At 43.7% G+C, this 115,343-nt stretch carries 106 protein-coding genes and 5 pseudogenes (1 of these 111 running past the window's edge); 42 read left to right on the top strand and 69 right to left on the bottom strand.

Annotated features, from left to right (window positions below; genetic code table 11):
- The 9 genes and pseudogenes from NBH16_RS01690 to traK form a co-directional block, all read right to left on the bottom strand.
- Positions 1–677, bottom strand: partial view of an IS982-like element ISPrsp2 family transposase gene (locus NBH16_RS01690; RefSeq protein WP_250788001.1) — the 5' portion only. Its footprint begins 298 nt before the window's first position; only the first 677 of its 975 coding nucleotides appear in the window; it begins with the start codon at positions 675–677; the stop codon falls past the left edge of the window.
- Positions 678–736: 59 nt separating this feature from the next.
- Positions 737–1,621, bottom strand: a complete 885-nt coding sequence (locus NBH16_RS01685) for an IS1595-like element ISPrsp1 family transposase (protein ID WP_009017594.1) — start codon at positions 1,619–1,621, stop codon at positions 737–739.
- Between the two features lie 120 nt (positions 1,622–1,741).
- A complete protein-coding gene (locus NBH16_RS01680) occupies positions 1,742–3,922 on the bottom strand; it encodes a type IV secretory system conjugative DNA transfer family protein (RefSeq protein WP_122205102.1) in 2,181 nt (726 codons plus the stop codon).
- A gap of 41 nt (positions 3,923–3,963) precedes the next feature.
- Positions 3,964–4,635 (bottom strand): Lcl C-terminal domain-containing protein, encoded by a 672-nt coding sequence (locus NBH16_RS01675; RefSeq protein ID WP_196009355.1) that lies wholly within the window; start codon positions 4,633–4,635, stop codon positions 3,964–3,966.
- A 6-nt stretch (positions 4,636–4,641) separates the two neighbouring features.
- Positions 4,642–5,151, bottom strand: coding sequence for a hypothetical protein (locus NBH16_RS01670; protein WP_196009354.1), 510 nt, complete (start codon positions 5,149–5,151; stop codon positions 4,642–4,644).
- Positions 5,148–5,993 carry a conjugative transposon protein TraN gene (gene traN, locus NBH16_RS01665; RefSeq protein WP_149941844.1) on the bottom strand — a complete coding sequence of 282 codons (846 nt, stop codon included), beginning with the start codon at positions 5,991–5,993 and terminating at the stop codon, positions 5,148–5,150. The genes NBH16_RS01670 and traN overlap by 4 nt, the downstream gene beginning before the upstream one ends.
- Positions 5,994–6,017: 24 nt before the next feature.
- Positions 6,018–7,178, bottom strand: coding sequence for a conjugative transposon protein TraM (gene traM / locus NBH16_RS01660; protein WP_250788000.1), 1,161 nt, complete (start codon positions 7,176–7,178; stop codon positions 6,018–6,020).
- Complete coding sequence (locus NBH16_RS01655) at positions 7,175–7,540, bottom strand: hypothetical protein (protein ID WP_008775159.1); 366 nt, start codon at positions 7,538–7,540, stop codon at positions 7,175–7,177. The genes traM and NBH16_RS01655 overlap by 4 nt, the downstream gene beginning before the upstream one ends.
- Positions 7,541–7,551: 11 nt before the next feature.
- Positions 7,552–7,935 (bottom strand): annotated as a pseudogene (traK, locus tag NBH16_RS01650) (conjugative transposon protein TraK); the annotation flags it as partial.
- A 337-nt stretch (positions 7,936–8,272) separates the two neighbouring features.
- Between traK and NBH16_RS01645 the strand changes: the two are divergent.
- The 5 genes from NBH16_RS01645 to NBH16_RS01625 all read left to right on the top strand — a co-directional run bounded on the left by NBH16_RS01645 (position 8,273) and on the right by NBH16_RS01625 (position 12,151).
- On the top strand, positions 8,273–9,004 hold the full coding sequence (locus NBH16_RS01645) for a NigD1/NigD2 family lipoprotein (RefSeq protein WP_227713510.1): 732 nt from the start codon (positions 8,273–8,275) through the stop codon (positions 9,002–9,004).
- A 112-nt stretch (positions 9,005–9,116) separates the two neighbouring features.
- A complete protein-coding gene (locus tag NBH16_RS01640; protein ID WP_227713511.1) occupies positions 9,117–9,692 on the top strand; it encodes a hypothetical protein in 576 nt (191 codons plus the stop codon).
- Between the two features lie 95 nt (positions 9,693–9,787).
- Positions 9,788–10,357 carry an RNA polymerase sigma factor gene (locus tag NBH16_RS01635; protein WP_250787999.1) on the top strand — a complete coding sequence of 190 codons (570 nt, stop codon included), beginning with the start codon at positions 9,788–9,790 and terminating at the stop codon, positions 10,355–10,357.
- On the top strand, positions 10,354–11,634 hold the full coding sequence (locus NBH16_RS01630; RefSeq protein WP_227713513.1) for an outer membrane beta-barrel protein: 1,281 nt from the start codon (positions 10,354–10,356) through the stop codon (positions 11,632–11,634). The genes NBH16_RS01635 and NBH16_RS01630 overlap by 4 nt, the downstream gene beginning before the upstream one ends.
- Before the next feature lie 19 nt (positions 11,635–11,653).
- Positions 11,654–12,151, top strand: coding sequence for a hypothetical protein (locus NBH16_RS01625; protein WP_227713514.1), 498 nt, complete (start codon positions 11,654–11,656; stop codon positions 12,149–12,151).
- Between the two features lie 154 nt (positions 12,152–12,305).
- On the opposite strand, the gene NBH16_RS01620 is transcribed toward NBH16_RS01625, so the two are convergent.
- From NBH16_RS01620 to NBH16_RS01565, 12 genes and pseudogenes are all read right to left on the bottom strand, one after another.
- A complete protein-coding gene (locus tag NBH16_RS01620; protein WP_250787998.1) occupies positions 12,306–12,842 on the bottom strand; it encodes a hypothetical protein in 537 nt (178 codons plus the stop codon).
- 24 nt (positions 12,843–12,866) lie between these two features.
- Positions 12,867–14,126, bottom strand: coding sequence for a relaxase (locus tag NBH16_RS01615; protein ID WP_227713516.1), 1,260 nt, complete (start codon positions 14,124–14,126; stop codon positions 12,867–12,869).
- The gene (locus NBH16_RS01610) at positions 14,123–14,569 is read right to left on the bottom strand and encodes a plasmid mobilization protein (RefSeq protein WP_227713517.1); all 447 of its coding nucleotides are present in this window, start codon (positions 14,567–14,569) and stop codon (positions 14,123–14,125) included. The genes NBH16_RS01615 and NBH16_RS01610 overlap by 4 nt, the downstream gene beginning before the upstream one ends.
- Complete coding sequence (locus NBH16_RS01605) at positions 14,508–14,894, bottom strand: hypothetical protein (protein WP_250787997.1); 387 nt, start codon at positions 14,892–14,894, stop codon at positions 14,508–14,510. Before NBH16_RS01605 ends, NBH16_RS01610 begins: the two co-directional genes overlap by 62 nt.
- Positions 14,875–15,309: a hypothetical protein gene (locus NBH16_RS01600; RefSeq protein WP_227713519.1), complete on the bottom strand. Its 435-nt coding sequence runs from the start codon at positions 15,307–15,309 to the stop codon at positions 14,875–14,877. Before NBH16_RS01600 ends, NBH16_RS01605 begins: the two co-directional genes overlap by 20 nt.
- Positions 15,310–15,561: 252 nt before the next feature.
- Complete coding sequence (locus tag NBH16_RS01595; RefSeq protein WP_227713520.1) at positions 15,562–16,158, bottom strand: hypothetical protein; 597 nt, start codon at positions 16,156–16,158, stop codon at positions 15,562–15,564.
- The gene (locus NBH16_RS01590) at positions 16,091–16,324 is read right to left on the bottom strand and encodes an excisionase family DNA-binding protein (RefSeq protein ID WP_227713521.1); all 234 of its coding nucleotides are present in this window, start codon (positions 16,322–16,324) and stop codon (positions 16,091–16,093) included. The genes NBH16_RS01595 and NBH16_RS01590 overlap by 68 nt, the downstream gene beginning before the upstream one ends.
- 322 nt (positions 16,325–16,646) lie before the next feature.
- Entirely contained in the window at positions 16,647–17,579 is a 933-nt protein-coding gene (locus tag NBH16_RS01585) for a hypothetical protein (protein WP_227713522.1), read from the bottom strand.
- A 14-nt stretch (positions 17,580–17,593) separates the two neighbouring features.
- Positions 17,594–18,745 carry a site-specific integrase gene (locus tag NBH16_RS01580; RefSeq protein WP_227713523.1) on the bottom strand — a complete coding sequence of 384 codons (1,152 nt, stop codon included), beginning with the start codon at positions 18,743–18,745 and terminating at the stop codon, positions 17,594–17,596.
- A gap of 22 nt (positions 18,746–18,767) precedes the next feature.
- On the bottom strand, positions 18,768–19,886 hold the full coding sequence (locus tag NBH16_RS01575; RefSeq protein WP_250787996.1) for a site-specific integrase: 1,119 nt from the start codon (positions 19,884–19,886) through the stop codon (positions 18,768–18,770).
- Positions 19,887–20,100: 214 nt separating this feature from the next.
- Positions 20,101–20,346: pseudogene (locus NBH16_RS01570) on the bottom strand (conjugative transposon protein TraK); the annotation flags it as partial.
- 27 nt (positions 20,347–20,373) lie between these two features.
- Positions 20,374–20,682: pseudogene (locus tag NBH16_RS01565) on the bottom strand (hypothetical protein); the annotation flags it as partial.
- Between the two features lie 234 nt (positions 20,683–20,916).
- Here NBH16_RS01565 and NBH16_RS01560 point away from each other — a divergent pair.
- Entirely contained in the window at positions 20,917–22,086 is a 1,170-nt protein-coding gene (locus tag NBH16_RS01560; protein ID WP_118313761.1) for a site-specific integrase, read from the top strand.
- Positions 22,087–22,106: 20 nt separating this feature from the next.
- Positions 22,107–23,261: a site-specific integrase gene (locus tag NBH16_RS01555; RefSeq protein WP_118313762.1), complete on the top strand. Its 1,155-nt coding sequence runs from the start codon at positions 22,107–22,109 to the stop codon at positions 23,259–23,261.
- An 85-nt stretch (positions 23,262–23,346) separates the two neighbouring features.
- On the opposite strand, the gene NBH16_RS01550 is transcribed toward NBH16_RS01555, so the two are convergent.
- The 9 genes from NBH16_RS01550 to NBH16_RS23540 form a co-directional block, all read right to left on the bottom strand.
- On the bottom strand, positions 23,347–24,093 hold the full coding sequence (locus NBH16_RS01550; protein ID WP_118313763.1) for a hypothetical protein: 747 nt from the start codon (positions 24,091–24,093) through the stop codon (positions 23,347–23,349).
- 45 nt (positions 24,094–24,138) lie between these two features.
- Complete coding sequence (locus NBH16_RS01545; protein ID WP_250787995.1) at positions 24,139–29,121, bottom strand: DEAD/DEAH box helicase; 4,983 nt, start codon at positions 29,119–29,121, stop codon at positions 24,139–24,141.
- Between the two features lie 230 nt (positions 29,122–29,351).
- Positions 29,352–30,563, bottom strand: coding sequence for a tyrosine-type recombinase/integrase (locus NBH16_RS01540; protein WP_118313764.1), 1,212 nt, complete (start codon positions 30,561–30,563; stop codon positions 29,352–29,354).
- Between the two features lie 10 nt (positions 30,564–30,573).
- On the bottom strand, positions 30,574–31,353 hold the full coding sequence (locus NBH16_RS01535; protein ID WP_118313765.1) for a hypothetical protein: 780 nt from the start codon (positions 31,351–31,353) through the stop codon (positions 30,574–30,576).
- Positions 31,350–32,426 (bottom strand): relaxase/mobilization nuclease domain-containing protein, encoded by a 1,077-nt coding sequence (locus tag NBH16_RS01530; RefSeq protein WP_118313766.1) that lies wholly within the window; start codon positions 32,424–32,426, stop codon positions 31,350–31,352. Before NBH16_RS01530 ends, NBH16_RS01535 begins: the two co-directional genes overlap by 4 nt.
- The gene (locus tag NBH16_RS01525) at positions 32,423–32,773 is read right to left on the bottom strand and encodes a plasmid mobilization protein (RefSeq protein WP_118313770.1); all 351 of its coding nucleotides are present in this window, start codon (positions 32,771–32,773) and stop codon (positions 32,423–32,425) included. The genes NBH16_RS01530 and NBH16_RS01525 overlap by 4 nt, the downstream gene beginning before the upstream one ends.
- Before the next feature lie 223 nt (positions 32,774–32,996).
- A complete protein-coding gene (locus NBH16_RS01520) occupies positions 32,997–33,746 on the bottom strand; it encodes a helix-turn-helix domain-containing protein (protein ID WP_118313767.1) in 750 nt (249 codons plus the stop codon).
- A 28-nt stretch (positions 33,747–33,774) separates the two neighbouring features.
- Positions 33,775–34,110, bottom strand: a complete 336-nt coding sequence (locus NBH16_RS01515) for a helix-turn-helix domain-containing protein (protein WP_118313768.1) — start codon at positions 34,108–34,110, stop codon at positions 33,775–33,777.
- A gap of 544 nt (positions 34,111–34,654) precedes the next feature.
- Positions 34,655–34,792 (bottom strand): hypothetical protein, encoded by a 138-nt coding sequence (locus NBH16_RS23540; RefSeq protein ID WP_502921410.1) that lies wholly within the window; start codon positions 34,790–34,792, stop codon positions 34,655–34,657.
- Between the two features lie 238 nt (positions 34,793–35,030).
- On the opposite strand from NBH16_RS23540, the gene NBH16_RS01505 reads away from it, so the two are divergent.
- The 25 genes from NBH16_RS01505 (at position 35,031) to NBH16_RS01385 (ending at position 64,756) form a co-directional block, all read left to right on the top strand.
- Positions 35,031–36,173, top strand: a complete 1,143-nt coding sequence (locus NBH16_RS01505; protein ID WP_004292635.1) for a site-specific integrase — start codon at positions 35,031–35,033, stop codon at positions 36,171–36,173.
- Between the two features lie 14 nt (positions 36,174–36,187).
- Complete coding sequence (locus tag NBH16_RS01500; protein WP_004292636.1) at positions 36,188–37,333, top strand: site-specific integrase; 1,146 nt, start codon at positions 36,188–36,190, stop codon at positions 37,331–37,333.
- A 309-nt stretch (positions 37,334–37,642) separates the two neighbouring features.
- Complete coding sequence (locus NBH16_RS01495; protein ID WP_004292637.1) at positions 37,643–39,073, top strand: AAA family ATPase; 1,431 nt, start codon at positions 37,643–37,645, stop codon at positions 39,071–39,073.
- Positions 39,074–39,078: 5 nt separating this feature from the next.
- On the top strand, positions 39,079–39,699 hold the full coding sequence (locus tag NBH16_RS01490) for a hypothetical protein (protein WP_004312206.1): 621 nt from the start codon (positions 39,079–39,081) through the stop codon (positions 39,697–39,699).
- Complete coding sequence (locus NBH16_RS01485) at positions 39,696–40,109, top strand: hypothetical protein (RefSeq protein WP_004312207.1); 414 nt, start codon at positions 39,696–39,698, stop codon at positions 40,107–40,109. The genes NBH16_RS01490 and NBH16_RS01485 overlap by 4 nt, the downstream gene beginning before the upstream one ends.
- A gap of 233 nt (positions 40,110–40,342) precedes the next feature.
- Positions 40,343–40,585, top strand: coding sequence for a helix-turn-helix domain-containing protein (locus NBH16_RS01480; protein ID WP_004292639.1), 243 nt, complete (start codon positions 40,343–40,345; stop codon positions 40,583–40,585).
- A 30-nt stretch (positions 40,586–40,615) separates the two neighbouring features.
- A complete protein-coding gene (locus tag NBH16_RS01475; RefSeq protein ID WP_004292640.1) occupies positions 40,616–41,089 on the top strand; it encodes a hypothetical protein in 474 nt (157 codons plus the stop codon).
- Between the two features lie 285 nt (positions 41,090–41,374).
- Positions 41,375–41,716 carry a hypothetical protein gene (locus NBH16_RS01470; protein ID WP_227035122.1) on the top strand — a complete coding sequence of 114 codons (342 nt, stop codon included), beginning with the start codon at positions 41,375–41,377 and terminating at the stop codon, positions 41,714–41,716.
- Positions 41,717–41,857: 141 nt separating this feature from the next.
- A complete protein-coding gene (locus NBH16_RS01465; RefSeq protein WP_004292642.1) occupies positions 41,858–42,295 on the top strand; it encodes a plasmid mobilization protein in 438 nt (145 codons plus the stop codon).
- Positions 42,292–43,524, top strand: coding sequence for a hypothetical protein (locus NBH16_RS01460; protein WP_004292643.1), 1,233 nt, complete (start codon positions 42,292–42,294; stop codon positions 43,522–43,524). Before NBH16_RS01465 ends, NBH16_RS01460 begins: the two co-directional genes overlap by 4 nt.
- Before the next feature lie 6 nt (positions 43,525–43,530).
- Positions 43,531–44,067: an Ntn hydrolase family protein gene (locus NBH16_RS01455; protein WP_004292644.1), complete on the top strand. Its 537-nt coding sequence runs from the start codon at positions 43,531–43,533 to the stop codon at positions 44,065–44,067.
- Positions 44,068–44,094: 27 nt separating this feature from the next.
- Entirely contained in the window at positions 44,095–44,517 is a 423-nt protein-coding gene (locus tag NBH16_RS01450) for an integrase (RefSeq protein ID WP_004312210.1), read from the top strand.
- 464 nt (positions 44,518–44,981) lie between these two features.
- Positions 44,982–51,146: a non-ribosomal peptide synthetase gene (locus tag NBH16_RS01445; protein WP_118170966.1), complete on the top strand. Its 6,165-nt coding sequence runs from the start codon at positions 44,982–44,984 to the stop codon at positions 51,144–51,146.
- Positions 51,147–51,148: 2 nt separating this feature from the next.
- Positions 51,149–51,739, top strand: a complete 591-nt coding sequence (locus NBH16_RS01440; RefSeq protein ID WP_004292648.1) for a 4'-phosphopantetheinyl transferase family protein — start codon at positions 51,149–51,151, stop codon at positions 51,737–51,739.
- Between the two features lie 17 nt (positions 51,740–51,756).
- Entirely contained in the window at positions 51,757–54,150 is a 2,394-nt protein-coding gene (locus tag NBH16_RS01435) for a TonB-dependent receptor (protein WP_004312213.1), read from the top strand.
- 38 nt (positions 54,151–54,188) lie between these two features.
- The gene (locus tag NBH16_RS01430; RefSeq protein ID WP_004292650.1) at positions 54,189–55,376 is read left to right on the top strand and encodes a YncE family protein; all 1,188 of its coding nucleotides are present in this window, start codon (positions 54,189–54,191) and stop codon (positions 55,374–55,376) included.
- Positions 55,377–55,428: 52 nt separating this feature from the next.
- Entirely contained in the window at positions 55,429–56,088 is a 660-nt protein-coding gene (locus NBH16_RS01425) for a DUF6796 family protein (protein ID WP_008778686.1), read from the top strand.
- On the top strand, positions 56,067–57,149 hold the full coding sequence (locus tag NBH16_RS01420; RefSeq protein WP_004292655.1) for a saccharopine dehydrogenase NADP-binding domain-containing protein: 1,083 nt from the start codon (positions 56,067–56,069) through the stop codon (positions 57,147–57,149). The genes NBH16_RS01425 and NBH16_RS01420 overlap by 22 nt, the downstream gene beginning before the upstream one ends.
- A gap of 4 nt (positions 57,150–57,153) precedes the next feature.
- The gene (locus NBH16_RS01415) at positions 57,154–58,263 is read left to right on the top strand and encodes a saccharopine dehydrogenase NADP-binding domain-containing protein (protein WP_004292658.1); all 1,110 of its coding nucleotides are present in this window, start codon (positions 57,154–57,156) and stop codon (positions 58,261–58,263) included.
- A complete protein-coding gene (locus tag NBH16_RS01410; RefSeq protein WP_004292659.1) occupies positions 58,247–59,053 on the top strand; it encodes a hypothetical protein in 807 nt (268 codons plus the stop codon). Before NBH16_RS01415 ends, NBH16_RS01410 begins: the two co-directional genes overlap by 17 nt.
- The gene (locus NBH16_RS01405) at positions 59,043–59,837 is read left to right on the top strand and encodes a methyltransferase domain-containing protein (protein WP_004292661.1); all 795 of its coding nucleotides are present in this window, start codon (positions 59,043–59,045) and stop codon (positions 59,835–59,837) included. The genes NBH16_RS01410 and NBH16_RS01405 overlap by 11 nt, the downstream gene beginning before the upstream one ends.
- Complete coding sequence (locus tag NBH16_RS01400; RefSeq protein WP_004292663.1) at positions 59,834–60,511, top strand: methyltransferase; 678 nt, start codon at positions 59,834–59,836, stop codon at positions 60,509–60,511. The genes NBH16_RS01405 and NBH16_RS01400 overlap by 4 nt, the downstream gene beginning before the upstream one ends.
- Positions 60,508–61,203, top strand: a complete 696-nt coding sequence (locus NBH16_RS01395) for a methyltransferase family protein (RefSeq protein ID WP_004292666.1) — start codon at positions 60,508–60,510, stop codon at positions 61,201–61,203. Before NBH16_RS01400 ends, NBH16_RS01395 begins: the two co-directional genes overlap by 4 nt.
- 7 nt (positions 61,204–61,210) lie before the next feature.
- Positions 61,211–63,007, top strand: coding sequence for an ABC transporter ATP-binding protein (locus NBH16_RS01390; RefSeq protein ID WP_118171258.1), 1,797 nt, complete (start codon positions 61,211–61,213; stop codon positions 63,005–63,007).
- Positions 63,008–63,013: 6 nt separating this feature from the next.
- Positions 63,014–64,756, top strand: a complete 1,743-nt coding sequence (locus NBH16_RS01385; protein ID WP_004292670.1) for an ABC transporter ATP-binding protein — start codon at positions 63,014–63,016, stop codon at positions 64,754–64,756.
- 564 nt (positions 64,757–65,320) lie between these two features.
- Here the strand turns inward: NBH16_RS01385 and NBH16_RS01380 are convergent.
- The 9 genes and pseudogenes from NBH16_RS01380 to NBH16_RS01340 form a co-directional block, all read right to left on the bottom strand.
- Positions 65,321–66,004: pseudogene (locus NBH16_RS01380) on the bottom strand (hypothetical protein); the annotation flags it as partial.
- A gap of 18 nt (positions 66,005–66,022) precedes the next feature.
- Positions 66,023–66,778, bottom strand: a complete 756-nt coding sequence (locus tag NBH16_RS01375; RefSeq protein WP_250787994.1) for a DUF5045 domain-containing protein — start codon at positions 66,776–66,778, stop codon at positions 66,023–66,025.
- 20 nt (positions 66,779–66,798) lie between these two features.
- Complete coding sequence (locus NBH16_RS01370) at positions 66,799–67,530, bottom strand: hypothetical protein (protein WP_103878085.1); 732 nt, start codon at positions 67,528–67,530, stop codon at positions 66,799–66,801.
- Positions 67,527–70,052: a hypothetical protein gene (locus NBH16_RS01365; RefSeq protein WP_250787993.1), complete on the bottom strand. Its 2,526-nt coding sequence runs from the start codon at positions 70,050–70,052 to the stop codon at positions 67,527–67,529. The genes NBH16_RS01370 and NBH16_RS01365 overlap by 4 nt, the downstream gene beginning before the upstream one ends.
- Positions 70,049–72,766: a TraG/VirB4 family ATPase gene (locus NBH16_RS01360; protein ID WP_250787992.1), complete on the bottom strand. Its 2,718-nt coding sequence runs from the start codon at positions 72,764–72,766 to the stop codon at positions 70,049–70,051. Before NBH16_RS01360 ends, NBH16_RS01365 begins: the two co-directional genes overlap by 4 nt.
- Positions 72,767–72,864: 98 nt before the next feature.
- Positions 72,865–73,161, bottom strand: coding sequence for a DUF4133 domain-containing protein (locus NBH16_RS01355; protein ID WP_196009390.1), 297 nt, complete (start codon positions 73,159–73,161; stop codon positions 72,865–72,867).
- Positions 73,162–73,173: 12 nt separating this feature from the next.
- Positions 73,174–73,536: a DUF4134 domain-containing protein gene (locus tag NBH16_RS01350; protein WP_008770785.1), complete on the bottom strand. Its 363-nt coding sequence runs from the start codon at positions 73,534–73,536 to the stop codon at positions 73,174–73,176.
- Between the two features lie 51 nt (positions 73,537–73,587).
- Entirely contained in the window at positions 73,588–73,920 is a 333-nt protein-coding gene (locus NBH16_RS01345) for a DUF4134 domain-containing protein (protein ID WP_008770786.1), read from the bottom strand.
- Positions 73,917–74,369 (bottom strand): hypothetical protein, encoded by a 453-nt coding sequence (locus NBH16_RS01340; RefSeq protein ID WP_196010066.1) that lies wholly within the window; start codon positions 74,367–74,369, stop codon positions 73,917–73,919. Before NBH16_RS01340 ends, NBH16_RS01345 begins: the two co-directional genes overlap by 4 nt.
- Before the next feature lie 439 nt (positions 74,370–74,808).
- Between NBH16_RS01340 and NBH16_RS01335 the strand changes: the two genes are divergently transcribed.
- Positions 74,809–76,365 carry an RNA-binding domain-containing protein gene (locus NBH16_RS01335; RefSeq protein ID WP_196010065.1) on the top strand — a complete coding sequence of 519 codons (1,557 nt, stop codon included), beginning with the start codon at positions 74,809–74,811 and terminating at the stop codon, positions 76,363–76,365.
- Positions 76,366–76,476: 111 nt separating this feature from the next.
- Here NBH16_RS01335 and NBH16_RS01330 read toward each other — a convergent pair whose 3' ends face one another.
- The 9 genes from NBH16_RS01330 to NBH16_RS01290 form a co-directional block, all read right to left on the bottom strand.
- On the bottom strand, positions 76,477–77,364 hold the full coding sequence (locus tag NBH16_RS01330) for a DUF8464 domain-containing protein (RefSeq protein WP_250787990.1): 888 nt from the start codon (positions 77,362–77,364) through the stop codon (positions 76,477–76,479).
- A gap of 46 nt (positions 77,365–77,410) precedes the next feature.
- A complete protein-coding gene (locus tag NBH16_RS01325; RefSeq protein WP_149940434.1) occupies positions 77,411–78,478 on the bottom strand; it encodes an AAA family ATPase in 1,068 nt (355 codons plus the stop codon).
- Positions 78,478–78,924 carry a helix-turn-helix domain-containing protein gene (locus tag NBH16_RS01320; protein ID WP_008770791.1) on the bottom strand — a complete coding sequence of 149 codons (447 nt, stop codon included), beginning with the start codon at positions 78,922–78,924 and terminating at the stop codon, positions 78,478–78,480. Before NBH16_RS01320 ends, NBH16_RS01325 begins: the two co-directional genes overlap by 1 nt.
- On the bottom strand, positions 78,921–79,316 hold the full coding sequence (locus NBH16_RS01315; protein ID WP_008770792.1) for a helix-turn-helix domain-containing protein: 396 nt from the start codon (positions 79,314–79,316) through the stop codon (positions 78,921–78,923). Before NBH16_RS01315 ends, NBH16_RS01320 begins: the two co-directional genes overlap by 4 nt.
- 158 nt (positions 79,317–79,474) lie before the next feature.
- The gene (locus tag NBH16_RS01310; protein ID WP_250788021.1) at positions 79,475–80,251 is read right to left on the bottom strand and encodes a hypothetical protein; all 777 of its coding nucleotides are present in this window, start codon (positions 80,249–80,251) and stop codon (positions 79,475–79,477) included.
- A 57-nt stretch (positions 80,252–80,308) separates the two neighbouring features.
- Positions 80,309–81,817 carry a hypothetical protein gene (locus NBH16_RS01305; RefSeq protein ID WP_151928156.1) on the bottom strand — a complete coding sequence of 503 codons (1,509 nt, stop codon included), beginning with the start codon at positions 81,815–81,817 and terminating at the stop codon, positions 80,309–80,311.
- An 11-nt stretch (positions 81,818–81,828) separates the two neighbouring features.
- Positions 81,829–82,989, bottom strand: coding sequence for a site-specific integrase (locus NBH16_RS01300; RefSeq protein ID WP_151928155.1), 1,161 nt, complete (start codon positions 82,987–82,989; stop codon positions 81,829–81,831).
- A gap of 228 nt (positions 82,990–83,217) precedes the next feature.
- Positions 83,218–84,603 (bottom strand): tRNA uridine-5-carboxymethylaminomethyl(34) synthesis GTPase MnmE, encoded by a 1,386-nt coding sequence (gene mnmE / locus NBH16_RS01295; RefSeq protein WP_250787988.1) that lies wholly within the window; start codon positions 84,601–84,603, stop codon positions 83,218–83,220.
- A gap of 8 nt (positions 84,604–84,611) precedes the next feature.
- Positions 84,612–85,730: a DUF362 domain-containing protein gene (locus tag NBH16_RS01290; protein ID WP_095231450.1), complete on the bottom strand. Its 1,119-nt coding sequence runs from the start codon at positions 85,728–85,730 to the stop codon at positions 84,612–84,614.
- Between the two features lie 77 nt (positions 85,731–85,807).
- Here NBH16_RS01290 and NBH16_RS01285 point away from each other — a divergent pair, with 77 nt between their 5' ends.
- Together NBH16_RS01285 and NBH16_RS01280 are read left to right on the top strand one after the other, a co-directional pair.
- A complete protein-coding gene (locus tag NBH16_RS01285) occupies positions 85,808–86,992 on the top strand; it encodes an ATP-binding protein (protein WP_250787986.1) in 1,185 nt (394 codons plus the stop codon).
- Positions 86,993–87,013: 21 nt separating this feature from the next.
- Positions 87,014–87,760 carry a nitroreductase family protein gene (locus tag NBH16_RS01280; RefSeq protein WP_005854358.1) on the top strand — a complete coding sequence of 249 codons (747 nt, stop codon included), beginning with the start codon at positions 87,014–87,016 and terminating at the stop codon, positions 87,758–87,760.
- Here the strand turns inward: NBH16_RS01280 and rpiA are convergent.
- The 5 genes from rpiA to NBH16_RS01255 all read right to left on the bottom strand — a co-directional run bounded on the left by rpiA (position 87,750) and on the right by NBH16_RS01255 (position 92,374).
- The gene (gene rpiA / locus NBH16_RS01275; protein WP_250787985.1) at positions 87,750–88,454 is read right to left on the bottom strand and encodes a ribose 5-phosphate isomerase A; all 705 of its coding nucleotides are present in this window, start codon (positions 88,452–88,454) and stop codon (positions 87,750–87,752) included. The two genes, NBH16_RS01280 and rpiA, sit on opposite strands and share 11 nt — an antisense overlap.
- A gap of 13 nt (positions 88,455–88,467) precedes the next feature.
- On the bottom strand, positions 88,468–89,337 hold the full coding sequence (locus NBH16_RS01270) for a nucleoside phosphorylase (RefSeq protein ID WP_005864339.1): 870 nt from the start codon (positions 89,335–89,337) through the stop codon (positions 88,468–88,470).
- 88 nt (positions 89,338–89,425) lie between these two features.
- Positions 89,426–90,418, bottom strand: a complete 993-nt coding sequence (gene floA, locus NBH16_RS01265) for a flotillin-like protein FloA (protein WP_005854361.1) — start codon at positions 90,416–90,418, stop codon at positions 89,426–89,428.
- A 10-nt stretch (positions 90,419–90,428) separates the two neighbouring features.
- Positions 90,429–90,917, bottom strand: a complete 489-nt coding sequence (locus NBH16_RS01260; protein ID WP_009275728.1) for an NfeD family protein — start codon at positions 90,915–90,917, stop codon at positions 90,429–90,431.
- Between the two features lie 8 nt (positions 90,918–90,925).
- Positions 90,926–92,374 (bottom strand): tetratricopeptide repeat protein, encoded by a 1,449-nt coding sequence (locus NBH16_RS01255; protein ID WP_121962639.1) that lies wholly within the window; start codon positions 92,372–92,374, stop codon positions 90,926–90,928.
- Positions 92,375–92,485: 111 nt separating this feature from the next.
- Between NBH16_RS01255 and NBH16_RS01250 the strand changes: the two genes are divergently transcribed.
- The gene (locus tag NBH16_RS01250; protein ID WP_121962638.1) at positions 92,486–93,232 is read left to right on the top strand and encodes a tRNA 2-thiocytidine biosynthesis TtcA family protein; all 747 of its coding nucleotides are present in this window, start codon (positions 92,486–92,488) and stop codon (positions 93,230–93,232) included.
- 1 nt (position 93,233) lies between these two features.
- Positions 93,234–93,605: a DMT family protein gene (locus NBH16_RS01245; protein WP_005854365.1), complete on the top strand. Its 372-nt coding sequence runs from the start codon at positions 93,234–93,236 to the stop codon at positions 93,603–93,605.
- Between the two features lie 127 nt (positions 93,606–93,732).
- On the opposite strand, the gene miaA is transcribed toward NBH16_RS01245, so the two are convergent.
- Complete coding sequence (gene miaA / locus NBH16_RS01240) at positions 93,733–94,632, bottom strand: tRNA (adenosine(37)-N6)-dimethylallyltransferase MiaA (RefSeq protein ID WP_011966695.1); 900 nt, start codon at positions 94,630–94,632, stop codon at positions 93,733–93,735.
- Entirely contained in the window at positions 94,632–95,192 is a 561-nt protein-coding gene (locus tag NBH16_RS01235) for an IS1096 element passenger TnpR family protein (RefSeq protein ID WP_005854369.1), read from the bottom strand. Before NBH16_RS01235 ends, miaA begins: the two co-directional genes overlap by 1 nt.
- A gap of 72 nt (positions 95,193–95,264) precedes the next feature.
- On the opposite strand from NBH16_RS01235, the gene NBH16_RS23260 reads away from it, so the two are divergent.
- Positions 95,265–95,390 (top strand): hypothetical protein, encoded by a 126-nt coding sequence (locus NBH16_RS23260; RefSeq protein ID WP_255352131.1) that lies wholly within the window; start codon positions 95,265–95,267, stop codon positions 95,388–95,390.
- A 121-nt stretch (positions 95,391–95,511) separates the two neighbouring features.
- A pseudogene (locus NBH16_RS01230) lies at positions 95,512–96,368 on the top strand (PD-(D/E)XK nuclease family transposase).
- Between the two features lie 101 nt (positions 96,369–96,469).
- On the opposite strand, the gene lpxA reads toward NBH16_RS01230, so the two are convergent.
- From lpxA to NBH16_RS01190, 8 genes are all read right to left on the bottom strand, one after another.
- Complete coding sequence (gene lpxA / locus NBH16_RS01225; RefSeq protein ID WP_250787983.1) at positions 96,470–97,255, bottom strand: acyl-ACP--UDP-N-acetylglucosamine O-acyltransferase; 786 nt, start codon at positions 97,253–97,255, stop codon at positions 96,470–96,472.
- A gap of 17 nt (positions 97,256–97,272) precedes the next feature.
- Positions 97,273–98,658: a bifunctional UDP-3-O-[3-hydroxymyristoyl] N-acetylglucosamine deacetylase/3-hydroxyacyl-ACP dehydratase gene (locus tag NBH16_RS01220; RefSeq protein WP_005854379.1), complete on the bottom strand. Its 1,386-nt coding sequence runs from the start codon at positions 98,656–98,658 to the stop codon at positions 97,273–97,275.
- A 6-nt stretch (positions 98,659–98,664) separates the two neighbouring features.
- Positions 98,665–99,708 (bottom strand): UDP-3-O-(3-hydroxymyristoyl)glucosamine N-acyltransferase, encoded by a 1,044-nt coding sequence (gene lpxD / locus NBH16_RS01215; protein WP_005854380.1) that lies wholly within the window; start codon positions 99,706–99,708, stop codon positions 98,665–98,667.
- A gap of 89 nt (positions 99,709–99,797) precedes the next feature.
- Positions 99,798–100,640, bottom strand: coding sequence for an orotidine-5'-phosphate decarboxylase (gene pyrF / locus NBH16_RS01210; RefSeq protein ID WP_005854382.1), 843 nt, complete (start codon positions 100,638–100,640; stop codon positions 99,798–99,800).
- A gap of 32 nt (positions 100,641–100,672) precedes the next feature.
- A complete protein-coding gene (gene prfA / locus NBH16_RS01205) occupies positions 100,673–101,782 on the bottom strand; it encodes a peptide chain release factor 1 (protein ID WP_005854384.1) in 1,110 nt (369 codons plus the stop codon).
- Between the two features lie 9 nt (positions 101,783–101,791).
- Positions 101,792–102,958: an AIR synthase related protein gene (locus tag NBH16_RS01200; protein WP_005864354.1), complete on the bottom strand. Its 1,167-nt coding sequence runs from the start codon at positions 102,956–102,958 to the stop codon at positions 101,792–101,794.
- A gap of 46 nt (positions 102,959–103,004) precedes the next feature.
- Positions 103,005–103,913, bottom strand: a complete 909-nt coding sequence (locus tag NBH16_RS01195; RefSeq protein WP_005864355.1) for a glucosaminidase domain-containing protein — start codon at positions 103,911–103,913, stop codon at positions 103,005–103,007.
- A gap of 73 nt (positions 103,914–103,986) precedes the next feature.
- Positions 103,987–104,718 carry a class I SAM-dependent methyltransferase gene (locus NBH16_RS01190; RefSeq protein ID WP_005864356.1) on the bottom strand — a complete coding sequence of 244 codons (732 nt, stop codon included), beginning with the start codon at positions 104,716–104,718 and terminating at the stop codon, positions 103,987–103,989.
- A 125-nt stretch (positions 104,719–104,843) separates the two neighbouring features.
- Here NBH16_RS01190 and cdd point away from each other — a divergent pair, with 125 nt between their 5' ends.
- Positions 104,844–105,320: a cytidine deaminase gene (cdd, locus tag NBH16_RS01185; protein ID WP_057327242.1), complete on the top strand. Its 477-nt coding sequence runs from the start codon at positions 104,844–104,846 to the stop codon at positions 105,318–105,320.
- Positions 105,321–105,382: 62 nt separating this feature from the next.
- Here the strand turns inward: cdd and NBH16_RS01180 are convergent, their stop codons facing one another.
- The 5 genes from NBH16_RS01180 to NBH16_RS01160 all read right to left on the bottom strand — a co-directional run bounded on the left by NBH16_RS01180 (position 105,383) and on the right by NBH16_RS01160 (position 113,190).
- Positions 105,383–107,131 (bottom strand): phospho-sugar mutase, encoded by a 1,749-nt coding sequence (locus NBH16_RS01180; RefSeq protein ID WP_008780043.1) that lies wholly within the window; start codon positions 107,129–107,131, stop codon positions 105,383–105,385.
- A 134-nt stretch (positions 107,132–107,265) separates the two neighbouring features.
- Positions 107,266–108,954, bottom strand: a complete 1,689-nt coding sequence (locus tag NBH16_RS01175; protein WP_057327243.1) for a M23 family metallopeptidase — start codon at positions 108,952–108,954, stop codon at positions 107,266–107,268.
- A 66-nt stretch (positions 108,955–109,020) separates the two neighbouring features.
- Positions 109,021–110,055 carry an endonuclease/exonuclease/phosphatase family protein gene (locus NBH16_RS01170; RefSeq protein ID WP_044545015.1) on the bottom strand — a complete coding sequence of 345 codons (1,035 nt, stop codon included), beginning with the start codon at positions 110,053–110,055 and terminating at the stop codon, positions 109,021–109,023.
- Between the two features lie 39 nt (positions 110,056–110,094).
- Positions 110,095–111,582 carry a hypothetical protein gene (locus NBH16_RS01165; RefSeq protein ID WP_011966688.1) on the bottom strand — a complete coding sequence of 496 codons (1,488 nt, stop codon included), beginning with the start codon at positions 111,580–111,582 and terminating at the stop codon, positions 110,095–110,097.
- A 150-nt stretch (positions 111,583–111,732) separates the two neighbouring features.
- Positions 111,733–113,190 (bottom strand): aminoacyl-histidine dipeptidase, encoded by a 1,458-nt coding sequence (locus NBH16_RS01160; protein WP_005854410.1) that lies wholly within the window; start codon positions 113,188–113,190, stop codon positions 111,733–111,735.
- Between the two features lie 147 nt (positions 113,191–113,337).
- Between NBH16_RS01160 and NBH16_RS01155 the strand changes: the two genes are divergently transcribed.
- Together NBH16_RS01155 and NBH16_RS01150 are read left to right on the top strand one after the other, a co-directional pair.
- Positions 113,338–113,556 (top strand): hypothetical protein, encoded by a 219-nt coding sequence (locus tag NBH16_RS01155; RefSeq protein WP_005854411.1) that lies wholly within the window; start codon positions 113,338–113,340, stop codon positions 113,554–113,556.
- Positions 113,557–113,581: 25 nt separating this feature from the next.
- Positions 113,582–114,187 carry an OmpH/Skp family outer membrane protein gene (locus NBH16_RS01150; RefSeq protein WP_005854413.1) on the top strand — a complete coding sequence of 202 codons (606 nt, stop codon included), beginning with the start codon at positions 113,582–113,584 and terminating at the stop codon, positions 114,185–114,187.
- Between the two features lie 392 nt (positions 114,188–114,579).
- Here the strand turns inward: NBH16_RS01150 and NBH16_RS01145 are convergent.
- On the bottom strand, positions 114,580–115,343 hold a 764-nt coding region (locus NBH16_RS01145; RefSeq protein ID WP_250787981.1), incomplete at its 5' end, for an IS3 family transposase.

Here is a 115,343-nt window from a genome sequence, read left to right as displayed (position 1 = left end):
ATATATCCTCTGTCCCCTATGACTGTACAATTACTATAATCCACTTTCACATCCTTCAGGTAATGAATGTCATGCACACTTGCCTTAGTGAGGTCAAAGGAATGGATGATACCACTAAACCAGCAGACTGCATGGAGTTTATACCCATAATAATACATGCTTTGTGATGCGCAGTATCCTACCCCAGGTGCTTTTCTAAAATCCTTCTTTCCCATACTGCAACGTTTGGAACGGGCAATACGACATACTTCTATCGGTTTCGAATCAATACAGAAATAGTCTTCACCACCATCCATTTTAGAAACCATTCTTTCTCGGATTGCATTACATAGGGAGGAAGTTATTTTACGCCTGTCATTGTATTGTCGGCGGGAAATAAGGTTGGGTATTTCAACCCTATATTCCTGTAGCTTTGCAAACAACAGCGACTCACTGTCAATACCAACAGCCTCTGATGCCATGTTCAAAGCCACTACTTCAAGGTCTGAGAATTTAGGGACGACTCCTCGTCTTGGTACATTCCCGGATTCATTGACTAAATTGCCGGCAATTTGCTTGCATATGTTCAGTAATTTTGCGAATATTGCATATAAGTTGTGCATACGATATTTGTCTATTAAAAGTTTAGTCACCTTTAATTTACTAAATATCAACAATATGCACAACTTTTTAAACATAAATCTTTTATAATTTATAGGTATAGGCGTTTAGAGCGCACTACATTCACAGCTGATTATCAGTCAGTTTTCTTTTGACAAATCATTCGACGAAGTAGCATATCGAAGATTGTGTCCATATTATTACGGCGGTTGAACCTGAAATGATACTCGTCAAGGTATCCTTGAAGATGCTCTTTGGAGCAATGGTGGTGTATTCCACGCAACCATCCCTTTATGTTCATGATGTGAATATGAATCTGTGGATGCCCTTTGCCCTTATCCGAAGGGCGTTGCTCCAATTTTGGATAATCTTTCTTTAACGGCAGGTAGCCTGACCATTCATCGGTTATGACTTTTGCGTCCTTTGATATGTATCTGTCGAAGAACGGACGAAAAGAACTTGCCGAAGCATCATCTATCACTTGGGCATACGCACGTCCCACGCCGTCTCGGACAATCTCCAACGCGACTATCACAAGCTTCTTTTTGCCTTCCGTGCTTCGTCCAATGATTCCTTCCTCTTCTCCTCCGATATAAAACTCATCGACATGCACCTCTCCTTTAAGAGGATAATTACCGCTGCTCCGCATGGCTTTCTGTATCTTACGCTTGAATTCCCATACGGTTTTCTGACGCATACAATATTCTTCCGCCAGTTCCAAAGAGGACATCCCTTTCTTCTTTGTCGATATTTTGAAGGCTATGTGGAAAGCGTAGACAAGCGGGAATTTTATCTTGTCGAACATGCTTCCGCTGGTAACGCTCTCGTCATACTTACAGCGTGTACAACGGCGAGAATAGGGATATCTGTCATTGCAATAATTGGTATGACCGCATTTCTTGCATTTGAAGCCGTCTGCCCACTTTATCGAGGACAAGTACTCAAGGCATGAGGCATCATCGGTAAAACGACTATAAAATTTGATTGATTCCACTCCTTTGAATTTATCGCGTTGTTCCATGCCTGCAAAAGTAGGCAAAATCCATAAAGTTAGTGCGCACTAAACGCCTATACCTATAATTTAATTCCGCCAACAGGTAGTAATACTAATTTTTAGATGTTACTCCCTGTTTAAAAGGATTTATTTCACTTTATATTTCTGTATCTCTTGTATCATTTCTTTGACATCCTCTCCAACTTGTACAAAGTTCTTGTAAAGGATGCGTTCTCGTTCATCCCTTGATTTGAAGGTGTAAAACTTGGGAAGCGGTACATAGCCGGCTTCCTCCTTTTTTATCTCCTTCATGTCGAAATCCGTCTTGCAGTAGAACTTGGAGGTCTTGAACTCCTCGCTTTCCTGAATGTTCATGCTTCCACCGCTTCCTGTTTTTGTCTGCACAAAGTCACGGGCTGTCTGGCCGCATATCCATCCGGTCGGCATATCGGAAATTTTGGATGCAGGAACGAGGCTGTCCATGTTCTCATTCAGGTTAATGGAGGTTTTGTCCCGGTCAATGGTAACACCTTTTTTGAGCTGTACCACCTTGCCGAAGATGTCGGAAGACAGCCATTCCAAGGTCTCTTTGGAACGGGCTGAACCGCTGACCACATTGCCGACAGTGGTGATAATCTTCTGCATACCCACCTTGCCATAATCCGCTTCAAGCTGCGGCAATTCCTGAAACCCCAACGCTACCGATACCTTGTTGCTTCGAGCCGTACCAATAAGGCGGTCTATCTTATGGAAATACAGGGTAGGCAACTCATCCACGATGATGCTTACCGGGATATTCTTGCCTTGTCCCGTGTTCACTCGTGTAACCAGACGATTGAGAATAAGGGCGTTGAGTGCCCCGATAATGCTTTCCATTTCCGGGTCATTGGCTATCAAGAGATAAGAAGGGCTTTTCGGGTCAGAAACTTTCAAGTCGAAGTCATCACCGTCCTTGTGGAATATCCAGTAACTTTCCTTGGTGGCAAGGCGCGAGGTATAGACACGCAGCGTACCTATCATGCCCTCCAATTGCTCCATTGCCTTGTTCTTCAGAGCGGTTTGAAACGGACCGAGCAACGGTGCCACCTCGTTGTCGGTCTCTAACACCTCGAAAATGGTCTGGTAACTCTCATTGAGGAATGACAGGATATGTGGCATATCGGAATACTTTCCGAGCCAATAAGCCGGTTCCACTTCCTCGCCTGCGGAATTGAACACCCGTCCGGTGGGTATCATCCGCTTGGTCTGTTTGTCCTGTACCTTCTCTGCCGTGAGCATATTTCCGTCCTTGTCGTATGGCTCTTTGCCCCAGTTGCAGAAGAAATAGATGCAGGCAGCCAAGAAGTTGACAGCGGATGTCTGAAAGAACTGGTCACTGCCACCGCCTCCTTCTTTCTTGCCTTTTTGTAAGGACTCAAGCAGGGTTTCTGCGGTTTCAGATGCGGCAGCAAGATTGTTGATGTATTTCAATTGGATAGGATTTACCCTGCGGCTGTATTCCACATCAACGAAATTGATGATGTTGAACTTGCACCCCTTGGGCAGCTTTCCGAGCTTCTGGTTTTTCTTATAATGATAGTACAATTTGGTCGCCAAAGTCGGAAACTTATAGTCGTAAACAACTAAGGCAAAACCTTTTGCTGAGTGTTGCCGGATAAACGGTTCGATAATGGAGAAAGTCTTGCCGGAACCCGGTGTACCGACTACCCATGTGCCTCTGAACGGATTGCTGATGTTCACCCAACCTTTGCGGAACTTCCCCCGGTAATAGTAGCGCATGGGGATATTGACCGAATACTTGTTCTCCTGCAACTCCCGGCATTGTTCAAAACTCTCGTTTTCAAAATTGAAACGGTCTTTGAGCAATCCCTCTTTGAGGAACTTGGAAATGTTGTCAAGGGCGATGTGAACCAGTACTACACCGATTACTGAGGCAAGCATATAAAGCCAGATGTTCAACCGTAAAGTGTAAAGCCTTGTTTCCATCGGATATCCGAACAACCAAACAGACAATACAACCAGCCCCATACCTATTATGATAGGATAAAGAACTTGTTTCCGTGCATTGAACTCCAGTTTCTTCTTGTTCCTTGTCCCTATGCAGGTGATGCATATAAGCAGGAACGTGGCTAACTTGCTATACGCGAGATTCCCGTCATTGTAGATTACCCACCGCTTGATACGCCCGTGTATGTCGCAGAGTATGCCGCCCCAATGGTCAAGCATGGCCGGGTCAATGGCATACTCGAAGAACTCCAGCAGAATGGAGACATAGATGACCGAACGGAATATCTTGTAAAATCCTTGTAACTCTTTGCTTTCTTCCATTTCGTTTCCCGTTATTCGCTAATTCTTGTGTGTTCTGATTTTTAATCTCTCAAAGTAATGATTGCACGTACCTTGTGCGCCTGTGTCTTGGGTGTTTCCTGCATCGAGCCACTTCCCATGGAATAGAGCCATGCTTTCGCCTTTTCCTGCCCGGCCACTTCCGTACTCGTCCAGTACCAGCAGTCATCGGCAGCATCGGGCAGCTCGTCGCCACCGCACATCCTGATGATGGGGTTTATCTGGCTCTTGGCATTATAGAGCATCCGCATCTGCGCCACGGATGGGATATAGGACGACTGTCCATACCGCCACAGGGCGAAGACCGCTTCTGCCATAGGCGAGGTGGTTTCTCTGGTGTCGTAGATTGCAAAGGTGTTCTCGTTGCCGTCCAGTGCCGTGATGTCAGCAGATGTGCGTTGGTTTACCCCTATGCTATCTGCAAAAGCCTCCGGTGCCAAGTCCCACAGGTAAACCGCATAGCCGTTGCCTTCAATGGCTTCGTCGTGATTGACATGGAACACCACGGCAATAGGCTGTTTTTCGGATTGCTTGAAGTCTGATACCGACAACACTTTGCCGTCCGTACACAGGATATGACAGGGTCTCATTGCCGTGTCTGGGAAATCCCGGTGTGCGTCACAGGCCACGAATAACGTGACGATAGCCAACAGGCTGAATAGCCTGAAAGCGTTTATGTATAATTTCTTTTTCATTTTCCCTTAGTTTAGAGGTAATTTTACACCTAAGACAATGCCTGTGCGGAACAGGTCTTCTCCTTTTATCATCAAATCGGTTTTCACCTGGCAGAACAGCCTCCAGCCACCTCGAAGCACGTAATTGTGTTCATAGCCGAGGTGGATGCCGCCCAAGAACCGGTTAGTGTCACTCCCGGCCGATGCCCCGATACGGACATTGCCATAATGGTTGCGACCACGCGCTACACAGGGCTTGTAGGCGACACCGAACCCATAGCTGCGGTAATTTTTCCAGAATGATTCCGGACAGATATGCTTGCAGGAGGCGCATTCATCCCATTTGAGATAACCATTGGCAAAAAACTCCCACGTGTGGTGGTATTTGCCCTCATGTTCGTATAAGAGGGTGAGATCCAGCCCGTTTTGATACAGGCAACCAACACCCAACGAAAGACGGTCACTGTTGCTTTGCGCTTTACCGTTCATGGTAAATGTTATTACCGTGACCAATACCAATAATATCTTTTTCATCATTCCTCCTCCAATAATACACGGTTAAACGAATCGGCTGAAAGCACATCCTCGTAGTCTATATTCAAATGTATGTTCCTGCCGCTTATCTGTTTCTCGGTCATTTCAATGGTCAGTACCTTGTCGTTGGGGAAGGTCATTTTCTTCAACACGATGACGTTACGGTAGCCATGACGGAATGATTTCGCCTGTTCAAGAACCAATGCCGGAGTCAATTCGACAATCTGCGCATTGGTAGCCTTGGTGACTTTCTTGTCAGCGAGTTTTACCCGGATCTCGTCAATGTCAAAACGGATGTTTGTCTTGTTCTCAATGGAGATATCAATAAAAAAGTAATCTCCGACCGCATAGATGTTGTTCAATCTCATCGTCATGCGGTGTTCCCGGCTTCTCACGTTGCGGTATTTGGCAGGAGAGTTCCATATACGCCTCGCAAACTGTGTCATATCCGCCTGTGACATACTCACGGCAGGATTGTTATAGGCGTTACGTTCCCGGAACTCGATTTCCTTGTCCGTCACGGCTTCCTGCATCCTTGTGGTATAGAGCAGCGCATACTGGGTGCGGTAGCGTTCCGTGACAATGGTGACGACGGCCAGTATCTCACCGTCCTCGTGTCCTGTCTCCTTTGGCTTCAGACGGATCGTGTTGTTTATCGGTTGGTCACCGACCACTTTGTCCGTGGAAATATCCACGAAACGTATAGGTTCGGAAGCGGTAATGACCGTGGTCACTTGCTCGTTGACGGTCAGTTGCTCCAATTCCTCGTAAGTCTGCTGGGCGAATGTAGGCAGGCTCGACAATGCCGCCGTTAGTCCGATACAGATAGTCTTGATAATCTTCATATCTATGATTCTTTGAATGGTTATTTACTTTGTGTTTCTTTTTTCCTTGCTGTTGATGATATAGACAAACGTACCATATTTCAGGTTGACCTTGTTCTTCTTGATGTTCTTGCTGATGGCGTTGCTCGTCTTCTGGTAGGCATCCTGAATAGCCTGCATTCCCCATTGGGTAAGGCTGTTGCCATTACTGCCGGTATTCATGTTCATGTTGCTGTTGAACGCTCCGCTTGCCACATCTTTTGCGGTTTCACGGAATGAACTTGACGGCACATACAGTCCCTCCAGTCCGTCGGTATCATAGAGCGAAAGGCTGACCTTGATGATTTCATCATTCACCAGTACGCTGTTAATGATTCCCTTGACCCTCTGCGAGGAAAAACCGCTCATGATGGCATAGAGATAAGAACCGCTTTTAACCACCGTCTCATTGATTTCCACATCATCCAAAAGCCGAAGCCTGACACGGCTTCCGTCCACGGCCTTGACATCCTCGTCTATAATCGCCTTGATCAGATTAGGCTCATGCTCGTTTTGGGCAATGGTGTTGAAATAGTCGGAGGTCACTTTTACTTTCTTGACCATTTCACCCGGTTCTTCGTTTTCGTAAGGAGCGTTTACCGCCCGGCTGTCTTCATTGATTGTTCCGCTTGCGGACACTCCGGTTTCCGTGCGTTGTTCGAGACTGTCTTCTGCAAGCGGTTCAACAGGTTCCACCTGTGCCTGCGCCTTTAGTCGTGCTTCCGCGAGGGCACGCTCCAGTTCTTTGAGGGCTTCCTGCTCTCTCGCTTTGGCATCGGCAGCTTCCTCTGCCTGTAATTTCTGCTGTTCCAGTTCACCCAAGAAGGCAATTTCGTCCTGGCTGTACTGCGATTCGTATTTTTCCTTGTCATCATCGGGTTCGTCTCGTTCTATGTTATCCACAGCCGTGTAGTCGGCAATCTTGCCCCACGACTTTGCCATGTTCTCGTATTTGCTTCCTATGCCGTCGCCGCCCTTGATGGTGGCATCGGGCAGGTCGGGATTCAGGAACTCCGTGGTCTGGAGTGTCTTGTCGGCTATCTCTGCCTTTTCTGCATTGAAGAGGTCAAAGATGAAATAGGACGCGCCCAACAGCGGAATATACAATATGGCAGGAAGCATATATTTGGGCTGCCTGAAATTGATTTTCTCGAATATCCTTTTCATCGTTGTCTGGTTTGGGTGGGTTCAACAATGGGAGCAACCGGCTCCTTGTGGCGTTCTCTGAGCAGGCTGTCCTGCATTTCTGTAGCACTTCTTATCTCCTGACCATGCCGATAAGCCTTGGTCAGCCGATAAATGTTGAAGGTGAATGTGCCGATTACGAAACCGAATACCATGACAAGGAACAGTATCTTGTTCCTGTTGGCAAAGCCCTGTATCTTGGCGGCCAGTTTGTCAAGACGTGTCGCCTGGGCGAATTTGCGACCGGCATTCACATCACGCTCGTATCTCTCTTTGTATTGTGGATCGTTCTTGTCCGGCATCTTTTCGCCGAACAGCATCCTGCGGAATCCTTTGGTGTTCATATCTGTAAATTTTAATAGGTTGCTTTCGTTTTCTGTTCGATGTCTTTATTGAGGAGGGTACGCCAATTCACGATAAGCAGTCCGTGCGGATTGTTCTCGGTTCTCGGCACTCGTTTGAGTTGCCCTGCCGTCACCAGTTCGCGCATCAGGATGTTGCTTCTGCGCTCGATACGCTGACGACCGTAATAAGTGAACTCCATATTGCTTTTGTCAAACCGCACACTGTCGCAGTAAATGGAGAATACGGCACTCGTTCCCAAGATGTTGGAGTAAAAGCCTTTCTCTTTGAGCGTGTTGTACTGTGCAAGTCCGGTCTCGTCCACCAGGTACATCGCCTTTTCCATCGTGTATTTGATGTACTTGTCATCGGGAGGAAGCGTAAAAAAGAAGTGGTGGACTTTCTTTATATATTATTGTAAACAACAGTGTTACAATATATTGAAGTAGTCATAAAGTATAAAAGTAACAAATTAGACACAGCGTAGGTGATTTATACGAACTCAAAGGAACTTTGTTATGTAGCATTATATAATGCTATATGAACTATACTTGGCAATAGATATAAGGTATATAACAGAGAAAATCCGTGGATTAGCAATCTGACAAGCAAATTATTTTATTCTGAGTATCAGTGTTTTGTTTTTATCTTTAATAAATAAAATCATGTTAGAAGCAAGATTTTAAAAAATCCGAGATTTATTGTAATAGAACAACAATTAAAATTCATAAACAATGAACAGATTCAGATTAACAACTTGTGTTTTGGGACTTATAGTCCTGACTTGCGCATTGCAATCATGCGTAGATGACGATGATGACAGTATGGCACAACGGCGGCCAACTGCGTTAGTAACGGTACGCCCAACTGATGGTGGCGCATTTACGTTACAGTTAGACAACACGACAACCTTGTATCCGTCGAATATGAAATCCTCACCATTCGGCAATAAGGAAGTGAGGGCATTGGTCAATTACACGGATGATGGTAATGGTGGAAAAGTCCGTAACGTGTACATTAATTGGATGGACAGTATCAGAACGAAAATGCCTGTTCCGAATCTCGGAACGGAGAATGATGCCCGATATGGGAATGACGCTATTGAGATAGTGAAAGATTGGGTAACAGTAGCTGAGGACGGATATTTGACCTTGCGCATCCGTACACAATGGGGAAGGGTTAACAACAAGCATTATGTAAATCTGTTGACAGGAATAAATCCCGATAATCCTTACGAACTGGAATTGCGCCATGACGCAAAAGGAGATATAGGCGGCAGCATGGGTGATGCGCTAATCGCTTTCAACCTTAATGACCTGCCCCCAAAAGACAAACAGAATGTGAAACTGAAACTCAATTGGAAATCATTCAGTGGAAAAAAATCCGCAGAGTTCGACCTTTATTTACGCCCCCAGAAACAAAGAGATTATACTGAGAATATAAACCACATTCGATGGGTGGAATAAAAAAATGATATTTTTTCGATTTTCCATGCAAGATTTCAAATAAACCCGATTTAATGGGTTGAGAGCTCTCAAGAAATTAATCAAATAAATACAATTTAAAAAGAAAAGAAAAATGAAACAAATGAAATTCCTTAAATTTGCAGCTGCAATGCTGTGCTGCGTGTTTGCAATGACTATTGTATCGTGTGACAAAGACGATGATGATGCGCCAACACCGTCTGCTTTCAAATTCAATCCCGCTAAAGTTGAAGTAGCAGTAGGTGCAAGTGCAAATGTAACCGTAAGCGGTGGAACAGAGCCTTACACAGTCGCATCGAGCGACGTGAAAACCGCAACTGTAAAGGTCAGCAAAAACATCATAACTGTAACAGGCGTAAAAGAGGGTAAGGTGACACTGAACGTGTCTGACAAGAACAAAAAGGTCGGTATGCTGGCCGTTACGGTAAAGAAAGTTACCGCATTGGAGCTTGACAAGAAGGCTGTAAATGTAGCCGTAGGTAAAGAAGAGACCGTTACGGTAAAAAACGGAACAGCTCCTTACTCGGCTACGGCAAAAGACGCTTCCATCGCTACAGCAAGCGTAAAGGATGGCAAAATTACGGTCAAAGGTGTGAAAGCCGGTACAACCACGATTACTGTGACCGATAAGAACAAGTTGAACGGAACTATTTCGGTCACCGTAAAGTAAGGTACTCAGAAGGATTGTCTTTTGGGAAGATGGCGCGGATTTCTCCTTTGAAGTCCGCGCCGTCACCAATACAATAAGAAAATTAGGTTGTATCGATGATTCAAAACGAGACTGATAACGAAGAAAGGCTCATTAACCTCATAAAGGACGGTAACGAACAGGCAATGCGGCAATTATATTGCCGGTACGTTCGGTATCTCTCAGCCGTATGTTCTCGATACATCTATAATGACGAGGATATAAAAGACGTGTTGCAGGATGCTTTCTTGAAGATTTTTTCTTCAGTAAAATCATTCGAATACCGAGGGGATGGTTCGTTGAAAGGCTGGATGACAAAAATCGTGTTGAATGAAACGCTGAAATTCGTAAAGCGCAACTGCCGTCTGGACTTTGTGGAACTTAGGCCGGAGGAGATGGATATACCCGATGAAGAACCTAACACGGAGGGAATTCCACCAGCAGTCATCCATTCCATGATACGGGATTTGCCGGATGGTTACCGAACAATCTTCAACCTGTACGTCATTGAGGAAAAAAGCCATAAGGAAATCGCGGAATTGCTTGGCATCAAGATAAATTCTTCCGCCTCCCAACTGCACCGTGCCAAGGCTATGCTGGCCGAGAAAATTAAAAAATATAACACGCTTTATAATATATCCAGATGAAAGAAGATTGGTTAAAAGACATACATGACAAGATGACAGACTATGAGGCGGACGAGCCTCGTGGCCTGTGGGATGACATCTGTAGGGCAAGGCAACTGGAAGAACAGTCTGAAACAGCCAGTCGCAGTAAAAAGGTCGTATGGCTGTGGACAAGACGGGTAGCTGCGGTTGCTGCAATGGTGGCGTTCGTTGTTTCAATAGGCTACTTTACAAAAGGTGGTAAAGAAAATCCATCTACATCCTTAATAGCGGAAAAAGTTAGGATAGCCAATACAGAAAAGGAAGAGCAGGTTGCAATCATCCCTGATAAAACGGAAGAAGAACCGGGTGTCTCTGCAGGAAATACATATTTCAGGATGCCAAAAGAAAAATTATTGGCAAAAACCGCCGTTCCGAGTGTTCAGACATCAACGGAGACGATTGCTGATACCGTTGTAGCAAATAAGGAACCCTCTGAAACAAAGCAGCAGACATTAGAAGGAACAACTGATACACATCAGCATAAACAGCAGCAGCGATACGATGAAAGTAACCGTGGAACTTATCAGAACAATTATATCGCCCATGCCAATATTGGCAATGATAAATCCGGGAAACTGTCTTGTGCTGTGTTTATGACGGGGGGTGCAAGTTCGGCATTTAACAGGAAATCTATCGGAGATAATTTTTCGTTAGGAGCAGGACCTGATGATGCGGATTGGGAGGACAGTCCTTTACTTGGGATACTTCTTTACAACCAGAGAAAAGAAATAAAAACTGACATCAAGCATCGTCTGCCTGTTAGAGCCGGTGTCTCATTTGCCTACAATATCAATGAACGGCTTAGTCTGGAAAGTGGTGTCACTTATACCAATCTCACATCTGATATGCGGGAAGGCAGCGACAGCCATTATTTCACAGGTGAACAAACTTTGCATTATGTCGGCGTCCCTCTTAATATGAGGTATAAAATTATATCATGGAAGGGTCTTGAACTGTATGCTTCGTCCGGTCTGCTTGCTGAAAAATGCGTGTCGGGCAAGCAAAAGAAAGAATACATCCTTAACAATAAGGTTGAGAAGAAAGAGACGCAAGACCTGAATGAAAAGCCGTTCCAGTGGTCGGTCAATGCCTCTGTCGGATTACAGTATAATATTTCACCTTCAATAGGCCTTTATGCGGAACCCGGCGTAAGTTATTACTTCAACGACGGGACTTCGATAAAAACCATTTATAAAGACAAGCCCTGCAATTTTAATTTGAATCTCGGATTAAGATTCACTTTTGGAAATAAATAAAAAAAATAAGATGTTGAATATGAAAAAAGAAATGACAGTTATATTCTTGTCTGCATGCTGCATGGCAGGATGCGTCAGACAAACAACAACGAATGACAGCACAAAGATAAAGGCATCCGAGTATGCCGTGACAACGGTAAAGGGAGATATTCCATATACTGTTGCAGAACACTATTTTGTCAGGAATGACTTGAGTGCCTTACCTCCTGAAAAGATTGTATCGGAAACCGATTTCAACGCCAACTTTGGCATGGCTGCGACAATGGGCGATAACGGAATGCCCACAAAGATAGATTTCAAGCACCAGTACGTTATTTCTGTCACATTGCCCGAAACAAACATCCATACGGAAATAATACCAGTAGGATTGAAAAAGGCTGATGACGGGAAAATTATATTTTCATATCAAATAAAATTGGGTGACAAATTGACATATACAATGGTTCCGTCATTGCTGATAATTGTGGACAGGAAACATGACGGGACAGTTGTGTTGGATGCTGTCGAGAATATTTGATTTTATTGGTTGTTAGGAACAAATATCTATGAACGATTCATTCTATAATAATCATTTACACAGTAGCAAATGCAAATCTTCCTCGTCGCATATACAGAAAGTCTTGCTTCCTCCACATAAAACGGTCAATGGAAATCACAGGTAAACAATCTGTTTATCCTTTCAACAATACCCACAATGCCACCGCAAGATAACAAAGCAACTGCACTGCGAACAGAAATTTGAGCCATCGGTCGGAAAGCCAGACACCTTCATTGTCGCGGAGGTGTCTGGCTAACTTGTTTCTGTGCCTTTCCAAAAGTTCTTCCTCAGCCTTGATGTGGGCTGCGGAACATTGGCTTACCTTTTCCAGTTCATCCGTGCCGACTGTGGCTTGGATGACGGTATGCCGTTCCGCCTTTACAATGGCGTTGCAGATACCATTCACAATGTTGTCCGCACTGTCCTTGGCCGCGTTCAGGGCGGTAAAGGCGGCCCGTTCCCGTTTGGCAGTGTGCATCAGGCTTCCGTGTATGCCGTGCAGCTCTTCCTTGAATTCATTGATTTCCTTGAGCAAATTGCGCATAGCAAAAATTTGGTCACTCACTTCTTGAAGCAGTCCTTCAAGTTCCTGCTTGTCCTCTTCCAGTTCCTGTTCGGGTGTATAATTGTTAAGCCGCTCCCGTAGGGCGGACGTATCGGGTTGTCTCATTGTCACTGATGTCTTTTAGGTTTGTCATTTACGTTTCATTCCTGATTTCATTTGTCTGCCTATCCTGTGCGAAGCCTCCCGCGCACAACGACGCATGAAGTCGATCTCATCCTCTTCCGTGTCGCGTCCCCATTTGAGGTCGGACTGCGAGCCGCCTCCACCGCCGCCGGAAACCTCCCCGTAAGGAGAAGCGACAAGCGTAAAAAAGGCCATCGCCAGATTTTGCAAAGCCTGCCAGTTGACCACTTCCCGGTAGTCGAACTCGTCGTTCAGGCAGTCAAGCACCTTTTCAGGGATATAGCGGTCGTAGTTCTTTCCGTCATGCTCAAACTCCGTGCGCAGGCGGTCGGGTTGCCATACGGTGTAATCCTCATAGACCGGATTGTTCTGCTCGGCGTTAGTCTGTGGCTTCTGTCCGGCTTCGGTGTGAACGGACGGTTCTTGTGCCGTTACAACAGGTCGCTTCGGTATCGGGCTTTCCTGTTTGGTCTGTTCGGGATGCAGTTTCTCCCAAGTCCGCTCGATACGGGATGCGGTCAGGTTGCGCCCCTTTCCAAGTTCCGACCCCTTGAACCTTGAACTGCCCTTGTGAAGCACATAGCCGCGTACCACCTTCTCTTCATCCTTGCGCAGATACAGCTCGTAGCCTTTGGCGGCAAGTTTCTCCGCATAGCCCTCCCAAGACCATTCGTCCAGTTCACGCAAAGCCTCCATACAGTCCTCACTGACTTGCGGAATACGGCTTTCATGTATGTGTTTAGCTGTTATCCATCCCCTTTGCCGGGCAATCTGTTCAGCCGCCCGATGTGCGCGGATGTGGATGGCGTGGTCGTTGTTGATGTTCCCGTTTTCGTCTATCCGACAAACGACGGCATGGAGGTGAGGTATGCCGCTGTCGGATTCCCTGTGCAGCCACACGCTGGACTTGCTGCCCGATATGTTGGTCGGTACGGAAATGACCTCGCCGTCCTCATTCAGGATTTCCTGATTGTCGAAAGCCGCCGCGAAGTCGTTCCATAGTTGTTGCCAATCCTTGACCGTAAAATCTTCGGTATGCTCCATTGCCGGACTTATCTCCAAGCGGATGACGTTGTTCTTGATGTCCGGGCGGTCCATGGTGACAAACTTCATTTCCGTCCAGATGCCCGAAGCGTCCATGCCCTGCGGAATGAAGTTGTCGCAGATGCGCGTTATCTTTTCTGGATGTTTCTTGTTCCTCGATTCCCCCGACACGTACAGCATCGCCCTGATGCCGTGACTGATGGATTTTGCCTTGGCTATCATACGGCATCCTCCTCTGTCTCTTCGTCCGTTGTCCCTGCCGGATAGCTGTTCGCCTTCTGCGCGGACTGCAGGAAGTCGGTGACATGGTCTGTCACCCGCGCCACTTTCTCGTACCATTCGAGCATGGTGGGCTGATGGTGGAAAAGGCGTACCTTCTCGTCATCGTTCAGTCCGTGCAGGGCGTTGGCGAAGTTCACCATGTCCGTCCTACAGGCCGCAAGCTGCCGCAGACCGTCCACCTCCGTAACTGAAAGCCGCTGTCTCGGTCTGTAATTGAGTGCCCTTGCCCGTATGAAGTCGCTGCGTGTCATGCCGCACTGCCCGGCGGTGCTTTTAATCTGAGAAAGCTCCTGTTCAGTGACTTTGGTGACCACCACCTTGTCACGCCTTATAACGGGCTTTTCCTGCCCGGATTCCTGATTGGAAGTATCTTCGTGTTTCATATAACTGGTGTCCTTGAAATTGTAGTGAAACGGTATCTAAAAAAGGGGAAGGTGCGAGCCTGCGAGCGGCTGGGACAACGACCTTTCGGGGCGTTGCGAGAGCGTCGTGGTAATACCGTCCGAAGGCGGTAATACCTCGGCATATCTCGCAACTCAACGCTATCGCTCCATGCCACTCCACCCGTCCGTCTGCCACTTCCTGCACGGAACGGGTGCCGTTTTGTGCAGGACTGAGGAACAACAGAAAGGGCGGTTTTTGCCCTGTCATTGTCGGCTCGGCTGTTTCCCCGGCTGTATTTCGGCTCTTATTCTTCCCTCTGTTCATGGAAAAATGTATTGTCTGTGTGGTTGCCATCCGTTGTTGTCCATCCACGGACGCACGGGAAGGTCATCACGGATGCCACCCTTGAACGGCAAGTGTCGATAAGCCCCATGTCCGTGAGTGCGTCCAGCAGGTTGCGTATGCGCTTCCTGCCCATGTTCCATTGAGTGGAAATCTGTTCTTCGGAGTACTGCGCCTGACCTGCGGAAAGCGTGAGCGGTCTTCTGAATCCCTTGCCCTCTCCGGCTGTAAATGCCATTCTCGCCAACAGGTCGCCAAACAGCATGAAGTTACCTGTGTCCCTGCCATTGTCATCTGTCGTTGTCCCGCACAGCCATTGCAATGCCTTCTGAGAAAAAACTGATGACAGCGATGCGATACCTGCCGGGTACATGAATCTGTATGTTTCCTTGTCCATAGAATCTTGTCTTTATAGATGTAAGTTACTTTTGCTTGAAGAAGAATAAAACCGTGCAGGAATCGGTATGGGAATACCTGTCTGCTTTCTCGTTGTTTCCTGCACGGCTTCATCTTTCCGTAATCGTATGCCAGATAAAAAAGGCAATCGCCATTGATACCAAATTCCAAAATTGTTTCTATCTTGGAAGTAGGGAAGAAAAAAGAAGTGGTATGAACGCTGGTCAAATGCCTTTCCACCTTTTGCATACGGTTACTTGCCATCTCCGTTGTTTCCTGTGTTTGCCTGTGTCGGTTGTACGGATGCCGGACGCTTGTCAAGGCTTGACACGGCACGGTTGATGTCCTCCGCGTTTACCGCGATGGAAAGCAATGCCCTGTTTACCGTCACCAGTTGCTGCTTGTCGCAAAACTCCGACACACGTTCCAGTAAACCGAATGCACGGTTCAGCCGATGTCCCTGTACGTTGTCTGCCGTCAGGCGGTCGTTGTCCGTGCCGCTGTTGAGATAGCGGTTGAGCGCAAGGCGGTCATCCGCTGAAATGTTGTCTGCCGACACCTTGCCGTCCGCGATGGCGATGCTCACGCGCAATGCGTCCGCCTCGTAGATGCCTACATTCTCCAAGAATGCGCGGATGATTTGTGCGTCCTTACCGCTTATTTCACGTTTACGGTTCTCGTTCTTCTTCTCTGCCGGAACGGTTGTGGCTGTGCCGCCCTGTTCCATGTTCCTGTTCTGTTCCATACTACGTTTGTTTTTTTGATGTGAATAAAAAGGTTGTTTACTTCCGTCCTGCCAGATAGCGGCCGGCTTCCTCCGCGATTTCTTCCTGTGAGGAGATACGGACACCCGTGAGGAAAGCGTCCAAGTCTTCTTTCTTGAAGAAGCACAGCTTGCCCGTCGGCTTGTACATCGGGATAGCCCGGTGCATCATCAGCTTGCGGAAATAGGAGAGCTTGAAGCCGCAATACTCGGCCGCCTCCCTGGTGCTTAAAAGTTTTCTTTGCTCTGTCATGTGCGTATATTTTAGTGAATAATCTGCTTCGCCTTTGTCGTGGCGACAATGCAAAGGTATGGCGGAATTATCCCGAAACAATTACTATAAATAACACAAACAGAGAACTTTGTGGATTATAAATGCAACTATAAACGGAGTAAAAACGAAGCATAAGGGAACTATAAACCCTCCATAATCCCTGATAATCCGTACATGGTAACTTATAAGTGCGGAAGGAAACAGGCCTGTTCGCGGACGGACATAAAAAATCCCGCCATCGGGTTACGGTGACGGGAACAAGGAAGAGAATTGTATAATGGTTATATATAGAAGGTGGAGGTCAGACCTTCTTGAACTCTTCGAGGTCGTAGGTGTCGAGCTTCGGACGAAGGCGGGTCGCCTTGCGCAGCAGTTTGGCGATATGCCTCTGGTGTTCGGACGGGTTGTCCCTGTAGGCGGTCTTGAAGTTGCTTGCCAGCTGTGCGCCGTTGTTGAGCGGCCAGAATTTCTCGAAGATGACCCATTTGCCTTTCCTGATTTTGAGGGCGGCGCAAAGGGCACTGGCGATATAGGCGTAGAGTGTCTGATTGATTTCGTCATCCTCCTTTTTCATCAGCGGCCGGAAGTCCGTATCAAGATAGCCGTCCTCACGGAACAGCACCAACAGGAACAGTGCGTCGTTGGTCTGCAATGATTCGGGCAGTCTCCTTATCTGTTCCGGCTGCACCTTTGAGACAAGGCTGTCATAGTGCCTGATTTCATCCTCCTGTTTCATTATGGAAGGTGGCGTGGATGCTGAAAGCAAGGCTTCGATTTGCTTTTCTCCTGCTTCGTCCGTGTACTGCCGCTTCTTTGGAACAAGTCTGTTCCACCGTTGTAGCAGCCATGATTTTATCTGTTTGCCGTATGCCATACCGATGGTACAGGGCAAAAGGAAAACCACGGCGAAGAGCGAGACCATGACAATGCACGTGCCCCAGTCCATGCGCTTGTCCGGTGTAAAGATGAAAGCAAGCAACAGCGAAAGCACAAACCACGAGGCGGTCAGCACGGAACGGTCTTTGGAAAGCCACTTGTCTATGATGATGTCGTACAAGAGGAAAAATTCCGCTACCAGTCCGATCCACCCGGCAATGGACAGGGTGGCAAACACAAATCCTGCCGTGGTCGCTCCCATGCGGAAAGCGATGGCGGCAACCAGACCGAATGCGGTTGCGGCTACTACCGTAAGCGGCAATAGCATCGTAAGGTAATTATCGGAGATTCGTTTCATCGCATATATAAGTGTTAGTCTTTGAAAATGTCATTGACACGGTTGACCGCCTCGTCTTTCTTCTGGTCGATAATCTTCGCGTATATCTGCGTGGTGGCAATGTTCTTGTGTCCGAGCAGCTTGCTCGTGGTATAAATGTCAACGTCAAGGGTCAGCATCATCGTTGCGAAACTGTGGCGGCTCACGTGATAGGTCACATGCTTGGTTATGCCTGCCGCTTTCGCCCATTTGTCGAGGATTATGCAGATACGGCTCTCTGAGGGAAGGTCGAAAACCTTGTCTTCATCCTTTGCATCGCCACGCTCCGGCAGCCACTTCATCGCCTGTTGGGATAACGGCAGATATATAGGGCCTTTTGTCTTTTCCATTACTGTGAACACCCTCCATTGGTCGCCGTCCTTATGGATGTCGCCCCATGTCAGGCTGACAACATCGCTGATACGCAGGGCGCAGTAGCAGGAGAATAGGAAAGCCTGCTTGACGGCTGGACGGGTGGGACACTCCGTCGCAATCAGTTTCTTCAATTCATCTATCTGCAGGAACTCACGCTTGCTTTCAGGGCGGTGGATACGGTCGGCTGCGGCTATGTGCGTGAAAGGATTCTCGGACAGATAGTCATTCCGTACAGCCCAGTTCAGCATGGCACTGAGCACGGTGACATATCCGGCAGCGGTAGTCATGGTAATGGGTCGGTTCGTCCTCGCCTTGTAATCGTTCCGAAGGAAATTCATGAACGCCATGCAATAGTCCTTGTCTATCATCCTGAGGGGAACGTCACCACGGAATTGGGATGTCGCTTTTCGGATGCAGTTTACACTGCGTATTGTGGTATGCTTGCCATTGTCCTCCAGCCACCTTGCATAAAGGTCAAGCAGTTCAGACAACTTGATACGTCCACGCAACATGATGTTGGAAACGCCTTTTTCATTATTGGTCAGTTCTATGATGCGGTCTGCCTTAATCTTGTTCGCCAATGTCATGTTGTGCTGGTTCATGGCACGGCTGGCAGGATCAAGTTCCGGGACAAGGTAGAGTTTCAGGAACTCATACGTCCGCTTCCCATTACGGTAAATATCAAGATAGATTGACTTGTTACCGTTCTGTAATTCCTTGAAGCGGATGCGGACAGGCTCTTTCGCCTTGATTACTTTCTTTGGTCTGGGCATGGTGTTTTATTTATTTTGTTTATTATTCGACAGGTATAACTGGTGCAGTTTCGTTTTCCTTTTGCTGGTTGGCTGTAATCATCTTCATATACCCCCTCATTGTCTTGGGCGTCAACCCAAGCATACAACAGACGGTTCCAATATCGGTGCCGGTGGTGAGCAATAGATATATAAAGGTGTTTTGCGCAAGTCTGAAATTCAGCGGTTGTTTCAGCCCGGCTTTCTCGCCCCAAAGATGTAGGATGTTCAATATTTCCGTACTCTTCGGCAATCCCCTGAATACCAGCCCACGACGGCTTGTCGTTTCGGGTAGCCATCGCATTGATATGTCGGTCAACGGTATGGATGATTTTCTTGAATATACTTCAATGGTTGTTTTGCCTTCGCTCGTCTTTATGTCTTTCCATTTGAGTGAGAGGACATCGGCAAAGGACAGGTATGTGAAGACGCTCAACATGAAAGCCTGTTTGACTTGCGGCCTTGACATAACAGGGCATGGGGTATTCATCAAAACCTTTATTTCATCCACGGTCAGGAACTTTTTCAGCGGACGTTCCCTTGTGATGCGTCCGTGAATGTTCACGAAACGGAGAGGATTTACACCGATAATCCCATTGGTGACTGCGTTGTTGAGTGTGCTGCTGAAAAGATAAATGTACGCCCTTGCCGTTGTCATGCTGATTTTCCCGAACTGTCCGGCATAGTCCTTGTGCAGGAAGTCAACCAGTCCGTCGCAATAGTCTTCGTTAATGTCAACCACCTTCGTGTCTAACCCACGATAAGCAGCCACGACCCTCTTTATGCCTCTTATGTTTGTGGCGGTAGAAGCGTCACCTTTCGAGAAAACAATTTTTTCGTATTCGTCAATGGCTTCGCCTATGCTCATACCTGACGGTTCTTTGGTTCCTATGCCGAAACAAGCGGTTGACAATTCATTTTCTTTTGCGGCACGGATGGCTTCGGCCTCTTTCATTGTCTTCTTGTTCGCACTAATGTTTTTCTTGGAAGTTTCGGGTAACAAATAGAGACGGATGGTTTCGCGTATGCGCTTTCCATCCTTGTAATAGTCAAGGTAGATGGACTTCTTTCCGTTTTTCATCTCCTTGTATTTAAGCGTTATATGAGATTTTGCAGTACTCATGTGAAGTTCTATTTGTTACTATATGGTCATTTTTCAACTGCAAAATTACAAATATAATTTCAAAGTAACAAAATAGCAGCAAATAAAGTAACAAAATTAACCCTATTTAGCGAAAATAGGAATCCATTATCCTTTTGCGTAACTTATATAAATCACTGATATATAGTGTTTATATATTCTTTTTGCTTGCTATTAATTCTTATGAAAAATATATATAAAGATAGTGGTGGAACATTTCCACATGGCTCTTGGCTTCCACATCAAGGGTTTCGTCCATCGTGGTACGGTTGACCAATATCGGCACGTTGCCGTCCAGCACATAGACTTTCTTCTGCGCATCTGTCACCATTGTCCGTGCCGTCCAAATGCTGCTCACGCTGATGATGATACAGCCGACAAGGAAGAACGAGCAGATGATTCCCACTAACTTGATTTTGTTTTCTAAATTTCTGATTACCATTGTATATTCTTGATTATGAGTTTACGATTATCGCATCATGGTGCCGATTGCACCGGTCGCTGTCATCTTAGCCTGTTGAGCCACACCTTCGCCGAAGTTTCGGGTTGAGAATGCGGTATCGCCCTCTGGTATCATCCAAGCGGCCAAGTCCGGAACAAGGTTCAGGCATTTCAATGCCACGATACTTGCTGCCATAAGGTAGCCTGCCGAGAAAAAGGAGTTTTGCAGGTAAGCAGCCATTGTCTGCTCACTTACCGTGATTGCCGTCAGGTTTTCCACCTGTATGCAAAGAACAATATCGAACAGAAGCAGGACATAAAATCCGACGAAGTATAGGGTTCTAATAGTGAAAATAAAGGATTAAAATAGGAAAGAAAAACAATGTAAAATACTTTATATTAAGTATTTATGTTGTTTTCCTATTTTGGCCGGAATAGCATAAAATGCCATAGTTTTAACGATATTTTGTTGCATATTTGTTGCACGTGACAGATTTAATTGTTAATTTTGCCCTCGTAAGACAAGAGAAAATCCTCTTGTTGAAACCAAATAAAAGAAAGGGAAAAGAACATGGCACGACCGAAGAAAGTGCAAAAGGTAAAAGAGCCTGTGCGCATCCGAAAGCGCAAGTTGGCCAATGGAAACATGAGCCTGTATCTCGATGTTTATGTGAAAGGAGTACGCAAGGTTGAATCCCTCGGATTGTACCTTGTACCGGAACAGACACCGATTGACAAGCAACAGAACGCCCATGCCATGCAAGTGGCAGGGAAAATCAAGGCTGAGCGGATTTTAGCCTTGCAGAACCACGGTGTGCGCCAGTGGTACAAGGTCAAACGGTCGTGCATTACCCTCATTGATTTCCTGAAAGAGTACGAACAGGAGAAATTCGGTTTCTCTGCATCCACTTTGAAAGGCAGACGGGATTTGCGGCTCAAAGTCGAAACCTATCTAAACGAAACGTGCCAGCCCGATATTGTACTGGCCAATGTGGATGCGGACTTTTGCCGTGGCTTCATAGCGTTTCTGCGCTATGCGAAAAACAGCGTGCGCAAGGATGGCAGTACCATCAGCAACGGGGCGGCACATCACCATCAGGCTGTGTTGAACGGGGCTTTGAACAAGGCTGTCCGTGAGGGCATATTGGCTTCCAATCCTTTGAAATCTTTGGCCTCGAAAGAGAAATACCAGCCTTCGGAAAGCATCAGGGAATACCTGACATTGGAAGAATTGAAAGCGGCGATGGCCGCTCCATGCCCCCGTGAGGATGTGAAAAGGGCATTTCTGTTTTCCTGTTTCACCGGGCTTCGGTTGAGCGATGTGCGCTCCTTGACATGGGGTAAGATTATCAAGGCACCGGACGGGCATACCTTATATATAAGGGTAAGGATGCAAAAGACGCAGAAGTTGTTGAACGTGCCTCTGTCAAAGGAGGCTTTGGATTGCCTTTACCTAAAGGATGATGCCGACGAGCCTATTTTCACGCTCCCGGCAGGAGCTTCCAATATCGAACGGAACTTGATGAAGTGGATGCAGAACGCAAAGATAACCAAGCACATAACCTACCATTGCAGCCGCCATTCATTCGCTACGATGATGCTTACGCTCGGTGCGGACATCTACACGACATCCAAGCTGCTCGGCCATGCCAATGTGAACACAACATCCATTTACGCCAAGATAGTTGACCAGAAGAAGATAGAAACGGTCGGACTTGTAGATAACTTCTTTTCAAGATAACAGCAAACAGAGGGAAAAAGATGAAAATAACGATACGCACACGGACGCTTCGGACGGGAAGCCGCTCGATATACCTTGACTTCTACGACAAGGGGAAGCGATGGAATGAATATCTTAATCTGTTCCTCATACCGGATGATGAGCCGGACGCGAAAAGGTTAAATGAGGCTGCTATGGCAAAGGCCAACGCCATAAAGTCCAAACGTATGCTCGGCATAGAGGAGGAAACGGAAACAAACGACGACAAACAATCGGAACTCCCCAAGCGTGTGTTTGCCGATTGGCTTACCGTCCACATAGAGGGGATTAGACGCAATCCGGCTTATGCCGCATCCACCTACCGTAATTACCGTTCAACCGTAAATGTGATAAAGGCGTATTTGCAGCACCTGCACAGGCCACGGTTGCTGATGTCGAAAATAGACAAGGGCTTTGTTCTCGGCTTTATTGATTTCATAGAGCATACCTACCGCAATACCAAATCGCCCGGCAATCCAAAGGAAATGTCGCCCCATACGCTGCATCTCTATCAGTCCACGTTGGTGCGTATGCTCAATGCGGCAGTAAAAGAAGGGGTATTGGATAGAAACCCGTTCTATTCGTTGGAACGGAAAGACCGAATCGGAAAGAAACAAGCCGAAAAAGAATATCTGACCAAAGAGGAACTGATGGCGTTTGCTGAAGCTCCCACCGTCAATGAAACGACCAAACGGGCTTTCCTGTTTTGCTGCTTCACGGGGTTGCGGTACAGCGATGTAAGCGCATTGACATGGCGTGACATCAGACGGGGAGATAACGGCTGGATAGTGTCGGTAAAGGCCATGCAAAAGACAGGCAAACAGGTGATAATACCTCTGAACCAATCAGCGATGAGCTTGCTGCCGGACAGAAACGGATGCAAGCCGAGCCAAACGGTATTTGACATGACCTGTTTGAGTTCCTGCAACAAATGCCTGAAAAAGATTGCCGCTGCTGCTGGGATAGAGAAGAAAATCAGCTATCACACAAGCCGCCATACATTTGCAGTATTGGCATTGGCTGCGGGCGGCGATATTTATACGGTGGGCAAATTGCTCGGACACACAAGCATTAACTCAACGCAGGTTTATGCCGATGTAGTAATGGAAACAAAGGTTGAAGCCATCAGCCGGATTTCAAACTATTTTTCCAAATAGTGCGATAGGTGTTAATGGATTTGTATTGTCTAAAACCGAAAACTGTATCCTGCGGCTTTATTAGATATATTTACGGATTCTTCTGTCAATTATTCCAGTTCTTTTCAAAATAAGACATTCCGAATTCTTTGTGTTCAATCCATACGAGAATAATTTGTATGAATATTTTTATAGTATGATTTATAACCTTTGCATGTTGTGAAATAAACATATCATTTTCAAAGCAATAAGAAAACTTTCTATTTTCCCTACAATAATGTTCGCTTTGCGATAATATGCGATATTCTGTATATAAATATTTAAGTACGCTTAATTCAATATGATTAAGTTTTCCAATTTCTTGCGCCATGCAACTTATTGTAATATTTCCCGTTTTACGAAACTCTTTGTATTTCTCATCAAATTCTGCAAGATATTCGTTTTCGTGTATTTCTTTCTCTCCTTTGCTGATTCTGTCAAAATTATATAATTCATTTCTACTTTTCAAAAAATCCCTCATAGATTTCACATACTGATAATCAAGAATATTAAGTGCTTTAGTTTGTTCATCATTTGACTCTCTTGTCAATAAAAAGATTCCCTCAATTAAGTCGGCAAAAATAGAACGAGTTATAAGACGAACAGCAACAACAGAATTTTCATCGACAGGAATTGCTCGCAAAATTTCAAGATTTCCTTTTATTCGTTTTAATAAATCATAGCTAATAACGATATAATCCTCATGAGGATTGTTAACAATTAGAGCATCTAATTTTTCTCCAATTGGAACTATAAGTTCAAGACTGTCATTATATAATTTGGTGACAACATTATTTGGGTAAGCTATATTCATAAATTCAAATACGAATAGTTTTAATACAAAATTAGAGTGAATATGTTATTTTTCGATTTTAATCTTAGACAGTGAGTTTAGTATATCCACCGTCTGGCAAGAGAGGATGATGACAGACAAAAGTAGATCGAGGATGTAACGAGGTTGCTCGTGTTCTCTTGACCAATCGTTGGGATCGTTCTTGATTTGGGATGCTTTGTCGATGGTGACGGCATAGCGTTCCATTATCCAGTCAATAGCGGACTTGCCATTGACGATGTACTCGTAGGCTTTGAGTGGAATGTCCTCGATGGTGATATGACCGTTGTAAATGATGTGTGTCTTGTCTGCAACGAGTTTTCCGTTCTCATCGCGTACTTTGGCGAACTTCATCTTATCCACGGAGAAGTATTGATAGGTTTCATCCGTCCATTCGTTTTGCCAGATGTCGATGTCGCCAATAACTTTTACGCCAAAGAACCGGTGTGCCAACATTGGCTGTTCTGCGAAAAATTGATAATCAACGTCTTGGCCTGTTATCTGCTCATTGATGCCTTGCTCGTAGTTTAGGTGCAGGTCGGCAAGTTCTTTTCCGGCTTTATAAAAGGCCATGAAATCCTGAACATTATCTACAATGGGGATGCGTGGCAATGACTTTTTCAGGTCGTCGGCGAAACGCTCACGGTATTGCTTGGAATGGAGCAGTCCATACACATAGTAGAAGATGTGTTCTTTGGTGATGGCTCGTGAGCCTCCGAAACGGTTGCGGACTTCTTTCAATATCCAGTCGGTGATTCCGTCACGGCGGATATAACGGTTTGTTTCCGCATCATCAAAAAGTGAAGCCTGTGGATTTTTGTTTTCTTCATACCAATACAATGGGAAGCATTGTGTATCTCCAATATAGTGGTAATTGGGGTGTTCGTTTGTTATAAGAACAGTCGGTGTTTTAGCTGCGCTAAAACATATTGTTGGATTTTCGTCCGTCATCAAGTAAAATGAATTGAAAATGCCTGGTCGTTCAATGAATGGTCGATGATAATATAGCCATATTCTATTAAACGGTCTATAACTTGATACGACAAAAGCTGACTTTTCGAAGTTGTGCTTAGCTCCTTTTGCTTGGTCTTTTTTTAAGTTTACCGTCCAACTTATTTCCTTTTCATCTGTAGAAATATCATCTATACCGATTTGTTGATTGTAGTATGTTATCATGGATTTCATATTGTTGGAAATTGCAGTTAAGGAGAAGCCTGAAACCCATACGTCTCTACCCGTTGAAATTCCAACAGAATAAGTGTTAAAAACACTTTGTGTATTCAATGAAAACTTCTTTTCAGGAGCCAGTGGTATCAAGCTATCGAAAACGCCGTCTCGTTGATTTATCCAATCCGCTTTTTCGTTTGGTTTGATAGTCTGCCAATCTAACTTCCGTGAAGAAATAGAACGGAAATCCTTTACCATTTTGAGCTTTTGCTCACGGGTAAGGTAATCGCCTATGTCGTGGTAATGAATAACCGCTTTCTGTCCTTTCTTTGCCGGATTCTTGACAAGGAAAGTGATGGCTATTGGCGTGCGCGAACCACTACCAAAGATTTTTCCTCCTTCTTTGCGTGACAATTCTCCTGATGTTCGTTGATTTCCACGGAGATTCAGCACATAAATGGATGTAAATTCTTCCTCCAAGCATCTGCGCATACCATCTTGAGCATTACCATCAATCCATGCACCATTACTTATAAATGCGACAATTCCACCTTCATCTTTGGGAATACGGTCAGAAGCCCAGCGGAAAGCCTTAATGTAGCTATCGTATAGAGATTTGGTTAAGTTGGCAGAACTTTGAGAAGTATATGTTTCCGATATACGTTTTTCTAAAATTGGATAAGTTAAATTTTTTGCATTATCGTTTTCGCTTTTCTGTCCTACAGAATACGGCGGATTCCCCACAATCACCCTCACGTGCGTGGCTATCTGCTTTTTCACCCGCTTGGAATTGTCCTGGAAAAACTCCGTGAACAGCTCGTTGTGCTTCTTCTCCGCCAGTTGGAAAGTGTCCGTCAGGCAGATGCCGCTATACGGCAAGTAGGTTTTCCGACGGGTAATGTCATGGAATACCGATTCAATATTCACGTCGGCGATATAATAGGCCAGCAGCACAATTTCATTGCAATGGATTTCATTCAGGTACTTGCGCTCCATGTCCTCCGGTCGGATAAGGCCGGACTGCAACAATCGTGTGATGAACGTGCCTGTTCCCACAAACGGGTCAAGGATATGCACATTCTGTTCGGTCAGCGAGGTGTTGAACTCCGCCTTAAGGATGTCGTTTACGGAATGGATGATGAAGTCCACGCACTCCACGGGCGTATAGACGATACCCAGCTTCTCCACGGTGAGCGGAAACGCGCTCTTGAAAAACTTTTCGTACAAGTTCTTGATGATGGTCTGCTTGCCCTCCAAGTTGTCTATGCCGCCTATGTTCATGCGCACCGACTGGTAGAACTTGTCCAGCACCTCGGTGTCCTTGTCGAAAGCCTGTTCTTTCAACAGGTCAATCATCCGCTGCATGGAACGGCTCACGGAATTGTTGTTTACGAACTTGTAATCGGCGAATAGCGCATCAAACACAGGACGGGTAATCATGTGCTGCGCCAGCATCTCAATGGCTTGGGTAGCATCCACGGACGGGTTCAGGTCACGTTGCAGGCTCTTCAGGTAATCATTGAACGCCTTTTTATGCACGCCTGACTGGATAAGTTTGGATATGCGCTCGATGAACTTGTGCGCGATAAGCCCGATTTCCTTTGCCCAGTTCTCCCAATAGAGGCGGTCGCCGCACTTCTCCACGAGCTTGGCATACATGCCGTCCTGCAACTCGCCGAAGCGAAGCTCCAGCTGCCGGGCGATTTCCGCGTTCTCCATCTGCCGCGCTTCTTCCTCTCCCTCCTGAAAGCCTAGTCCCGGCCTGCCGATGGTTACGGACGGCGTATAGGTCTGCTTGTTGGGTTTCTGCCTGTTTAGCGCAATCTTTTCGACGGTCGCCTGAAAGCGGTCATCGTGGGAACGCAGCGCGTTTAGGATTTGCCAGACCACATCGAAGGTCTTGCTGTTGTTGAGCGCTTCCTCCGCCGAAACGTCGGACGGCACGACAATCGGTATGATGATGTACCCGTACTTCTTCTCGTCGGGTTGCCCCTTATGGAAAGTGCGCATCACGCGCCCCACCGACTGTACCACGTCCACCTGCGAGTTACGGGCGGAAAGGAACAGTACGGCATCGAGCGACGGCACGTCCACGCCCTCGGACAGGCAGCGCACGTTGGTCACCACGCGGCACTCCCTGTCATTGTCAGGCTCGTCCGCCAGCCACTGCATGATTCCGTTGCGCTCCTGCGAGTTCATTGAGCCGTCAATGTGCCTTGTGGTTATCGAAACGGTATGAGAAAGGCTTTCCGCATCCAGATTCTCGTCGTACTTTTCCGATATTTGCGGCAGCACGGAAGCCACGTATTTGGATGCGATGCCCGTCCTGCTTGCGCTCCTGTCAATGGACGAACAGAACGCCACGGCACGGCGCATCATGTGGGGGTCGGTATTCCAGGTGCGGTGGTCGTCGCCCCGTATCATCTTCGACAGTCCGTTGATTACCCCGATGAGCTTGGACGTGTCGTCAAAATTCAGCTCGGTGGTCGTGTCGGTGATGTCACGTTTGATATTCGCCGGAACATCATCTTCGCCTACGGTAAGGACAAGCACCTTGTAATCGGTCAGCAAACCGTTCTGCACGGCGTATGAGAAGTTCACGCGGTAGAACTCTTTCCCATAAAGGGTTTCATCGTCCATCGAACAGAGGATGCAGTCCTTTTCCGATGCCTTGATTTTGGCGGATTCACCGTACAGCCGTGGCGTGGCGGTCATGTAGAGGCGTTTCCGGCCTTGCACGTTGTCGTTGGAGTGTATCTTGGTGAAGTTGCTCTCATCCCTGTCCGAGAGTTTCACGCCCGTGGTGCGGTGGGCTTCGTCACAGATGATGAAGTCGAACACGCCATACCCGCCGTCTGTTTCGGAAAGTATCTCCTGTTGTGCCGCTGAAACGGCATCAATGGACTGGTAAGTGGAAAACACGACTACCAACCCGTCATGGCTGCGGTATTTCTTCAGCTGCGAAGCGATGGACTGCGGACTGGTGGACGCTGGCACGGCAAGGTCAACCACACTGTCATCCATATCGTCGTATTTGTTCTGTATCTTCCGCGAAGCCTTGGAATCCGAACAGATGCAGACGGCCTTGATGGGTTTCTTAGCATCTGCCGACCATGCGTTGAGCGACTGCCCCAGCAAGGCGATGGACGGAACCATGAACAAAACCAGTCCTTTGTTGCCTAACAACTGTTCGGTGATGAGCAGCGAGGTGTAGGTCTTGCCTGTTCCGCAGGCCATGATGAGCTTGCCACGGTCGTTGCCGTCTGTGATGTAGTGCGTGTATGCCTTGGATATGGCATCCAACTGGTGCTTGCGTGGTTTCTTGCCCTCCACGAGTGCGGAAGTTCCCGTAAGTCCGTCCATCAGCTTTTGCCAGTCCACGCAGGATGAGTTCAAGTCAATCAGCCCGACCCGTGAAAAAGGCGGGTCTTGGTGGCGGATGGCTTCCTCGGCGTTGCTTCCCCAATGGTTGGTGGTGGAAATCCATATCCGTTTGGCAAACCGGGTGGTCTGGTAAGTGACTTCGTTGGTGAACGTGCGGCTGGAGGTGGCGAGGAACGAATCTACGGCAGGTTTGTCTATCACGGCATCTTCCGCATAGCATTTGCACTGGATAGCCCAATAGTCGCCCATTTCGGTTTTGGCCACGAGGTCGATGCCCGTGTCCGTACCTCCGAAGTCTTTGCGCCCCGGAAAGTCCTCCCACAGCCACACCTTTTCAAGCTCGTTGTAGCGTGGGTCTGTCAACAGCCATGAGCGCATCAGACGCTCGAACTTTGTACCCTTTTCCCTTTCGGTGAATGATTCGGTACGGAATATATGCAGTATCTCCTTGAAATCCATCTCTTGATAAGAGATATATTCGAGGAACACAAATGCTGTGAGTCAATAAGTTAACAGGCTTCCAAAATCGGTTTTACTAAACAAATTCGTACCAAATGCCCATTATATCCCATTATAAATGAGGCAAAAGTGCGGATTTTGCAATATTATGCGTATCTTTGCAATATCAACTGTAACTCTTATCAAGAGATTCCGTTTTTTGCTTAACAGATTCCATCGAAATTTTGCGGTTACAAGTCTTTTAAGATTAGGCTGTTAGCCTTGTCCACCACGTTTGTATCAAGCGATGCAAGGTAGATGCGCGTGGTTTCCTCCGAATCGTGCCCCATTCCCTCGCTGATGACCGAAAGCGGTATGTTTTTGCTCTTGGCGATGCTTGCCCAGCAATGCCGCGCGCAGTGCATGGTCAGTGGCATATTCAATCCGGCTAAATGGGCGATTTCTTTCAACGCCACGTTAATACGGCTGATGGCATTGCGGTACTGCGTCCGCTCGTTTGTGCATGGATTGGTGATTATCGGCAGCAGGTATTGGGTGGTGGAACAACCGTCGTATTTGGCGATGATGTCCTTCATGCACTTCTCCCATTTGATGGTCAGTTGCTGCCCCGTCTTTCTTCTGCGGTATATGATGACGCCGTTCTTCAAGTCTGATTTCTTCAAATAAGCCATGTCGATGAACGACATGCCACGGGTATAGAATGAAAAGAGGAACATATCCCGTGCATAGTCCAAATGAGGTTTCAAGGTCAGGTCAAGTTCCTTGATACGCTTTATCGCTTTCAACGGGAGGGCACGCTTCACGGTCTTGCTGATACCCGTGTAAACGTGCTTGAACGGATATTTCTGCTCCGTCAGTTCCTTTTCCACGGCACGGTTATAGACAGCACGGAGTATGCGCATATTAAAGGAGGTGCTGTTGGGGCAGATTCCTTTGCTTTTGAGCCATGCCTCATAGAGCATCATGGTGTCGCTGTCTATCTCGCACAGAAGAATGTCCTGCCCATCGCGGAACTTCATAAAACTGGCTAAGGCTGCGGTGTAGGTTTCCGACGTGCGTACTTTGCCAAGCTGTTTCAACTGCCCGATAACTCCCTGCATGAAACTGAACAGCGATTGCCCATTCATCTGTCCGTTAAACTTCTCTATGATATTATCTGCGGTGTATTTCCCGCCTTGCCTGTCGCATTGTGCGATGATGGCCAGCAACCGCCGGATATCCCAACCGATGTGTTCAGCAACGCTGTGGAGATACCGTTTTCTGTTCTCGCTGGTTTCAGGCATGATTCGGACGGACGATGTTTCCTTGTTCCATTCCATATCAAACACTCGGAAGTCCGTTCCGATTTGGCGGACTGTTCGCTTGTGGATTACCTGATAGTAGATGCTGCCCTCCTTGCCGTTTGTGGAGGAAGGACGATATTTTACCTTGATGGATGCCATTCACTTTATTTTATTGTTTGGATTCGTTTTCATTTCTCACTTTTTCAAGTTGCCTGTTGAATACGGTCAATGTGGAATCCTTACCGACCGTTTCCACCAGCTTCTCGTATGCCCCGACGGTTACGCCTAATTCCGGGTAAAGCTCTTTGAGCATGAAAGTGGTCACTTGGTACTTGTCGGCAACCGTTTTCAACCGTTTGTTTTCCTCCCGGTATTCATGCCATCGCACCCAACTGACGGCAAACAAGGCAAAGAACACAAGCGTACAAACAATGCCAGCCCATGCGTAAGGGTTCTTGTACCAGCCATCGGGTACTTTGCCCCATAACCGCCTGATACCATTTATCGCTCTTTCCGGGCGGATTGCCAGCCAAAGTTTCCGTGTGAAGCCTTGCTTTGGGTGTGCCTTTTCCAAAATCCGTTTGTCTTTCTCCACATGGTCAGTAAGCACTTCCAGTATCTTGTAGAGCAAATCCTTGGTTGTGGGGATGCCGCGTTTGCGCATATCTTTGTCGTTAGCATCGGTGTATGCCTGCAAGCTCACAATCATTTCCTCGCCCAATGACTTCTTGTATGCCTCGATGGTTTCCTTGCTCATGAAAATGCCGTTGATATTCTCCGGCGTGCTGCTGCCAAAGAAACGTATGACTGGCTCCAGCTTCACCGCAAGACTTTTCACCGCCTCGTCCTTGTCCGAAACGTCCTTTGCGGCCAGTATCTTCTTGATTTCCTCGATGTCCTCTGCCAATGCCCCGATAAGGTCGGATATATTCTGTAAGTTGTCCTTCATCTTTTCATCTTTTTGGGTTTATACTTGTTCTTTTCCTTGTCGTTCTCGCCCCAGTCGCTATCGTTTCCTCCACCGCCTCCACCGGATGAAACCTTGGCTTGGTGAGGTTGGACGCACAACTCGATAAGTGCGTTGATACCTACTTGGACTATGCCTGTATTCGCATCGGCATCAGCGAAAGTTCCACTGTCGGATGTTTCCGCATGGCCATCGGTAGAATAGGCTTTATCCGTCAGTTCAAATGATTTGTCCGGTTTATATATGGTTTCCGTTTGGCTTATTCCGCTTTCAGCCGTTGGCCGGGTGTGGTACAGATTGTTCCTCCATCCCAAGCCCTCGGCGATGCGGCCTCCCAATAGTTTGTCCAGCCTGTAAAAGCCCATGCTGCGGTCTATCCGTGAGCCGTTGAACGAAACCCCGTCTTTGGTAAATGACACGCCGACAATATTGCCGTTACGCCTGTCGAGCTTGAAGTTCACCCCGATGCCTTGCTTGGCCAGCCTGTCGCACAATTCAGACCAACTGTTACAATGGGGCAAGGTCGCTTTTACGGCATCATGGATTTGATACTTCACCTTGTCCTTGCCGCGCAGACGGTCACGCTTCACATTCACCTTGCCTTTGGAAAAGTGCAGTCCGTATTCCCTCGTGAGAGCCTTGCATACCGCCACGTTGCGTATGGCATCGTTCCGGTCGCTTATGGTGTTCCCGTCGTTGTCAACCCTGTTGGCCACGATGTGCAGATGCTGGTGTTCCTTGTCGGTGTGGCGGCATACAATATACTGGGTGTTCACAATGCCCATGCGCTTCATATACTCTCTGGCGATTTCAGCCATCAGACCGTCCGTCAGCTTGGGCGTATCTTCGTGGGCGAAGTCCAGCGAGATGTGGTACACAGGATTTTTCAGCTTGCGCCCCGGCTTGTCATCCGCTTGCCCCTGCATACTCGCTGCTATGGTTGCATTATCATCAAGACGCACGTCCTTGCTGTCTATGAGCCTTGCCTTTTTCGGGTTGTTCACGTAGTTCACCAGCTTGGCGAAGCTCGCCCGTTTCTTCAAGTCGCCCATCATATCCTCTCGATGATTTTGTTGAACTCGTCCAACAGGGCGGTGATTTTTTCTTTGGTTCTCGGAAAGCCATGTTGATGTGCCATCTTCGCCAACTGGTTCAGGTTATTGCACCCTCCCTCCAGCATCCTTATCTGCTGCCTGTCCTCCTGTGTCCGTGCTGCTACGACCTTGCCCTGAAGCAACAGTTCGCGCAGGAAGTGCGACGGCTTCTTGCCTGCATCGGCAATCCGTTTCATGACAGTTTTCCACTCGGCCAGCGTGAGCCGTGTGGATATTGTCTTTGTCCGCGCCTTGCCCTTTACGGCCTTGGGGCGGCCTCCTTTATGATTGGTGTCTTGTTCTGTCATCCGCTTGTTATTGTCTGTTACAAATGGGTCAGCGTTTTTAGGGCTGCAATCCGGTCTTGCCGTTATCCGCATGGTCGGGTCGCCGTTGGTGGCGTGGTTTTCGTGGACGAAAACATTAACTTGCCAGCCCTAAAAAACGCCCCTATAAATACTTCATTCCTCGTCTTGTTTTCCACATCTGTATAAGAGGTATTGCCGTCTGAAATATGTCCGTTTGCATTGGCTACCATGATGAATTGTGGTCATGACATTGTTCCCTTGCATCATCGGTTGGGAGTTGTTCTGTTCCCTTTTCCCCTGTTATCGCATTGGCAAAATCCTCTGCATCTGCTGGTGTGTTGAACACATAACCACCATTTCCGTAATCACTCCAGTAACCATTGAGTTCCCGTGCTTTTGGGTTGAATTTCCGTTCTCCGGCAGTTTCATATTCATTGGAGAAACGCACGGCGAAAATCTCCGCACCGCTCCTTGAATGCGTCCTTTGTTCGATGATGTAAGGTGGATTTTGTTGTTCCGATTCGATGCCATTGCCAGATATGGATGTGCTTGCCTGTAAGTCCTCTGTTTCACTTACAGCGTCGGATTGTACAACTTCGTTTTCGGGAGCCGGTTCGTCAGGAGAACTACAGCAATCTTTGGCCTCATGTCCGCTTTTTCGTTTGGGAGCATCCTTTGGCACTACGGAATCATTGAGCCATGATTTAATCTCCGTGCGCATGAAGTAGAGCTTGTTGCCCTGCTTGCGGTAAGGTATGCGACGCTCGGAAGTCATGGCATAGATGGTGGAAACGGATTTGCACAGCATCGCCGATACGTCCTCCACAGTCATTATCTCCGGCAAAGGCTGTGTGACGTTTGCCGACATCAGTTTCTCCACCATTTCGGTAAGCGTGTCGATTTTGGAATGGAGTTCTGCCACGGCACGGGGCAGATTGTCAAAAGACAAATGCAATGGTTCGTTGTCTGTCATATCAATGAATTATTGAATGTAGGGAAAATCAATCCGCATGGGCGAGCTTGCGCATGATTGCCTGTGCTTCCTCCGAAACCTGTGTTTGTGATGCGACCGGGTTCTGCCGCAACCATTTCAGAAGCTCTGATTTCTCAAAATACACCATCTTGTTGTTCGGCTTGAAATAAGGGATGACTTGGTTATGGGTCATCTTGTAGAGCGAGCTTTTGGATATGCCGAGGAACATTGCTGCTTCTTCCAAGTTCAGCACTTCCTTTGAGGCATACACTACGCTCTTAACCTTTTCAACCTCCTGTTTAAGCCCGTCCACCATCTTTCGGAGCAAGGCGGTTTCGTTTGGGTTCTGTTCTGTTTTACACATAGTCTTTATCTGTTTAATTGTTATTCTTAGCCGTTGCCATCCGCTTGTGTTTCTTTAGGTTGGCAAGTGCAAAGTTAAAGCGAAAAGGATATGAAAACAATACCTCAATTTGAGTTTAACTAATTGTGCAACAGTGATTTATACGACAAATATCCAGCTAAAATGCCAATTCAAAAAATGTCGCTTTTCCACACCGAGTGTACAAGTTATACAGAGGCAAAATTCCATTGGCAACATTTACTTTTAACCTTGCATACAGGTTTTTATAACAGTATAAATTTGCTAACTTTGCCACGACCTTGAATATCGGAGTGTACAAGCATTTTTCTGTCGGTTGCAGTGGCTAATGTGACAGTCCAAATGCCAACCTAAAAACATCTGACGGAAAATGAAGATTTAACATTCATACTTGCAAGTCTGATTCTTAACATTCGATTACAATAGTGTTAAATACAGGGGAAATAGTTTTTCGAATTTTTGTTGTACGTTTGTTACGCGAGCGATTTTGTAAAACATATATAATTGATAGTCAATAAGATATAAGCTAACAGGAACTTCCGAAGTAGAGCATCGCACCATAAAAATGTACCGTCAGATACCTTGTCAGCCATTTGGCCCAAGCTCCTTCCCATTTGGGCAATAGGCTGAAAGCCCATTGTATCGGTCCAAAAATCGTGAGCATTCCGAGCAGGATTTGCTGGCAGTAAATCGTCGCCCATTAGCCAATGTATTGAAACGAAGGGAAAATAAAAACAGATAAAATCTATATAAATACTGATTATCAATGTATTATTAACTAATGATGATTTCTGTTGTATTCCTTAAAAATCTCTATTATTCGACATTTTTGTTACCTAAAACGATACTTATATCCGGATTATTTGTTACCTTTGTATATGGATATAAATCATTGATATACAATGGGAAGAAAAAAGAAATCATTAATAGAGAAATCTCCGTTCAAGTTACGTCACCGTAAACTGGCGGACGGACGTTTATCCCTGTTTCTTGACCGTAGTGTAGACGGCGGGCATGAGTACGAGTTTCTGCAACTCTACCTCATGCCGGAAACATCTGCCAAAGCAAGGCGGCAAAATGCGCAGACACTCCGCAAGGCGGAAGATATTCAGCGAGAACGGACAGAAGCCCTGCTCAATGCGAAGGTGGGAACAGTACCGGAAAGCAAATCTTCCGATATGCTGCTGTCCGACTGGATGACCATTGTCCGCAAGAACCACGAACACCGGGAAGCACGCGACCTGAACGGAATCGACAACGCCCGTAAAAACTTGCTGAAATTCCGTGCAGATGTCAGGCTCTGTGATGTGGACAGACAGTTTTACATTGATTATATCGACTGGCTTCGTTCTTCCTGCAAGACCGCATGGGGAAAACAGATTACTCCCAAGACGGCTCATTCCTATTATACCACTTTGCGTACCGCTTTGAACGAGGCTGTACGTGAGAGACTGATTGAATCAAATCCTTGGTACAAACTGGAGATGACCGAGAAAATCAAAGTTCCCGAAAGCAAACGGGATTTTCTGACCATCGAGGAGATAAAGAAAATGATAGCCACGCCATTTTTTAACGAGCAGGTACGGCAGGCATACCTGTTTTCCTGTTTTTGCGGACTTCGTATCAGTGACATACGGAAATTGCGTTGGCGTGACATTTCCATATCAGGCGGGCAATGGCTCGTGTCGGTAGTAATGACAAAGACCACCAATCCCGTTTATATCCCCCTTTCGTCCCAAGCGGTAAAATGGTTGCCGGAACGTAATGGCTGTACACCGGATGGCCTTGTCTTTGGAGGGCTGCCCAATACAAGCAACCTTTGTGTCAGTCTCAAGAACTGGGCTGATAAGGCAGGCGTAAAGAAGAACGTGACATTCCACACGGCACGTCATTCATGTGCGGTGCTGCTGCTGACGCTCGGAGCGGACATCTATACCGTTTCCAAAATCCTCGGCCACCGTTCCGTGCGTGCCACACAGGTTTATGCAAAAATAGTAGACAAGAAAAAGGACGATGCAATCACCTTGGTTGACGACGCATTCTAAATACATTATTATATATGGCAACAACAAAGAAATCGACCAGACTCAAGGAACCGGTAAAGGTGCGCACGAAGAAGCTCGCCGACGGTTCGGAATCCTATTATCTCGACATCTATGTTGACGGAAAACGCAGTTACGAGTTCTTGAAACTGTACCTGTTGCCCGAAATCAATCCTATGGTCAAGGAGCAGAACCGGGCCACAAAAGCGGCGGTAGAGGCCATCAAATCAAAACGCATCATCGAACTGACTCACTCGAAGGCCGGACTGAAAAAGACATCCGTCCGTTCCAAAATGCTACTGGACGACTGGATGGAAGCCTATCTTGCCGAACAGGAACGAAAAGGCGCGAGAGGACTGAAACTGTTACGAACAGTCTGCCGGTTACTTCCCCTTTACAAGAAAAAGGTGAAGATGAGAGAGATTGACAAGGACTGGTGTCTGGGTTTCATCGACTGGATTCAGCACACCTACAAGACCCGGTGGGACAAGCCGCTTTCACCCAAGAGTGCAGCGGACTACGTGGGTTATTTCTCCACCGCACTCAACGCCGCCGTCCGTGCCGAGGTTATCCCGGAGAACCCGATAATGACACTTGCAGCCACAGAACGTATCAAGGTGCCGGAATCCAAACGGGAATACCTGACCATTGACGAAATAAAAGTTCTGATTGACACGGAATGCCCCCGCGAAGACGTGAAACGTGCCTACCTTTTCGCCTGTTACTGCGGTTTGAGGTTGAGCGATGTTTATGCCTTACGATGGAAAGATATTGTTCAGGACGGGGAACAATACCGGATGTCAACCGTGATGCAAAAAACTACCACACCGATTTACTTGCCTCTTTCCCGCCATGCCGTCCGTTGGCTGCCTGAAAGGAACGGTGCGGAAGACGGGCTGCATGTCTTTGCCGGACTCCCGGCAGAACCCAATATCAACAAGGTACTGGCCAAATGGATGGCAACGGCAGGAATCAATAAAAAAATCACCTATCACACGAGCCGCCACACGTTCGCCACAATGATGCTTACCCTCGGTGCGGATCTTTATACCACGAGCAAACTGCTCGGCCATGCCAACGTAAAGACTACGCAGATTTACGCGAAAATCGTTGACAGCAAGAAAGTTGAAGCGGTGAATCTGGTTGATAACGTATTTGGCTGACATCCTGCGTTGTACTCCATTACCACCGTTTTCAGCCTTATTTGAATAATTGCCGAATTTTGACCTTTCCGGCCAGATTTCAATCCGAAGAGGTCAAAACTCGGCATATCTGTTTATCAGATACATAAACCTGAACTTATCTTCTTGATTTAGATAGATAATTTCAGATTTATGGACGCAGTTCATAAACCTCACAAAACCTTATATCTGAATTTACAGCGTAATATTTCATAGATAATATCAAATAAGTGGTTCTAAAATTTGCTTGGGCAATTCCAAATGCGTAATTTTGCATCAAAACATGAAAGTATGGATAAACTTATTGGCCGCGACAAAGAACACGCGGAACTGGAAAGATGCCTGAACTCGGACAGATCGGAGCTGGTCATAGTCTACGGCAGGCGGCGTATCGGAAAGACATTCCTGATTGAAGAATTTTTCGACCGGGAGTTTGATTTCAAATATGTCGGTGCGCATGGAATGACCACCCGCAGACAGTTGAACAACTTCCTGAATGTGCTCAACAGTTATTCGGGAAAAAAGTTCTCCCATTTAAGCAACTGGGATGAAGCCTTTTATGCCCTTGAAGAATACCTGTCGTCCCTGCCCGCTGACCGTAAACGGATTGTGTTCATAGATGAAATGCCTTGGATGGATTCGGGAAAATCCATATTCGTGTCGGCCCTTGAAAACTTCTGGAACGGCTGGGCCATGTCACAGCGGAACATCATGCTTATCGCCACGGGGTCCGCGACCTCATGGATGAAAGACAAGATTGTCGCCAACAAGGGAGGCCTCCATGCCAGAGTGACGTGTAACCTGCATCTGTCCCCGTTCACCCTGAATGAGACGGAGCGGTATCTCGCTACCAGAGGCATCGAATGGGATCGTTACCAGCTTACCCAGACATACATGGTGCTTGGCGGTGTTCCGTTTTATTACAGCCTTCTTGACCCCGCGTTGAGCCTTTCCCAGAATATAGACCGGCTGTTTTTCAATGAAGGCGCACTTTTGAAACTGGAGTTCGAGGAGCTATACAACGCCCTTTTCGACAATGCCGACCTGTACACGTCAATCGTACAACTACTCAGCGAACACGAATCGGGAATGACAAGCAAGGACATATTCCAGTCACTATCATCGAAGAGCAGCAACATAACCAAGGCGATAAAAAACCTTGAAAGGTCCGATATGATAGAGAAATGGCTTCAGTACGGCAACAAACGTCGCGGAGCCGTTTACAGGCTTACGGATTTCTTTTCGCTGTTCTATTTCAAGTTCCTTGCCGACAACCTCTCACACGATGATGAATGGTGGAGCAATCATCTTGATTCCGGAAATGTATTCGACTGGATGGGTAGCAGTTTCGAGCTTGTCTGCATGAGACATCATAAACAGATCAAGTCGGCTTTGGGAATAAGGGGCATGGCTACATCCTTGTCCACATGGCAGGTCAAGCCCAATAAGGAGGAAGGAATGCCCGGCGGACAAATAGACATGATAATAGAGCGGGCTGACCGGATCATACACCTGTGCGAGATGAAATTCTGCATGGACACATACCGTATCAAGCCCGAATACGAACGCCGGTTGCGTGACCGTTCCGGTTTGTTCAGGGAACTTACCAAGACCAACAAGACACTGGTTCATACCTTTATCACGACGTATGGTGTGGCCAATGGCAAGAACAGAAGCATCGTCCACAGCGAGGTGACGATGGACGACCTTTTCAATTCCTGACGATTATGATGATACGGCAAATAACACAACGGTTGCACGAAGTGAACACGCTTCTTGCAACTTACGGACAAGGCGTCTTGTCTTTTGAACAGGCCTTGCCGCCGTCCCTGTTCTATCAGGATTTCAACGACACGAACCTTCTTGTCAAGGAGGCAGCCTGTCTGGTAAAGGAGAACCCCGGACAACTTCTGGACTTTTCTTCTTCCCTTCTTTCGGAAACGAACAAATACCTTTCACTCGACAGGACACCGTTGCAGACAGTGAACTTTGAAGCCCTTTTCGAGGAATATCTAAGCCCCTTTGAACACCGGTACGAGGAAGCGAAAACAGCCGCCACAGAACTTTGGCGCGAGTATTCGGCAATGAGTAACCGGTTGGATTTCCTGCCTCTGGATTCGGAAGAATACAGGTCGCTCGACACGGAGTGCGGAGTAGCAAAGGCAAAATATGACCAAGCTCATGCACACGCAAACCTATCATATAAGGAATGGCAGCAGGAGCGTGACCGGAATTTCTGTGTCTGGTGCTTCAAACCGGTATTCCTCGACGTGCTGGTGGAGCGTCTGCAAGGAATCGCCGGAAGCATCATCTCCGACATCAGACGCGTGAAGGAGGGCAACCCATGAACCGTGCAGGCCTGCTGCAAGAGACCACCGCATGGATGGATACCGTTGACCTCGCCCTGTGCCTGTTCATTTACGAGGTGTGCAACGACTACCAGTTCGAGTATCTGTCGGGCAGCGACTTCGTGAACTTCCTGAACCTGAAACCCACCGAACGGGAGGTCATCGTGCGCCCGAAAGAGAACCTTCGCATCTGTTACATGGTGTTTTCCATCGCCCGTACCATCAGGCCGCGAGAGCGCGGGAAACTCTGGTCGGAAGAGTTCCTGAAACGCTGCGGCATATCCAAATCCTACTACGACAAGCACCGCAGCGATGTTTGCAACAATGCTGCCACCAAAGAGAATCAAGATTTCCGCAAATCCATCGACAAGGCCGTTGAAAACGCAAGACGGCTGAAAGGTACCCCATAACCGCCCGTCGTTTCCCCATTCAGCCCGGTATCTTCCCATTATAGCTATACGCTATACCGTTCATACACAACGGTATGGCGCATTTTCTTTTCATGCACTTTCCCCATTCGTCCCCCATTGGCCCACCTTGGAGCAAACTTAACTTTGCATCGGAAACAGAAGAAAGGAAAAGTCTGAAAAAACAGCAGATTCCGATTCTACGAAAGTACAAGTAACAATAAAAATGAACGTATATGGAAAGTGAACGTAATTTGATGACCACCACGGAAGCAGCCCGTTACCTCGGACTGAAGCCAAGCTATCTCTACAAGATGATGATGCGCCGCGCAATCCCTTACTACAAGCCGGGCGGCAAGCTGTGCTTCTTCGCCAAGGAAGACCTCGACGCATGGCTGAAACGGGTACGGGTGAAATCGCAGGTCGAGATCGACAGCGAGGCATCCCACTATCTGGTAACACATGAGAAAAACAAATGATTCATCAACCTTTTTTAGAACAATGCAGTTATGGACAATTCAAAGAACATGGAACCGGGTATCAGGAATGCCACGGTTCAGGAATCCCCGAACAAGGAACAGAGAAAGAAAGAGAGCAGACCCGTAATCAGCGCGAAGGCACAGACCATTCTGGACTTTCTTCGCGGCTGTTCCCCCTACGAGGCCGATTCCATACGGGTAATGGTCGGTTACGGGACGGGCAACGGCGATACCGCAACGATTGAGGCGACGGACATGTTGGCTGTCAACCGCTTTCTCAATCACGGGCTTGCCAAAGAAAACGGAACAAGTAACGAGGCCGTGATGAAACACCGTCAGGAACGTGCGCAAAAACTGTTGGAAGCCGTCAAGGATTTCGTTGACATCGGCCAGCTCTGCCGCGTCAGCATCGTGCTGATGAAAATCTCTTCCGACTTCAAGGCGGTGGAGGACGCACGGGGACACCTGCAATCCCAACCCGCCGCCAACGTGAACCGGAACTGATGTCAAAACCGGAACGGGGTATCGGACGGACAAGGAAACTCCCGCACGCACTATCTCATTGAAACTGTTGTAGGTTTTCCGATACTCCATTCCCTTATTTTTTATTGAATTATGCAAGAAAACAAGAGGAACAAGGAAACATCCCTTTTCAAAAAGCCGCAGGGCTTCCGTACAGTCCGCATCCACTTTACCGCAGAGGCAATCGAATGGCTCGGAGGGACAACGAAAGATGACGACGGCAATACAATCGGCAACCATACTCTTTTTTATGACCTGCTCTCACGGATGCGACTGTCCCCCGGCAGGGGCGATTCATTCCGCAGGCCGCAGGAATTGCAGCCCGGACAGTTCCAGTTCTCGGAAACCAGACTCGCGGAGGAATGGAACATAGGGAGAAAAAGAATCCGCAATCTCCTTGCAACGATGGAAAAGCTGGGCATGATAGCGGTGGACGCTTCCAAAACCGCTTCCGTCGCTTCCATGACCTGTGTCGAGGAATGGACGGACTTTCAGAACTTCCACGTCGTAAACCTTTGCAATCCCGCCCTGAATGGTATTCGAACGGCATCTGAACGGCCTTTGAATGGCATTTTATCCGGCAGCGGAGGCACGCCGCAGGAGAGGTGAAAACGTCTTTCAGTTTCGAGATATGCCAAGGTATCACCTCCCTTCGGTCAGTCATCCCTTGGCGCTCTCGCGGCTCACTGGCAGTTCGCCGGTGGCGGCGCTCGCAGGCTCGCACCGCTTAACCCTTATAAAACAACAGTTATGACAGAAGACAATAAGCAAGACACATCATTTCCGTCCGGCGGCAGCCGCACCGAATACATCGGAGCCAAAGTCACCGTGGAACAGAAACAGTACATCCGCCGCCTTGCCGCCGAGTGCGGCATGACCGTCAGCAGCTACGTGCTGGCAAGAGCTTTCAACTACAGGCCGAAAGCGAGGCTGACGGCAAGGCAGGAGGCGGTCATGGAGACCCTTATAGGATGCCGCAGCGACCTCGTGAACTACACGTCCGCGCTCCGTGGCATGAACCCCGAAAAGCGCAGACAGATGTTTAACAGTTACCCTTTCATGCTCGAATGGCTCAAGGAACTCGGCAGGCTGGCCGAGCGTGTCACGGACGTGCTCGACAAGGTACGGTTTTCCAACCGCCTGCCCGACGGGACAAGGAACGGTGAAGACAGGGAGGACGAGCCATGATAGGGAAAGCGAAATCCATCTCCCACGGGATAAATGACATCAGGTACATCACGGGAGAATCGAGGAACAAGAAACATCCCGAACGCATCTTCCACGTGGGGGACAATCTGCTGCCGCCCGGTCTGGATGCCACGGGTATATGGGATTCTATGCGGCTGACGCTGGAGAAGTCCAAACGGGTCAAAAATTCCGTCATCCGCATCGAGGTCAGCCCTGCGCCGGAACACACCAAAGACTTTACCATCGACGACTGGCAAAGGTTGTGGGACGACTTCACGGATGAGTTCGACAACATCGAACTGCTTGACAAGAACGGCAAGACCTATTCCCCGAAAACCGCCCTCAAAGGCAGCAAGGGCACGGTGTGGCTGCATCTGGAATCCAAGAGCGGCATTCCCCACCTTCACGGTGCGTTCTGCCGTATCGACGAACGGGGGAATATCAACAACGACCATGACATACACCTGCGGGCACAGCGGGCAGCCGAGCGTGTGGCCCTGAAACGGGGCTGGACGACTGCCGCCGAAGTACGTGAGACGAACATCGGGCAGGTGAACCGGGACTGCATGGAAACCCTGCAATCCATGGAAAGCTGGTCATGGGACGAGTACGTGGCCAGACTCCGGAGCAAGGGATATGAGTTTTGGGAGCTGCGCGACAACAAGAAGATATTGCGCGGTTACGTGCTGAAGAAAGGCAACGCCAGATACAAGGCTTCCGAACTCGGCAGGGGGCGCAACCTCATGGCGACCAAACTTGAAAGCACGTGGAAAAAGCTGCACGCGGCTCCCAAGACAAGGACTGTTTCGACACAGCCCGCCGCAGGGAAATCTATACCGACTACACCCCGGACGATTCCGGTTCACGCACAAGGAACGACACCGGTTCCGCAATACACCGGCTATCGTCCCGGTACCAGCCCGTACCATATCGACATCGACGGGGAAAGCCGCCGGTTCTTCATTCCCGATGAAGCGTTGGACGTATTCAATGACGAGTTCGACTACCGGGAGACAGCCAACAGCCGTGACCTCACGGACATGGCTGCGGCACTTTTCGTCGGGATGCTCGATACTCCGGCGGTTCCTTCGGGAGGTGGTGGCGGCAGTTCCAACGACCTGCCTTGGGGAAGACGCGAGGACGAGGACGAACGGGAATGGGCACGCCGGTGCGCCCGTGAAGCGGCAAGGGTAATCGGAAAGAAACCGAAGACAGGACGAAAAAGATAACAGCCTATGAATAAAAAATTCGATTTCTCGGAAATAGACGGGGCACTTCCGACTGCCGAAAAAATGCAGGAGCAAGACCGCATAATCGATGCGCTGAAAAACAATTATGAAGCTGTCCGCATTCTTAGTGCCAACGTGGAAAAGCTCGAAAACAGACTTTCGGAAGCCCTGCCCAAAATGGACGGGGCTGTTTCTTCCCTGCGTGGGGCAAGCACGGTCACACTCGGCGAGGAAGCGAGAAAGACGCTTGAACAGGAGGGAGAGAAAATCTGCCGGAAGATGGCCGACAGGATGGAACGGGAATGCGCAAGGCTAGCCGGACGCCTCTCGGCGAATGACCGTGTGCTTATCTCCGCAACCGCTTTCTGGTGTATGGTAGAGGCAATCATCTCCCTCGCGGCGGCTTTCGTTTGTACCTGCGCCGCGAACGCTCGTCTTATACATAGCATATTGCTGTGGGAAGTACTCGGCTGTACCGCTGCTTTTCTCGTTGTCTGTGTCACGTTGACCATTTTTATATGCCGCAAGTTAAGACGAGAATGAAACATTACCAATTAAATAAATATAAGTATGACAACAGTAAAGGTGAAATTCCGCCCGTCAACAGTCGAAGGCCGTCCGGGCACTATCGTTTATTTTGTAACTCACCGCCGTGTCGTCAGGCAAATCACAACCGGTTATAAGGTGTTCTCTCATGAATGGGATGATAAACAGTCAAGACCTGTTTCGGCACCGGCTGGCGAACGGATAACCGTTATTCAGACAATAATCCGAAAACTGGAGGAGAATTTGGAAAAGCTGAACAGGATTATTGAAAGATTCGATCTGCTACGACGAGGTTATTCATCTGAAGATATAATTATGGAGTTCCGGTGCACCGAAAAAGAAAATACCCTTTTTATATTCATGGAGAATCTCATCGAGCGACTCTGCCAATTAAATCACATCGGTACGGCCAAGAACTACCATACCGCACTCGGCAGCTTCAAATGATTCCGGGATAACAAGGACGTTCCGTTGGCAGTAATAGACCAGATGATAATGGAAGATTATCAGGTATACCTGAAATATACATTGACTGTTATAGTAAATAACTAAATATTTTTAGAGCATTGCGTATCAGTAATATATTAAATGTGATGATTTCTAGGTCTTAATAAAGAAGCAATAGTTATTTATGAGATATAAAGAACTTATCATTTTACAAAAAATAGGAAGGTAAAAATACATATAATACCCCTTTGTAGGTAATATTTCCTTATCATAAATGATTATGTATAACAATCTAATATAAATTAATATCAACTGACTACTAATACGATAGCTACACACAATAAATAGAAATATATAATTTAAGTAATATTATATGCATACAACAATTTATTAAAAATACCTAATAATTGGTATTGATGGATTTAGCTAAACAAACGAACTTTGCGGGCAAAAAATAAAGCAAGATGGAAAACCTATATGAATTGTTGGAAGAAGCAGCACATAAAGTGCCGACAAAAGGAATTGTTATTGTAAATAATAGTCAATGTGATCTTTTTCTAACTTATTCAGAGTTACGAGAAAAATCTAGAAAAATAGCTTTTATTTTAAAATCTTACTATCAAGTAAAGCCTGTCAGTAAGATAATAATCTCTGTTGAAAAATCCGAAAATTTTATATTATTATTTTGGGGATGTGTTATGGCAGGTTGTATACCCGTTTTAATGCCTTCTGTACAATTCAGTAATAAGAACTCTATTGCTTTTGAACGCCTAAAGAATGCAATTGATATATTAGGTGTAGTTACACTTATAACAAATGATATTAATCTATTTGAATATTATAAATCTTCATTTCATAAAGCTGTGTGTGTTGAAGATATTATGAAACAATTGGATTTGTTGCAAGATTATTCTTTACACATACCTAAAAGAGATAGTAAAGATTTATGTGTTATTCAGTTTTCATCAGGAAGTACAGGGGCACCCAAAGGAGTCATGCTTAGTTTTAACAATATTTTAACTAATTTGAAAATAAAAACTCTTGCGGATGAAATTACAACTGAAGATACTTTGATTCACTGGATGCCATATTTTCATGATTATGGTCTATTTGGAAATCATTTGGTTTGTTTGTATAACCAAATTACAGAAATAAAAATAGAGCCTTTTTCCTTTTTAAGAGATCCTTTGATTTTTCTAAAGAAAATTTCCGAATATCAAGTAAGTATTTGTGGCGGTACGACACCTTCAGGATTGGATTTGTTAATTCAAAAGTTAGAACAATCTAATGACATAAAAGAATTGGATTTATCTCAAGTGAAGACTCTTTCAATTGGAGCAGAAATGGTTCCATCTAATTTATACGTCCGATTATCCCCCCTTTTTCAACTTGGGTTTAATCGAAATGCATTCCGCCCTTCATATGGAATGGCTGAAACAACATTGATTGTTTCTTCCTGTTTACCGGGTTATGGAAATAAAAATATAAGAATAAATAGAGAGGCGTTCTATGAAGGGATTATCAAATTAGTCGATAAACAACAAGATTTTTGTGAATTTGTTAGTGCAGGTAGAATATTACCAGGCTTACAAGTACGCATTGTTAAAGACGGTATTCCTCAAAATAATTTAAATTTAGGAGAGATTCAAGTAAAAGGCGCTTGTGTCATGTCTGGTTATTATAATGACATACAATCAACAGATGAAGTATTAAAAGACGGTTGGTTAAGTACAGGAGATTTGGGCTTTTTTGATTATAACAATATTCTTTATATAGTAGGTCGAAAAAAGGAAACAATTATAGTAAATGGACAAAACTTTCATCCTTTTGATTTAGAAAATTGTGTCTTAGAGAAATTTGGTCTTTCAATTGAAAAAACTGTATTTACATCTTTTTATTCTTCTACAGAAAATCGTGAAATTGTACTTCATTTCTTTGTATTATCAAGAAAAATGTCGGAAGAACAAATAAGACAATTAATAAATGAATGTAACGCATTTTTAGCAGACAAAGTTGGATTTGCTCCAGAATACTCTATAAAGATAAAAAAAGGAGAAATACTCAGAACTTCTAGCTCTAAAATAAAACGTCGATCTATGGCAAAGTATTTTGAGCAAGGACAGTATAATAAATCAATTGTAAAACTAAACAAAGAATCTCATAATATGGATTATTTATTGGTTCTCAAAAAAATATGGTCAGAAGTTTTAAAAACAAACCTCATTCATATAGAAGATAACTTCTTTTCTTTAGGAGGAGACTCAATACGCAGTATGATGGCTGTTTCTAAACTTGAAGAACTGTTAAATATTAAATTAGAAAATAGTTTCTTCTATAAATATCCGACCTTAGTCTCTCAAAAACATTATCTTGAACAATATTTATTAAAAGAACTTCAATCTCCTTTAAATGAATATGAACTGTTAGTTCGAGAGTTTATCAGCGAAGAAATAGGAATTCCCTCTTTAGAAATACAATATACAGAAAATATTATAACTAAAGTGACTTCTTTTGCCGCTGTATATCAAATGATGAAGCGCTTAACTGAAGTTTTTGATAAAATAACATTAGATGATATAAAAGATAAAACTTGTATACGAGATATAGCACAAACCATTAAGGAACGCTATGTAACTCCAGAGGGGTATTCTTTTCCGTTAATGGATTTCCAAGAAACATTATTCTATCACAGTAAAAGTTTTATCCGTAATGAACCGACAGGATTAAGTTGTTATATCATTTGTCGGACACAATTGAAAGGTTTTTTTGATCCAGCATGTTGGGGCAAGACGTTAAATCACATTATTAACTGTCATCCATTGTTACATTCTATTCTTTCCGAAGAGTCGGATAAACCTGAGATGATAACTCTTCCTGAATATCCGACATTTAAAAGTTCTTATGAAGATATAACTTCAATGAACAAAGAACAACAGGAAACATTCTTTTTACAAAAGGACGAAAAAGATCATGATCACAGATTTGACCTTAAAGAGTATCCTTTATTCTATTGTAATATTTATAAAACAGGGGAAGATGAACATGAATTAATTATACATATTGATCACCAGATAATTGATGGTTTCAGCTTTTTTCAATTCCTTCAAGAATTAACATCAACTTATGATCAGTTTATCGCTGGTAAAGAAATAACTGTTGAACAAGAAAAAGGTCTAACTTTTTCTGACTATGTTTTTGTGGAGAGATTCAGAAGGCAAACAAAGCGATATCAGAATGCAATGGATTTTGCCCTAAAGGTGTTTAAAGATTTACCAGAGAAAATATCTATTCCCACGAAATGTCAGCCATCTTTAATAAATAAAGTCCATTTTAATACCTTACATACGGAATTGGATTCTTTATTGATGAATAAAGTTCTTGAAATCAGTTCTCATACTTCTGGTATATGCCTTAATTCCTTACTTATGGCATGCTATTTTAAACTGATGAATTTGTGGTCTGGACAAAATGATCTCATTATCAACATGCCTGTATTTAACAGGGAACAGCATTTACCTAATGCAAAAAATATAATAGGTAGTTTTCTTGATATTTTCCCTGTCCGTATCCAAACATCTCCACAAGAACCGATTGTTTCTATTGCACGTAAGATAGAACAATTTGTACGAACCATGCTTGAGTATCCAATATCTTCAATAGAATTGTCCAGAAAAATCGCAGAACAGGAAGGCTTAAAACAAAGCTCTTTGAGTGCAATTATTTTTAGTAATTCTATCAATATGCTTCCCAAAGGTATCAGTCATTCATCTAGATATTTGACAATTGGTGCGCCTAAAGTACAGACAGGTGCACCTGGTACTTATATAGACCTTGTTATGTATACATGGGAAAATAAATGGTGTTTTGATTGGAATTATGTTCGTGAGCTATTTGATGCGGAATACATACAACTACTTTCTGAACAATTCACGTCTATGCTTAACCAATTGGTAGATGATACAAACACTAAGGGATACGAAGAGCGTTCATGTTCAAATATACTCCCTCTCTTCTATATAAAATTATTGGAGCAAACAAATAAAACAGAACATGCTTATCCTCTTAAAACAATATATGAACAGATCAGTAATACTGTAGATTTGTATCCTAATAGAGAGGCGATCTCTTATCAAGGAGTTTCTTTAACTTATACAGAGTTTTGGAAAAAAGCTAATCAGATGGCGCATTTCTTACGTTCTCTTGGAGTGGTACGAAATTCTAAGGTTGCTTTATTACTGAACAGAACGCTTGATTTGCCTATAGTACAACTTGGAATTCTTTTAGCAGGTGGGGCGTATGTGCCAATTGACCCTTCTTATCCTTCGGATAGAATACAGTATATGATAAATGACTGTGGAGCAGAAGTTCTTGTAACTCAAGGAATACATGTAGACAATATTAATAGTTCATATACCCCCAACATTAAACATTGTGTGTTACTTGATGATGATTCTATTCCTTTACCTGATACATATCGTCGATACACCGTAAATGATATAAATAGTCAATCTATGGATAATATAGTACCTTGTAATACTCCTGATGATTTGATTTATATGATTTATACTTCTGGTTCAACAGGACAACCTAAAGGTACAATGCTTAGGCATAGAAATGTATCCAATTTTTTGAATTATGAGAAAGAAGCGTTTAATGTAAACTGTAATAACAGGTTTGCTTTAATAACATCGTATTCCTTTGATATGACTGTTACTTCTAATTGGCTACCTTTCATTGCCGGAGCTTCTTTACACATTCTTTCCGATAATGCAACTAAAGATATAGAGAAACTTCTGTATTTTATAGATGAAGAAAAAATCAATTTTTTGAATGTAACTCCCTCTCATTTTTCAATGTTGGTAAATACGTTGGGATTTTTGGAGAGACCTGTAAACCTATCACCCAATATGACTATTATGCTGGGTGCTGAAATTATCAATGTTTCGGATATAAACAGGTGGTTAGAAAATTATCCTTTGCACAAATTTATTAATGAATACGGCCCTACAGAAACAACGGTGGCTTCCACTTTTTATCCTATCCCGATTGAAGAAGACGGCAAATGTCATTTAAATATAGTTCCAATAGGGAAACCGATTTATAATACACAAGTATATGTATTAAATGATAATTTAGAATATACACTACCAGAAGTTCCTGGTATCCTTTATATTGGAGGCGAGGGAGTGTCATGTGGTTATTTGAATAAAGAAGAGAAAACGAAATCTGTATTTATCAATAATCCTATTACTCATGAAGGAATTGTATATAATACAGGAGACGTTGTAAAGATGACTGTAACTGGCGATATTGTATTTGTAGGACGTAAAGATTTTCAAGTAAATGTCAGAGGGTATAGAATTGAATTAGGAGAAATAGAGAATGCTTTATTAAAAGTATCAGGTATTACAGAGGCTTGTGCAGAGATTCAATATGATGTAAACAAACAGCCTGTAGTTGTAGCTTTTTATGTTACAGCAAATAATTGTGATTTAGAATACAAGGATATAATGTCTGTTCTGCAAATGAAGATACCTCACTATATGTTACCTTCCGCAATGGCTAGAATAGAGCAGATTCCAATTTCTGCCAATGGAAAAACAGACAAGAAGCAATTACCCAATATTGCGAATCAGAAACAAAATTTTGTTAAAAGGGATATTGTAGGTCCAAGGAATGAAAGGGAAAAACAAATAACCTTAATCTGGGAAAAGGTATTAGGGATACCAGAGGTAGGTGTATTTGATAATTTCTGGGATATAGGAGGCGACTCTATCCGATCTGTAAGGTTAATAAAAGAATTAAAGGAGGTCGGATTAACCAACATCAAATTAAAAGATTTATTCGATAAACCTACGATAGCCGAACTGCTTGAACAAGAAATAGAGAATAATAAAGTTGAGAATCTCATTTGTATGAAAAAGGTTTCTACTCCATATGCAAAACTTATATGTCTTCCATATGCAGCAGGAACCCCTGGTATGTATAGTACATTTTCTGGGGATTTTACCGGAGAAATCAACTTATATACAGTACAATATCCGGGACATGGAGATGGACGTGAGATAAAGTCCTCTGTAGAAGAAGTTGGTGCGCTATTAGCCAATGAACTGAAAGAGGCTGATAAAGAGATTCCTTTGTTTATCATGGGATATTCTTACAGTTGCTATATTGCTTATGATATCTGTAAACGATTTGAACAAGAAAATATTCCGATACAGGGTATTATAATGATTGGTGGAACTCCTCCTACATTGCGTGATGACTTAATGCAATTCTTTTCAAATGACGATAATGCCCTTTTGGATTATTCACGTGCAAAAGATCTGTTGAATGAAGAATTGATCGCAACTTTATCAGATGAAGAAAAACATGAATATTTGCATGAGTTGAGAATGAATACTGTAGCAATGGTAAATTACAAGTTTCTTGATTGTAAATTGAAAACCCCATTATGTTCCATCGTCGGTAGAGAGGATGAGCCTACAATTCGAAACAATCAACATCTATGGAATAATTACTTTCAGAAAGTTTCTTTCCACCAATTGCCAGGAGGGCATGTTCTTATTACAAAATATCATGCGGAATTAGCTAAGTTGATAATGAATTATATAGAATTGCATGTATAAATATGCTTGTATTACCCTTTTCCGATATAGCAGTAGAAATTGTGGAAGATAGTCCTTTTGCTACTTCAGATAATCTCTTTAATGAGGAAAAAATATTCATTAAAAGAGAATGGTCTGAAATACGTCTTAAAACTTATATTTTGGGACGTTGTGCCGCACATCGTGCCTTACAGACTTTACAAAAGGAAATAGTTCCCATTTTAAAAGGAAGAGATGGTGAACCAATATGGCCATTTGACATAGTTGGTTCTATATCTCATAAAGATGCAATAGCAGTTGCTGCTGTTGGAAAGAAAAAGAGGTATAAGGGTATTGGAGTAGATATTGAAGATCAAACGACGATATTATCAAAAAAGGAATATTCTCTTTTTTGTACACCCCAAGAGATAGCGTGTATAGATAAGAAAGAATTTTCTCCTATTGACATTTTTTCACGTAAAGAAGCTATTCTAAAGGCATATTATACAGCATATAGTAAATTATGCAATTGGATTGATATTGACACGATAAATGTATCTAAAGCTTCCAATGTAACTATAATATGCATGTTAAAAAAAAATTTTATTATAAACCTATGTTGTGTAGAAAAGTAAAAACAATTTTAGTCATTATGGGAATATGTTGTTTCCCTATGATATCTTGGGCACAAGTTTTTCTTTCTGGTCGAATCGTAGATAAAAAGACAAATGAACCTGTTGTAGGAGCTTCTGTATATATACGAAAAAATCAGGTTGGAGATAATGCAAATGATAATGGGTTATACAGAATAAAATTACCTCAAAACGGAACGTATCTTGTAGAGGTTTCTTTTATCGGATACAAAACAATAAAACAGTCTGTTACTGTAAATAGAAATACAACTAAAAATTTCTTTTTGGAAGAAAGTACAGAAGTGTTGAATGAGGTCGTGGTAAAAGCATCCTCACAGCAGGCAGAAATAAATCATATACGTAAAAGTCCTATGGCTGTAACGGTTGTTGATGGAGCAAAATTAAGAGGTCGTTCAACTGGAATTGAAGAAGTACTTACTCGTACTTCTGGAATCAAAGTTAGAAAATCCGGAGGTTTGGGTAGCTCTTCTAAAATGTCCATACATGGTCTGGAAGGAAAAAGAGTAGCTATTTATATAGATGGTTTTCCTTTAAATAGCCCCGATGGTTCATTTGATATAAACGACATACCTATTGATGCCATTAAATATATTGAGATATATAAAGGAATAGTTCCTGCTGAATATGGCAGTGATGGTCTGGGAGGAGCGATTAATGTTGTTACAAGAGAGGACGAGTGTGACTTGGTAGGCTTTACTCAGGAGTTTGCTTCATTTGGTACTTCCAAAACGTTAGTCAGTGTAAAAAAAATGTTTGAAAAACCAGGGATTCAAATTGGAGGAGGTTTTTTTCATAATAAATCGGATAATAATTATAAAATGACTTATCCTGTTTTTGAAACAAATTTACCTTCAAGTGCCTACCAAGAAGTAATAAGAAATAATGATTATTATAGGTCCACAATGTATAATGTAGGTTTAACATTTACAAAATTCTGGTTTGATAAGATTGAATTAGAATGTGCTTTTTATAACAATAAAAAGGGAATTCAGGCCTTAGATTTTGATTCACGTTTTTCTCATACACATGGGACAAACATTATGCCTACTTTAACTTTAGAGAAGAAGAATTTCTTATTTAAAAACCTTGAATTCAAGTCAGGTCTAGTAACTCCAATCATTCATACGCATTTGGTTGATACCGCTAGAACAAAACGGCAATGGGATGGAACCATAACAAATACAATGGGAGAAACTGATGATAATTTATTAAACTATTCAGATGACAAACAATTTGAAATCAGACATAAATTGAATTTAAAATACAAGTTAAAGCAACATACCTTTAATCTTAACAATCAATTCACATATTCAAGGTATAGACCTAAGGATGATTATACAGCAGAATATGTTGGTTTTGACCCTAGTGGTTTTCCCAGTAATATGAAGGGAAATACTTTGGGGTTAGCACATGAGTATTCTTCACGTAATAACAAACTTCAAAACTCTTTAATGTTCAGTCTATACTATTTAAATTCTGGAATATATAGAACAAGTGATAAAATTGTAGATGAATCTGAAAGTGTTAAGAAAGAACCGAAAAAAACAAAAATAAACAATTTTTACTATGGAATAAGTGAAGGAATCAGTTATGAATTTTTCAAAGGGGTGAGAGGTAAATTTTCCTTATCACATAACGTGAGGCTTCCTGATACGGAAGAATTGTTTGGAGACGGAGTGACAGTAAAGCCTTCAGTTGATTTAAATCCCGAAATAAGTAATAATATAAATTTAGGGTTAATCATGGATAAAAGTAATTTTATGGGGTTAAGTCGTTTTCAGTTAGAGACAAATTTATATTATATGTATATAACAGATATGATAAGTTTATTTCCTGCTGATATACGAATGATTTATACGAATTTGGGTAAGACTCAGATCATGGGGGGAGATTTTGATTTAAAAATAGATGTGACTCCACAGCTTTATAGTTATTTTAACTTAACCTATCAAGATATTCGGGATAAGCTAAAATGGACTACTAATGACCAAAGTGTGAAAAACCCGACTTATGATAAACAGGTACCCAATATTCCTCGTTTTTATTTTAACTATGGTTTAGAGTATCATACAGAGGGATTACTTGGGAAACATGAAATATCTAGAATCTATATAGACGCATCTTACGTTCATGATTTTGATTGGAGTTGGCAAATGAGTAACTTACCAGAACAGCGAAAGAAATGGTTAATTCCTCGTAGTCATCTTTTTACGGCAGGATTCCAGCAATCTATTTGGAAAAATAAAGTATCATTAGGGTTTGAAGTTGAAAATATATTCAACAAGGAGAGCTATATGGAATTTAAAAAGCCTTTACAAGGTCGTACTTTTAAAATTAAATTACGATTTAATTGGTTTGGTGATGAATCTTCAGGGGGAGCGATGAGTTTGTAATATTATAAATAATTATTTTAACTAAAAAAATAAAAAAAATGAAAAATCAATGGTTTTTATTGTCGCTATTAGCGACCTTTTTAAGTTTTATTTCATGTAGTAAAGATGATCCGTTTCCAACAGATGAAGAAGACGATATGAGTTTTGTTCATAGTGTCACGGTGGGTGATAATGCTTATGTTAGTCTATTTAAAGATTTAAATGTAGAACAGACAAGTACACAAAATTCTTTGGTCTTTGCAAAAGAATCTTTTCTTTTTACTTATGGGGGTAACATTTATGTCTTAGAATCGATGAATGCCCGTTTATATAAGTACAGAGTCGAGAATGGTTTGCTAATTCAAGAAAAAGAAACGATGATTCTCCCTTCCGGTTCTCTTCCTGCATTCCTTACATTTGATTCAGAAGAAAAAGCTTATATATCATGCGTAGGATTGGGAAAATTGTATATAATAAATCCTACGACAATGCAAAAAACAGGTGAAATAGATTTATCTGAATATGCAATTGGGAAAGAAAGTGGTGATAAAAATCCTGAACCTGGTGCTTCGGTTATTAGAGATGGTATTTTATATGTAGGATTAGCTCAAGATAAGTCCCAGTTTAACCCTAATACTGGAGCTTATGTACTTTTGATTGATACAAAGACAGACAAGCCTATTAAAATGATATCTGATAATAGAGCTACAATGGCAACCGCTTATGAGTATTCAGGTGATCCTTTCATTGATGAAAAAGGCGATCTTTATATTTATTGTGTAGGAGGCTTCGGATATTTTGCAAACTGTACAGAAGGTTTCTTGCGTATAAAGAAAGGAGAAACAGACTTTGATCAGTCATACTATTTCCCAATAGAAACAATTAGTATACCGGACATAAAGGGTAATAAAGCAAATTATATTTATAGCAAAACATATACAGGAAATGGTAAGCTATATGGATATTTCAATGTTCCGGGATATGTTAGTAATCCACCTGATTATGTAAATGACAAATCAATGCAAACATTTGAAATAGATGTTTATAATAAAACTGTCAAAAAAATGAACTTTGACGGAACTACGGGTTGGTCATGTAGTCAATGTAAAGCAGGAGACTATATGGTGTTCGGGATGGCTTCTACTCAAGGAACAGGTTATTATCTTTACAACTATAAAGAAGATAAGTATGAACCTTTAAAGATAAAAACAGAAGGTAATCCCTTCAAAATTCAATATTTAAAATAAATAAAGACTGCCGGAAGCTAAAAGATTCCGGCAGCTTTTTAATTTTTATGGAATGAACAATCGTAATTATGACTGTATAATCATTATAAGTGTAATCTCAGGTTTATTTATCACAACCTGCGACTATCTAGTACAGATGAAAACTGTTGAAACAGATTATTTTGTTTCAAGACTACTTTCTTTAGAAGAAACTATTTTAAATTTATCATCTTTTGGATGTATTTTTACTTTTCCTTTTTGGATATTAGGGACATACTTCATATACACAACAATGTGTAAAGTTAATAAAAAGCTTGCGCTTATTAATACATTCTGTATATCTTATTCTTTATTGATGTTGGGGTTTTATCATTACAGCTATGCCATAATATATAGTATTGGTACATCAAAAATGATAATGCAAACAAATATAGATTGGCAATTATTAACAGGATCTAATATACCTTTTTTCCCCTTTATGTTTATTCTACTTCCAGTGACCTGGCTGATTGTTGGATTTAGTAACTTTTCATCCAAAGCTATAGTTCCTCGATGGTCTATAGTTGTGAACCCTGTTATACTAACAATTATTTTATCTATTGTCACTTGGATAATTCCCAAGACCGAATGCTTACTACCAGGCATTTTTAGTTTGGGGATCACTCTGTATTATATAATTTGTTGGATAAGCTTAAAAAAAGATAGAAATTTATGTCTAAAAAGAAAGTTTTAGTAATTGGTGGCACAGGGATTGCGGGACAATTTATTACAGATTACTTGCTACATTATCATGATATTTGTGAATTATTTATAGCATCAAGAGGTATTCATAAGATATCAGAGAAGAAAGTAAAGTTCATAAAAATGGACATACATGATACCCAAAATATAGAATCTGTTATTAAACAATTTGATATTATAATTTTGGCACTTGGTCCTTTTTCATGTGTAGGAACAGATATTTATACAATTTGTTTAAGAAATCACGTAATATGTGTTGATATTAATGATGACTATGGACATAGTGGACGTGTACTAGAAATAAAAAATGAGAACATAACAAATTTTCGGGGAACAATTTTTACAGGAATGGGATTATGTCCAGGGTTGACAACTTTCATGCTAGAATATGCTGCAGAACAATTAAAAAAAACTGTTTTAGAAGCCGAATTGAGAATCTATTTTGGAGCAGGTGTTGTTTCTGGAACAGCTTCAATAATCAATATGTTTGAGGGTTTTAAAGATGACCTGATGCTCCTTTCAGAAAGGGAAATCCGAAGAATAAAACCAACTAAATATCATTCAGATAGAACTTTTACTTTTGATCGTTTTCATTCCAATATGCCATTAATATTCTTTTCTAGTCCTGAAATAAGGACTATACAACGAGCTAGTCGATTTGAAGAACTACAAAATTTTGATTGTGCTTTTCATCTGCAAAATCTTCCTATGGGCATAGTTCCCTTACTAAGAAAGAGCTCTTTTATTAGAAAATTGATTTGTAAAATGGTCAATAAACAACAGGGGCAATTGGAGAAAAATGAGAAAAACGAGAAATCTGTGATAGTATGTACTTATGTAAGAAATCAAAATTCTATTGTAAAATGTTTATTGCACTCAGATTCCTCATTTAGATTAACAGGAGTATTTTGTGCGGTAATTGTGCTCTCGATAATAAAAGGATGTATACCAATTATGCCTGGCATCTTTACTTTTGAAGACATAAATATCAATCTGCACATGTTAAACGAAATATTAAAAAACAACAACATAAATATATCTATAGAGGAATAGTATTATGGTTTATAATAAATATATAGGAATAATAGGTGGAACTGGAACAATTGGTTCTATTATAGTTAAATATTTATTACAACTACAAACTCACTTCCATGTTTTAATTGGTGGTAGGAGATCCATAAAAGAAATATCTATGTCTACATTTTATAATAGTGAGCGACTTAAGTATAACCAAATGAACTATAACAATGATGTAGAATTGGATAATTTTTGTTCTCAATGTTTGTTGGTTATTAATGCTGTTGGACCTTCATTTAAAATAAATGACAAGATTGCCTTACATGCATTAAGAAATAATTGCCACTACATCGATATAGGAGGATATGGCATTTTGCGTGATTTATTAAAACCATATGAAAAAAGCATTGAAGCTCAGAAACTTTGCTTTATTATAGGTGTTGGTTGGATGCCTGGTATTTCAGGCGTATTTTCTAAAACTATTATAGAGACTCATTTAAACAGCCCAGAAAATACTAATTTTAATATCTATTATGGTGCTGTTGATAATTGGTCATATAGTTCAACTTATGATCTGGCAGCATCATCTATGGGAAAAACACGTTCCTATGTTTATTCTCATGGAAAGGAAATACAGGTGTCTCCTTTTCGATATACACATCACAAATTTTTTCCTTTCATTGGACATAAAAAAATATGTATGCCATCATTTGACGAACAATTAACTCAATTGGCTACTTCTTTAAAACAAATAAGAAAGATATCAACATTCATTATGCTAAATGACTATATCTCAATGGGGAAGTTTATGTTTATAAAGATCTTTTATAAACATAATTTAAATAAAGCAACACTTATGTTGCAAGATGATTATCAACGTCTCGTTAAGAAAGAGAATAAGTGGGGAAGTGTAATTTGTCAAGTTTCTAAAATAGAGCCAGAAAGAAAGATAGATACCTTTTACTATTTATATACAAAAAATAATTTATTATATACTGCATTACCTGCTGTTATTACTACTCAATACATTTTAGAAGGTAAAACAAAAATAGGATTAAATTGTCTTTGTGACTCTTTGAATTGCCAATCTTTTATGTCGGATTTAGACTTTTACGGAATAAAATATTCATATTATGAACATAAAAATTAAAAAGAAAATTCTTGTGTGTATGTTGTGGTTATGTGCCATAGCATGTTTCACTGGTTTTCCCTGGATATTTTTCTCATGGGATGTAATTCACTCTTACATGGGAATCCATGATATACCATCAGACTTGACAATTGTCTTGTTTCGAGAAGAGTGTTTGTTCTTCGGTTTTTTCTGTATTTATTTTCTCTTTCTTAGAAATATCGAAAAATATAAAGGACTTATTAGCTTCTGTTCTTTCTTAGTCGCATTTATGGGCGGTTTTATGTACTTGCTAAAACTTCAAACAGGGATTGTACATATATCATCAGATTATGAACCTTTTATTTGGCTTATAATTGGAAGTTTCATATTTTATTTAAATCATAGTATTAATGGTATAGCACCAAAGAAACAAAAACTTCCCGTTTTAAGTTGTTTATTCCAAGTGCAGGCAGGAGTATTGCTATTGAACATTGTAAATATTTTAGTCCCCGAACAGACTTGGGAAATAATGTTCAATATTTCTTATTCTACAGTTTCACCTTATGATAAATATACATTTGGAATGATAAGTGGTTTTACTGCTTTCTCTTCTATTATTATATATTATATCAGTAATAGGATTCTTTTTTTTATGAATTTATCTAAAGCGATTCTCATTTTCTCTTTTCTTTATTTCTTAGGTTTCTTTGTGTGGGGAAACTTTAGTGAGTTGTATAAACCTCTATTTATTTTATATGTAGTATTAGTTGAGATTTTAAATATTGTAGGAATTAATTATATATTTAAAAGGAGGATATATGAGAAATAAAGAAGGGCTAGTCGATGATTTGATAACATCAATTCCAGGAGAATGGAAATTTGATGAACAAGTATCACAACATTTCGACACTCATGTAAGAAAAAGTGTCCCATTGTACGAGGAAGTACAAAAGGCTGTTATCGAAATAAGTGAATGGTTTATTAGAGACAATAGTGTTGTATATGATTTAGGTTCCTCTACAGGAGAAACCATTTCTCTTTTATTACAAAAGCATTCAAGAAAAAAGAATGTGAGATTCATCGGAGTCGAAGAAAGTTTACCAATGATAGAGATTGCAAGAAAAAAATGTAGTAGCGAATTAGTTCAATTTCTACAACAACATATAGAGGAAATAAATGAATTAGCTAATATAGATTTAGTTTTATCATTGTATACGTTACAGTTTTTACCTTTATGGAAAAGAAAAAAAGTCTTACAACGGATATATAATGGATTAGTAGAAGGTGGAGCTTTTATATTTGTAGAGAAAATAAGGGCGGAAAATTCACTGTTTGAGGATATATGGAATGACTTGTATTGGGATTTTAAGCAAGAAAATGGTTTGAATGAACAACAAGTTATAAAAAAGGCTCAAAGTTTGAGAGGCGTTTTGATTCCATTGAGTCTTACAGAGAATTTGAGTCTACTATCTGATGTCGGTTTTCAATGTATGGATACTTTCATTAAATGGCACAATTTTGCAGGAATTATAGCTGTAAAAATGCCTTCGAAAAATGATATAGAAGAAAATACTTATTTAAATACAGATAAAAATAATAAAATACAGCAATGAATACAAAGTTGATAATTCACATAGTAATTAGTTTGATCTCATTAAGTGGATTAATTGTTTATTATTACGCATTTCTACTAGGTTACAAAAAACATAATTCTCAATTAAAAAAACAATCAAAGCTTCCGGAAAAGTTATATTTTATGAGCACTTATCCAGCACTCATATGGTATGTATTACCCTTTATAGAGCAACCAAGGATGCATGGAATATATGACTGGTTAAATGGCGAATTTGTTTTTTTTAATGTTTTGTATATTCCAGTTTCTTTTCTGTTGTTTGTATATTTCTTTGGCATTTGGGGTAAAAAGTCTGTTTCTCAAAATATTGAAGCTACTAAAAGTGCATTTTATGCCCCAAGTAAATTGTTAACAGAAGGAATATATGCAAGAGTTCAACATCCAATGATCATAGGGGATATATTAGGACATTTTTCTTTGGTGTTATTAACAGGTGGAATCTACACTTGCATTTTATTCCCTATATATGTATTTATAGATCTCTTTATGATAAAAATACAGGTTAAGTATTCTTTAGAACCATATTATAAATCAGAACTTATAGTTTATAGAAAGAAAACCCCTGTTCTCCTTGATCAAAAACTATTATTTATAGTTTTATTTATGGCATTGTTGGTTATTTGTAATTTTTTAAATTATACAAAAATAATATGATTTATTTTAGCTGGGCCACCCAAATTATTTTGGCCATAATTTCATTTCTTTGGTTGATTCCTTATTATATAGCATTTAAGGTTGGGAATCGTAAATATATGTCTAAAACACTAGATTTATCTTGCAATAATAGATATACATTAATGTATTATTCGGGCTTTTTTATATCTATTCTTTGGTATATTATGCCCTTCTTAAATCAACCTCGCTTCAAACTAAACATTTTTTCTTTGTTTGACATAAAAGTAATACTGTTGGAAAATGTTCTTTACAATATTATCCTTATTGCATTAATTGGATATTTTATGTCTGTTTGGGGTACTAAAGTGGTAAATTGTAATCTGCAAGCAACCAAAGATAGGTTTTTGCATCCTTCAAAGTTAATAACGGAAGGTCCCTATAAAAAAGTGAGAAATCCGATGATAATGGGAGATCTATTTTGTCATTTAAGTTTTATTCTTCTGCTTGGAGCCATACATACATTATGTTTATATATAATTTATATATGTATTAATCTTGTAATTGTATATATAGAAAATAAATATTCATTATGTATACATTTCAAGAAAGAATATGAAGAATATGCTAAAAAAACTCCAGCTTATATGAATCAGGAATTATGGCTGTTTGCTATTTTCTACTTGGTAATTATTGTGACAAATATTTGTCTAACTACGACAATATATATTTAAATAAATAATGAAGAAAAAAGAAGGATTATCTAGGTTACTGGAAATTGCGGGAGAAAAAAAAAGTTTATTGCTTTTCTCCGGGTTATTTTCCGCTATAAGTGCATTATGTATACTTATACCATTTTGGTCTATATATGAAATATTAAAGGAATTGCTTGTTCATGCTTCTGATTTATCTACGATAGATTCTGAGCTAATGATCAGTTGGGGGTGGCTTGCTTTTATTGCTTTGATTGTGGGTGTACTATTTTTGTATGCGGGATTAATGTTATCTCACATAGCCGCCTTTCGTATTTTATATGGGTTAAAAATAAAACTTTCAGAGCATATAGGTCAGTTGTCTTTGGGATATTTAAATTCGACATCTATCGGTTGTATAAAGAAAATCATGGAACAAAATGTCGAAAAAATAGAGCATTTTATAGCTCACACTATTCCCGATTTGGTGAATGTGTTTGCAACCATAACTTTTATGTTTATTATCTTTTTTTCTTTAAATGGTTGGATGGCATTCACCGCTCTATTATGCATACTTTTAAGTATAGGAATGCAATTTTCTAATTTTGTAGGGAAAAGAGCTACTGCACTTACGAAAATCTATTTTGATGTCCAAGAACGCATGAGTGCTTCAGCTGTTCAATATGTGAGAGGTATGCCAATTATAAAGATATTTGGACAAAGTATACGTTCTTTTCGGCAGTTCAATGCCGAAATCGAAGCGTATAAAACATTTGCTTTAAAATGCTGTAATAACTATCAAAATGGTATAATTGCATTTATTATTCTGTTGAATTCAATAGTCACGTTTATTCTTCCTGTAGGAATATTAATAATGACCTCTGATCCTAAAAACATCTCATTAGCTGCAATTTATCTTTTTTTCATCGTGATGGGGCCCGGAGTAGCTTCCCCTGTATATAAACTCGCATTTTTAGCTTCAGGAACTGTAGAAATTAATGAAGGAGTAAAACGTATAGACAAAATATTTGAGGAAAAAAAACTATGTGAACCAGTTGTTCCTCAAATACCTCAGACGTATGATATTGAATTCAGAAATGTAAGTTTTGCTTACGAAGATAGAGAAAATATGACAAAGACAGAAGCGCTGAAGGATATCTCTTTTATCGCTCGACAAGGTGAAGTAACAGCTTTGGTTGGACCTTCTGGGTCAGGGAAGTCAACAATAGCCAATCTCATTCCTCGCTTTTGGGATGTTTCCTCTGGAGAGATTTTAATAGGGGGAATAAACATAAAAAATATTTCCTCACCCCAATTATTGGAGATCGTGTCTTTTGTATTCCAAGATACGTTTCTTTTCAATGATACCATATATGCCAATATTACAGCAGGAAATACTCAAGCTAGTTTATCGGATGTTATACAAGCTGCTCAAGCTGCCCAATGTGATGATTTTATTCGAAGTCTTCCTAAAGGATATGATACGATTGTCGGAGAGAGAGGCGTTTTTCTTTCTGGAGGAGAGGCACAACGAATTTGTATAGCTAGGGCTATTTTACGAAATTCTCCTATTTTAGTATTAGATGAAGCAACAGCTTTTGCTGACCCAAAAAATGAATATAAAATACAACAGGCCTTACAAAAGTTAATAAAAGGTAAAACTGTTATTATCATAGCTCATAGATTGTCTTCTATCACCTCTGCTCATCAAATTCTTGTTTTTAAGGAAGGATGTTTAGTTCAAAAAGGAAGACATGACGAACTTCATGTTACTACAGGCATATATAAAAATATGTGGAATGCTTATATAAATGCACATAACTGGAAGTTAAATCTAAAAAAATGAAATAATATGATTACAAAGGCTATAAAACATATTACTATAGGACAAACCAAACGTTTATACAAGCCTGTGGGGTATACAATGCTTGCAAACTTTATAAATATAGTTCCCTTTTGTCTTTCAATAGAAGTTATAAATACCCTTTTTAAAGCTTTTGATGGAACTGGAACTCCTCTAAACATATCTAAATTATGGGGGCTGATTGTGATAATGTTTGTATACATAATTTTTATGATTTTTGGAGAAAAGAAATCCTATAATGCAAATTTCCGGGAAGCATACAATATTAGTGCAGAAGGTCGTATTGCTTTAGCCGAACATTTACGCAAGTTGTCATTAGGTTTTCTTTATAAAAAAGATTCTGGAGAATTATCTTCCATGTTAATAACTGATTTTGCTATGACAGAACAAGGGATGTCGCACCATCTTCCTCAATTGCTTGGTGCACTGGTCATGCCTATTTTTGCTTTTTTAGGTTTATTGTTCGTAGATTGGCAGATGTCTATTGCTATGTTTTTATCCCTTCCTATTTCTTTTTTAATACTTATTTTCACTTCTAGTATTCAAAAGAAACTAGGGCAAACTCAAATTCTGGCTAAAATACGTGCCAGTAGCAGAATGGAAGAATATTTACAAGGTATACGTGTTATCAAAGCATATAATATGACTGGAATAAAGTTCATCCGTTTACAGGAAGCATTTAATGATCTCAAACGTGCGAATATCAAAACAGAAGCTCTGATTGGACCTATTGTCATGTTGTCTGTAACCCTTCTTCGTATGGGACTTACTTTGATGATATTATGTGGTACATACCTTTTAATTGGAGGAAAACTTTCTGTTGCTATTTTTGTGATGTTCCTTATCGTTGGCTCCAGAGTTTTTGACCCACTAACATTAGCACTAATCAATCTTGCAGAATTCCGTTATTATTCTATTGCAGGTGAACGTATTTTGAATTTACTAAATGAACCAGAAATGTCAGGAACACAAGATGCTCCGGAACAAGGAGATATTATATTTAGAAATGTATCTTTTGGGTATAATGATAAATATATCCTACATGATATAAGTGTTACAATGAAACAAGGTTCTTTAACTGCTATAGTTGGGCCTTCTGGAAGTGGAAAAAGTACATTGATGAAACTTTGCGCTCGGTTTTATGATCCTGATAAAGGTGTAATATTATTAGGTAACAAAAATATACGAGAGATTGATCCTGAGAAACTTATGCAACGCATTTCAATGGTATTTCAGGACGTATATTTATTTCAGGATACCATAAAGAATAATATTCGATTTGGTAAAGAGAATGCTACAGATAATGAGATAATAGAGGCGGCTAAAAAAGCTCAATGTCATGATTTTATAATACATTTACCTCAAGGATATGATACAATGATAGGTGAAGGTGGATGTACCTTATCTGGAGGAGAAAAACAGAGAATCTCAATTGCACGTGCTATATTAAAAGATGCTCCTGTAATTTTATTAGATGAAGCAACAGCTTCTTTAGATCCAGAAAATGAAGTGGAAATACAGTATGCAATCAATTCTTTAATACAAGGTAGAACTGTTATAGTTATAGCGCATAAACTAAAAACAATAAGTGATGCTGATAAAATTATTGTTTTAGATGGTGGAAATATTGTAGAACAAGGGACACATGAACAATTATTAAAAGATGAGGGATTATATGCTCATTTATGGGATATTCAAGAAAAATCCTGTAATTGGAAAGTAAATGTATAGAGATGGCATAAGGAAAATCAAAGCCGACTCCGGAGCTTTTTGGGGGGAGGCGGTTTGGCGGCGTTTCCGCCGTTAAACCGTCCTGTTTTCGTTTAACGAAAAGACAACTTGCTGTTTGCAGGAGCAGACCACGTTTATCCAATAATTATTGTGTATCAGCCCATTGTATGGCTATTCTCCTGTGATTTTCGGGGCATTTCCATCAAATATTTGCCGACAGCTCTCCCCATTAAAGGGTGGATATCTCTCCATAATTATGTGACTTACGCTCATAATTCAGGAATAAGGAGACGAATATACGGGAAATCTGTCCTTTATATACCCTATTGTCCATTAATGGATTGTTACTTTCACACATCTACAAATGGAGAGTGGCAGTGAGTCGTATATGCTTCATGGTTTTTCTGCATTATCTCCATTAATGCGTACATTTGTTTATATTCAAATGAGAGCATTTGCTACAACGTACAAATAAATTATATCATTGTTGCTTTTTTGTTATCCATTCTAATAAAGTAAGAATTAATTCGCTTATTTATAATGTGATAATGTGTTTAGTAGGTTAGTTGCCCACCAGCCTATGCGAAATACAATTAAGGCTATGAGCATCACGATTTTATCTATTCCTACAACAATCCCGGAAGTAAGTGAAGTGAACCAAAGTTTGGCAGCATCCTTTTCCATATTGGTCACTTCGTCCACCCCGGTCTGTTCCATGGTGGCTTCTATCAGATTAGGGTCGGAAGTTCCGCTGTGCGCCACATCCGCCTGTGCTTGCAGGCTGGTGTACATCGTATCTCTTGCATAGATGAGTTGCTGCACCTCCTGAAATTTATCCTCTATCTGTGTGGCTTCTGCCTGATACAGGTCATGAGTATAAGAGCCAATACAATTCGGGATATAGGATAGGAAATCCAACACGCACCAGTTACTCCCACTGTTTACCATACCCGTGTCTGCCGGAGGATACCACCAGCATAGGATAATTGAAATCGCCAATGGCTTGAACAACTTCATGATATCCAGCGGTTCGTTCTTGACCATCATCTTGTACGCCATGCCTGCTGCCATGACGATTGCAAACAAGGCCGCGAGTGCCATACACATTTGGAGGATCCACCAAAACGGGCCTTGTGAACCTGTGAAGGTGGCATCCGTCAGGAACTCGTTGGTCTGAAAAATCACATCATCAATCTCTTCTTCAAGCAGATTGATGCCGAAATCTGAAAGTATATCTCCGCTTGCCATCTATTTTTCCATTTAATTTTATCTGTTCACACTCTCGTTCTCATTTCCGTCTTCGTTTCCGTCATTATTCTGCGACCCTCGCACTGCTGACCGGGATTCATTCCAGCGACTCATGGCATTGCTGATAATGCTTCTTTTGTCTATCGGGCGGTTCTCCGTTGCCGAAAGGAGATTCTTCGTGGCATTGCGGTTGCTCAACTGGACGAGATATTTCACCAGTACATCGTTTTGCCGGGAGACATCGGCATAGATTTGCAGATACTCTTTCTTACGCTGCGCGTTGGGCATATAGGCATCCTTTGTTGCCTTGATTGCGCATTGATAGACATGGTAATAGTCATCCCACCGTTCTTTTTCTTTTGGCGAGCCGCCTGTCATCATTATGCGGTCAATGTTCTTCTGAAACTGCCGCATCTGGGATTCTATCTTGTCCTTTTCCGCAAGCCAGTCCAGATCCACTTGTCGGTCTGCCACATTCAAGGCTTCAATCTTGGCTCTGCTTGTGAGTGCGGAATCTATGGCTTCCGCTTCATCTACCTGCTGATAGGAAGCCACGCCTGCCGCCGTGCGGAATGTGAGTTTGTTCTTGACCGCTGCCGTTTTCTTGTACTTGTTGTGCAGCAACGTGTAATAAAGTTCCGGTTTGAGCGCACCGGCTCCGGTTTCTTCCACCGTGATTTGGTTCATCTTGGGCGAATCGTGGTTGTAGGTGACATATTGGGCGTTTGCCGCAATGGTTGCCACTAACAGCATCGTTGTAAAAATCCATTTCATAATTTCTCTATTTTTAGTTATCAATAATCCAGTTTACCTGATTGTCTCCACCGTCCGAAAGCATCGTCAATAAGTTCCCGTTTGGTCTTGGTACGATAGACTTTCTCTTTCCAGTAGCCGATACGAACCTGTATGTACCGCCAGGTCTCGAAATAGGCACGGTTCAAATGCTTCTCGATATTGTCAAGAGAACAGTTGATGCTGTTCAGCACCATCAGCAAGTCCGAAGTGGAACAAGCCGCCGCACCTGTGGCGTACAGAACCAAATCGCTCACGGATTTATATAGGTATTCTCCTTCTTGGGCTATCATCCGTATGGCTCCGGCATTGATGGATAATATCAGCGTGTCCGCCAACTCTATGTGTTTCCGCTTGATGACCTTCTCATTGAAATCTTCAAGCATCGCCTTGTAGTCGGATATTCTTTCGCTGACCCCTTTGTAGGTGGAATGTACATTCAATGCCGTGCGTAGGGACTGGTACATCACGTCAATCACATCGAAAGCTCTGGTGTACTTGTCCAGATCCACGTTCAGCTCCTTATAACCCACCGTTTCCTTACGGCTGTATTCATGCAGGAGTTTATTGCTGTGTTCCAAGGTGGAGCGAGCCAGCAAGAGACTTCGCTGTTGCTTGTGGTCATTGATATAGGCTTCAACCGTCCCCACATCAAAACTCCATTGCGCATTTGCGGACAGGGGTGCCAGCAGCATTATCAACAGTCCGAGTATATATGTCCTGCCTCTTTTCATCGCTTGCCCTCCTTAGTCTTTCTGTTTCGTGCGTTTTCCATCCAACGGTCGTGACATTCCTCCACGAGGGAAAGTCTGCGCCCCTGATCATCGTCAACGGGTGGCAGAACATCTTTCAGCACGTCAATGATACTACGCCTGTAGTGCATCATCTTTTCCAATGATACCAAGTCGGCGTAAATCTTCGTGAGCCGGGAATCCACTTCACGGGCTATCTCCAGCCGGTCGCTTGACCAAAGCAGGTGATACATATCGTTTGTTTTCGTGTCCTCCTGCGGTGCAGTACGGGCATATTCAGTCGTTATCTTGCACTTCGGATATTCTTTCGCGATTTCCGCTATGCGGTCATTTACCAGTTTCGTCTTTTCCTTGTCGCTCATGTCGGGGTCAAGTGTAATCACTTCCACCACATGGGTATCGGAATACTCCGTTGTCAAGTCCCAGGAGATTTGCAGGATAGCCCTGTGAATCTTGATGCCAAGGAAGTATTTGGGCTTTCGGGCGATTTTCAGTGTCGCCTTGAATGTGATGATGCCGTTGATATTCGGAATCGTGCCTTTTCGGACATAGGTGTAGCCGTTCCAGGAACCGTTGTCCTGCCAGGTGATATTGTAAGCAGTCTTGCAGTCTTGCATGATAGCCGGTATCCGGTAATAGTCATCGGTCTGCACATCGTTGTCGCTTTGGGCTTCTTCTTTTGCCTGTGCGATTTCCTCTTGTTTCTGCTGCCACGCGGCAAGTTCAGGTTTCAACCTGTCTATCTCCGCTTTGTTCTCATTGTATTTCTGACGGAGAGGAACGGCATCCTCCACACTGGCATTGGCAATCTGTTTGATAAGCGATTCGTTTTCCTTTTCCAATGCGGATATTTGTGACTGGAGCGCGTAAACCTTGTTGTCCGCTTCACGCTGCATGGCATCGAGTTCAGACAAATCCAGTTCCTCGCTTTCGGCTGTAGTCTTCATCGCGCACTCCTTGGAATGGGCGTTCAGCGTTTTTCCGCATTTCCGGCACTTGTACTGGGTTGTTCCCTGCCCAAGTGTCGCACCGTCCGAACAGGTGACACTGATTGTTACCGTCTCGCATCCTTTCAGTTTCTCTTCATTGGTTGCCTGGTAATAGTTCCGGCTGTCGGAAGCGATATAATAGACATAGCCGTCTTCGTTGTCGTTAAATTCAGACAGATGTGCATTAAGTTGAGCCTTGAATGTGTTCAAATCCATGGAATAGGAATCGAACACGTCTTCATAGACTATTTCCTCGTTGTTCCAGCTTTTCGTGACATGGATTTCGTAGGCGTATGCCTTCTTGGTCTGCTTCTTTCCTTTTTTAATGATATAGCTGGACTGGTAATAATTGATGGTGTAACTGAAGCCGTCATTGACATTGTTAAGCTGCTGCACCCTGTTCCTTGACCATCCGGCATAGCGTTCCGAATTGGAAAGGGCCTGCTCCTTTTGCGATGCGTTGGGATAGAAGTTCGGATCGCTTGTCTTGAAGCGGGTCCATTCACCACCTTCAAGGATGCTCTTGTCATCTGTCGGGGGATAATAGTCGCAGAGGGAGACACTGCCACGGTCACGCCTCGCGATGTACCATCGCTGGGTGTAGTAATTCCCGGCTGTTTCGTCCAGATAATCGGTAATCCACGAAGTGAGGTTGTAGTCGCTGAACTTGAACAATCCTGCCACATTTTCTTCACCACCCACGATGCCCAGTATGGTCTGTCCGGCATTGTTCTCCAGTTGCTCGAAAAGTCCGTTGTAATGCTCGTAGATGTCAATGACCTTGCTGACCTTCCCGTTCATCAGCTCGTGAAACGAGTTCTGTTGCAACAAGGCGTTCCCGATATTGGTGATTCCCGAAGTGGCAAGACCGGCTCCCATCCGGTAAAGTTTGTCCAAATCGGCTTTCAGGTTTTCCTTGGTGAAGTTGTCCGGCACTTTGGATATGTCATCAAAGAGCCGTTGCCAGTCCACGTTGCCTATTTCGGAGAGTTTTAAGATGGAGGCGATTTCTTCATTGATTTCCAGAAAGGCGATATCGGAGAAAGACAGTGTGCTGTTGGTGACAACGCTCTCGAACTGCATACAGAGGGATTTGGTGTCATCGCACACTTTCATCAGATAACTGCACCAATGGAGTGCGGTTTGTGGAGAACGGAGCATCAGCTTGGCGACAATCCATGTCTTCGGGATAATCTTGTGCGCCACCATGTGATAAATCCTGCGGTAGTAGTAATTTTCGGTGGCACTGCTCCAGATGCCCAAATCAGTGAGTGCCTTCCTCTCCAGGAACTTGCTGGCAAATATTCCGGCAGTGGCCACTTCCGAAGCCTTGTAGTGTTTCAGTATATTCTGCACCTGCTCGTCATAATACGCTTCTGCACCGGTTCCGGTACCGTAGGCGGCAACCATAGCGGCCACGGTTTTCGCATCGAAGTTCACGCTGTAATACTGGGCATGTGCTTGCTGTGCGAAAATCGTGGCTATTGTCATTATTATGAGAGCGAATCGTTTCATTGTTGTTTTGTCTTTGGTTGATGAAGATTCAATACCTTCCCGGCTGCATTCACTTTTTGGGCAAACGGCAGGGACTTGCTTATACCGGAAGCATCCCAGTCGGCACAATAGCGTTCAATAGCTTCTTGGTGACTGCATTGCAGTTCAGCCTTGTAGAGTTTCAACGCCTCTTTCTCAGCCCGTTCCGTGGTATAGGTCATGTAACACTCATGCGGCTCCTCTACACCATACACACCGCTGGTAGTGCCACGGCGGATAAAGACCTCACGAAAGAACGAACGCCCCTCTTTATTCTCCAGTCGGTTGATGGTAAAGATTTTCTTGCAGTCCACATCGGTCAGTCCGAGTATCGCCTTGATAGTATCAAAGCGTTCACGGAACTTGCTTTGGTCAAGCAACATTACCACATCGGAGTTGTTGATGATAGCCTCCTTGACAATCTCAGACCCGATGATGTCCTGGATTTCCTGTGTGACCACGCCCACTGAAGCCCAGAACTTTCGGGCGGTCTTATACATGAATTTGATGTATTCTGCCATAAGAGGGCTGGCTATGGCTTTCCATGCCTCCTCAATGACCAGGACTTTGCGGTTCTTCTTGATACGCATCTTTTGCAGGAACACGTCCATGATGATGAGTGTCACCAAGGGGAACAGGAGCGGGTCATCTTTTATGGAATCGATTTCAAAGACAATGAAGGTCTCATCAAACAGCGAACTGTCCATGCTCTCGTTCAGCGTCTTGTCGTGGTTGCCACCTCGATAGAAGTCTTTCATCATATACCGGTAGGTGGAAATGTCTATCCCGGTTATACTGTTTTCATTGCAGATGTCGGGAATGCGTTGTACGGAGAACTCATAGAACGTGTTGAATGACAGTGATTCCACTTTCAGTTCCTTTCTCCTGCGTTCTATCTCGTCTATGACAGTTTCTATCCGTGCGTTCAGTTCCGTTTCACTTTCAGCGCGGTTGCCGCTTTTGTTTCGCTCGTCAATCAAAAGGCTTTTGCGCAAATCCTCCCGTTGGGGTGGAGTGAAACCATCGAAACCGTTGAAGTAGGTATCGTAATATTCGGTGATGACCTGCTCGATCAGCCTGTCTTCCGTTTTGGTGACCGTCCCTTGGCTGCCTTTCCAAATCAGCAGCACGAGATTCTTCAGGAAACCTGTCTTTTCCACGTTCAATTCCTGCCTGTTGATGCGGAAAGGATTCATCGTAATCGGGCATTCCTCCGTGTAGGAGATATATTTTCCACCCAAATACTCGCACAGTCCCTCGTATGAGTTTCCGGTATCTACCATTACCACGTCCGTCCCTTGCTCGTGAAGCTGGCGCACAACGCTGTTCATGTGGAACGACTTGCCGCTGCCGGAAGGACCCAGACAGAAAAAATTGCTGTTGTCGGTCAATTTCTCCGCGCCCTCTTTTCCTGTGATGTCGATAGCCACAGGCACGCCTTGCCTGTCCGTGTAATATATCTTCAAAGGAGTTTTCTCGCTATGCAGGATGCGTTCCTTGTACATCAGACAGGCTGCCGCATCACCCAAGGTAAGGAAACGGTCATAGTCGGGACTCATACCATAACAGTTGCCCGGAAAGGAATTGACGAACAGCTCCAACTGGTTGTAGGCTCTTTTGGAAATATGGATGCCCATCCTTGAAAACTGGTTTTCCAGATGGTTGGTGCATTTGTGGAGGTCGGTGTCCGCGGACATGGCTACTACAAGATTGTAGTGCGTATAGACCAGTTGCTTGCTTTCCCTTGCCACCACCTCCTGCACGCGCTTTATGTCCTCTACCGCCATCTGATTACCGGGATTGGGCATACTCGCATGGCGGTTCTTCTTTTTGTCAAGCAAGGCCAGTTCCCTCTTTTGGTTGGGAATGAATATCATCTGGTTATACACCACCGCTTCGGTATTGGGAATGCCGGACACAACCGACACCAGATCCATCGGCATACTGCTGTTGTTGACCTCCACGTTGGTATAGGGACGGATGACAGACGGCAGGCTCACGTTATCCACATCCACAAGGCTATACACCTTGCACCGTTTGTCTCCCATGGAGATACATTCGTCATCCACCTTGAAGTTTGTCATGGAGACCACCTTGTCACGGAAGTTCATGGCGAAATAACGGTCAACATATTCATTGACTTCCTGCCTGTTCAGGAATCTCACCTGTACGCCGGCATCACGCAGCTGGTCGTGAACCTTGCGTATCTTTACAAGGAAGTCTCGCCACTTCTTGCCGTCAAAAGAAAACAGACGGCTTTTCTTGACTTCCTGTGTGATAGTCAGGTAACATTCGCTGTCGGTATAAGGTCTACCGTTGAAGTAACGGAAATAGGATGTGGAGAGAAATTCACGGTTCTCGTCGCTCTCTTCCGTAAATTTTTTCCGGATAAAAATATCCTGTTTGTGTATGGCATAGCCTTCTCCCAAAGTCTGGGCAATGGCGGTGAAAAGTTGCGTGAACTCATAGTAAGAGTCGATATTGGCGCAATATTTCTGTACCGGGTTCTCCAGTTTCAGCACGGCAGAATATTCTCCGGTCTTGGTATATATCACACCAATCCCGTCCGCTTCTTCCACGGAGAAATAGATGTCCTGAAAGATGCGTTTCCGCTTGCCGCCCGTTCCAAAGGCATAGACCGACACGGCCATGCCCACGCAAAGGGCAATGAAGACTATGAAAACATATATAATCATTCGGCTGTTTACAATTAAGGGCAGGCTGACCTATTGAAAGGTCAAGCCCACCCACGTTCAACATTCAATATATCCATTCATGGTCAAATGGTTTTCTGTTACATTTTCTTTGAGTAGGCATAGATGAACACCCCACGTTCCAGCCGTTTGCTGTGCAATCCCTTGCGCTGCTTGAACAGAATCAGTCCCACACCGCTTGTCACGGTGACGGACAGGACGATCAGGGCAAGGACAAATCCTGCAACACAGTAGGCTATGATGAAGCCGACAATGGCGATGCCTATCGTGGCTGCCGCCCAATAGATGTAGCGACCCTGAATACCCATAAATTCAAGGGGACGTTGCAGCCCCTTGAACAATGGATAATCCGGATAGTGTTCCTCTTTCCCGTTCATGATACCTGCGGTTTAGGAGAGTCCGAAGAACAGAGGAAGTGCCTGGGCTGCCGCGATAAGGAAGATACAGGCTCCGACCACCATCATGATCTTCTTCTTGACATCCTGCTCCTCGTTGTTCATCGCGATATATACCGAGATCGCACCCACTACGGCTACCACACCGGCAATGGCGTAACAGAGTTTCACCACGATAGGAACATACTTGGCGATTTCCTCGCTCACTTGGGTCAGTGCCGCTGTTCCGGCCGAGTAGTCTCCTGCGGTAGTCTGTGCCATCAAAGCGGTCACACCGCACATTACCATCAGGCAGGTCATCTGCGTTTTCTTTGAAGTCGCGATTTTCTTTGCGAATCGTTTTACTTTTTCAAACATACTTGTCTTGTTTTAATTGAACTTTATTGATTGTTTTACACTCGTGATTTTCTAAATTCGATAGCCGAAAAATGCCGGAAAGACTATTGTCGCACCGATGATGAAAAGGCAGGCTCCGACCAGCGTGAGTATATGCTTGGTGATTCCGTCCTCGCCCGTGTTCATCTTGATATATATCTGGAATGCGGCTATGACCGCAAAACCTCCTGCAACCGCATAAATGATGTACTGGACATAGAGCATCATCGTCACCACATAGTCGTGCATGGAAGCCAGCGCGTCCGCTCCCCACGAGTAGTTCACGCCGCCGCTTTTGGCGAAGACGGAACAAGGGAGCAGCGTACACAGTGCGCTTAGTATTCTTTTGCCATTGTGTCGGGTCATAGTTCATCAATTACGTTCTTGGTGGTTACACCTCCGTCCGGATGCAATTCTCCAATGCCATTTTGAATCATCAGCTTGTACAGCTCTGCGGAGTTATAAGGATTGGAGAAGGTGACCTGTGTCTCTTCCATGTTAGCCTTGACCTTGTTGTTCAGAGCCTCGATGACATCCTGTTTTGGCTTTTCGTCTGTGGGATTTGTTTCCTCCGACACATTCTGTGTCTCATCGATGTAGTGTGTCTCATACTCGTTGTCACCGATATTGAATCCCTTGTCGTTCTCCACCACGCTGACGCTTTCTTCCTCGTCAAAATCGCTCACGTCAAATTCTTCTTCTCCGGATTTTATCTTTTCCCCGTTTTTACCATAAAGGTCTCTTGCTATCATCACAGCGTAGTAGATGATGTATGCCACGGTCAGCGCAATGGCGAAGATGAAATATGCTTTCATATCTTGTAGTCTGATTTTAGAATATGATTAAAATATGAACGCAAAGGAAGTACAATAATTTCATACTACGAAATATCCTCGCGAAAAGCGGCTGAATATTAAAGATTATTCCGAGAAAATCTAAAATCATACTCAAATATCATACTTTAAGCGCATTTTTGAACCGAAATACGAGCCGGATTGAGACGAGGATGAAAGATGACCACTTTGCTTGGCCTTACGTCTTTTTTTGATTTCCACAAGAAGATATGATGAAAGTCTCTTATTCATCAATGACTATTAAACCAATCACTCGTTTCTTTGCTCAACTCGTGCAAAATCATTAACTTTGCAACAGATTTTCAAGGTGTTTGTGGTAATAAAAGACGAAAACGCAAAACTGCCATATATATTTTGAAAGACGAACAGAGGACAATTACCATTAAGCGGATAAATAATTATGGCACTTGCTATCAACATAGACGACCTGCTGAACAAACAGAGGATAGAGTCCAATCGGATTGAATTTAAGAAAGGTTGGAATCCGGTGAGCATATACCACAGCGTATGCGCTTTCGCAAATGATTTTGACGACCTTGGTGGCGGTTATATCGTGGTAGGCGTTGACACTGACGACAAGACTGGAGTTGCCATTCGGCCTGTTGAAGGAATACCCATTGAAGAAATTGATGACATCCTTCAGGATATGGTCGGCTATAATAACAAGATAGCCCCGTACTATATGCCTCGGACAAGCATGGAGGAAGTGGACGGCAAGACTGTACTCGTAATATGGTGCCCTGCCGGGATTAACCGTCCGTATTCTGTTCCGGAGAATGTAACGGCAAAGAACGGTTCCAAGGAATACTTCTATATCCGCAGTGGAACAAGCAGCATTATCGCCAAAGGTGAGGTGCTGGATGAACTTCGCGAACTTGCCAGTCGTGTGCCATTTGATGAAAGGGGCAACCCTGACATTCGTTTGGAAGACATATCCACTTTGCTTTTGCGTGAATACCTGGTGAAAGTCGGAAGCAAACTGGCAAGCGAGATTAACATCAGACCACTGCAAGAGATTCTGGAGCAGATGGACTTGTTTGTCGGCCCGAAGGAAAACCGTATGCTGAGAAACGTGGCGGCCATGATGTTCTGTGAGAATCCAAGCAAATTTTTCAAGCGGACACAGGTGGAGATTGTCTATTTCCCTGAAGGAAGGCTGAATAATCCGAGTAACCTTTACGAAGGAGCAGTCATCACAGGTTCTGTTCCGCAGATTATAGACCGTACTTTGGAATACTTGAAGCGTATGCTCGTGATGCAGAGTATCATCAAACCGGAGAATGACTATCGCAGCAGGAAATTCTATACTTATCCTTATCAGGCATTGGAAGAAAGTGTCACGAACTCGCTTTATCATCGTGACTATCGGGAATGGGAACCTGTCGTAATAACAGTAGAGCCGGATAGTATTACCATTCAAAATGTGGGTGGTCCGGATCGAAGTATATCTGCCGCTGACATTTCCCGTTGTGAGATTCTTGTTTCAAAACGTTACCGCAACCGTCGCTTGGGTGAATATCTTAAAGAACTGGATATGACCGAAGGGCGTTCTACGGGTATTCCGACCATACAAAATGTGTTGGAGAATAATGGCTCTCCTCGTGCAACCGTTGTCACGGATGAAGACCGCACATTCTTCCGCATCACGATTCCTTGCCACGAAGCTGCCGGAAATATAATAGCTGACATAGCCAACAAAGATGCTTCCGTGAAGGCATCAAGGCGAGGTGCACTCAAAAATGCACTGCAAACTGCACTACAAACTGCACCAGAAACTGCACTACAAATTTTGGAACAAATACAAATCAATCCCAAAGTAACCATGACAGACCTTGCTAATTTGACAGGTTATTCAAGAAGGTGGGTCGCCCAAACAATGAAGCAGCTTCAGGAATTGAATGTTATTAAAAGGGTAGGTTCTACTAAGACCGGCTATTGGGAGATTATAGCCAAATAGATAATAGGAAAAATCCATAACCAGGTTTACTTACACACATATCCACGAAAATCCCTCCTGTGCGGAGAGCCTTTCGTGGATAATATAATTCTATCAGAGGGAAGACAAAGACTAACGCCTTTTACCTCTCAGATAGTCATTGAGGTCTTTGTAGTTATAATAACATTCCGAATGGTCAGTTACACGGTTGCCACAAAGTCCGGCAATGGTTTCGACTGTTTTTCGTCCGGCAAGGTCGTTATCAAGATAGCAATGGATGGCGGTGTACCGTTCCAGTTCCACAAGACACTTTTTCAGATTACTGACTGAGTTCATCACAAGAAAATCGGTAGGACTGTCGATACAGACATGAAAGTCTCCTTTTCTATGAAGTTCTTGGTAAGACAAGAAGTCCATAAAGCCCTCGAACACGCAGACATGATTTTGGATTATATCCTTGTTATACCTGATGACGGATATGTCTTTTCCCTTTATACATCCTTTATAATAAGGATTGCGCACCTCGTAACCGCCGGTCTTGTTTTCAAAGGCTATGGCGAAATAGTGTCTTTTGCGCAGCTCATAATGAATTTCCGTGCAATACAGCCTGCCGATATTCTCACTGATATACCTGGAACGGAGGTAAGACAACAGGGCATGGTGGCTCAGTTCTCTTACTTCCACGTTTTCCATTTCTTCCTCGATAGGACAAGGACGGACACTCCGGCTTTGTAACTCTTGAAAAGGTACGCCAATAGCATTCTCGCTGATGCGTAGCAATACCACACTTACATTGCCAGTACGATAAAGGTGTTTTCCCAGTTCTATGATGTCACCTCCGGCAGAAAGCCCAAAGTCGTACCATTCGTTCAAATTATCGTTGACCTTGAACGAGGGGGTACGTTCCTCTCGCAATGGGGAGAGATACCAATACTGGCAGCCACGCGCATTGACCGGAGAATGTCCTATTATCCGCAGATATTCCACGAGCCGTATCTGTTTCGCTTCTTTTATATTCATTTTAGTATGGTTTACTTATATATACCCACAAACTAAACCATACTGCTTAGAGATGGAATGAACTATTATAGGAGTAGGTACGACCGTTTTTTGTAATGGCATGATTTTCCAACAGGAACTTACACAAGTTTACCAATGTGTTTCTTCCTCTTGAATACCCAATGCTCTCATATCCCTTTTTAAGAGCTTCAAGCAAAGATTGATAGCCATATTCCGCGCATTCTTCAAAGGCTACTTCCAAGGCGGTTCGGTGTTGCTGCTCGGTCATATCTATATAAGAAGCCAGTCTGTCCATTTTGTTCTTTTTGAATTGATGTTCTTTTACCAGGTGTGGGAGAGAGTCTTCTCCGATTTCAAATGCGAAAGGTGTAAATTCCCTGTCCCTTATGTGCATGGCTCTTACTTCGCTGATTTTTCCATTTTCATTGTTTTTTGATATTTGCAGGATAGTCTCGGCCTTATTGTTCAGTTCTGTTCCGATATGCCCTCTGGTATTGTCATCCCCTTTGTTTAGATGTAAGACGGTGTGGATATGCAGTTCGTAATAGCTTGACCATCTCATCAGTTCATTGATTATGTCAAGAGATTCACTGGGACTGTTTATGTCATGGATTAAATCACGGATGCCGTCAATGATTACGAGCCCGATGTTTTGCTCTTCGTGGAGTGCCCATCGTATAATATCTCTCCTTTGGTCGGGAGTGTATTCTCGCAGAACCAAGAATTGGATGTTGTCATTTTCCTGGTCAGTAGGCAATCCTGCCAGTTTGAGGATTCGATGAAGGACTTTGTGGCAATGGCACTTGCTTTGTTCTGTGTCAATGTATAGGATTCGATTCTTGCAAGACGGCAGTTCTGCCTTATATTTTAGAATCTCTTTTCCGGAAAGAGCAGATGCGACAATGGCACTGACATTAAATGTCTTTTTACTTTTGGGTTTGCCCGTGGAAGCACTGAAATTTCCGATTGTGGCAATGGTAACGCCGTCTATTTGTACGATTTCCTGTGGGAACTCATATTTTTCGGTAACACTCAGCCGTATATATTTTAATAAAGACTTATATTTGGCTTCGTCTATCCGATAATTGTTGGGTTGTATCATATCAGGTTGCATTATTTTTTTCCTCCTTTTGTTGGTTTGTTCTTACTTTTTTGTCCCAATGTGTAAGCGATGATATTGGCTTGCCTTTCTATTTCTGTATTGGAGAAACAGGGGTTGCGCTTTATCCATCGGTTCAAGTCATCCCTGAGAATGAATATGTTTTTTCCATTCGGCTTATACACGGTAAGTTCTTTCTGCATGGTTAACTTATAGACATAGCCTTTGGACACTTGTAGATAGGCGGCTACCTCGTCTATATTGAGAAACTCTTTTGCGGCATAAGCTATCTTTTCCACATTTTCAAGATGGGATAGCAGTTCGGCCAAAGAACCGAATCGTTTCAGGTAATTTTCAACATTCAGGATTTCCTGCTGAAAATTTTCCAAGGAGTTGTTTTCGAGGAATGATTTCAATCCTTCGATACGGGAGAGTAGTAAGTCTATTTCTTTTCTATTCATAATTCTTCTCTTGTTATAGCAGCAGGTTGCCCTATTGTTTGTACTTGATTTCTCATTGCCCATTCGCAAAGTTCCTTTCTGTTGAAATACACCAATTTGCCGTTTGGCTTGTAGTGTGGTATTTGCTTGAGAGAAGTGAGTTTGTAGATATAACTCTCGGACAAACCGAGATAAGCAGAAGCTTCAGCGGTAGTCAGCACTTCCTTGACTGCCCAAATACGCTCTTTCAATTGTGCAATGTAATTCTCGATGGTCTGGATTTTATCCACTTCGTTGATCTTTTGTTCTAACGATTGGAGCCGTTCAAAAGGTTTCTCCGTTGCCATCATCGAAATCATGTTCTCCATTTTGGAGAGCATCTTATTTTCATTTGTCGTTCTTCGATGTCTCATTGATTGATGCTGTTAAATTTGACAATGGGAGGTATGCCCTCCGTGAGTAATCGATTACGGAGGGCAAAGGTAGATGAGTATATTCGCTTGATTATGTTGAGATTGTTGAGTATCAACACAATTCTCAATACAACTCTCAACAATTTGTTATTCCTTTGTTATACTTCTCTGTTTTTGATTAGAGTGATATACTTGTCTATGATTGCCAAAAACTGCTTATCTATGGCGTTGGGAGTGGCGTCTTTTATCCGATTGAGGGTTGATGACATATCGTGTTGGGTCAGTAATTTCTTCCTTGAAGAACTGATGACAAGATGTTTTTGGGCAATTACCGATTGCCAGTTATAGGTTATCACATCGTGTGAAGCCAGTTTATCCAACAATAAAACCAATTTGCTGTTGTTTCTTGAAGTCACAGTCTGCAATGTGTTTGCCGCATAACAAATGGCAACATTGTCTGCATCCAAAACTTCCTTAAACAAACAGACCTCATTGGCAAGCTGCACAATGAGGTCCAGAGTATGTCTGTCAAGTAAAGGTTTGATGTTGGTATTCTGATTGGTCTGAATAGGATTCCCCGGACTGCTGTTGTCGGACTCGGTAGTGGATTCCGACAGGTCAATGGCGTAAAATTCGTTCAGAAGTTTTATGATCCCATTTTCGTCCAATAGGTCATGGTCGAAATGTTTGCGAATCAAAATTTCATGCTTCCCCAGAAGCTCTATTACCGTGTGGTAATTCTTTAGATGTTCATTCTTGCTCCAGGCATCATTCGCATCGTGAAACCGATGGGAATGGGTAAAGTCAAGCACGTATCGCCTGTAACTTTTTTGCCGTGTGGTGACTTCGTCTTTGTAAGACTTTTGGGCTTGATCAACCAACCGGAATAGCCCTTCTTTACCGGTCTGCGCAGGAGTCCATTGGAAACCTCGCATCGCTCTTTTCAAAAAGAGAGAGGTGCAAAGATAATTTCTTTGACATAAAACATTATTTTAAGTATTGTTGTTTGCCACCTTTGCGTTGATGGCGTTTTTGTTTTGAGTGCTAAGATAGTTATCTGCAATGGTTTTTAGTTGAATATCGTATGTGTCCATCAATCCTTTTTTGACTATAAAACGAAAATTACTATCCATACTTTCTCTGTTAGGTACTTTATCATTTTGCAAGCGGAAACAGTTTACGCACTTTACCCATACATCATAGGGATTGTGTTGCTTAAAGGCCAAATATACAAAGTACATAAGTGAAGTCTGTGTTTTCATCCATACTATAGGATGTTCAAATACCGTTTCATCGAAAATACCTTTGAATGCGGCAAATGTGGTGTCGGAGGAGATATATCCACCGTCAAGTAGGGCGGAGAACATGGAATGTATCTCATCTTCGTTATTCGGACTGTAAAATACAACTTTGCTCGTATGAATGAGCCGTTCATCAGAAGTTTCTTCATTGAACGTATTTTCAATGTGGTTGAACTTATCACAGATAGTCTTTAATTTAACATCATACCTATCCAACCATCCGGTTCGCTTAATCCAACTGTAACCTGATACAAAACAAGCTTTGTGCGGAGTGTGTCCGTTAATGCTGAAACAACATTCTCCTTTTACCCACAAGTCCTTCTTGTTGAATTTGTAAAATGCCTGATATACGAAAAAGGACAACTGCCGTTGCGTTTTAATCCATTCTACCGGCTTGCTGAATGTCTTTTTATTGAAAATGCCGACAAATGTTTTCAAGCCAGTGTCAGGTGCGATGTATCCGTATTTCACTAAATCTCGATATAGCACCGCTATATCTTCTTTACTTTGTGGTGTGTAGAATGTCTCTGTCTGATGCGTTGGCTCAAATTCAGTAAAGTCAACTTCCGGGTAGAGGGCTTTGGTCGTTTCGTAAAGTCCCGTATTGTATCTCGGAACACGCCAAGTGCTGAATCGCTTTCCATTTTCCCTTTTCCATTGCTTTTCAAAAAGGATGTAGGTGCTGGGAAGTTTGCAGATGGTAGATACAGCATAGGCTATCACTTTCAGTTGCAGCGGCTTCGTTTGCGGCATCGGCTGATAGTGTTCATCCAAGAGACCTGTGCGTATGGCTCTTTGTAATAATGTAGCCACCTGTTCATTGGCTAAAGGCTCAATCAAATCTTTATATTCGCCTTTCACCTCTTCTTCTTGCCTTTCGCAAAGTGACAGCAACGCTTGCATTTTGTTCGCATAACAGTCAATTACCTTGACGTATGCAGAATCAATTTCCAGCCTATGACTTTGTACATAGTTTACGACAGGAACGGTAAATTCGTTATTTGTTATAAGGTTTGCCAAAAGAGGAGAGGGGGCTTGTTCCATATATTGATAAATCTCATTCGCCCATTTCCCGATATTCATCCACGAAGAGTCAAGTGCTTCAAATTCGATTTCATCATCCAAATCCAATTGACTTTTCATTTCACCGACGATTCGGGTAATCTTCGTTATCTTTATAACGGTTTCTTGCCTTGTCATAAACACGGGATTTAATCAATATCTGGAATCAATGATACGGCATTCTGCTTGTTTTTGTCAAGCACCTTTGCATAAATTTGTGTGGTCGCCAGCTCTTTGTGTCCTAATAGTTTTGATACTGTGTAGATGTCTGCACCCAAGTCAAGCATAAGCACAGCGAAGGTATGTCTTCCGCAGTGGAAGGTCAGATTCTTATTGATATTGGCAGCCAGGCTCCAACGCTGTAATTCCAATGAAGTCCAAGCTCCGTATGTGAATCCTGTAAAGACGGGATCTTCCGGGTTGCCTCTTTCACCAAGGTATTTTTCTGCCTGTGAGGAAATGTCAAGATACTCTTGTCCGCCAGTCTTTTTTTGTTTGAAGACGATTCTCGTGTAATCTCCAAATTTTTGAACTTCGCTCCATGTGAGTTTCTGAATATCGCTTTTACGAAGTCCGGTCAGGCATGAAAAGAGGAAAGCTCTTTTTAGAATAGGATAGCGGCAAGGAGTAGCAGCCAACTGTTTTACCTCTTCCAAGGTCAGATAGTCACGCTTTACTTCTGCGGCTTTGAATCCCTCGATTCCACGCAAAGGATTTACAGGTATGATTCTTTCATCGTAAGCCTGGTTGATACAGGCGCGGAGCTTGTTGAAATAAGAGACTTTTGAGTTTTGGGACAAGCCTTGAAACACATCCCTTTCCCTACGTGGACCGGTACGCTTGTGAGTATCTTTTTCCACATTGTTCAAAAAATCCTTGAAGCCGTTTATAAACTCCGGAGTAATATCTTTGAATGTGGTTTTCTCATCACAATAGATTTCGAGATAACGCAAGCAGCTTCTCCAGTTACCCCAGTTTCCCTCAGATTCAGGATTCTTGTGTCTTTCTTCAACCATCTTCCGATAGTATTCCAAAAAAGGAGTATCTTCTTTGAATTGGCGAGTGAAAGAATACTCTCCGTTCTGCATTTCAATGAGGCGTTTGGATTTTATAGCCTGAGCGGTTGCCAATGTCTGTCTGTTCTGCTCACGCTCCAGCGGAGTAGTGGCATCGATCAGATAAAGTTTCAAATACTCTTTCTGACGTTTCCCATTTCTGTAGATGTCGAGATACAAGCTCACGTTACCGTTTGCCAACTTCTTTTCCCGTAATTTTACAGGTTCTTTCTGGATTGTTGTTTTCTTAGTCATAGCCTGTTCCTATTTTAATGAGAGATGTGATTCATTGTCTTCGGGGGGACATATTTTTGTCCCTCGCATCCCTTTCGGGGGACAATATGGGGACAAAGTTACGAAAAAAATATGAAAACAGGCAGAAAGTATGGAGAAAAAGAGAAAATATAAATTCTTATAAAATCATTGATTTTTCGCACTTTACGGATTTGTATTTTCTCTTTTTATGCTTTTCTTTTCTTTAGGTCACTTGCCGACGCAAAAATGCTGAAATATATTCCCCAACACCTGATCTGTCGTAACCTCTCCTACGATATCCGATAAATGGAATATACACTCCCGTAAATCTTGCGAGATGAAATCCCCGGAAAGGCTGGAGTTCAAACCTTCTTGTACCCTATGTATAGCTTCCAGCGCATGCGTAAGTGCCTCGAAGTGGCGGGCATTCGTTACGATGATGTCGCTTTGGTGGAGGGTGGGGATGGAAGAGACTTCCGTGAGGAGTTGTTGTAGCTCTGCGATATGCAGCTTGCCTTTGGCGGAAATAGCGATTTGATGCCAGCCTTCGGTGGGGAAAGAGAAGGTTGGGAGAGAGGATGCGGGTAATACATCGCATTTGTTCATCGCTAAGATAACAGACTTATTCGTTAATCTCGGAGCTATTTCTTGATAGAAAGCCTCGAAATCCTTGAGGTCACGGGTTAAGTCGTACATGAGGATGACGATTTGCGCTTGGTCTAGAGCCTTGAAACTACGTTCAATACCAAGAGCTTCGATCGTATCGCTTGTTTCACGGATACCGGCGGTGTCGATGAAACGGAAGAGCTGGCCGTTGATATTGATCGTATCCTCGATAACGTCACGGGTCGTTCCGTGGATGTCGCTGACGATCGCTTTATCCTCGTTCAACAAGGCGTTTAGTAAAGTAGATTTGCCGGCGTTCGTCTCACCGATGATGGCGACAGGAATACCGTTTTTGATAGCGTTACCTACGCTGAAAGATTGGGCGAGTTTGGAGATGACCTGTTCGATATGATCCGCAAGCGTGCGAAGCTCGCTACGATCAGCGAACTCTAATTCCTCATGGTCACTGAAATCCAGTTCCAATTCCATGAGAGAGGTGAAATGGAGCAGTTGGTTTCGAAGTTCGGCGAGTTCCCTACTGAAACCACCTCGCATCTGGCTTAGAGCCAAACGATGTTGGCCGGCCGAAGTGGAGGCGATTAAATCCGCAACGGCCTCCGCTTGGCTAAGGTCCATCTTGCCATTCATGAAAGCACGTTGCGTATATTCACCCGGTTGCGCTATACGGCATCCGCTGGAGATAAGGAATTGCAGGATTTGTTGTTGGATATACGTCGAGCCGTGGCAGGTGATTTCCACCGTATCTTCCCCCGTGAAAGAATGGGGGGCACGGAAAACAGCGGCGATCACCTCATCTATGGTTTCGTCATTGTTACCGACGATGGAACCATACGTTAAGGTATAAGCCTTTTGGGTAGATAAACTCTTACCTACCTTCTTCGGCCGGAATATCCGATCACAAATCTTGAAAGCATCCGGCCCGGAGACACGGACCACTGCGATTCCTCCTACTCCCGGAGCTGTAGATATAGCGCAAATTGTACTCATTCCGTCTATTAAACTGTTATTAATTCATACGCTTGAGAACCCAGTCCGATTTCCTCCGCATAACGTAGGCCGGCTTGCCAGTTCGTATCCGGATGAATCAAATGGAATTTATCCTCTCCCTCAAGGTGTTCGTGAGGATGAGCCTCGGCTAATTTATTACCTCCGATGATAGGAGCGTTGATAACCATATCGGCGCAAGCCTTATCCAAGGCCACCGGATCGAAAGACGCGGCGATCCCCAAATCAGGGATGATGGCGGCATCGTTATGATTCCAGCAATCGCACTCCGGAGATACGTTCATGATAAAACTAACATGGAAATGGGGCTTGTCTGATAATACGGCTTTGGTGTACTCGTCGATCTTGTAATTCAATCGCTCGGAAGTATCACCTTCGCCCATTACGGCACCGTCGTATTGGCAAAGAGCCACACATTGCCCGCAACCTACACAACGCTCGTAATCAATTTCGGCCTTTCGGTTGTTATTCAAATGGATGGCATCGTGAGCACAGTGCTTTACACAGATGTTACAGCCTTTACAAGCCTCCGTATCGATACGGGGTTGTGAGGCGCAATGTAATTCCAGTTTACCGCCTACGCTGGCGCATCCCATCCCGAGGTTTTTCAGCGCACCGCCGAAACCGGCTTGCTCGTGACCTTTGAAATGGTTCATGGAAATGATGATATCGGCATCGGCGATAGCGGCACCTATTTTCGGGGCCTTACAATATTGCCCGTCAATCTCGATTTCCCGGTAGTCCGTACCTTTCACGCCATCGGCGATGATAACGTTGCAACCGGCGGACATGGGATTGAACCCATTTTCCATGGCGCTTTGAAGATGATCGACAGCGTTGGAGCGGCGGCCCGAGTATAAGGTGTTACAATCGGTAAGGAACGGTTTCGCACCTAATTCACGTAACAGGCTTACCAAGCGAGCGGCGTAATTAGGACGAATGTATGCCAAATTCCCCGGTTCACCAAAGTGGATCTTAATGGCTACAAATTGATTTTTGAAGTCGATATTGGCGATACCGGCACGTTTTACCAGACGTTCCATCTTATCCAGCAGGTTGCTGCTGGGGGTCGTGCGTAAATTAGTAAAGTAGACTTTGGATGTATTCATCTTTTTATTGGTTTAGTGTTGACAAAGGTACGAAAAACACGGAACATTTTTTATATTCGCGTAAAACAGATTTGTATATGGACTTGCTTCAGCGGAATCATCAGCTATTGTTGAAAGGAATAAATTGTACATTCCTGCGTTATTTGCATGCACGGATAGAGTGGGAGGATCGGTTAATCGGCATCTTCGGCTCTCGAGGGGTTGGTAAGACTACCTTGTTGTTACAGCATATTAAGTTGAAATTTGAAGATTCACGGGAAGCCCTGTATGTGAATCTGGATGATTTCTGGTTTGAGACACATTCATTGACCGATGCGGTTAAGGAGTTCCTGCAAGCCGGGGGGCATTATTTGTTTTTGGATGAGATCCATTTCTATTCGGGCTGGATGGAAGAGGTCTCAACTTTATTGGATGCCAACCCCGCCTTAAAGATTGTTTTCGCTACCACTTCTTTGTACTCGCAGACAGAGGTGCGGAACGGGTTAAGGCATGAGGCTGCTTTTTATACCATGCATCCGATGTCGTTCCGTGAATTCCTTTCTTACGAAAGCATTCTGGATAAAGATCCCATTCCGTTGGAGGATATCTTAGCGAACCATCATGATTTGGTGAAGGAGATCAATGCGGAGATGAATATTGTGCCGATTTACCGGAACTATCTGGAACATGGATGTTATCCTTTTTATTGGCAAGACCCGGATACTTATTATTTCCGTCTGCAAGAATTAGTGAGAAAAGAGATTTGCCGGGATTTGCCTTCGGTGGTTTCTATTTCGATGAGTAATCTGGAACGAGCTCAAAAATATTTTATGATGGTGGCTGAGTCGGCTCCTTTACGTCCGAAATCGATTGATGTAACCCGTAAGACAAATATGCTTCGTCAGCAAAGCGATAGCCTGTTGCGTTTTTTTCATGATGTGAGGCTTATTTATTACTCGGCAGACCAACTGGGAACCACTCCGGCCAAGCAGAAAGTCTTTATGGGGGATACCAACTTGCTGATCTCTTTTTTCGGAGATAAGGAGAATCGGCAATTGATGTGTGAAACCTATTTCTTAAGCCAGATGCGTTCCGTGGCGAACGTGGAATTCATGGAGAACGGAGATTTCTTGATTGGCGGTAAATATATCTTCGCCGTAGGTGATCCCTTAAGGGGATATGATCGTCTCCGCTTCGTACCCGACGCTTATGCGGCTATCTACGGGTTACCGAAAAGCGTGTTTAACCGTATGCCGGCATGGATATTAGGATTTAGTTATTGAGAATTTAAAAATAGGATTGCTATGTTAGAATGCATGAAGAATAGAAGAAGTATCCGTAAATATACGGATCAGGATATCCCGGAGTCTTTGCTGAATGAATTATTGGAAGTGGCTACTCGTGCCTCGAATACAGGAAATATGCAATTGTATAGTGTCGTGGTTACCCGCGACCCTGCGAACAAGGAGAAACTGGCTCCGGCTCATTTTAACCAACCAATGATTACGGGAGCCCCGGTGGTACTTACTTTTTGTGCGGATGCGAACCGTTTCGTGAAATGGGCGGAGTGCAGGAAAGCGGAGGCCGGATTCGATAATTTACAAACGTTTATCGCTTCGACGATAGATGCGATGTTGTTCGCCCAGAGTTTCTGCAATGCCGCTGAGGAAAAAGGCTTAGGCATTTGCTATCTGGGTACGACGGCTTATAATGCGGACCAGATCATTGAGGCGCTTTCTCTTCCCCGTCTGGTTGTCCCGATCGTTACGGTTACGGTGGGTTATCCGGCAGAGCCTATACCCGCTCAAGTTGAACGTTTACCATTGGCGGCTGTGGTACAAAACGAGACTTATACGGACTTTACTCCGGCTTCCATCGATGCCTTGTATAGTGAGAAAGAGGCATTAGAGGTGAATAAGCAGTTTGTAAGGGAGAATAATAAGGAAACACTGGCGCAGGTCTTTACGGACGTACGCTATACGAAGAAAAATAGTGAACATTTCTCCGAGGTACTCTTGAAGGTATTGAAACAACAAGGATTCATGAAGTAAGCCCTAATACTTCTACCTTATAGTTCATAAAGAGTCCACTCTCGAGTACGCCCGTAATCGACTTGAGAGTGGATTCTGTATTTTCAGGGATATAGTCCATCCATACGTCTAGGATCATATTGCCATTCTCGGTAATGATCGGTCCATCCTTACCTTGCCCCATACGAAGTTTTATCTCACCGGGATTCAAACGCTGGAGTCTGTCCTCTACATAGGTGAGAGCTTCCGGGAAAATCTCTATCGGGATCGGGAATTTAGCTCCCAGCCTCTCCACTTTCTTGGAAGGATCGACCAGTATATAGGTCTGCGGACTGGAACTGATTAATAGCTTTTCCTTGAACATGGCGCCTCCACGCCCTTTGATCAAGTTAAAGTGGGAATCTACTTCATCAGCCCCATCGAAGGTCCAGTCCGGCTTGTGGGAAAACAGGCTGGTAACCGGAATGCCTAGCTGGGCGCAAGTCATCCGGATTTCTAATGAAGTGGGGATCGCCAAGATGGAAAGACGTTCCGTCCGGATACGTTCGGCTATGCGAATCAACGCTAGATAGGAGGTAGAACCGGAGCCAACACCTATGACTTGTCCGTTTTCGACTTTAGATGCGATAATGTCCGCTATCTTTATTTTATCTTCCTTATGGGAGATCTGATTCCCCCATTCCAACGTATCGATTAGTGAATGATCCCACTTCATAGTCTTGATATTATTATATACGGTCTAATACAGTTTCAATCAGTTCCTCCAAAGAACCTTTATAATCCGTATTCATATGATTATCCACACGTCCGGCGATAATACAACATACGGTCATTGCCCGGTGTCCCATGAGAGCGGCCAGACCAGCTAAAGAGGAGCTCTCCATCTCGAAGTTCGTAATCTTTCGCCCGTTGTACTCGAAAGCCTCTATTTTCCGGTTCAATTCCGGATCAGTCAAGGGCAATCGGAGCTCGCGCCCTTGCGGCCCGTAGAAGCCATTGGCCGCGATAGTCGTTCCCCGGATAATATCATTACGGGTGATTTGCTCGATCAACGATGGATCTGCCGATACGACATAAGGCCATATGCCGCTAAGCCGCCAATCAAGCTGTTTTATTAATTCAGATTCCAAGTCTGCGTCACGAACGGAATTACTATTTGCGTAGAAATAAATGACTCCATCGAATCCGATCGATTTCTCCGCAGCTACATAAGTCCCAATCGGGACAAATGGCTGTAACCCTCCGGAAGTCCCGATACGAACTAGGGAAAGTTGCTTGAATTCCGGCTTGATCGTACGGGTTGAGAAGTCAATATTAGCGAGAGCGTCCAACTCATTTAATACGATATCAATATTATCTGTACCGATGCCATGGGATACAACCGTGATACGTTTTCCCTTGTATTGGCCCGTGATGGTATGAAACTCCCGGCTGGAAACCTCACATTCCTGAGACTCAAAATAGGAAGCGACGGTTGTAACCCGTGCGGGATCACCAACAAGTACCACACGATCCGCGAGTTGTTCTGGTTTTAAATGCAGGTGGAAAACACTACCATCTGAATGGATCGCTAATTCTGAAGCGGGGATTGTTCTCATATTCGATCAGCTAATTAAGTTTACTTTTAATCATAAAAGGGCAAGGTGCGACCCTGCCCTTGGAGATAGTTCCATGTATATAACTATTTTAGTCCTTTAATGGTTTTGATGGAGTACCGGTCGGTTTAGCTATCGCTTCACGCATAGAAGTGTCCGCCTCGATGTTCTTCATCTTGTAATAGTCCATTACGCCTAGGTTTCCTGTGCGGAAAGCGTCTGCCATTGCCTTGGGAACTTCCGCTTCTGCCTCGATCACCTTGGCACGGGCTTCTTGTGCTTTCGCCTTCATCTCTTGCTCGAGGGCGACAGCCATCGCACGGCGTTCCTCGGCTTTCGCCTGAGCGATATTCTTATCCGCTTGAGCTTGATCCATTTGCAAGAAAGCGCCGATGTTCTTACCTATATCGATATCGGCGATATCGATGGAAAGGATTTCGAAAGCTGTTCCGGCGTCAAGCCCTTTGCGAAGCACTAATTTCGAGATGGAATCCGGATTTTCCAATACGGTCTTATGGCTTTCGGATGAACCAATGGAAGATACGATACCTTCACCTACACGGGCTAAGATCGTCTCTTCTCCGGCACCACCCACTAATTGCTTGATATTCGCACGAACGGTGACACGTGCCTTGGCGATTAACTGGATTCCGTCTTTCGCTACCGCTGTTACCGGAGGGGTATCGATCACTTTCGGATTTACCGACATTTGTACAGCCTCGAATACGTCACGTCCGGCCAAGTCGATAGCGGTAGCCATCTGGAAAGGAAGGTCGATATTCGCTTTCGACGCGGAAACCAGCGCATGCACTACTTTCTCGACATGTCCACCCGCTAAATAGTGCGCTTCCAGCTCGTCGCGTGTAAGCGTCTTTATTCCTGCCTTATGCGCTTCGATCATCGCACGAGTGATGATGTAGGGAGGAACCTTTCGGATACGCATCAAGAATAACTGGATCAAGGAGATATTGACTCCTGATACTTTGGCCGAGATCCATAACAGGAACGGCACATAATAGAAAAAGATTGCCAGCAGAAGTACTGCGGCCCCCAATAGGATAAGTGGCAAAAAGGTTATTTCCATATATAAAAAATTAAGCGTGAATATTTGTTTCTTCTTTAGGACGGACAATTACGTTGTAACTGTCTACCCTGATCACTACGATCGGCGTGTTCTCATCGATTAATTCGTCTTGAGATTTCGCTTCCACGTTAATACCTTTAATCCGGGCCTTGCCGATAGGGGCTAAGCGTGAGAGCGTGATCCCCTCGTCTCCGGGTTCTATTCCGAGATCCCTGCTGGATGTCAGCTTGGAATCGATATCTGTCTTTAAAGCGATCTTGTTAAAAGACCGGGAACGCAATAACCAAGCGAAGATTATTCCGAATGTAATGATTGATAAGGATAAAGTCAGATGCCCTACCCATATACCTACCGTATAAGCGAAAACGACTCCGCCGATAGCGAAAATAGCCCCGCCTATACCCGCGAGTGTTATTCCCGGAAGAAGGAATATCTCTGCCAGTATCAGTAGGATGGCCGCTACCATGAGGAAGACGATGATGGCTATGTCCAGTAGCATAGTTCTTCTTATTTATGGTTGTTTCTTAGGTATACGATCTCTGCGTTACGTGCCTTTTTCTCCCATTCGTCCGGTTGGCCGAGCAGGTTGTTTAACTTTTCTTCCGCATCAAGAATCGTAGGCTTCAGTTGTTCTCGCTTCGCCTTGTTCCCTTTGATGTAGCTGGCTCGTAAGCTCTCTAGTTTCTCATTTAACTCCTTGATCTGTTTATGGATGGAAACTACTTTCTCGTAGTAGTTCTTCGCTTCCGGACTTTGGATATCGTCCAAGGTGTAATAAACGATATCATCATGGATCGGGAACGTGAAATCTTTCTTTATTTCTATACGTCCATAAGGAATCTCGGTATGGGCTAAATGAATAAGCTCTTCGTAATTCGATCCGGGTTTCCATGAATCCTTGATCGAGGCAATAGAGGCCCGGGCACGTTTTAGTTCGACATCCTCGCTATCTACTCGCTCGCGGTTGTCATTCGGGATGAATAAGTATACGCAGACTTTTCCTTCCGGTTGATAACGATCGGAAACGAACCATCCCAATTGCTTGGCTTCGTCGATCACCATCATATAATCGTTAAACGGGGAGTTATAGGGCATGCCCAATTGCTCCGGTGTAAGATAAGTATCGGAATTGATGTTGTAACGAGTGACGAATAAATCATATCCGCCCAGAGAGCCGTTCCCTTTGGATGCGTAATAAATCGTTACGCCATCGGATAGCACGAATGGATACCCATCGTCGGCGTCACTATTGATATTCATCGGTAACTGTTTCTCGTCTCCCCATTGATCCATGAGCTTGGATTGGGTAAAAAGACAATTGTGGTTACCGTCTGTCGAGTGGGCGTAATAAATCTTATCCCCCTTCTGGTTCATGTATACCGATGAGTTGCCCGGATCGTTAGTCTGGAAGAAATCTTGGTAAGTGGTCAACGTACCGCTTTCCTCGCTTAAGGTATAGGCTGATAAGAAATCATCTTTATCAACGACCAAGCTATCGATAATCTGGACATTCTCTACCTTATCAAGCATACGGCTTGCTTTGTTCGCCAAGTCCATACGGATCTGGTAAGGCTCCACATCTTGTTTCTTTTTTGTTAGGAGGGTGATGTATTCGTCGAACATCTCCTCGGCTTCGTCAAAACGATAGGTCTGGTAGTATACTTCTCCAAGGTATCGATAAGCGTCTTGTACCCTACGCTTTACGGCGACCTTAAGATGTTTCTCCGCTCCTGCTAAATCTCCGGACTCGAAACAGCAAACACCATACCATTGATTATAAGAGGCATTGCTTGGCGCTTGTTTCACTAGTTTCTCGAACACAGGTTTGGCTTCTGCGTATTTCCCGTCGTTATATAATTTTTTTGCCTGATCAAGACTTTGCGCATGTAGTTGCATTCCTCCGCATAGGAGTGTAACTCCTAGCGTATAAAGCAGCTTTTTGGATAACCGTTTCATTTTGTCTATTCTAGATTATATAGTTATGCAGTTTCAAAGATAAGAATATTTTTGTAGAGGCATACAAATCGAAAAGATAAATGTATAATTTTGCGCCCGTAAAGAAAAGATATGGCAAAATTGACAGCGGACGAACGTTTGTTTCGTAAGATAGAGGATAAGGTAAAGAAGGCGATTTTCGACTATGGCTTGATCAATGATGGCGACCGGATCTTGGTCGGGTTGTCCGGAGGAAAAGATTCCTTGGCCTTGGTGGATTTACTGGGGCGCAGGTCGAAAATCTATTGTCCTCGGTTTGAGGTCGTGGTAGCGCATATCGTGATGACGAATATCCCTTATTGTTCGGATCGGGAATATCTTAGAAGTTGTGCGGAGGAGCATGATTTGCCTTTCATTGTCCATGAGACAAGTTTCGATCCTTCTACGGACACTCGCAAATCCCCCTGCTTTTTATGCTCTTGGACTCGCCGGAAAGCTTTGTTTGAGATCGCTAAGGCGCATAAATGCAATAAGATTGCGCTAGGGCATCATCAAGATGATATCCTAGAGACACTGGTGATGAACCTGACCCACCAAGGGGCTTTCGGAACAATGCCTCCCCGGTTGAAAATGGATAAGTTTGATATGGAGATTATCCGTCCGATGTGTCTGGTGGAAGAGAGGGAGTTGATTCAGGTCGCCGCATGGAAAGGGTACCGGAAACAATTGAAGAACTGTCCTTATGAGTCGGGTTCCAGTCGTTCGGATATGAAAGAGCTGCTGAAAAGTCTGGAAGCGATCAATCCGGAGGCCCGTTACAGCCTTTGGGGGAGCATGACGAATATACAAGAAGATTATTTACCTCGAAAAATAAGATAATATGCAAAGTGTTTATACGATTTTATTGTTGATCGTGTCTAATATTTTTATGACATGCGCTTGGTATGGTCATTTGAAGATGAAGCAACAATTCAGTTGGTTTGAGCATCTTCCTTTGTTTGGCGTAATCCTGTTTAGTTGGTTTCTCGCTTTTTTTGAGTATTGTTTCCAAGTACCGGCGAATCGCATCGGTTTCCGGGATAACGGGGGACCGTTCAACTTGATTCAATTGAAAGTGATCCAAGAGGTGATTACGTTGGTGGTATTCGTGGCCTTCAGTACCATCGCTTTTAAGGGGGAGTCGTTTAAATGGAACCATGCGCTTGCTTTCGTATTCTTGGTAGCGGCGGTTTATCTGGTTTTCAAGAAATAAAGTCGTTGCGTTTGGCTTTGATAATCAGCGGAAAACCTTGATGCCTATTGTAAGATGCTTACAATGCCTATTCAAGCATGTTTATAAAGCCCATTGTAAGCACCTTATAATGGGCATTGTTAAAACGCTATATGATCTGTTGGCTCAGATGTGTAAATATAGCTTCGGTCTCATCCGGATGGAACCATGTTATTTCTGGGTCCCGTTTAAACCAAGTCATTTGCTTCCGGGCGTAGACCCGGGAGTTTCTTTTGATTTTCTCCACGGCGAGGTCTAATGTCCATTCTCCGCTGAAGTAATTGAATAATTCTTTATAACCTACTGTGTTCAAGGAATTCAAATGACGGAAGGGATAAGCCCGGCGAGCCTCTTCCAATAATCCTTCGCTCATCATTTGATCTACACGTTGGTTGATGCGGTCGCATAATTCGTCACGATCTCTATTAAGCCCTACTTTGATGATCCGGAACGGACGCTCTTTCTTAATGTTCGTGCGGAAGGAGGAGTAAGGCTTGCCTGTCATCCGGCAAATCTCTACGGCATGGATCACTCGTTTATAATTATTCCGGTCCACTTCCTCGTAATGAACGGGGTCTGCTTCTTTTAATTCAGCGAGGATAGGGGCTAGTCCCTCGGTTTCAAATTGCATGTATAGGGCATCCCGGATCTCCGGTGTAACCGTCGGGATATCGTCAATACCTTTACATACGGCGTCGATGTACATCATAGAGCCTCCGGTCATTACGACGGTCGGGATCGTTTTATGTAATTCGGATAGGAGGGAGACCACATCTTCCTCGAAGTTGCTGGCGCTGTAATAATCGGTAAGTGAGAGAGTGCCTACCATATAATGCTTGACACGTGCCATTTGTTCCGGTGTAGGGGCAGCCGTGCCGATCGGAAGGTCTTTATAGAGCTGACGGGAGTCGGAAGAGATAATCGGAGAGCCGAAACGTTCCGCCACTTGGAGGCTTAACTCGGTCTTTCCGACTCCTGTCGGCCCAAGTAATATAACGAGGGAATTCATCAAAAGCGCTCGTCGTCGTAAGGATTATCCATCGGACCTTCGCCTAAACCGTCGAAGCCGCTTTTGTCTAATTCGTCCATATCGTATTCGGAGTCACCGTAAAAATCTTCTCCTACGTCCGTGCTACCGTTCTTAGCCTCGAACTCATCGAAAGAAACTATTTGGGCGGGAGGCGTACCTACCGATTTGCTGCAAATAGGAGCATCCAAGTCTTTTCCCGGAACGATCTCACGAAGTTCCATGAAGAAGGCACGTTCGGTCATATAATCGAAAACGAAAAGTAGTTTTTGGTGCTCGTCTTCCAACAATTCTTCCAGTTGAGTATCGGCCATGACATAGCTGTCTTCCTCGGAAGAGGTATCCATCTCCACTAATGTGATCTCTGTCTTTTTACTCCAGTCATCGTCACATATGAAGAAAGAGGTCATTTGATCCTTTGTATAACCTACAGAGTCGAGGATGGCGTTTTGCAAATCCAAGAAAGTAGACTCGGAATCAATCTTGATCTCGCGCTTGAAGTCATCTGCTTCATCTGATAGGATTAGAAATCTAAATAGCATAGTTGTTTAGTTTTATTATTGCCTCAAAAGTAGTAAAAATATGGATATACCCAATATACGTCGCTATAAATAATGAAAGAGGGTGCGCGTCTGATCCCTGTATCTGAGGCGACCGTCGTAGCTTCGTCTTCAACCTTCGTCAAAGAGACGGAATCTGCGGCTGAGATATTAGCGGCAGTTGTCACCTTGAATAGGTAATTGTAATATGGGTAAATAATAAAAATCACAGTATCAGATATCAATCTTTTGTCTTTCGCCCGAAATGACATATCTTTATGGCACCGCCCGCTATTGGGCCGTAACTTAAAACCTATCAACTATGGATAAAAAAAAGGAGGATCAACGCATAAAAGAATTAAAAGACCGATACATACGTTTCGATTGGGCGATCAAGAGACTGCTCCGGCAAAAAGCCAACTTCGGTGTGCTGGAGGGTTTTCTCACGGTTTTTTCTTGGAGAGAAGATTACCATCGTGGAGCTGCTGGAGAGCGAGGGTAATCAACTGTCATGAGGATGACAAGTTCAACAGGGTGTACGCCAAGGCGCTTAACGACAAGGGCGAGATCATCATCGTGAAAATACAAAATATTCGCAAGCTATATTATCTCGAACAGGTACTCTATGGCGTGGCGAAAACCATAACCGAGTACATATCACTGGGCGAGGACTACCTTTATCACGGGCAGAATCATTTCATCGGCGTACATACCAAGGATCAATTGGTAGTCAACACGAAAGAGAGGAATGCGATTGTTTCCCGGCTACCTTCCGAGATTTTCCCCGAATACATACTTATACGGGTCAACGAGTTCGATAAGGTAGCCGTCACTCCCTTAGAGGAATGGATGAACTACCTTAAGGACAGAACGATCCGTCCCGGCACCATGGCTCCGGGATTAGGCGAAGCTCGAGAAAAATTAAAATACTACTCCATGACTCCTGAGGACAGACACGCTTATGACGAACACTTGAATGCGGTCATGATACAAAATGACGTGTTGGATTCGGCGAAGCTTGAGGGACGTATGGAAGGACATATGGAAGGACATATGGAAGGACTGGCGGAAGGCGAGGCGAAAGGTAAGGCAGAAGCGAATCTAGAAAACGCCAAGAAGATGAAAGCTATGGGGATCGATCTTGAAATGATCCGGCAGATCACGGGAATTACCCTATAAATAACCTTTTGGCGACATAAATAGCGAATCGGCGCAAACCCCTCATCGTAAGATGCGGATTTGCGCCGATTTGTTTTTGGTTGTTCGGATGTCCGTGTCGCTTATTCGTCGATCGAACCTCTTACGATACCCCGGCTGGAAGACTTGATGAAATTGAGGATCAAATCCCGTTCCTCGCTAGGCTCGTACTCGGTCTCGATCACTTTCAGCGCCTCCGTATTATTCAAGCCTCGGGTATACAGCGTGCGATAGATGTCTTGAATCAAGAATACCTGCTGATTCGTGAATCCCCGGCGACGTAAACCTACGATATTGATACCGCAATAAACGATCGGATCACGGCCGATCAAGGTATAAGGAGGGATATCTTTTCCGATACGAGAACCGCCTTGTACCATCACGTGCTTGGATATACGCGTGAACTGATGCACCAAGGAACCTCCGCTTACGATAGCGAAATCATCAATCTCTACCTCCCCGGCGATTTGCGAAGCGTTACCGATGATAATATGGTCTTTTAAGACGCAATCATGGGCCACGTGCGAATAAGCCATGATTAAGCAATTGCGACCTACCACGGTCTTACCTTTGGAAGCGGTACCCCGGTTGATCGTCACGCATTCGCGAAGCGTCGTGTTATCTCCGATTTCCGCCGTCGTGGTTTCCCCCGCGAATTTCATGTCTTGAGGGATACCGGCAACGACCGCTCCCGGGAAAATATTGCAATTTTTACCAATCCGTGCGCCATCCAAGATAACGGCGTGAGAATATATATGGCAATTATCACCGATTACGACATCTTTCTCAATCACGGCAAACGGATCGATAGTTACATTCTGGCCGATCTGGGCCTCTGGATGAACGACTGCTAGAGGAGATATATTCATTATCGTACTTTATCTTATTATTTGTTTTTTACAATCTGAGCCATGAACTCGGCTTCACTAACCAATTTATCACCAACGAATACATACCCTTTCATGGTAGAGATCCCGCGACGGATCGGTGCCAATAATTCCAGACGTAAGATCAACGTATCGCCCGGAACGACTTTTTGGCGGAATTTCACGCCATCTATTTTCATGAAGTAGGTAGAATAGCGCTCTGGCTCATCTACGGAATTCAAGACTAGCAAACCACCTGTTTGTGCCATAGCCTCAACCTGCAGGACTCCCGGCATGACCGGCTCCTGAGGGAAATGCCCTTGGAAGAACGGTTCGTTGGTCGTGATGTTCTTTACGCCTACGATATAGTTCCCGCCAACCTCGATGATCTTGTCAACCAATAAGAACGGATAGCGGTGCGGCAATAATTCACGGATACGGTTGATATCCATCACCGGCTCACGGTTCGGATCGTATACCGGGGCTTGCACCTCGTTCATCTTGATATCCTTGCGGATCATACGAGCTAACTGGTTATTGATCTTATGTCCCGGACGGGTAGCGATCACACGTCCGCGGATCGGCTTACCGATCAAGGCGATATCTCCGATCACGTCGATCAATTTATGACGTGCCGGTTCGTTATCGAATACAAGCGGCTTGTTATTGATATAACCTAATTCCTGCACGTTCTTGTGAGGGATGTTCAGCATATCCGCCAATTTGTCCAAAGATTCTTGCGGTATCTTCTGGTCGTAGATAACGATCGCATTGTCTAAATCGCCACCCTTGATCAAGTTATTGTTGAGCAACATCTCCACTTCGCGTACGAATACGAACGTACGTGAAGCCGCCAATTCTGTCGGGAATTCGCTGAGATCGTTCAACGTGGCGAATTGGTTGGAAAGCACGGGCGAATCGAATGAGATCAATACGTTCACGCTGAACTTATCATCCGGAAGGATGATCAACGAAGAACCGGTTTCCTCATCTTTTACCTCGATCTTGTGCTTTACGATATAATAATCCTTCGGAGCGTTTTGCTCAACAACCCCTGTCTTTTGGATTTCCTCGGAGAAGAAGCGAGAACTTCCGTCTAGGATCGGAAACTCGGGTGCGTTTACCTCGATCAAGCAGTTATCGATCTCATAAGCGTATAAAGCCGCCATCGCGTGCTCGATCGTACTTACTTGAACGCCATTCTTGCTAAGCACCGTACCCCGTTGTGTATTAACCACGTTCTCGGCCAAGGCGTCAATCGTCGGTTGGCCTTCCATATCGACACGTTTGATCTTGTATCCATGGTTCTCGGGTGCGGGATTAAACGTAATCTCTATATCTAATCCGGTATGCAACCCTTTTCCTTTCAAGGAGAAACTTGCCGCAAGCGTTTTCTGTTTTTGCATAGGTCTTTATTGTTTATTAATTTCTTTCTTGAGTTGTTCGATCTCCCGTTGCATTTGCCCCAGCGAGCGGTATATATCCGGAAGACGGTTGAAGATCGCGCTGGAACGCATGAAGTTCTTAGCGTTGATCGCCGGCGCCCCGAGCAATGTCGTCGCTTCCTTCACGTCGCTGATAACGCCAGCCTGAGCTCCGAATACGACGTGGTCCGCCACATGGATATGTCCGGCCAAACCAACTTGTCCGCCAAACATACAATGCTTTCCTACTTTTACGGAACCGGCGATGCCGACTTGCGCCGCCATCACGGTATTCTCGCCTACCTCCACGTTATGAGCGATTTGTACGAGATTGTCCAGCTTAACGCCTCGGTGAATGATCGTAGAATCCATCACCGCACGGTCAATTGTCGTATTGGCTCCGATCTCTACATCATCCTCGATAATAACGTTGCCTAATTGCGGGATTTTCTTGTAAGTCTCACCTTCGGGAGCGAATCCGAAACCGTCAGCCCCGACTACGCTACCGGCATGAAGGATACAATTATTGCCGATTATACAATTCTCGTAAACGGTGGCATGCGGATAGAATACGCAGTTATCTCCTACCGTCACGTGATCACCGATATAAGCGTGCGGGTATACCATACAGTTCTTACCCATTTTTACGCCTTCTCCGATGTAGGCGAAGTTACCGACATAACAATCGTCGCTCACGATCGCGGAAGCGGCGATAAAAGCGGTAGAATCAACCCCCTTCTTTTTGCTCTTCGATTGCTCTACCAAATTTAATAACATCGCGAGCGCCGCATAAGCGTTCTCTACTTTTACAAGTGTGGCTCTTATCGGTTGTTCCGGTTTGAAATCATTATTCACCAAAACAATGCTTGCCTCGGTATTATAAATATGATGCGCATATTTAAGATTCGCCAAAAAGGTCAATGTACCTGGCTTTCCTTCTTCTATTTTAGAGAAGTTGCTGACTTTAACGTTCGGATCTCCTTCAATCGTTCCGTTCAGGAAGCCGGCAATTTGTTGGGCTGAAAACTCCATTACTTATTCAATTATATATGTATCTTCGTTGACTGTCCGCTGTTTATAGACAGTTAGTTTGCAAAAATGGTGAAAATTCTTTATATAGCCTATGCTTTGCAGGGAATAATTCCCTTATCATGTAGATAACCGGCCATTTCTTTCTGTACGGCATGTGCCGCCTCACGGGCTACGTTGGCGAAAGCCTCCGTCTTATCCGCGTAAATAATCGCACGGGAAGAATTTACCAAAAGACCGCATTGGTCGTTCATCCCGTATTGAGCTACTTCCGCCAAGCTTCCACCTTGAGCGCCTACGCCCGGAACTAACAAGAAATGATTCGGGGCCTGTTTACGGATATCAAGGAACATCTTGCCTTGGGTAGCGCCCACTACATACATCATTTGCTCATCGTTAGCCCATTCTTGCGATTTCTTTAGTACTTTCTCGAAAAGACGTTCACCATTTGCGTCTTCCGTCATTTGAAAATCATGTGAGCCTTTATTGGAGGTCAAGGCCAATAAGATTACCCAAGCCTCCGGGTAGATCAAGAATGGTTTTACGCTATCCTCGCCCATATAGGGAGCGACCGTTACGGCATCTACCTTGATATGATCGAAGAAAGAACGGGCATACATCTCGGAGGTATTTCCGATATCACCGCGTTTCGCGTCGGCGATGATAAATTGATCGGGATAATTCTCCCGTAAGTAAGCCACAGTCTTCTCAAAAGCCATCATACCCTTTGTGCCGAGGCTTTCGTAAAAAGCCAGATTCGGCTTGTAAGCGACGCAATAATCGGCGGTAGCGTCGATGATCGCTTTATTGAACGCGAAAATAGGATCTTCTTCCGACAATAGATGCTGCGGGATCTTTTTTATATCTGTATCTAATCCGACACAAAGGAAGGATTGTTTCTTTTTTATATTCTCGAATAGTTGTTGTTTGTTCATTTTCTTATTCAGTATGAAATGATTGGATGTGTTTACAATTCAGACTCTTTCAATCGCTCAGCGTTCTCCGCTACGATCAGGTGATCCAAGCAATCTTGAATTTCACCGTCCATAAAGGCTGAAAGATTATAGATCGTGTAATTGATACGGTGATCCGTGATACGCCCTTGCGGGTAATTATAAGTACGGATCTTCGCGGAGCGGTCACCGGTAGATACCATGGTCTTACGCTTGCTGGCGATATCGTCTAGGTATTTCTGGTGTTCCTTGTCATAAATAAACGAACGAAGACGGGTAAGCGCCCTTTCTTTGTTCTTCGGTTGGTCTCGTGTCTCCGTACATTCGATCAAGATTTCCTCACTCACACCTGTAATGGGGTTCTTCCAGACATAACGCAGACGGACACCTGATTCCACCTTGTTTACATTCTGACCACCGGCACCACCGGAGCGGAAGGTATCCCATTTAATCTCCCCTTCATTAATCTCAACATCAAATTCATCCGCCTCAGGCAATACGGCGACCGTGGCGGCGGAGGTATGTACACGTCCTTGCGTCTCCGTAGCCGGTACACGCTGTACACGGTGTACACCGGACTCATACTTCAACGTTCCGTATACTTTCTCGCCCGATACCGTGAAGATGATTTCCTTAAAACCGCCGGATGAGCCTTCGCTAAAGCTAGACACGCTTATTTTCCATCCCTTCAGTTCGCAATACTTCACGTACATACGATATAGATCACCGGCGAAAAGGGCGGCTTCGTCACCTCCCGTTCCTCCTCGTATCTCAACGATCGCGTTCTTGTCGTCTTGCGGATCAGCGGGAACGAGCAATAATTTTATCTCTTCTTCCAAAGCGGGAATACGTTCGTTGCAGGTATCCAGCTCCTCACGGGCCATTTCCCGCATTTCCGGATCTTGCTCGGACTCAAGCAAGGCTTTCGCTTCCTCGATCCCGTTCAATACTTTCACGTATTCCGAACGAGCTCCCACGATTTTCTCCAAATCACGGTACTCTTTGTTCAGTTTTACGAACCGTTTCATGTCGGCGATCACCGCCGGGTCGGTAATAAGCGTACCGACTTCCTCGAAACGGCTCACTAATCCGTCTAATTTACCAAGTAAACTATTTTCGGCCATTTATCTTTATTAATAGGTGAAGCGACCTTTCTCGCTTTCGATAATCAATTCATTTTTATCAGCTTCCTCTACGAAACCCACGATTTGCGCATCAATACCAAAGCTTTTTGAGATGCTGATTACTTCTTCCGCATGCTCGGGAGCGATGTAGATCTCCATCCGGTGTCCCATATTGAATACCTTGTACATCTCGCTCCAGTCCGTACCGCTCTGCTCCTGAATCGTGCGGAATAACGGTGGGATAGGGAAGAGATTGTCCTTGGTTACACGCTTGTTCTCTACGAAGTGCATAACTTTTGTCTGAGCCCCTCCCGAACAATGTACCATGCCATGGATTTGAGAGCGTAGTTTATCAAGCAATACCTTAATTACCGGCGCATAGGTACGTGTCGGCGAAAGCACCATCTTTCCGGCGTCTATCCCTAATTCCTCGATCTTATCCGTAAGTTTCAATCCTCCGGAGTAAACCAATTCTTCGGGAACGGCGGCATCGTAGCTTTCCGGATATTTCTGCGCTAAATACTTGGAGAAGACATCATGGCGGGCAGAGGTCAAACCATTGCTACCCATACCTCCATTGTATTCTTTCTCGTAAGTGGCTTGTCCGGAAGATGCCAGACCTACGATCACGTCTCCTCCTTGGATATTCTTATTGTCGATTACGTCCGAACGTTTCATGCGGCAAGTGACCGTACTATCTACGATGATGGTACGAACTAAGTCGCCAACGTCTGCGGTCTCGCCACCTGTCGCATAGCAACCAACGCCCATCTCACGTAACTCTGCCAGCAACTCATCTGTTCCATTGATGATCGCCGATATCACCTCGCCCGGAACCAACAGCTTGTTACGTCCAATTGTAGAAGAGACCAAGATATTGTCTACGGCACCTACACAAAGCAGGTCGTCGATATTCATGATAAGAGCGTCTTGGGCGATACCTTTCCACACCGAAAGATCTCCGGTCTCTTTCCAGTACATATACGCCAAGGACGATTTGGTACCGGCACCATCCGCATGCATAATATTACAATATTCAGGATCACCGCCTAAGATATCGGGGATGATCTTACAGAACGCTTTCGGAAAAATTCCCTTATCGATGTTCTTTATTGCGTTGTGAACATCTTCTTTTGAAGCGGAAACGCCTCGCAGGTTATAACGTTGATCACTCATTGTACTATATTATTTGAACCGCAAAGGTAATACTTTTTTATGTTACTTATCTAAGTTTTAAGACATCTCCTTCCTCCGGGATGTAATCTTTGTCTTTTTTATTCATTTTATACAGACTCTTGATCTGGATTCCGTACATCTGTGCGATACTGTGCATAGACTCTCCGACTTGTACCACGTGGTCGTAATTCGGCTTGTCCGCTTTCTTCTTTTTCTTTTCCAGATATACGATATCGCCTTCCTGCAACGGGAAGTCCTCGGGCACCTCGTTGAATTTCATCAACTGCTTGGCCTTGAATCCCATGCTTCGGGCGATCTGGTCGAAACTGTCGTTATCCTTAGCGTATACATAGATCAAACCGTGGGTACGATAGACTTGATAATTGAACACCGGAAGATTTTGCTTCTTGGTAGAGGTCTTCTTTGTTCCCTTACCGGAGTCAAAGCGGTATAACTCATAATCTTCGATAACCTTGATTAATTTATTTGCGTAAGCACGATCGGTGGCGTAACCGCATTTTTGTAGTCCTTTGGCCCAGCCTTTGTAATCCTTGATGTTTAATTTGAACAGGCGTTCGTAGCGGGAGCGTTCGGCGAGGAAGCGGGAATGGTCATCATAAGAATCCTCTACTCGTTTGTATTTCCGGAAGCACTCTCCCCGCAGGTCGTCGTCGTGATAGACCCTGCCGCCTCGCCAGTCCGAATGGCATTTGATACCGAAGTGATTGTTGGAGCGTCTGGCCAAGTCGCTTTGCCCAGCTCCGGATTCCAGTAATCCTTGCGCTAAGGTGATACTTGCCGGAATGCGATATTTCTTTTGGTGTTGAATCGCCAAATCACTGTATTTACTGATGTATTTTTGATAGGAAGTCAGCTTCCGCTGGCTTTCTGCCCCTGCGCTTAAACAGGCGAGGGACAATAATAATATACCTAAAAAATGAAGGGATAAACGCATAACTGTTCTTTTCGATCCGATTTTACCGGACAAATATATAAAAGAAAATACATATCTACTGGGAATTGATGGGTTAAAAATAGGAGATACGGGCTAGATAATCGTAATGCTCCCCATCTTCTATTTTTTCCGCTTTAAAGCCGGCTTGCCTTGCGTATAGATTCAGCGTGTTGAAATCTATATATAACCAATCAAATGAATCCCCTTTGATACTTTTATATTGCATGCGGAAATCGATCTCTCCGAAATAATCATCCTCGGGGGCGATATCCAGATTCCCGTCTTCATCTTCAAATAAATAACTTAAGTCGCTAGAGTCAAGTAAAAGCTGTCCGTCCCGGGCTAGAACCTCTTTTAAGCGGTGAAAGAAAGCCGGGAGATTTTCCAGTTTACCGATAATCCCGGAACCGTTCATTAAGAGAAGAATGGTATCGAATGGTCCGGTTAAGCTCCTGTCAAAAAAATTCTGTAAGCGGGCGTCTTTTACGCCCCGTTTGTTCATGGCCTCTATGGAAAGAGGGGATATGTCGATAGCGGTAACCTCTTTACCCATTTCCTGTAAAGCCAAGGTGTGGCATCCACTTCCGGCACCAACATCCAATATTTTACCTGTACTGAGTTGAAGGGCTTTCTGTTCCAAGGAGGGCATTTCTTGGAAAGTCCGGAATAATTGATTCACGGGAATCTCATCTTCATCGAACATGGAGGAGAATACACGGAGTTTGCTCGCTTTTCCATGTGCGAGATAATCGATGATAGCGGCGCCCATCGGGTCTTTATCGGATGTAAGAAGCATTGAATGCATATGTCTTTGTTCTATATTAAGGTATATTCTATGATGTGAGTGCGAAATTAATATATTCTTTTTATATTTATAGCCTATAAGAATTATAGTTATGTTTCTTTCAAAACATTAAAACAATCAAGAAAATGAAAGAATTGAAATTAGAGACCCGGGTAGAGGTCTATGCGGTAGGAGAATTGGACAATATATATAGGCAATTGTACGAGGCCGCTTTTGAAGCCTCGAAAAAAGCTTATGCTCCTTATTCCAAGTTTCATGTGGGAGCGGCGGTTCTATTGGAGAATGGGGAGATACTTTCCGGAAATAATCAGGAAAACGCAGCCTATCCGTCTGGGCTTTGCGCGGAGCGGACCACCTTATTTTATGCGGGAGCACGTTATCCGGATGCGGCAGTTCAGATTTTGGCGATTGCGGCTATGAAGGATGGGGAACGTGTGGATCTTATCACGCCTTGTGGTGCCTGCCGGCAAGTGATGTCGGAAACCGAGCAACGTTATAACAAACCTATGAAAGTCCTTCTTTGTGGAAAAGAGGAAGCGTATCTCGTTCCGAGTGCGACGGCCTTGTTGCCGTTTTGTTTCAGTAAGTCTGATTTGATCTGATAGAATAAAAAGAGGCAAGAACGATTCTCGCCCTTGCCTCTATATGTAATAATTAAGTTCGATTAGATCCCTAAAGAAGCCTTGATCTGATTGATCTTTTCTTCTGCCGCTTTCTCTGCCTCCGGCAATTCATCGATACTCTTTACCTTGGAGTGAACCTCGCAATAGAATTTGATCTTCGGTTCTGTTCCGGAAGGACGGATAGATACTTTTGTATTATCTTCCGTGAAGTATTGAAGCACATTAGAGGTAGTAGGCATATCTAATGTAACGGTTTCGTTCTCCGCATAGTCCTTACCTTTCAATGTAGAATAATCGTAGAAATAAGTTACCTTAGAGCCTGCGATCTCTGTCAACGGGTTCTCACGGAACTTTTTCATCATAGCCTCGATCTCCTCCGCTCCACTCTTGCCTTTCTTCACGACAGAGATACCTTTCTCCTTAGAGAAGCCGTATTCCACGTAAATCTTCTGAAGCAATTGATACAAACTCAAACCTTGATCTTTTGCCCAAGCTGCGATCTCGGCTAAGATAACGCAAGCGGAGACAGCGTCTTTATCGCGGACGAAATCCTCGCAAAGGAATCCGTAGCTTTCCTCGCCACCACCAATATAGTTTTTCTTGCCTTCGTTCTCACGCATAACGTTAGCGATCCATTTGAAGCCTGTATAAACATCGTACATTTCTACGCCATTACGCTCGGCGATTGTCTTGATCGTCTCTGTCGTAACGATTGTCTTTACGATATATTCTTTACCATTGATCTTACCTAACTCTTTCCAGCGAGTGATTAAATAGTAAACGAACATCAAAGCGGTTTGGTTACCATTCAAAAGTACCCATTCGCCTTCGTTATTCTTAACGGCGGCACCTACACGGTCTGCGTCCGGATCGGAAGCCATTACCAATTCAGCGTCAGTCTCTTTTGCTTTCTCTACAGCCATAGCTAAAGCAGCCGGCTCTTCCGGGTTCGGAGAGATAACCGTCGGGAAATCACCGCTAACAACATCTTGTTCCGGTACATGGATAATGTTCGTGAATCCATAAGCTTTCAAAGCGGCAGGAACCAATTTAACACCAGTTCCGTGGATCGGAGTGTATACGATCTTCATATCCTTATGGCGGGAAATAGCCTCCGGAGACAAAGAAATCGTTGTTAATTCCTTGATATATTCATCATCGATCGCTTGTCCGATGATCTCGATCAATTCTTTATTTCCTTTGAATTTAATCTCGCTAGCGTTACGGATCTTGTTAACCTCGGCGATCGTATTCTTATCGTGCGGGGCGATCATTTGTGCGCCATCATCCCAATAAGCCTTGTATCCGTTGTATTCTTTCGGATTGTGAGAAGCCGTCAAGATGATACCGCTCTGGCATCCCAGTTTACGGATAGCGAATGACATTTCCGGAGTCGGACGCAGGTCTTCGAATAAATAAACCTTGATACCGTTAGCGGAGAAGATATCGGCTGATATTTCCGCGAACTTACGGCTGTTGTTACGGCAATCGTGGCCGATGACAACCTTTATCTGTTCTAAATCCGCGAATTCCTTTTTCAGATAGTTGGATAAACCTTGGGTAGCCGCGCCAACTGTATATATATTCATACGATTTGAACCTACCCCCATGATTCCGCGCAATCCACCTGTTCCGAATTCTAGGTCTTTATAAAAACACTCGATTAACTCAGTAGGATCTTCGTTGTCAAGTAACGCTTGAACTTGAGCACGAGTTTCCGCATCATAACTTTTCGTAAGCCATCCTTGTGCCTTACTTCTTACCATTTCTAATAAGTCGTTGTTTTCCATGTTTATAATATTATTGTGTTTATTGTTGAGCAATCTACTCAATACGATAAATATACAAGAAACAAATATACGAATTTCTTAAAGTAAAGCAATCAAAGGACTTATATTTTGCCTAAAAAATACGATAAATCGTCCTACCAAGTAAACGGATGTGTATAAATCGACTCATTTCCGCAAGCATCCGTTACGATTAATTTAAGTTCGTGCTTACCTCTTTGCAGTCTTTCTTTATCGAAGCGATAGGTAATAACCGATTTATTATTCATCTCGAATAAGACAAACTGCCCGTCTATTTCTCCCCGGTAGGTTTGTACCCCGCTTAAGTTATCGGACAAACGGAATATGAAGTTCTGTTTGCTGACCCACGTCTGTTGGTTGATCGGCGTGATAACCGGAGCCTTTGTATCTTGTTGTATCTTATAACGGCCCAATTCCTTGATATTTGCGTCGATCCAGCCATTACGGTATGTACCGCCCATCCAAGAGGCACGTCCGTTTTGTAAGCGAACCACACCATATTGTTGTTTATTCTCAAGCGTATCGCTTTGCAAGAATAGTGATAACTGGGCCGTTCCATGCAAAGGGATTGGCTTATCGTGCAATATGTGGGTGGCTGATAATGAGGTACTATCTTCTTTCACCGAATAGCGGAAGTAGAGGTCATTATATAGATTACCTTTAGGCATGACGAGACGGATGCCTTTAGCGCCGAACCTATTCTCGCTACCCCAATGGAATAATTCTGTATGAGTCGTATCGATCTGGGGGATCTCTTGTTTCTTTCCCTCGATCCAGATGGATAAACGGGTGGCATTGCCGAAAGCGTCAGCAAGTGTATACGTCAAATGATAGGTACGAGGTTCATCTATACGCAAGATTCCCCGGTTTACGCTTTCAAGGAAGCGTAGACGGTTTCCCGGCTCGATGAAACTACGCATATAGAAAGAGCGATGATCTTTCCATTCTTCGTAATCTGTGAATGTGTTCAGATAACGGGTCTCGTCAAATGCGAACTTATCAAGATTACTATGGAAAATCACTTGGCTGTCTGCCGTGAGCGTGATTTCTCGTACGCCATAAATGTTAGTCGTATTATCCATATAATCATAGGCTTTTACAGCGAGCCCTATTTCTCCCCATGCCTCGATTTTTCCAGTGATTGTCTGTTTCCCGTTTTTCGCCGTGACGGGTTTTATCTCAAGCTTCTTGCTTTTGCCGTTTACTACGCCTTTTCCTTCGATGGGGACGATCTGTATTCCTTGGATTTTAGGAGGACGGGTATCGGTTATCCGATCCGAGAAATAATCCAAGGGGTCCATGACTTCCTCGGTATCGGTGTCTCGTACCTCAAAATGGAGATGAGGCCCACCAGAACTTCCGGTATTGCCACTTAACGCTACGACTTCATTTTTCTCGACAGGAAGCAAATCCGGCGTAAGGAAGAGATTTACATTGAAACTTTCTTGTGCGTATTGTTGCTCTTTTACATAATTCGCTATTTTCTTCGAGAATTTTTGTAGATGGCCGTATACGGTGGTCGTTCCATCCGGGTGTGTGATGTAAAGCCCGTTACCGTAGCCCCATGGACTTACGGATATACGTGATACGTATCCTTCTTGTACCGTATGTACGGGTTTACCTTCTACCCCTTGTGTCTTGAAGTCTATTCCGGAATGGAAATGATTACTTCTTAACTCACCGAAATTTCCGCTCAGTAAGATCGGGAAATCGAAAGGATTCCTAAGTTGCTGGGCGTTTGTGTTGATTATGTGGGAGCCGATGATCGCGAATAGACCGGCTAGATATATGGATCTAATATTCATAGGTATTACGTATTTTGTGATACAAAGATAGTGTTTTTTGTGTCTATGGAAAACACGTACGTGTTTTTACGGGCATATTTGGAAATCGATGACTAATGGCAGGTGGTCACTAAAACCGCCCTCATATTTAAAGCCGTAATAGGTTCGAAAAGGACGTACCCCCCGCCATGTTTTATCTTTAGTCAATAAAAAATCAGGAGCGAATATGTGGATGCTTTCCGGAATGATATGCATGGAAGACTCTTGCGTGATGAGATCCCGGTTTACGATTATTTGATCGAGTTGGCTCCATTCGCCTTGGTATTTATGACTACCCGGGAATTGAGTTATATGGGGGCTTGCGAACAAATTATAATAGGTACAAGATGTGGAATCTGTGATCTGCGTATTTTCAGGAAAGGCTTGGGCAGCGAATATCTCGGAAATACTTCTGTCTTGAGGGGTATCATTGAAGTCTCCCATAATGAGTATCTGCGGCTTTTCTCGTATCAGTAACAGGGAATCGCTAGATCCCCGTAAAGTGCGGGCCGCGTCAAAACGATCCTTTTCACTTTCTTTTTCTCCTCCGTAGCGGGAGGGGAAATGACACACGAAAACATCTAAGGTATCGCCTGTTATGATCTTTCCATATACGTGTAGGATATCTCGGGTTAATTTGTGTTTGTTCCCGGAAAAACGAATTGGAATGGATTCATGTCGTAAATAAAAGAATTGATCTCGTTGATAAAGAAGAGCGACATTAATACCTCTGGGATCGGGGCTTTGAGTGATAATATATCGGTAATCCTGCCAGCGGAGCGGTGTGCGACGGGTAAGATGAGACAGGACGGAGTCGTTCTCGACTTCGCAAAGAGCTATTAAGGCCGGTGTGCTCCATTCCCCGGCAGCGCTTATTACTTTCGCTATTTGTTGTAGCTTATGATAGTAGCGGCTTTGTGTCCAGTACCGGTTGCCGGAAGGTAGAAATTCATCGTCATTCTTGGTTGGATTATCCCTTGTGTCGAAAAAGTTCTCCACATTATAGGTCATGACCTTGAACGTAGCTTGGGCAAATAACGGAGGGGAGGCAAAGAATAAAAGAAAAAACATAAAAATCTTCATAGTTAAAGCTTTGATTAATTGTTAATATGTAATGTATTCTTATTGGTTTGAATCTTCGGTCTCTTCCTGAACAAACTCGTAGGCTCCTATGGTCGGGCCGTTCGAACTGGTTAGCCGGTTGACACCGTAACGATCGATCGGATAATTCTTCGTTATCTCGGGATCTGCTTTTCCGACTCCGGTAGTCGATACGGAATCTGGCCGGAAATCATAGGTGTATTTATTTTGCTTGCCTCCTACTTTCCGATAGGAAGGAGTCTTTTTGATAAACAAGACCTCCTTGAAGTGATCGCTGGAGGATTCTTTGGCTTTAAGCGCACAGTGATTGAACCGATAATCGAAATCTGTACTGCCATCTGCTTTTAATTCGACATCGTAACTTCCATCGATAGTGCAATTGTCAAAATAAGCTTGCGTGATAGGATACGGGCCATTTCCGTCTACTGTTACGTTATTGAGCAAGTATAGGCATTTACTATCCAAAGGAACAGTCTCGCTGGCCATTTCCCTTTTGGTTAAACTCATGTAATTAGCCATCGTACAGTGAGCGAAGTAATATTTACCACCGACTAAAGTGAGTACACTTCCTCCGGCATTGCTGAATTCCGTATTTGTAGCGATAACATCACAATTGATGGCGAAGAATAGATCGCTCCCCATATTCGTGATCTGTGAGTTGTTTATCTTGATCTTTGGGCGGTCCGGGGTGGAAAGCTCGCAATATACACCGGAGGTACCATTACGTACGATTACATTATCCCAGACATTCCCGTAGCTATCCGCCTTAAAGGTAATGCCTCCCCATTGCCCGGGAGTCCGGTCATACGGTAATATATCATTTAGTATATAATCCAAACGATCGCCTCGGAAAGTGATAGGCTCATCCAAGGTGCCTAAAGCGTTCATGGAGCCGTGAACGATCAGGCTCGCTTTATCATGCATATAGAAAGTAGCCCCCTTCTCGATATTCAATGAAACCCCTTTAGCGATAACCAAACTATCGTAGATCAAGTAAGGACGATTGGCCGTGAGGATAGAATCTTTTGTAATCGTAACACCGCCTTTGTAAAGATTAACATCCTGCCCATAGGCTTCCAATAATACGGATTGACGGATGCCATTCACGGTGAAAAGTACGGAATCCTGTATCAACAGAGGTTGATTGCCACCATTCGGATCGACCGTTACTTCCACGAATACATACATGCTGTCGTTGGCGAGTATCCCTACATTATTAAATGAGCTACCTTTGCGTCCATCCACATTCATGCGGAAGCCGGTAGCCTCTCCACTGGCCAGCATGATGGACTCAATGCTCAGAGGTTCACTATTTTTATTGTAGATCATAAATTGACGGGTGGTAGAACCGATCGTACTGAAGATCGTATCAAAAGCGAGCGTGTCTGTCGAGAAGCTTAGCCGGTAAGTCGGGTTGGTGGAATAATGATCATCCAAACCGTCGCATGCCGGAAGCATGTTCAACAGAAGCGTTGCGAGTATAAATAGCGTTATCGTTAATCTTTTCATTTTCGTAAATGTTAACTGTAAATATCTTGTGTTCTTGTTTTAATAGATAAACAAAATTATCATAAAAAAGTTGCAAGACATTAACATAAAAAAAGAGGATAGACACGGTTATCGTGTCTTTCCTCTTCTTATAACGCAAAAAACGTTGGTTTATTTTGCGGGGATGCTCTTTAATAATTCAAGAAGGTGGCTCCACCATAAACCGACCGTAGCGATCTCGATACGCTCGTTGGGTGAATGTACGTCACGCAAAGTAGGCCCGAAAGAGATCATATCCAGTTTCGGATATTTTTCCAAGAACAAACCGCACTCTAATCCGGCGTGGATGGCCATGATCTTGGCGTCTTTGTTGAATAGGCGTTTGTAAGTCTCCTGTGCGATCTTCAAGATCTTAGAGTCGGGGTTCGGGGCCCATCCCGGATAGCCATCGCCATGTTTTACATCTGCTCCAGCCAATAGGAACGTGGAGGCTACCGTATTGGCGATAGCGATCTTGCATGATTCGATAGAGCTACGCTGGCTGGTACCGATCAAGATCGTATTGCCTTCTTTCATCTTTATGGAAGCAAGGTTGGTAGAAGTCTCTACCAAGCCTTCTATATCGTGGCTCATACCGATTACGCCGTGCGGACAAGCGTGCAAGGCGTAGATTAATTTCTCGGCGGTGGCATTGTCGATATGATACTCCGGACGATCCGTGGACTCCATCGCTAACTGAACGCTCGGGTCTACATGTTTCAACTCATTTTCAACGTCGGCGGCGAAATGGTTCAGCAAGATACGTACATCCTCCTTATTTTCCGGATGCAAGCCGATCACGGCGTGTGCCTCGCGAGCGATTGCGTTACGTAAGTTTCCTCCATCGATAGAGCAAAGAACGAAATCATATTTCTTTTTCAATAAGAATAAGAAACGAACCAATATCTTGTTGGCATTGCCTAATCCTTTGTGGATCTCGCCACCGGAGTGACCGCCATTCAACCCTTTCACATCGATACGGAAATACTGCATCTTATCGGACGTAGGAACTGGCTCATAATGGAAAGTCGCTTGTGTGTCTTTACCTCCGGCGCAACCCATAAAGATCTCTCCCTCGTCCTCGCTATCGAGATTTAACAAGATATCTCCGGTCATGAAACCTTCTTTCAAGGCTTTCGCTCCGGTCAAACCTGTTTCTTCGTCTACTGTGAACAAACATTCGATCGGACCGTGTTGGATATCATCGGAGGCAAGCAAAGCCAACTCGGCCGCTACACCGATACCATTATCGGCTCCCAAAGTAGTGCCGTTGGCACGCAGCCATTCGCCGTCGACGATCGTCTCGATCGGATCATTGTCGAAATCGTGTTTCGTACCGTTATTTTTCTCGCAAACCATATCCATGTGAGACTGCAATACGACTACCGGACGATCCTCCATTCCCGGAGTGGCAGGCTTTGACATTAAAAGGTTGCCGGCTTCATCTTTCTTGATAGCTATTTTGTACTCTTTCGCGAATGATTCTAGGAATTCAATCATTTTGCCTTCCTTTTTTGAGGGGCGAGGCACTTGGGTTACTTGATGGAAGAACTTCCATACGATAGTAGGCTTTAAATCAGTAATCTTCATAATGTTACAATGTATTATAGATGTTACTCTAAAGTTAATAAAACCGCAACTGAAAGAGCTTAGTTCGAAAAAAAGTAGAATAAAATGCCAAAAAGACACTTAGTAATCACTTAAACTCTTATATTTGCGTCCACAAATATAGAGAAAATGCTTACAACGTTATTATTTACGGTCATAATTCTTGTTATCAGTGTCGTGTTGCTATCGATAAAAGTGCTGTTGAAAAAGGGAGGAAGGTTCCCGAATACGCATATCGAAGGAAACAGGGCGTTGGGTAAGAAAGGTATATTTTGTGCGAAGACCATGGATCGTATGGCGGTGAAGCAAAAGGGACTCTATGACATCATGAACGAAATAAAAGAATAAAAAAATAAGATTTAAATTGCACTTTATGAAGAACATTAACTACGTTATTAACGGTGTGCTAGCGGTGGCTGTCGTAATCTTGTATATTATGCAATTTTCCGGCAAGAAAGAATCAAGCGTAACAAGAACATTCGCGTCAGCGGGAGACACAACGGCCTTACTTCCGATCGCTTATGTAAATGTGGATTCCCTGTTACTTAATTACAATTATTCCAAGGATCTGAACGAGATCATCTTGAAGAAACAAGAGAATTCCCGTGCTAACATCACCCAGAAAGCCCGTAGTTTACAAGGCGAGATGCAAGATTTCCAGCGTAAGGTAGAAAATAACGCTTTCCTTACCCGTGAGAGGGCGGAGCAAGAGCAACAACGTTTATTGAATAAGCAACAAGAGTTGCAGAACTTAGATAACCAATTGGCTCAAGAGTTGATGCAAGAGCAGCAGAAGTTGAACGAGCAATTACGCGATACGGTTGTTTCTCAATTGAAGGCTTTCAATCTGGGTAGAGGCTATCAAGTGGTATTCAGCAATACGGTAGGAGATAATATCCTTTTGGCTGGCGATTCCTATGATATCACAGGCGAATTGCTGGAATACTTGAATAAGAATTATTCCTCTCCGGCCAAGTAAGCTATTAATAGAATTTATAAAAGAAAGGGTGTATCAAAGGAACGTTTGATACACCCTTTTTTAACGGTACTTACCGGGGATTTTTTATAGAAGATATACTGTATCTGCAAAGTAATATATACTGCGTTGGCCTGGTCAGTATATATTCATCGGTCGGGTCAGTAGCACTGTGACTATGCCTAAATTTACTTCACAGATTTTACTGTTATTTTCTAAGGTACTTCACATCTTAGAGAAGCTTCTCCTGAAAAACTTCACAGGGTTGAAAGTTGTTTCCTGAACCGGTTCACAGCGGCAAAAATACCGTTTTTCTTTTTCCATGCAAAACAACCATGAAAAAACCACTGCGGAGGAAGCCTCGCGGCTGGAGGCGCAAAGCCTCCATTGAGCGATCACATACAAGTCAGAGCTTCTCGGAACCTGACAGGTGGGAGCATGTCCCTGTTGCTCCTATGCGGTCTCCTATTGTTGTAGAAGTCTATGATCCTCGCCAACAAATCCCTTGCGACCACCACGTCCGGGGGGCGTTTCATCCTGTAGAGCCATTCCTGCTTGATGATGCCGTTGACCCGCTCGGCGATCGCGTTGTCGGTAGGCTTGTAGTCCTCCGTCATGCTGATCGTGGCTTTAATGGCCTGTAGACGATCAATATATTGATTACAACAATATTGAACGCCGCGGTCGGAGTGGTGGATCAGTCCATCGAACCCTAGGGGTGACACGTGCGAGATACCCATGTCCAGAGCCGTCACGGTATTGGAGGCGACTAGGCTGTCGGAAAGGACCCAGCCTATGATCTCATGCGTGAACGCGTCCGTCAGGAGATGCAGGTAGGCCACGCCCTCATCGGTGTCGATATAGGTGATGTCGGCCACCCACAATTGGTTGATCCTGTTGACGGTCAATCCCTTGATCATGTTCTTGTACTTCCTGTAAGGATGGTTGGAGCTTGTCGTGTGACGGCGCTTCCCGGGCTTCAGCATCAGGTGTGACTCGTGCATCAGCCCGTAGAACCAGTCCCGGCCACGCATCTCGTCCGGATAGAGTTCCTTGAGCATCAGGTACAGCTTGTACGCCCCGATGCCCGGAGCCTCATGCCGGATATCCCTCACGGTGTCAAGTATCTCTTTCTCTGACAATTCCCTGCGCATGCGTT

Origin of the sequence: Parabacteroides sp. Y3-G-102 (assembly GCF_023656845.1) — a bacterium.
In the GTDB taxonomy this organism is placed as follows: domain Bacteria; phylum Bacteroidota; class Bacteroidia; order Bacteroidales; family Tannerellaceae; genus Parabacteroides; species Parabacteroides distasonis.
Note: the sequence above shows the minus strand (reverse complement) of the source record. Positions and strands in the feature narration are given on the sequence as shown.

Coding starts and splice junctions, on each gene's coding strand:
- NBH16_RS01685 (WP_009017594.1), bottom strand. CDS start 1,621: ATGGAACAACGCGATAAATTCAAAGGAGTGGAATCAATCAAATTTTAT.
- NBH16_RS01680 (WP_122205102.1), bottom strand. CDS start 3,922: ATGGAAGAAAGCAAAGAGTTACAAGGATTTTACAAGATATTCCGTTCG.
- NBH16_RS01675 (WP_196009355.1), bottom strand. CDS start 4,635: ATGAAAAAGAAATTATACATAAACGCTTTCAGGCTATTCAGCCTGTTG.
- NBH16_RS01670 (WP_196009354.1), bottom strand. CDS start 5,151: ATGATGAAAAAGATATTATTGGTATTGGTCACGGTAATAACATTTACC.
- traN (WP_149941844.1), bottom strand. CDS start 5,993: ATGAAGATTATCAAGACTATCTGTATCGGACTAACGGCGGCATTGTCG.
- traM (WP_250788000.1), bottom strand. CDS start 7,178: ATGAAAAGGATATTCGAGAAAATCAATTTCAGGCAGCCCAAATATATG.
- NBH16_RS01655 (WP_008775159.1), bottom strand. CDS start 7,540: ATGAACACCAAAGGATTCCGCAGGATGCTGTTCGGCGAAAAGATGCCG.
- NBH16_RS01645 (WP_227713510.1), top strand. CDS start 8,273: ATGAACAGATTCAGATTAACAACTTGTGTTTTGGGACTTATAGTCCTG.
- NBH16_RS01640 (WP_227713511.1), top strand. CDS start 9,117: ATGAAACAAATGAAATTCCTTAAATTTGCAGCTGCAATGCTGTGCTGC.
- NBH16_RS01635 (WP_250787999.1), top strand. CDS start 9,788: ATGATTCAAAACGAGACTGATAACGAAGAAAGGCTCATTAACCTCATA.
- NBH16_RS01630 (WP_227713513.1), top strand. CDS start 10,354: ATGAAAGAAGATTGGTTAAAAGACATACATGACAAGATGACAGACTAT.
- NBH16_RS01625 (WP_227713514.1), top strand. CDS start 11,654: ATGAAAAAAGAAATGACAGTTATATTCTTGTCTGCATGCTGCATGGCA.
- NBH16_RS01620 (WP_250787998.1), bottom strand. CDS start 12,842: ATGAGACAACCCGATACGTCCGCCCTACGGGAGCGGCTTAACAATTAT.
- NBH16_RS01615 (WP_227713516.1), bottom strand. CDS start 14,126: ATGATAGCCAAGGCAAAATCCATCAGTCACGGCATCAGGGCGATGCTG.
- NBH16_RS01610 (WP_227713517.1), bottom strand. CDS start 14,569: ATGAAACACGAAGATACTTCCAATCAGGAATCCGGGCAGGAAAAGCCC.
- NBH16_RS01605 (WP_250787997.1), bottom strand. CDS start 14,894: ATGAACAGAGGGAAGAATAAGAGCCGAAATACAGCCGGGGAAACAGCC.
- NBH16_RS01600 (WP_227713519.1), bottom strand. CDS start 15,309: ATGGACAAGGAAACATACAGATTCATGTACCCGGCAGGTATCGCATCG.
- NBH16_RS01590 (WP_227713521.1), bottom strand. CDS start 16,324: ATGACAGAGCAAAGAAAACTTTTAAGCACCAGGGAGGCGGCCGAGTAT.
- NBH16_RS01585 (WP_227713522.1), bottom strand. CDS start 17,579: ATGAAACGAATCTCCGATAATTACCTTACGATGCTATTGCCGCTTACG.
- NBH16_RS01580 (WP_227713523.1), bottom strand. CDS start 18,745: ATGCCCAGACCAAAGAAAGTAATCAAGGCGAAAGAGCCTGTCCGCATC.
- NBH16_RS01575 (WP_250787996.1), bottom strand. CDS start 19,886: ATGAGTACTGCAAAATCTCATATAACGCTTAAATACAAGGAGATGAAA.
- NBH16_RS01560 (WP_118313761.1), top strand. CDS start 20,917: ATGGCACGACCGAAGAAAGTGCAAAAGGTAAAAGAGCCTGTGCGCATC.
- NBH16_RS01555 (WP_118313762.1), top strand. CDS start 22,107: ATGAAAATAACGATACGCACACGGACGCTTCGGACGGGAAGCCGCTCG.
- NBH16_RS01550 (WP_118313763.1), bottom strand. CDS start 24,093: ATGAATATAGCTTACCCAAATAATGTTGTCACCAAATTATATAATGAC.
- NBH16_RS01545 (WP_250787995.1), bottom strand. CDS start 29,121: ATGGATTTCAAGGAGATACTGCATATATTCCGTACCGAATCATTCACC.
- NBH16_RS01540 (WP_118313764.1), bottom strand. CDS start 30,563: ATGGCATCCATCAAGGTAAAATATCGTCCTTCCTCCACAAACGGCAAG.
- NBH16_RS01535 (WP_118313765.1), bottom strand. CDS start 31,353: ATGAAGGACAACTTACAGAATATATCCGACCTTATCGGGGCATTGGCA.
- NBH16_RS01530 (WP_118313766.1), bottom strand. CDS start 32,426: ATGATGGGCGACTTGAAGAAACGGGCGAGCTTCGCCAAGCTGGTGAAC.
- NBH16_RS01525 (WP_118313770.1), bottom strand. CDS start 32,773: ATGACAGAACAAGACACCAATCATAAAGGAGGCCGCCCCAAGGCCGTA.
- NBH16_RS01520 (WP_118313767.1), bottom strand. CDS start 33,746: ATGACAGACAACGAACCATTGCATTTGTCTTTTGACAATCTGCCCCGT.
- NBH16_RS01515 (WP_118313768.1), bottom strand. CDS start 34,110: ATGTGTAAAACAGAACAGAACCCAAACGAAACCGCCTTGCTCCGAAAG.
- NBH16_RS23540 (WP_502921410.1), bottom strand. CDS start 34,792: ATGCTCACGATTTTTGGACCGATACAATGGGCTTTCAGCCTATTGCCC.
- NBH16_RS01505 (WP_004292635.1), top strand. CDS start 35,031: ATGGGAAGAAAAAAGAAATCATTAATAGAGAAATCTCCGTTCAAGTTA.
- NBH16_RS01500 (WP_004292636.1), top strand. CDS start 36,188: ATGGCAACAACAAAGAAATCGACCAGACTCAAGGAACCGGTAAAGGTG.
- NBH16_RS01495 (WP_004292637.1), top strand. CDS start 37,643: ATGGATAAACTTATTGGCCGCGACAAAGAACACGCGGAACTGGAAAGA.
- NBH16_RS01490 (WP_004312206.1), top strand. CDS start 39,079: ATGATGATACGGCAAATAACACAACGGTTGCACGAAGTGAACACGCTT.
- NBH16_RS01485 (WP_004312207.1), top strand. CDS start 39,696: ATGAACCGTGCAGGCCTGCTGCAAGAGACCACCGCATGGATGGATACC.
- NBH16_RS01480 (WP_004292639.1), top strand. CDS start 40,343: ATGGAAAGTGAACGTAATTTGATGACCACCACGGAAGCAGCCCGTTAC.
- NBH16_RS01475 (WP_004292640.1), top strand. CDS start 40,616: ATGGACAATTCAAAGAACATGGAACCGGGTATCAGGAATGCCACGGTT.
- NBH16_RS01470 (WP_227035122.1), top strand. CDS start 41,375: ATGCGACTGTCCCCCGGCAGGGGCGATTCATTCCGCAGGCCGCAGGAA.
- NBH16_RS01465 (WP_004292642.1), top strand. CDS start 41,858: ATGACAGAAGACAATAAGCAAGACACATCATTTCCGTCCGGCGGCAGC.
- NBH16_RS01460 (WP_004292643.1), top strand. CDS start 42,292: ATGATAGGGAAAGCGAAATCCATCTCCCACGGGATAAATGACATCAGG.
- NBH16_RS01455 (WP_004292644.1), top strand. CDS start 43,531: ATGAATAAAAAATTCGATTTCTCGGAAATAGACGGGGCACTTCCGACT.
- NBH16_RS01450 (WP_004312210.1), top strand. CDS start 44,095: ATGACAACAGTAAAGGTGAAATTCCGCCCGTCAACAGTCGAAGGCCGT.
- NBH16_RS01445 (WP_118170966.1), top strand. CDS start 44,982: ATGGAAAACCTATATGAATTGTTGGAAGAAGCAGCACATAAAGTGCCG.
- NBH16_RS01440 (WP_004292648.1), top strand. CDS start 51,149: ATGCTTGTATTACCCTTTTCCGATATAGCAGTAGAAATTGTGGAAGAT.
- NBH16_RS01435 (WP_004312213.1), top strand. CDS start 51,757: ATGGGAATATGTTGTTTCCCTATGATATCTTGGGCACAAGTTTTTCTT.
- NBH16_RS01430 (WP_004292650.1), top strand. CDS start 54,189: ATGAAAAATCAATGGTTTTTATTGTCGCTATTAGCGACCTTTTTAAGT.
- NBH16_RS01425 (WP_008778686.1), top strand. CDS start 55,429: ATGAACAATCGTAATTATGACTGTATAATCATTATAAGTGTAATCTCA.
- NBH16_RS01420 (WP_004292655.1), top strand. CDS start 56,067: ATGTCTAAAAAGAAAGTTTTAGTAATTGGTGGCACAGGGATTGCGGGA.
- NBH16_RS01415 (WP_004292658.1), top strand. CDS start 57,154: ATGGTTTATAATAAATATATAGGAATAATAGGTGGAACTGGAACAATT.
- NBH16_RS01410 (WP_004292659.1), top strand. CDS start 58,247: ATGAACATAAAAATTAAAAAGAAAATTCTTGTGTGTATGTTGTGGTTA.
- NBH16_RS01405 (WP_004292661.1), top strand. CDS start 59,043: ATGAGAAATAAAGAAGGGCTAGTCGATGATTTGATAACATCAATTCCA.
- NBH16_RS01400 (WP_004292663.1), top strand. CDS start 59,834: ATGAATACAAAGTTGATAATTCACATAGTAATTAGTTTGATCTCATTA.
- NBH16_RS01395 (WP_004292666.1), top strand. CDS start 60,508: ATGATTTATTTTAGCTGGGCCACCCAAATTATTTTGGCCATAATTTCA.
- NBH16_RS01390 (WP_118171258.1), top strand. CDS start 61,211: ATGAAGAAAAAAGAAGGATTATCTAGGTTACTGGAAATTGCGGGAGAA.
- NBH16_RS01385 (WP_004292670.1), top strand. CDS start 63,014: ATGATTACAAAGGCTATAAAACATATTACTATAGGACAAACCAAACGT.
- NBH16_RS01375 (WP_250787994.1), bottom strand. CDS start 66,778: ATGAAATGGATTTTTACAACGATGCTGTTAGTGGCAACCATTGCGGCA.
- NBH16_RS01370 (WP_103878085.1), bottom strand. CDS start 67,530: ATGAAAAGAGGCAGGACATATATACTCGGACTGTTGATAATGCTGCTG.
- NBH16_RS01365 (WP_250787993.1), bottom strand. CDS start 70,052: ATGAAACGATTCGCTCTCATAATAATGACAATAGCCACGATTTTCGCA.
- NBH16_RS01360 (WP_250787992.1), bottom strand. CDS start 72,766: ATGATTATATATGTTTTCATAGTCTTCATTGCCCTTTGCGTGGGCATG.
- NBH16_RS01355 (WP_196009390.1), bottom strand. CDS start 73,161: ATGAACGGGAAAGAGGAACACTATCCGGATTATCCATTGTTCAAGGGG.
- NBH16_RS01350 (WP_008770785.1), bottom strand. CDS start 73,536: ATGTTTGAAAAAGTAAAACGATTCGCAAAGAAAATCGCGACTTCAAAG.
- NBH16_RS01345 (WP_008770786.1), bottom strand. CDS start 73,920: ATGACCCGACACAATGGCAAAAGAATACTAAGCGCACTGTGTACGCTG.
- NBH16_RS01340 (WP_196010066.1), bottom strand. CDS start 74,369: ATGAAAGCATATTTCATCTTCGCCATTGCGCTGACCGTGGCATACATC.
- NBH16_RS01335 (WP_196010065.1), top strand. CDS start 74,809: ATGGCACTTGCTATCAACATAGACGACCTGCTGAACAAACAGAGGATA.
- NBH16_RS01330 (WP_250787990.1), bottom strand. CDS start 77,364: ATGAATATAAAAGAAGCGAAACAGATACGGCTCGTGGAATATCTGCGG.
- NBH16_RS01325 (WP_149940434.1), bottom strand. CDS start 78,478: ATGCAACCTGATATGATACAACCCAACAATTATCGGATAGACGAAGCC.
- NBH16_RS01320 (WP_008770791.1), bottom strand. CDS start 78,924: ATGAATAGAAAAGAAATAGACTTACTACTCTCCCGTATCGAAGGATTG.
- NBH16_RS01315 (WP_008770792.1), bottom strand. CDS start 79,316: ATGAGACATCGAAGAACGACAAATGAAAATAAGATGCTCTCCAAAATG.
- NBH16_RS01310 (WP_250788021.1), bottom strand. CDS start 80,251: ATGCGAGGTTTCCAATGGACTCCTGCGCAGACCGGTAAAGAAGGGCTA.
- NBH16_RS01305 (WP_151928156.1), bottom strand. CDS start 81,817: ATGACAAGGCAAGAAACCGTTATAAAGATAACGAAGATTACCCGAATC.
- NBH16_RS01300 (WP_151928155.1), bottom strand. CDS start 82,989: ATGACTAAGAAAACAACAATCCAGAAAGAACCTGTAAAATTACGGGAA.
- mnmE (WP_250787988.1), bottom strand. CDS start 84,603: ATGAGTACAATTTGCGCTATATCTACAGCTCCGGGAGTAGGAGGAATC.
- NBH16_RS01290 (WP_095231450.1), bottom strand. CDS start 85,730: ATGAATACATCCAAAGTCTACTTTACTAATTTACGCACGACCCCCAGC.
- NBH16_RS01285 (WP_250787986.1), top strand. CDS start 85,808: ATGGACTTGCTTCAGCGGAATCATCAGCTATTGTTGAAAGGAATAAAT.
- NBH16_RS01280 (WP_005854358.1), top strand. CDS start 87,014: ATGTTAGAATGCATGAAGAATAGAAGAAGTATCCGTAAATATACGGAT.
- rpiA (WP_250787985.1), bottom strand. CDS start 88,454: ATGAAGTGGGATCATTCACTAATCGATACGTTGGAATGGGGGAATCAG.
- NBH16_RS01270 (WP_005864339.1), bottom strand. CDS start 89,337: ATGAGAACAATCCCCGCTTCAGAATTAGCGATCCATTCAGATGGTAGT.
- floA (WP_005854361.1), bottom strand. CDS start 90,418: ATGGAAATAACCTTTTTGCCACTTATCCTATTGGGGGCCGCAGTACTT.
- NBH16_RS01260 (WP_009275728.1), bottom strand. CDS start 90,917: ATGCTACTGGACATAGCCATCATCGTCTTCCTCATGGTAGCGGCCATC.
- NBH16_RS01255 (WP_121962639.1), bottom strand. CDS start 92,374: ATGAAACGGTTATCCAAAAAGCTGCTTTATACGCTAGGAGTTACACTC.
- NBH16_RS01250 (WP_121962638.1), top strand. CDS start 92,486: ATGGCAAAATTGACAGCGGACGAACGTTTGTTTCGTAAGATAGAGGAT.
- NBH16_RS01245 (WP_005854365.1), top strand. CDS start 93,234: ATGCAAAGTGTTTATACGATTTTATTGTTGATCGTGTCTAATATTTTT.
- miaA (WP_011966695.1), bottom strand. CDS start 94,632: ATGAATTCCCTCGTTATATTACTTGGGCCGACAGGAGTCGGAAAGACC.
- NBH16_RS01235 (WP_005854369.1), bottom strand. CDS start 95,192: ATGCTATTTAGATTTCTAATCCTATCAGATGAAGCAGATGACTTCAAG.
- NBH16_RS23260 (WP_255352131.1), top strand. CDS start 95,265: ATGAAAGAGGGTGCGCGTCTGATCCCTGTATCTGAGGCGACCGTCGTA.
- lpxA (WP_250787983.1), bottom strand. CDS start 97,255: ATGAATATATCTCCTCTAGCAGTCGTTCATCCAGAGGCCCAGATCGGC.
- NBH16_RS01220 (WP_005854379.1), bottom strand. CDS start 98,658: ATGCAAAAACAGAAAACGCTTGCGGCAAGTTTCTCCTTGAAAGGAAAA.
- lpxD (WP_005854380.1), bottom strand. CDS start 99,708: ATGGAGTTTTCAGCCCAACAAATTGCCGGCTTCCTGAACGGAACGATT.
- pyrF (WP_005854382.1), bottom strand. CDS start 100,640: ATGAACAAACAACAACTATTCGAGAATATAAAAAAGAAACAATCCTTC.
- prfA (WP_005854384.1), bottom strand. CDS start 101,782: ATGGCCGAAAATAGTTTACTTGGTAAATTAGACGGATTAGTGAGCCGT.
- NBH16_RS01200 (WP_005864354.1), bottom strand. CDS start 102,958: ATGAGTGATCAACGTTATAACCTGCGAGGCGTTTCCGCTTCAAAAGAA.
- NBH16_RS01195 (WP_005864355.1), bottom strand. CDS start 103,913: ATGCGTTTATCCCTTCATTTTTTAGGTATATTATTATTGTCCCTCGCC.
- NBH16_RS01190 (WP_005864356.1), bottom strand. CDS start 104,718: ATGCATTCAATGCTTCTTACATCCGATAAAGACCCGATGGGCGCCGCT.
- cdd (WP_057327242.1), top strand. CDS start 104,844: ATGAAAGAATTGAAATTAGAGACCCGGGTAGAGGTCTATGCGGTAGGA.
- NBH16_RS01180 (WP_008780043.1), bottom strand. CDS start 107,131: ATGGAAAACAACGACTTATTAGAAATGGTAAGAAGTAAGGCACAAGGA.
- NBH16_RS01175 (WP_057327243.1), bottom strand. CDS start 108,954: ATGAATATTAGATCCATATATCTAGCCGGTCTATTCGCGATCATCGGC.
- NBH16_RS01170 (WP_044545015.1), bottom strand. CDS start 110,055: ATGAAGATTTTTATGTTTTTTCTTTTATTCTTTGCCTCCCCTCCGTTA.
- NBH16_RS01165 (WP_011966688.1), bottom strand. CDS start 111,582: ATGAAAAGATTAACGATAACGCTATTTATACTCGCAACGCTTCTGTTG.
- NBH16_RS01160 (WP_005854410.1), bottom strand. CDS start 113,190: ATGAAGATTACTGATTTAAAGCCTACTATCGTATGGAAGTTCTTCCAT.
- NBH16_RS01155 (WP_005854411.1), top strand. CDS start 113,338: ATGCTTACAACGTTATTATTTACGGTCATAATTCTTGTTATCAGTGTC.
- NBH16_RS01150 (WP_005854413.1), top strand. CDS start 113,582: ATGAAGAACATTAACTACGTTATTAACGGTGTGCTAGCGGTGGCTGTC.